Below are 114,654 nucleotides of genomic sequence, written 5' to 3' on the forward strand. Positions count from 1 at the left end.
ACTTGTGATGCTGATAATCTTTCTGACTATCAGTCTGAGTCACAAGCACCCACACGAATTGCTTGATTCGATTGTTAAAGAGCGGTGGTTGAAGCCTTTCGCTTCAACCGAGGCGCGCATTCTACGCCTTCCTCAGTGTCTGTCAAGCGTTTATTTTGAAGTTTTTCAGAATTTCTCTTTCAACTTCAACCGCTTAACTCGCTGCGATCTCTCGTCAGCGGGAGGCGAATTCTACAGCGTTTCAATCCGCTGTCAACCACCTTTTTCACCGCTGCCGATCTTTCGATCGAAGCCCCTCCGGTACTACCTGGAACATCTAACTCGTTGAATCTCAAGGAGTTTTCCGTTCCGACTACGCCGGAAGTGGGGCGAATTATAGAGAGATAAAACGGTGCGTCAAGGCTTAATTGCAATAAATCTGTCGCAAAGGTCAAAAACCCCAAAAACAAAGGGGGAGGCCTGTCGGCCTCCCCCTTTGTTCACCCGCCTTAAAGGCTAGGGAACGCGAACTGCGACGCTTCATGGCTGGCACGCTGCGGCCAACGCTGGGTAATCGCCTTGCGACGGGTGTAGAAACGCACACCGTCCGGGCCATAAGCATGGAGGTCGCCAAACAGTGAACGCTTCCAGCCACCGAAGCTGTGGTAAGCCACCGGCACAGGCAGCGGTACGTTGACGCCGACCATGCCCACTTCGATCTCGTCACAGAACAGGCGCGCTGCTTCACCGTCGCGGGTGAAGATGCAGGTGCCGTTGCCGTATTCGTGTTCGTTGATCAGGCGCATTGCCTCTTCCAGGCTGTTGACCCGAACCACGCACAGAACCGGCCCGAAGATTTCTTCTTTATAGATGCGCATCTCCGGGGTCACGCGGTCGAACAGCGTGCCACCTACAAAGTAACCATCTTCGTTACCGGCAACACGGAAGCCACGACCATCCACAACCAACTGCGCTCCGGCGGCAACGCCGTCGTCGATGTAGCCAACCACTTTGTCACGCGCTGCTGCTGTAACCAGCGGCCCCATGTCCAGGCCGCAGGACGTGCCGGCACCGATTTTCAGCGCCTTGATTTGCGGCTCCAGCTTGGCGATCAGTGCATCGGCTACCTGGTCACCAACGCAAACAGCCACGGAGATGGCCATGCAACGCTCGCCGCAAGATCCGTAGGCAGCGCCCATCAGAGCACTGACCGCGTTGTCCAGGTCGGCATCCGGCATCAGCACCGCGTGGTTCTTCGCACCACCCAGGGCCTGAACGCGCTTGCCGCGCTTGGTGCCTTCGCTATAGATGTACTCGGCAATCGGCGTCGAGCCCACAAACGACAGAGCCTTTACCTCTGGCGCCTCGATCAGCGCATCGACCGCCTCTTTGTCACCATGCACCACGTTCAGCACGCCATTAGGCAGACCGGCTTCGTGCAGCAGTTGGGCAATCAGCAGCGTCGAGCTTGGGTCACGCTCAGACGGTTTGAGAATGAAGCAGTTGCCACAGGCAATGGCCAGCGGGTACATCCACAGCGGTACCATGGCCGGGAAGTTGAACGGCGTGATACCGGCAACCACACCCAGCGGCTGGAAGTCGGACCAGGCATCAATGTTCGGGCCAACGTTGCGGCTGTACTCGCCCTTGAGCACTTCCGGGGCCGCGCAGGCGAACTCGACGTTCTCGATACCGCGCTTGAGCTCGCCAGCGGCGTCTTCAAGGGTCTTGCCGTGTTCTTCGCTGATCAGCTGCGAGATACGCGCTTCATTCTGTTCCAGCAGTTGTTTGAAGCGGAACATCACTTGAGCGCGCTTGGCCGGTGGCGTGTTGCGCCAGGCCGGGAACGCAGACTTGGCCGAGTCGATTGCCTGCTGGACGGTTTGCTTGCTGGCCAGCGCGACTTTGTGGATAGCCTGGCCAGTCGACGGGTTGAAAACATCCGCGGTGCGCTCATCAGCAGCAACCAGCTCGCCATGGATCAAATGTTGAACAGTGCTCATGCAGAACTCCAGAAAGGGGCTGTAGCTGGACGCGAGCGAACTCGCGTCCTCTTCTTATATAGAAAGGGGTAAGGATCAGGAGACCTGGTTGATCGCTTCGCCGACGGCGTCGAACAGACGATCCAGTTCCTGCGGCTGGCTGTTGAAGGTCGGGCCAAACTGCAGGGTGTCACCACCAAAGCGCACATAGAAGCCGGCTTGCCACAGTTTCATGGCGATCTCGTACGGACGCACGATGGCATCACCGTCACGAGCGGCAATCTGGATGGCACCCGCCAGGCCATAGTTACGGATGTCGATGACGTTCTTCGCACCCTTGACGCCGTGCAGCACTTTCTCGAAGTGCGGCGCCAGTTCGGCGGCGGCCTGCACCAGGTTTTCCTTCTCCAGCAGTTCCAGCGCGGCGAGACCTGCGGCGCAGGCAACCGGGTGAGCCGAGTAGGTGTAGCCGTGAGGGAACTCCACGGCGTATTCCGGCGTTGGCTGGTTCATGAAGGTCTGATAGATCTCGCTGCTGGCAATCACTGCACCCATCGGAATCGCGCCGTTGGTGACTTGTTTGGCGATGCACATCAGGTCCGGGGTCACACCGAAGGCTTCAGCACCGGTCATTGCCCCCATACGGCCGAAGCCGGTGATCACTTCGTCGAAGATCAACAGGATGTTGTGCTGGTCGCAGATTTCGCGCAGACGCTTCAGGTAGCCCTTGGGTGGCGGCAGTACACCGGCCGAACCGGCCAGCGGCTCGACGATCAGCGCGGCGATGTTCGAGGCGTCGTGCAGCTCGATCACTTTGAGCATTTCGTCAGCCAGGGCGATACCGCCCTCTTCCGGCATGCCCTTGGTGAACGCGTTGCTGGCCAGCAAGGTGTGCGGGATGTGGTCAACATCGAGCAGTTGGCCGAACAGTTTACGGTTGCCGTTGACGCCGCCGAGGCTGGTGCCGGCAATGTTCACACCGTGGTAGCCACGGGCACGGCCGATCATCTTGGTCTTGGTGGCCTGGCCTTTGAGGCGCCAGTAGGCACGGACCATCTTCAACGCGGTGTCACAGCACTCGGAACCGGAGTTGGTATAGAAGACGTGATTGAGATTGCCTGGGGTCAGGTCGGTGATCTTCTCGGCCAACTGGAACGACAGCGGGTGACCGAACTGGAACGCCGGCGAGTAGTCGAGCACGCCCAGCTGGCGCGATACCGCTTCCTGGATCTGCTTGCGGGTGTGCCCGGCGCCGCAGGTCCACAGGCCCGACAGCGAGTCGAATACCTTGCGGCCTTTGTCGTCGGTCAGGTAGCTGCCTTCGGCAGCGACGATCAACCGTGGATCGCGCTGAAAATTGCGGTTGGCGGTGTAGGGCATCCAGTGGGCGTCCAGCTTCAGCTGGCTGGCCAGACCGACAGGAGCGTTTTCAGGCAGATTCATCGGGCAAGTCCTCGCAAGGAAATTGAGCAGCGAAAGTGTTGTTGCGACTAAGTTGTCACGCGGATAAAGTCTGGAAAAGCCAACTTTTCTAATCTTCAGGTTGATGATCACTAAACTATGAGCCGCCGCCCTGATCCACTCGCTCAAGTCAGCGATTTCGATATTCGCCTGCTCAAGATCTACCGCAGCGTGGTGGAGTGCGGCGGTTTTTCCGCGGCAGAGAACGTGCTGGGTATCGGCCGCTCCGCGATCAGCCAGCAGATGAGCGACCTAGAGCAACGCCTGGGGCTGCGCCTTTGCCAACGCGGGCGCGCCGGCTTTTCCCTGACAGAGGAAGGCCGCGAGGTCTATCAGTCGGCGCTGCAACTGCTCAGCGCCCTGGAGAGTTTTCGCACCGAGGTCAACGGCCTGCACCAACACTTGCGCGGTGAGCTGAACATCGGCCTGACCGACAACCTGGTGACCTTGCCGCACATGCGGATCACCCATGCCCTGGCCCAGCTCAAAGACCGCGGCCCGGATGTGCGCATTCAGATTCGCATGATTGCCCCCAGCCAAGTTGAACAAGGGGTGCTCGACGGCAGCCTGCATGTCGGCGTGGTACCGCAGACCAGCCCGCTGTCGGGGTTGGAATATCAGCCGCTGTACAGCGAACGCTCGCTGCTTTATTGCGCCGTGGGCCACCCCCTGTTTTATGCCGATGACCGTCAGCTGGATGACGACCGGCTCAATACACAGGACGCCATTGCCCCGACATTCCGGCTGCCAGCCGATATCCAGGCGCACTATCAGGCGCTGAACTGCACCGCCAGCGCCTCGGACCGTGAAGGCATGGCATTCCTGATTCTCACCGGGCGCTACATCGGCTATCTGCCGGATCACTACGCCAGCTTCTGGGTGCAACAGGGGCGGTTGCGCGCACTCAAACCGACCCAGCGCTTCTACGACCTGAGCCTGTGCTGGGTAACGCGCAAAGGACGGCGTCCGCATCTGGTGCTGGAAAGCTTTCTGGAAAGCCTGGCGGCTACTCGCTGAGGGCTAATGCTGGTAGGTTAGCCCTTTGGAAGTGATACCCATTGCCTTGACTGGAACCGCCCATGTCCTTTGAAGTCCCTGCGCATCGTGTCACCGCCCCGGGCAAGCCCGCCGGGCGCATTCGTCAGAAGAACGAACAAGCCATCATCCAGGCGGCCGAAGATGAGTTCGCCCGACACGGTTTCAAGGGCACCAGCATGAACACGATTGCCCTCAAGGCCGGCTTGCCCAAAGCGAACCTGCACTACTACTTCACCAACAAGCTCAGCCTATATGTGGCGGTGCTTAGCAACATCCTCGAACTGTGGGACAGCACCTTCAACACCTTGAGCGTCGAGGACGATCCGGCAACCGCGCTGAGCACCTACATCCGCACCAAAATGGAATTCTCCCGGCGCAATCCTCAGGCCTCGCGAATCTTCGCCATGGAGATCATCAGCGGTGGTCAATGCCTGAGCGATTACTTCAGCCAGGATTACCGCGACTGGTTCAAAGGCCGGGCGGCGGTGTTTCAAGCCTGGATCGATGCCGGAAAAATGGACCCGGTCGACCCGGTTCACCTGATATTCCTGCTCTGGGGCAGTACTCAGCACTATGCCGACTTCGCCACCCAGATCTGCCAGGTCACCGGCCGCAGCCGCCTGACCAAGCAAGACATGGAAGATGCCAGCAACAATCTTATCCACATTATTCTCAAAGGCTGTGGCCTGAAACCCTGAGACCGAATCTGCGTTTATGCCTTTTACCCTGCTCGACACCTGCGAGTTTCGCGAAGAGATTCGCAAGAGCCGCTTTATTACCCTGGCGGCGCCGATCAACAGTGCCGCCGAGGCCATGAGCTTCATTGAACGGCACAGCGACCTGGCTGCCACCCACAACTGCTGGGCCTGGAAGCTGGGCGCGCAGTATCGCAGCAGTGACGATGGCGAACCCGGCGGCACGGCCGGCCGGCCCATCCTCGCCGCCATCGAAGCCCAGGACTGTGATCAGGTCGTGGTCCTGGTGATCCGTTGGTATGGCGGCATTCAACTGGGCACCGGCGGCCTGGCCCGGGCCTACGGCGGCGGCGCCAACAAGTGCTTGCAGCAAGCCGAGAAACGCTTGCTGGTGAGCCGCAGCGAAGTCAGTTGCAGTTGCAGCTTCAGCGAACTGGCTCTGCTCAAACTCCGCGTGAGCGAGGCCGATGGCCTGGTCTTGAACGAAACATTCACCGCCAATGGCGTCGACCTGCTGCTCGCGCTTGGCGAAGAGCAGATCGAACCGTTGCAGCGTTACCTGGCCGACCTTAGCCGCGGGCGGATCCTGCTCGAACGTCGCTGAACAATTGCCCACATTCACTGTGGGCCCGGCTGTGGATAAGCTCTGAGCATTCCCCTGCGCCCCTTGATTTACGTGGCTTTCACGCAAACGATCATATTTTGATCAAGATTTGATGACAGCCTCCCAACCGCCTAAAAATCAGTCAGTTATCCCCATTTATTGCCGCCTGGAAGAAGCCGATAGGCACTTATATCCACATGCTGTGATTGCTCACAGATACTGTGGAGCAAGCTGTGGATAAGCCGTGTAACCCTTCTTCAATGGCCTGTTCGGCCACGGTTTGACTAGACTGGTTATTCTTTGATCAACGACTCACCCCTAGAAAGGAGTTCCTTCATGCCTTCGAACAAAACCGCCCTGATCATCGGCGCTTCACGCGGCCTCGGGCTCGGTCTGGTGCAGCGTCTCAAGGAAGACGGGTGGGACGTCGACGCCACGGTCCGCAACCCAGAGAACGCCCCCGCATTGTCGGCAATTACTGGCGTCCGGGTGCATACCCTGGAGATGAACAGCACCGAGCAACTCGATGCACTGCAAAAAAAACTGCAAGGTCAGACTTTCGACCTGCTGTTCGTGAACGCCGGGATCATGGGCCCAGGCGACCAGAATGCCGAGCGCGCAAAACTGGCCGATGTCGGCGACCTGTTCATGACCAATGCCGTATCGCCCATCCGCGTCGCCCAGCGCTTCAACCCGCAACTGCGCAGCGATGGCGTGCTGGCCTTCATGAGCTCGATCCTCGGCAGCATTGCCATTCCCGACGGCAGCGAGATGTGCCTGTACAAAGCCAGCAAAGCGGCACTGAACTCGATGATCAACAGTTTTGTGACCCTGAATCAGCCCACGCAGACCGTACTGGCCATGCACCCGGGTTGGGTCAAGACCGACATGGGCGGCGAAAATGCCGAGATCGATGTGCTGACCAGCACCCGTGGCATGGTTGAACAGATAAATGCCAACACTGGCAAAGGCGGCCTGCACTTTATCAACTACAAGGGCGATAGCCTGATCTGGTGAGTCAATCAGTCAGAGCCCAAGCGTGGCCAGCAGGATAAAGGTGGCGAACAGCACAAAGTGAGTCATGCCCTCGATGGCGTTGGTTTCGCCATCGTTGAGGTTGATTGCACTGACAATCAGGGTGATGGAAATCATCACGGTCTGCACCGGCGTCATGGCCATCTGAAACGGCTGACCGGTGTAGAGCGCCATCGCCTCCATCAGCGGGACCGTCAGTATCACCGTGGACAGCGATGCGCCCATGGCAATATTGACTACCGACTGCATACGGTTGGCCAACGCTGCTCGCAAGGCGGTGAGAATCTCCGGCGCTGCCGAGATGGTAGCCACCACAATGGCCATCAACACCGGCGGTGCACCGCTGCCCTCCAGGCCATACTCCAGTGGATGAGACATGGTTTCCGCCAACACGCCGATGATCACCACGCCGGCCACCAGGATCACCATCGAACGCACTTTGCTGGTCGGTATCGGCGAAGGGTTCCGGCGTTTTTTCTGCGGATAGCTGTAGCTGAAGAAATAGCTGTGCGGCCCGACCTGCATACGCAGGAACAACGCGTACAGCAACAGCATGGCGGCAATGGTGAAGGCCGAATACAGCTTCCAGTCACCTCGGGGAATGAACTCGGGCACCACCATCGAGACCCCCATGGCAGTCATGATCATTACGCTGTAAGTACGTGCCGAATCATCGTTGTACGACTGTTCCCCATGCTTGAGACCGCCCATGAGGGCCGCCAGGCCAAGAATGCCGTTGATGTCGAGCATCACCGCCGAGTAGATGGTGTCACGCACAAGGGTGGGCGATGACTGGTTGCTCATCATGATCGCCAGCACCAGCACTTCGACCATCACCGCCGACAAGGTCAGGATCATCGTGCCGTAAGGATCGCCAACCTTCTCGGCCAGCACTTCTGCGTGCTGGGCAACGCGCATTGACGCGCAAATGATCGCCATCACCAGCACCAGCCCGCTCAGTAGCGCGACCGTGTGGCCATGCCCAAGCAACTGGCCTTGCAGCGGCCAGGCCAGCACTGCCAGCAACACAGCCAGCAGCAACGGCTTTTCCTGATTCAAAAGGGTGAGCATCGGCAACAGGGCTCAAGTGAAGGCAGGCAACATGACTGTAGCCACTGAAGCGGGATTGCGACATGTAGCGCCCGGTCAGCTTTCTCCTCCAGTACTGCACAACCCCTGTAGAATGCCGCCAACCGCACCTGATGAGAAACCGAGTTTATGTACGACTGGCTTAACGCGCTGCCCAAGGCAGAATTGCACCTGCACCTGGAAGGATCGCTGGAGCCCGAGCTGCTGTTCGCCCTGGCTGAACGCAACAAGATTGCCCTGCCGTGGAACGATGTCGAAGCCTTGCGCTCGGCCTATGCCTTCAACAACCTGCAGGAATTTCTCGACCTCTATTACCAGGGCGCCGATGTGCTGCGCACCGAGCAGGATTTCTACGACCTGACCTGGGCCTACCTGCTGCGCTGCAAAGCACAGAACGTGATTCACACCGAACCGTTCTTCGACCCGCAAACCCACACTGATCGGGGCATTGCCTTCGAAGTGGTACTCAACGGCATCAGCCGTGCACTCAAAGACGGTCAGCAGCAGCTGGGCATCACCAGTGGCCTGATCCTCAGTTTCCTGCGTCACTTGAGCGAAGAGGAAGCACACAAGACCCTCGATCAGGCCATGCCATTTCGCGATGCCTTTATCGCCGTCGGCCTGGACAGCTCGGAAATGGGTCACCCGCCCAGCAAGTTCCAGCGTGTCTTCGACCGTGCCCGTAGTGAAGGTTTCCTGACCGTGGCCCACGCTGGCGAAGAAGGTCCTCCCGAGTACATCTGGGAAGCCATCGACCTGCTCAAGATCCAGCGTATCGACCACGGCGTGCGTGCCATCGAAGACGAACGACTGATGCAGCGCATCATCGATGAGCAGATCCCCCTGACCGTTTGCCCGTTGTCCAATACCAAACTGTGCGTATTTGACCACATGAGCCAGCACAACATCCTCGACATGCTCGAGCGTGGCGTGAAAGTAACGGTCAACTCGGATGACCCGGCGTATTTCGGTGGCTATGTGACCGAAAACTTCCATGCGCTGCATACCCATCTGGGCATGACCCAGGACCAGGCTCAACGCCTGGCGCAAAACAGTCTGGATGCACGTCTGATCAAGCCATAACACCCCTCAGCCACATCGCGGGAACTGCTGCACAAGCCAGCAGATCCCGCGATGCCCGGCGAATGCCGCCTAGCTCACCGACTGCAACACCCTGGGTTGTGCCATCTGGTTGATCTGGCGGATACCGGTCGCACTGATTTGCAGCAGGCGCGAAGTCTCGTTTTCGCGAATCCACCCGGACTGCATGAACAGCTTCATCAAACCGCTGCCCAAAGCGCCGCCCAGGTGCGGACGATGATCGTTCCATTCGCTGCCGCACCGACAACTACTTAGGCCTTTGCATTGATAACGGGCAAACGCGTCGATAAAAATGCCGTGGCGAGCAAACTGCCGACGCCCTTCCGACGTCACTTCAGCCTGCTGCTCCACGCCCTCAAGCCAGCCGGCATCGTACAAACGCTGATAGAGATCAGCCGCCAATTCGCCGCCCAGGTGATCACCACACAACCGGGCCCGGCGCATGGACAAGGGCACTTCGACACACGCCTGGGCCGCCCCTTGATCCCGGCCGGTAACCTGAACACTGGCGAGCGCCTCCACGGCTGCGCCAACTTCAGGCCCGGCCAGCCTGAAGTATCGCTTTCGCCCTCGGGGCTCAAGTTTTAGCAAGCCGCTGGCGGACAGTTTTGCCAGGTGCGCACTGGCCGAAGATGGCGTCAGGCCGGTCATGACTGCCAGTTCATCAGAGGGCCGTGCCATGCCATCGATCAATGCCCAGAGCATCGCGCTACGTTTTGGGTCGGCAAGCAGGCTGGCAATCTGGCTAATACTTGTTACAGGTTTCATATCTCAACTCCCTGCGAGATCACATCTGATATCGATTGAATAACCATGTCAGCAGCATTTACTGCGAGGTTCCCGATGCCAGAGCGGTTGGAAGTTGTAATATTGGCTCAGCTATAACCCGTACTTAAAAAATAAAAGTCAGAGTGAGAGCAATACGTGCTGGCCGTTGGCATGGAAGTTCCTCACGCTGGAAACGACTGCTGGATCCATTATAAGCCGCCACGGGGAAACAATTTCCTTCGTCATCGGCACGCAAGGAGTAAATCCGTCCTGTTCTTGCAAACCAGAACAATAATCCATGCCGGATAATAGTTGACAAGTCCGGTAATGATTGTTGCAAAACCGCAGCCCACACCTCTTTATTACAACAACCAAATAGCTGGCCATAAAAAAAGTTGAAATTAAACCTACAAACAACGCACACAAAAGCTACAAACTTTTAAGCAAGCTCTGCAATAATACCGAGCACACTACAGGCTCACCTGTTTCAACTGTTCAAACAGGAGCTGACAACGCGCCCTGAGCAGATTACGCAGTAGCTGCACCGGCTTGCCTACTTGCGCCCGATGTGTGCAGATCAGGTTCAACGGTGCAGGTTCTCCCCGCAGGTGCCCCAACAGCACCTTCAAGCGCCCTGAACGCACATCAGAGGCCACATCCAGCCAGGATTTGTAGGCGATCCCGTGGCCAGCCAGTGCCCACCGGCGAACCACATCGGCATCATCACAAAAGCGGTCACCGCTCACGCTGACCCCCACGGCTCCCGCCCCCTGCCCAAACTGCCAATAATCGTGCACACGACTGCCCAACTGGTAGAGCAGGCAATTGTGCTGAGCCAGGTCGCCCAACGCCTTCGGTTCACCGTAGCACTCAAGATAGGCGGGCGACGCGCACAATACCCGTCGATTGTCCGGGCACAGGGGTAACGCCACCAGGCTTGAATCTTCCGGCGTGCCGTAGCGCAAGGCGATGTCCGCAGCCTGACGAAACAAGTCGGCATTGCGGTCGCCCAACAGCAAGCGCACGGACAGTTTCGGGTGGTCGCGCTGCAGTTCATCCAGCCAGGGCAACAGCACATTGCGACCGAAGTCAGAAGGCGCAGAAAGCTGCAAGACGCCACTGACTTCATCTTGCCCCCGCACCAGTTGGCGCCGCCCTTCCTCAAGGCTCGCCAGCGCGCTGCGCGCATGCTGCAAAAAAACCTCGCCTTCCGCCGTCAGGCGCAAGTTGCGGGTAGAACGGGCTAGCAAACGCGTACCGAGTTGCTGTTCAAGACGTTTAAGCGCGGCACTGGCCACCGCCGGAGAGAGATCGAGCAGGCGCGCCGCGGCTGACAGGCTACCCAGCTCGGCGGTGCGCACAAACAATTGCAGGTCATCGAATCGCATGGGGCGGCGCCATTATCAAAAAAATATTGAAAGTATCTCTTGTTCTAGCGACTTTTAACTAAAAGTAAAAGCGCCAATCATGGCGCCCTCACTCCTGTTCAAAGAACGACCCCCATGAAAGCCATTGCCTACTACCACTCGTTGCCCATCACCGATCCGGCCTCGCTGCAGGACATTGAACTGCCGACCCCGGCACCCGGCCCACGCGATCTGCTAGTGGAGGTGCGCGCCATCTCGGTCAACCCGGTCGATACCAAAGTGCGCAACAACGTGCAGCCCGAAGCCGGGGTGGCCAAAGTGCTGGGTTGGGATGTGGCGGGTGTGGTCAAGGCCGTGGGCAGCGACGTCAGCCTGTTCCAACCCGGCGACAAGGTTTACTACGCAGGCTCCATCGCCCGCGCCGGGGCAAACAGTGAACTGCATGTCGTCGACGAGCGCATCGTCGGCCATATGCCCAAGACCCTGAGTTTTGCCGAAGCGGCAGCCCTGCCGTTGACCGCCATCACCGCCTGGGAGCTTCTGTTCGAGCGCCTTCAGGTAGCTGAAGGCCAGGCTGATCTTGGCCAGCGCCTGTTGATCGTCGGCGCGGCGGGCGGTGTCGGCTCGATCCTGACCCAGCTGGCCCGTCAGTTGACCGGACTCACTGTGATCGGTACCGCTTCGCGTCCACAGACCCGTGAATGGGTCGAGCAGTTAGGCGCCAACCTGGTGGTCGATCACAGCCAGCCACTGGCTGAGGCACTGAAGGCGCAAGGCATCGATCACGTGACCCATGTGGCCAGCCTGACCCAGACAGACCAGCACCTGGCGCAACTGGTCGAGGCGCTGGCACCGCAAGGCAAGCTGGCATTGATCGATGACCCAAAACAGCTGGATGTCGGCCTGCTCAAGCGCAAGAGCCTGTCGCTGCATTGGGAGTTCATGTACACCCGCTCGCTGTTCGAGACTGCTGACATGATCGAGCAGCATCACCTGCTCAACCGGGTCGCCGAGCTGATCGATGCCGGCACCCTCAAAACTACCCTCGGCGAGCACTACGGCACCATCAATGCGGCCAACCTGCGCCGCGCCCACGCTTTACTGGAAAGCGGCGCAGCCAAAGGCAAGATCGTTCTCGAAGGCTTCTGAAACCTTCTGAAACAACACGCCCACCTCGATTTCGGGGTGGGCGTGACCGTCAGTCCGACAACTGACCCAGATCATTTCCCGGCCAGCAGGCAGCGCTACAATTCTTCAGCCAACGCTAACCGCAGGTGTGCAACGATGATCATTCAAGTCAGTGCATCAAGCCAGAAACCCGGCTGCCCGTGGCAAGTTCGACTGGACCAGCACGTGGTGAGCTTTCGCAGCGAAGCCGAAGCCCGGACCTTCGTCAATACCTTGCAGACCCGTCTACAGGCGCCCCATCCGCTCAAACAGCTCGGCTGAACTGCAAGCGCCGGGTGGCCATTGCTATCGCCACCGCCACCAGGCCACACACGCTGATGACCAAGGCCATCGGCACCGCCGTACCGTCGTGCAGCAGACTGACCATTGCCGCAGCCCCTGCGGCGACACTGAACTGCACACTGCCAAGCAATGCTGAAGCACTCCCGGCACGTGCTCCCTGCCCGTTCATGGCGCAGGCCGACGCGTTGGGGATGATGCACCCCAGGCTGGCAATACAGACGAACAGCGGAATGAGCAGAGGCCACAGCCGCACCGGTTGCAACGCGCTGACAGCCAGCAAAGCCAAGCCCGCCAACAGGTACACCCACACGGTACGCGCCAGCAAAAATGCCGGCCCGCGCTTGGCCAGCAGCCGGGCGTTAACCTGAGCGACCAGAATGAACCCCGCCGCGTTGCTGCCGAACAACCAGCCATAGTGCTCGGCAGGCACGCCATAGAGCTTGATAAACACAAACGGCGAGCCCGCGATGTAGGCGAACATGCCCGCCAGGGCGATGCCTCCGGTCAGGGCATGCCCGAGAAAAATGCGGTCCTTGAGCAAACTGCCGTATTGGCGCAGCGCACCCGAGAGCGGCTGACGCGGCTGAGTCGCCGGCAAGCTCTCGGGCAGCCCGAGCGTAACGGCCAGGCTGCACAAGGCGCTGAACAGGGTCAGGGCGATGAAGATCGACTGCCAGCCAAACGCATTGACCAGCACGCCGCCCAGCATCGGCGCCAGGATAGGCGCCAGGCCCATCACCAGCATCAGCTGGGAAAACACTTTGGCCGACGCCACCGCATCGCATTTGTCACTGACAATCGCCCGCGACAGCACCATGCCGGCACACCCGCCCAGCGCCTGGACAAAGCGCGCCAGGATCAGCGCGTCCAGGGTGGGGGCAAACGCACAGGCCAGCGAGGCCAGGGTAAACAGGCTGACGCCGATCAGCAGCGGAACCCGGCGACCAAAACGGTCAGCCATTGGGCCATAGACCAGTTGACCGATGGACAAACCGAGGAAGTACACCGCCAGGGTGGTCTGAATGTGTTTTTCGTCGGTAGCGAATGCCAGCGCCATGGCCGGGAAACCTGGCAGGTAGAAATCAATCGCCAGGGGGCCGAACGCACTCAAGGCGCCCAGAATCAAAATGGTTCGCAGGTTCATCGGAAATCCATAGCAGGCTAAGCAAGTCCGCTAGTCTAACCGCCCCGCCGGGGTTTGGCTGTGAAGAGTTGTGCCCGCGCCGCGAATCTTTTCGTGCCCGGCGCGGGCAAATGGGCTCAGACCGCTTCGGCTTGGTAGCCCTCTTCACGGATCAGTTGAAGAATTTCCGGGGTTGGCAACGCGCTCTGCACCTTGACCTGCTTCTGGCCCAGGTCGACTTCGACAATGGCCTCAGCATCCTGAGCCTGAACAGCGCGAGTCACGGCCTTGACGCAATGGCCGCAGGTCATTCCTTGAACGTTGAACACTTGCATGGGGATTGCCTCCTGTGGATTTGAAACAAGTTTCAAGCTTGCCACCGGGGCAAGGTCAAGATCCTAGACAACCTGCCGGGCTGGAAATCGTCGCCCGGGTCGGCCAAGCTGCGAACCTGACGATTGACGATGCAGGAGTTTCAATTCATGCGCAGGGCAGCTTTCGGCTTTTTCGGCTTGCTGGGTATTTTCGGTCTGTTTACTCAGGCCCACGCCGCCGGGCCAAGCGACTACAGCATTCTGATCATTTCCCGCGAGCGCCTGGAAGTGGCCACCTCGTGCGAGATTGGCGTGTACATCAACGACCAACTGGCCGGCCGGGTGTTCCAGGAGCAATCGACTTCGTTCAACCTGCCGCCGGGCAGACTGGATGTACGCTTGCGCTACCTCCCGGGCCATGTACCGGGCTGCCAGCCCGGCATCGAGAATCAGCGCAGTACGCCACTGACGTTGCAGGCGGGCCAGATCAATAAATACCGGATCGCCGTCGATCAAGATGGACTCAAACTGATCAAGGCCGGCTTGGGCTATTGACCTTCCCCGCATGGCAAGGTTGATGCTGGAGGCCTGTCCAAGGAGGAGTGCCCATGTCTGCATCTACCACTTTCGATCTGCCCATTGCCGGTATGACCTGCGCCAGTTGCGCTGGCCGGGTCGAGCGCGCCCTGCGCAAAGTCAGCGGCGCCGAACAGGTCAGTGTCAACCTCGCCACCGAACAGGCGCGGATTCAAGCCCCCGCCGATAGCTTGCCGGCGCTGGTCGAGGCCGTCGAACAGGCCGGCTACCATGTTCCCAGCCAGACCCTGGAACTGCAGATCCAGGGCATGACCTGCGCCTCCTGTGCTGGCCGGGTCGAACGCGCACTCAGTAAGGTTGCCGGGGTTCAACAGGTCAGCGTCAACCTGGCCAACGAACGTGCCCACCTGCAACTGCTCGGCCACCTCGACAGCAGCGTGCTGATCGATGCGGTCACCCGCGCGGGCTATTCAGCCAGTTTGCCCCAGAGCACCCAGACCAATCAGGTCGATGCCGAGCGACGCCTGCGTAAGGAGCGCTGGTCGGTGGCGCTTGCCGTATTACTGGCTTTGCCGCTGGTGTTGCCGATGCTCCTGCAACCGTTCGGCGTGCACTGGATGTTACCGGCCTGGGCGCAGTTCGTTCTGGCCACACCGGTGCAGTTCATTCTCGGCGCACGTTTCTATGTCGCAGCCTGGAAAGCTGTTCGCGCCGGTGCCGGCAACATGGACCTTCTGGTCGCCATCGGGACCAGCGCTGGCTACGGCCTGAGCCTGTATGAATGGGCACAGGCAAGCCCCGGGGTGATGCCCCACTTGTACTTTGAAGCCTCCGCCGTGGTGATCGCGCTGGTGTTGCTCGGCAAGTACCTGGAAAGCCGCGCCAAACGCCAGACTGCCAGTGCCATCCGAGCCCTGGAAGCCCTCCGCCCGGAACGAGCCCTGTTGCTGGTCGATGGCCAGGAACGCGATGTGGCGATCAGCGAGCTGCGCCTGCAGGATCTGGTGGTGGTCAAACCTGGCGAACGCTTTGCCGTTGACGGCGAGGTGGTCGAAGGCCAGAGCCACGCCGATGAAGCACTGATCAGCGGCGAAAGCCTGCCGGTGCCAAAGCAGCCCGGCGACAAGGTCACCGGTGGGGCGATCAACGGCGAAGGGCGGCTGATTGTCCGTACTCTGGCGCTGGGGACGGAAACCGTATTGGCGCGAATCATCCGCCTGGTCGAAGACGCACAGGCGGCCAAGGCACCGATCCAGAAGCTGGTCGACCGGGTCAGCCAGGTGTTCGTGCCCGCCGTGCTCGTACTGGCGCTGATCACCCTGGTTGGCTGGTGGCTCAGCGGCGCCCCGATTGAAACCGCAGTTATCAATGCGGTGGCCGTGCTGGTGATCGCCTGTCCTTGCGCACTGGGCCTGGCCACGCCGACAGCAATCATGGCCGGTACCGGGGTTGCGGCCCGTCACGGCATTCTGATCAAAGATGCCGAAGCGCTGGAGCGCGCCCACGCGGTCAACCGGGTGGTGTTCGACAAGACCGGCACCCTGACCTCCGGCAGTCCACGCATTGTTCACAGCCAGGCTGTCGTCGGCGCACCCGCGCAGTTGCTACAACTGGCCGGCGCCCTGCAACGTGGTAGCGAACACCCGCTGGCCAAGGCAGTACTCGATGCCTGTGCAGAACAGGGCCTGACGGTGGCTGATATCAGCAATAGCCAGTCACTTACCGGTCGCGGTATCGCCGGCAGCCTCGACGGCCGCGAACTGGCTTTGGGCAACCGACGTCTGCTTGAGGAGTGCGGCCTGCAACCCGGGGCGCTCGCTGCCAGCGCGCAGGCCTGGGAAGCCGAAGGCAGAACGTTGTCCTGGTTGATCGAGCGCGGTCCGCAGGCACAGGTGCTGGGGCTGCTGGCGTTTGGCGACAGCCTCAAGCCCGGTGCCGGGCAAGCCGTTCAGCAACTGGCCGACCAGGGCATCAGCAGCCATCTGCTGACTGGCGATAACCGTGGCAGTGCCAAGGTTGTTGCCCTGGCGTTGGGGATCGACGATGTGCACGCCGAGGTGCTGCCGGCCGACAAGGCGGCCACGGTGACGGCACTCAAGCAATCGGGTGTGGTGGCGATGGTCGGCGACGGTATCAACGATGCGCCGGCCCTGGCGGCTGCCGACATCGGTATCGCTATGGGCGGTGGCACCGACGTGGCCATGCAGGCTGCCGGTATTACCCTTATGCGGGGTGACCCGCGCCTGGTGCCTGCGGCGCTGGAGATCAGCCGCAAGACTTATGCGAAGATTCGCCAGAACCTGTTCTGGGCCTTTATCTACAACCTGATCGGCATTCCCCTGGCCGCCTTCGGTATGCTCAATCCGGTACTGGCCGGTGCGGCGATGGCGCTGTCGAGCGTCAGCGTGGTCAGCAATGCGCTGTTGCTCAAGACCTGGAAACCCGAAACCCCGCCGCAGGACAATGCCTCATGAATATCGGTCAAGCCGCCCGGCGCTCCGGATTGAGCGCCAAGATGATTCGCTACTACGAGTCCATCGGCCTGCTCAAGCCGGCCCTGCGCAGCGACAGTGGCTATCGCCTGTACCAGCAGGAGGACCTGCACCAACTGGCGTTTATCAAACGCTCGCGGGACCTGGGATTTTCCCTTGAGGAAGTCGCGCGCCTGCTGACCCTGTGGCAGGACCGCCAGCGCGCCAGCGCCGATGTCAAAGCCCTCGCCAGCCAGCACATCGACGACCTCAACCGGCGCATCGAGGAACTTGTGAGCCTGCGCGATACCTTGAGTGAACTGGTCGCCCACTGCCAGGGCGACGACCGCCCGGACTGCCCGATCCTCAAGGACCTGGCAGCCGGCGGCAGCTGTTGTCACTGACGGCTCATTGCAGCCACGGCGGCGCGGGCTCTTCGTCTTTGCTCGCGCCGTGCTCGGCGGCCTCCCTGACGGCCCGTCGGCGGGCTTCATCCAGACGTGCGGCGTCGATTTCGCGCATCACTCCGGCAACGTCGGCACTGTGCAGCTCTTCTTTGAACTGTCCCGTCAGTTCGCTATCTGGCAGCAGTTCGCCAGCCTGATACAGGGCCCACATTTCACGGGCATAGCGGGTCTGTTTGAGTTCCGGGGCAAAACGTCCGAAATAAGCCGCCATGTTGCCGACATCACGCTCGAGCATGCTGAACGCGTGGTTGTTGCCTGCGGCATCCACTGCCTGTGGCAAGTCGATGATCACCGGCCCCTCGGGGCCGAGCAGGACGTTGAACTCCGACAGGTCGCCATGTACCAGGCCGGCACACAGCATCAGCACGATCTGGCGCACCACGAAGGTGTGGTATTCACGCGCCTGCTCCGGCTCCAGGTGCACGTCATTGAGCCGCGGCGCCGCATCGCCAAATTCATCCGCGACCAGCTCCATCAGCAGCACACCGTCGAGAAAGTCGTACGGCCGTGGCACCCGCACCCCGGCATTGGCCAGACGGAACAGGGCCGCCACCTCAGCGTTCTGCCACGCGTCTTCAGCCTCCTTGCGCCCATACTTGGAGCCCTTGGCCATGGCCCGGGCCTGACGGCTGTTACGGACCTTGCGTCCCTCCTGGTACTCGGCAGCCTGGCGAAAGCTGCGTTTGTTGGCTTCCTTGTAGACTTTGGCGCAACGCAGTTCGCGGCCGCAGCGCACCACGTACACAGCGGCTTCTTTGCCGCTCATCAGCGGTCGCAATACTTCATCGACCAGTCCGTCTTCAACCAGGGGTTCAATGCGTTTTGGAGTCTTCATCGGCTTTTGTCGGGGGTCCTGTTCTGCCAGACACGAGATTTTTTGTTGATCACCAGTACGGCACCGGCTTGTCGCTGTAGCAAGACCGCACTGCGTTGTAACGGCAAACCGGCCGACTTGCCATAGTTTTTGTAACTCTGTCGGCACAATCGTTCACAAAAACCGTTAGCACCCTTTTCCAGCTACAGGCGCAGCTCGCCCGGGGTGAAGCCGAACAAGCCCTTGAACGCCGCAATGTAGGCCGATGTGGAGTCATATCCACAGCCCAATGCCGCTTCCGTCACACTCTGCCCGGCCTCAAGCGCAGTCAGCGACGACAGCAAGCGCATGCGCTGGCGCCAACCGCGAAAACTCAAGCCTGTTTCACGCTGGAACAGGCGCATCAGGGTTTTCTCCGAGGTGTTCAAGCGTTGCGCCCACTGCCCCAGGGTTTGCCCCTGCTCCGGGTTGGCGAGCAGTTCGTTGCACAGTTCCAGCAAACGTGGATGCTGGGGCAACGGCAAGGAGAACGCCACCTCCGGCAAGGCCTGCAATTGATCGAGCAAAACCCCCGCCAGCCGCGCTTCAGGGCTTTCACCTTCGGGATAGTCCACCGGTAACAGGCAGAACTGCTTGATCAACTCCCGGGCCAGCGGCGTGACCTCCAGCACACGGCACTGCCCCGGCGCCCACTGGGTGTCCTCACGACGCACATAAAGGCTGCGCATTTCGGCCTGCATCGACGTCACCACTTCGTGCTCCACCCCGGCCGGTATCCATACCCCCCACTGCGGTGGTGCGAAGTAACTCCCTTCGGCGGTGTACACGCCGAGCACGCCACTGATCGCGTAGGAAAACTGCACCCAATCATGCTGATGACGCGGCGTCCAGGAGCCGGCCCCAAGGCTTTCCGCCCGCGCGTACAGCGGCCGTGGCAAACGTTCCAGCATGGGAATCGAACGGGGGGACGGTTGTTGTCCGTTAGACGGCATCAGTTGGCCTTATGTCGCAAGACGGTATCCATGAGCCGAGCGTAGCCTGTGCAGCCAACGAATACAAAATGATTCGAAGGTACGCCTATGCCCGTGCTCAAACACCTCAAACGCGTGGTAACCGACTGGTTCCTCTGCGGTATGTTCCTAGCCACGTTTCTGGCCTGGCTGTTTCCCGGCTTTGGCCGCAGCGGGGGTGCCATGCATGCTGAATACGTGATCAATATCGGCGTGTTTCTGGTGTTCTTTCTGCACGGCATCAACCTCTCCAGCGAGCAGATTCGCCATGGCCTGCGCAACGGCCGCCTGCACCTGATGGTGCAGGGCTTCACCTTCGTGGTCTTCCCGCTGCTCTGGTGGCTGGCCGACACATTCCTGGGCAGCCAGGTTCCGGCGCTGCTGATGCTGGGTTTTTTCTACCTGTGCGCCCTGCCCTCGACCATTTCGTCTTCGGTGGCCCTGACCGGCAGCGCCGGTGGCAACGTGCCGGCGGCGATTCTCAATGCCAGCCTGTCCAGTGTCCTGGGGATTTTCCTGACGCCTTGGCTGGTCAGCCTGGTGGTGGGTACCGGCAGCAACGGCATCGACCTTGGCGCCACCTTGCTCGACCTCTGCACCCTTCTGTTGCTGCCACTGGTGATGGGCCAGGCGATGCGCCCCTGGCTGGGGCGCTTCTTTGCCCGGTACAAGCGCTACACCAGCGTCGCCGACAAACTGGTGATTTTGCTGCTGGTATACGCTGCGTTCTGCAACTCGATGGTGTCGGGCATGTGGCAGGAACAAGGTAGCGCGGTGTTGCTCAGCGCACTGCTGGGCAGCGCAGCGCTGCTGGCTCTGATTCTCTGGCTGACCACCCGTACCGCCCGCGCCCTGCGCTTCAGCCAGGCTGACGAGGTGGCTGCAGTATTTTGCGCCAGCAAGAAATCCCTGGCCGCCGGTGCACCGATGGCGGCACTGATTTTCGGTGCACACCCGGGCCTGGGCTTGATCTTGCTGCCGATCATGATCTACCACCCGTTGCAACTGATCGTCTGCTCGATCATGGCCGAGCATTACGCCAACCGCCCGGCGCCGGCAACCGACGCCGCGTTGCTCAGCGCTCGATAATCGCCGTCACGCCCTGGCCGCCAGCCGCACAAATCGAGATCAGGCCGCGGCCCTTGCCGGCCTTGGCCAACAACTTGGCCATGTGGGCCAGGATACGACCGCCAGTGGCCGCGAACGGATGCCCTGCCGCCAATGAACTGCCCTTGACGTTGAGCTTGCTGCGGTCGATGGCGCCCAAGGGCGCGCTCAAGCCTAATCGCGCCTGGCAGTACTCAGGGTCTTCCCAGGCCTTGAGGGTGCAAAGCACCTGGGCGGCGAAGGCTTCATGGATTTCGTAATAGTCAAAGTCCTGCAGGCTCAGGCCATTGCGCGCCAGTAACCGTGGTACGGCATAGGCCGGCGCCATCAGCAGCCCTTCCTGACCTTTGACGAAGTCCACGGCAGCGGTTTCGCCATCGACCAGGTAGGCCAATACATCCAGGTTGTGCTCACGGGCCCAGTCTTCACTGCCCAGCAATACCACGGAGGCGCCGTCGGTCAGCGGCGTGGAGTTGCCGGCAGTCAGCGTGCCCTTGTCGCTGCGTTCAAATACCGGCTTCAGGCTGGCGAGCGTTTCCAGGGTCAGGTCGGCGCGCAGGTTGTTATCGCGGGTCAACCCCTGAAACGGCGTGAGCAAATCGTCGTGCCAGCCCTCGGCGAAGGAAGCGGCCAGGTGCTGGTGGCTGAGCAGGGCCAACTCATCCTGGGCCTGGCGGGGAATGCCCCAGGTCTGCGCCATCAGTTCACAATGCTGCCCCATGGAAAGCCCGGTACGCGGCTCACCGTTACGGGGCAGCTCCGGCTTCAGGTGGTGCGGGCGCAGCGCAAGAAAAGCTTTGAGCTTATCTGCCAGGGTCTTGCCGCGATTGGCCTGCAGCAAAATGCGCCGCAACCCCTCGCTGACGGCAATCGGTGCATCCGAAGTGGTGTCGACGCCGCCGGCGATCGCACTGTCGATTTGCCCAAGGGCGATCTTGTTCGCCACCAGCAATGCTGTCTCAAGCCCGGTGCCGCAGGCTTGCTGCACATCGTAGGCAGGCGTTTGTGCCGAAAGCCTTGAACCGAGCACGCACTCTCGGGTCAGGCTCATGTCCCAGGAATGCTTGAGTACCGCACCCGCTGCCACTTCACCCAAACGCAAACCGTGCAGGCCAAAGCGCTCGATCAGCCCTTCAAGGGCCGCCGTAAGCATCACCTGATTGCTGGCCGTGGCATAGGCACCGTTGGAGCGGGCGAAAGGAATTCGGTTGCCGCCAATGATCGCGACCCGGCGCAAAGAGCCCATGGGTAATGTCCTTTTTCTACGAAACAGTGCGCTACAGCGTAGGTGTTTTTTCTGCATTCGAACGACCAACGGCCAAAGATGGTCCACACTTTGAGGCTAATTTCCGGGAGAGCCGCACATGAGCGATCGCTATATCAACTTCGCCAACTCCGACCTCGGCCGCCGCCTGGTGGGCGCCGTCGGCTTGCCCAGCCCGGCACGTCTGGAGCGCTGGGAGGCCGGCCGCATGCGCCCGGTGGAAGGTGCCCTGCTGCTCGGTGGCGGGCCGCTGGCGAACAAGGTCGAAGCCTTCGCCAAGCGCCTGACCGACGATGTCTACAGTTTTGCCAGCCCCGACTTGAGCGCGACCGAATGGGTGGCGGGCCTTGGCCCCAAACTCAAGGCGGTGGTCTTCGACGCCAGCGAACTGGACGACAGCGACCAGCTCAAGCAACTGCGTGAGTTCTTCCAGCCCCTGCTGCGCAGCCTTTCGACGTGTGCCCATATCGTCATTCTTGGGCGCGCCCCGGAGCAACTCGATGACCCGCTGGCCCAGGTCACGCAGCGCGCGCTGGAAGGGTTCAGCCGTTCGCTGGCCAAGGAGCTGCGCGCCGGCGGCACCCTGCAGTTGCTGTATGTCAGCGAGGATGCCGAAGACCAGCTTGAAGGCGCGCTGCGCTTTTTCCTTTCGCCCAAGAGCGCGTTTGTTTCCGGCCAGGTGCTACGCCTGACGGCCTGCAACGGTCAGGTCCAGGACTGGACACGGCCGCTGGCCGGGCGCAAAGCGCTGGTTACCGGAGCTGCCCGTGGCATCGGCGCGGCCATTGCCGAAACCTTGGCCCGTGACGGCGCCGAGGTGGTGCTTCTGGATGTACCGCAAGCCCGAAACGACCTCGACGCCTTGGCCGCCCGCCTCGGTGGACGCTGTCTGGCTCTGGACATCTGCGCCGCCGACGCTCCCGCGCAACTGATCGAAGGCCTGCCGGACGGTATCGATATCGTCGTGCATAACGCCGGTATCACCCGCGACAAAACCCTGGCCAACATGACACCGGAATATTGGGATTCGGTGCTCGCCGTCAACCTCAAGGCGCCGCAGTTGCTGACCCAGGCCCTGTTCGACAGCAGCGCCCTGCACGACAACGCGCGCATCGTGCTGCTGGCCTCCATCAGCGGCATTGCCGGCAACCGTGGGCAGTCCAACTATGCAGCAAGCAAGGCCGGCCTGATTGGCCTCGCCCAGGCCTGGGCGCCAAAACTGGCCGCCCGTGGTGGCAGCATCAACGCTGTGGCGCCCGGATTCATCGAAACCCGCATGACCGCGGCCATCCCCTTCGCCCTGCGTGAGGCCGGGCGACGCATGAGTTCCCTGGGCCAGGGCGGGCTGCCGCAAGATGTCGCCGAAGCCATCGCCTGGCTGGCGCAGCCGGGCAGCGGTGCGGTCAATGGCCAGGTGCTGCGCGTGTGCGGCCAGGCCGTAATGGGAGCCTGAGCATGACTCGACTGTGGCATGACCTGAGCACTACCGATGCGCTGGCTGGCCTCTACGCACGCGCCACCCGCAAGCGCAAAATCAGCGGCGACACATTACCCGACATCGGGCTGCGCTGTGATCTGGAAGTCCAGCCCGCGCAATTGGAGCAGTATCGCAAGCTTTGCCATTTCAGTGATGACGGGCGTCTGCCGCCGACGTTTCCTCATGTCATGGCGTTCGCGCTGCAGCTGCAACTGCTGACCGACAAAACCTTCCCGTTCCCCCTGCTCGGCCTGGTTCACCTGGAAAATCGCATCCGTGTGCTGCGACCGCTTGGCGGTATCAGCCGGCTGCGTTTCAGCGTGCAGGTGGATAACCTGCAGCCCCACGAAAAAGGCGCCACCTTTGACCTGATCACCGACGCCAAAGATGGCCTGGGCCTGCTCTGGTCCGAGAGCAGCCGCATGCTCTGTCGCGGCCTCAAGCTCGACGGTGAAGCCGCCGTCGCGCCAACACCGGCCCCCATCGAGCTGACCGAACTGACCCGCTGGTACGCCGACAGTGACATCGGTCGGCGATACGCAAAGATTTGCGGCGACTACAACCCGATTCACCTGAGTGCCGCCAGTGCCAGGCTGTTCGGCTTCCCCGCCGCCATCGCGCATGGCATGTGGAGCAAAGCCATGACCCTGGCGGCCCTGCGTAGCCATTTGCCGGTCAGCAATTACGAAATCGACGTCAGTTTTCTCAAACCCGTGCGCCTGCCCAGCGAAGTGATCCTCAACGCCAGCCCCGGCGCCGACACCGGGCAGTTGCGGCTGGATGGCCACGGCGAGCTGGTGCACATGCGCGGCACCTGGCGTCCACTGGACTGAAACCGCCACTTGCGTTGCAACGGCCCGCGCCTGAAGCTATGCAGCTTGAGGAGAGCCTTGATGAACCTGCACGAACTGACCCAACGCCTGCACCGCATCCGTGACACCAATGACTGGCGCGGCTTTCACAGCCCGAAGAACCTGGCAATGGCCGCCAGTGTGGAAATGGCCGAACTGGTCGAGATCTTCCAGTGGCTCAGCGAGGACCAGTCACGCCAGCTATCTGCCGAGCAGCTGGAACATGCCGGTCAGGAAGTCGGCGACGTCGTGCTCTACCTATTGCTGCTGTGCAGCGAACTGGGGTTGGACATGGAGCAGGTAGTGCGCGCCAAACTGGCCGACAGTGAAAGGCGCTTTGCCCGATGAAAGACCGTCATTTCGATGCGCTGGCCACCCGCTTTGCCGAAAAAATCTACGGTGGCGCCAAAGGCGCGATCCGCCTCGCGGTCCTTCAGGCCGACCTCGCAGAAGCCCTGCCCGACCGGCCATTGCGCGTGCTGGATATTGGCGCGGGCCTGGGCCACATGGCCCTGTGGCTGGCCGAGCGCGGCCATCAGGTGACCCTCGCGGAACCGGCAGCGCCGATGCTCGAAGGCGCCTGCGAACGATTTGCCGAGGCCGGGCAACAAGCCACATTCATCCAGGCTCCCTGGCAAGACCTGCTGGGGCAACTGACCGAACCCTACGACCTGGTGGTGTGTCACGCCGTGCTGGAATGGCTGGCAGAGCCTGAAACCATCCTGCCGGTGCTGCACCAGTTGACCCGTCGCGACGGCCTGCTGTCACTGGCCTTCTACAACCGTGACGCACTGGTCTACCGCAACCTGCTCAAGGGCCATTTCCGCAAATTGCGCCGCGACGACATGGCCGGCGAAAAGCAGAGCCTGACCCCGCAAAAACCGCTTGATCCGCGCACACTCAAGGTGCAACTTGAAGACCTGTGGCAGGTCGAAACAGAAAGCGGCGTACGGGTTTTCCACGACTACATGCCCAGTGAATTCCAGACCAGGGCCGAGTTGATCGACCTGCTGGAAATGGAGCTGGCCCATCGACGTCACCCCGCCTTTGCCGGCCTGGGGCGTTACCTGCACTGGATCTGTCGACCACGCTGAATCACACCGGGAGGGTGACATGCCGTACCGTTTGAGCGCAGCCCTGCTGTGCGTGGCACTGGCAGGCTGCCAGGGCAGCAATCCCTATGTCGCCAGCTCCCGTCCCCTGCCGCCGGCACCGCCCGGGGCAGCCACCACCTTTGATGCCAGCGCCTACCCGCCAGCACCGCGCGACTACGGACGCTACCGCAGCTGGACCTGGCGCGACGGACAACTGCCGACGGGGACTGCATTGACCGAGCCCGCACAGCTGGCCGATGCCGTCAGCAATGCCCTCGACCAGCGCGGCCTGCGCCCGGCACGCAACGGCCAGGGCGATTTGCTGGTCAGTGCCAACATGAGTCTGGAGCGTCGCCTGCGTCAGGTACGGGAAGACTATTACCCCTACGATGCCTATCCCTACGGTGGTTACGGCTACGGCGGCTACGGCAGCGTGGGGCGCTACCACAATGGCTACGGTGTCTACGGCAGCGTGCCGCTGGTGCGCACCTACGAAGTGGAAGTGATGGTGGTGCACCTGGAGCTGTATGACGCCCGCGACGGGCAGGCGGTGTGGAGCACCAGCGCCGAGACTGCCAGCCAGGGTTCCCAGGGTGAGCGCGAGGACGCCCTGCGTGAATCCGTCAAAAAAGCCCTCAACGGCTATCCTCCTAGCTAAATGCAATTGGAGATCCATCATGTTGCGCCGTCTCGCTTTACTCCCATTGGTGATGTTGCTGGCTGCTTGCCAGAGTGGCAATGTCACTCAGGACTACGATGCCAGCCGCGATTTTGCCGCCTACCGCAGCTGGGTCTGGCAAGAACCCGCATTGCAGTACCGCCCCGATGATCCACGCATCAAGAGCGACCTGACCGAGCAGCGTATTCGCCAGGCCGTCACCGGCCAGCTGGACCAACGCGGCCTGCGTCCGGCCCAAAGCGGTGCTCACGGTGACCTCAAAGTGCAGACCTACCTCATCGTCGAGGACCGCCAGCAGCAGATCACCACCAACTACGGCGGTGCCTGGGGCGGCTATTGGGGCAACTACTGGGGCGGGCCGATGTACAACGAAACCCGCAGCGTCGACTACAAGGTGGCGACCATCCAGGTCGACATGTTCGACGGCAAGGACGGCAAGCTGGTCTGGCGCGGCAGTGCCGAACAGATCATGAACAATTATCCGCCCAGCCCCGAAGAGCGGGCCAACGCGATCCAGAAAACCGTGACCAACGCCCTCTCCAACTACCCACCGCACTGATTGTTGCCGGGCCGGTCGCCATGCAGGCGACTGGCCATCTCCTTGACTACACTCCTCACACAGTTGTTGCGCCGCGCGGCCAAGGGCCGGCAAAGGAGTGCTCGTGTCTTGTCGCTTTCCCGCACGGCAGCGCGGCGCTATTGGCCTGATGGCCGCCTTGACCCTGGCGATGGGGCTGCTGTTCATGTTGATGGTGATCGACAGCAGCCGGTTGTACCTGGAGCAACGGCGCCTGCAGCGCGTGGTCGACATGGCTGCACTGGAAGCTGCGGGGCAATACGCCGTCTGCAGCGGCAGCGGGCCGCAAGCTGATGCCCTGGCGCGTGCCAGCGCTTTGCGCAACGGCTATCAAGCAGCGGCTGACAACACACTGAGCACCGCCTGCGGCACGCTGAAGACCGAAACCAACAGCTTGCGCCACTTCAGCGTCGATGCTTTGCACAATGACGCCATCCGCGTAACCGCCACGCAGGCGGTGGCCACCAGTGTCGCTGCCGGGGTAATGGCCCTGGCCAGTGGCAATGCGCTGCCCACCACCACCCTGTTGAGCGCACGCGCAATTGCCGCAACACCAAAACCGCCGCAGGCCATGCTGCGTATTCGCAGCACACTGGCCACGGTCAATACGCAGCAATCGATACTGCTCAATGCCATCCTCGGTGCACTGGGCGGTAATGTGCAACTCGACCTGCTGGGCTGGCAGGGCATCGCCAATACCCAGATTAACCTGCTCAGTTATCTCGACCAACTGGCCATTATTGCCAACGTCAGCGCAGGCAATTACCAGCAGTTGCTCAGCGTTGGCGCTACCGCGAGCCAGATGGTTCAGGCCGCAGTCAAAGTGCTGCAAAAAGGCGGCGCCACCGTCGAGGTGGTGACCAACCTGGGGAAAATCGCCGCAGGGTCGGACAACACCCGGCTGCTGCAACTGGGCAAGATTCTTGACCTGCAAAGTGGCACGACCCAGGCCGGGCTCGATGCCAGCGTACAAGTGCTGGACCTGGTGCAAAGCGTCATTTTGCTCTCGACCAAAGAAAGCGCGGCCACCGTCGAGATGCCAGTTGACGTACTGGGGCTGGCCAAAGGCAAAGTCCGCCTGAAGGTCATTGAACCCCAGCAGATATCGGCCATCGGCAACCCTAAAAGCGATTTGATCAAGGTGCACACCGCCCAGGTCCGCGCCTTGATATCGCTTGATCTGCCGGTGCTGACGTCGGTGATCGGCTTGGTCAATGCGGTGCTGGACCTGGCTGCACCACTGACCAACGTGCTCAACAACCTGCTCCACCTCGATCTGCTGGGCACCGTAGAGTCGCTGACCTGCGCGCTCGGCATACCCTGCAAGGTCAGCGACATCATCCTGCTGCCGGGCACCGTGCACATCGACATCGGTGTCCAGGTGGCGAAAGCCACCAGCGAGATCAGCGACTACAGTTGCGCCCCCGAAAAAACCCTGACCGCGCCGACCCAAAGCGCCGCCGTCGACCTGGCGATCGGACAATTCAAGGACCCCAACGACTTCTTCAGCAAAGGCACCACCGCCGTCACCCCGCTGCCGCTGATCGACATCGGCACCAATTACTGCAGTCGCCTGCTGTTCCTGCCACCGCTGTGCGGCACCCGTACGCCCTTTGCCGGAGGAGGCATCGGGGTGATGGTCAACGCGCCCCTGCTTGGCAGCAACTCCACCGACCCGGTCAACACCTTGAGGTTCGCCCCCGCGGACCACACGCCACCGGACATCAACCAGGCACCGGCGTACATGAGCACCACCGCAAGCAACATCGTCGACAGCCTGAATACCACCATTGCCGGGGTCAAAGTACAGGCTTACAAACCTCTCGATGGCAACATCCTCGGTGGGTTGCTGACCGTCACCGCCGGGATACTCGATGACGTGAAAGCCATCCTTCAGCCGTTGATCAAGGGCCTGCTCAGCCCACTGGTCAATCCGTTGGTCAACACGCTGCTGAAAACCCTGGGGATTGATCTGGTGAAAGTCGAAGTAGGCGCCAACCTGACCTGCTCCAGCACGCGTGCTCAGCTGGTGCTGTGAACCGGTAGCTCGATACGGAAACACGCACCCTCGGCGGCGTTCTCGGCACTCAGGCAGCCGCCCATGGCATCGATGATCCCGTAGCTCACCGAAAGCCCCAGGCCGGTACCGACGCCCACGGGCTTGGTGGTGAAGAAGGGTTCGAAGATACGTTCAAGCAGGCGCGGTTCGATACCCCCTCCATTATCCTCGACCAACAGTTGCACCTGACGCTCGCTGGCCTGCATGCGCACGGCGATCCAGGGGTTAAGCTCACGCTGCTGTTCTCGCCGCGCCAGCAAGGCATCGCGGGCATTGACCATCAGGTTGATCAGCACCTGTTCCAGCTGGTCCTGGTGACCGCTGACCATCAGGGCCTGCGCCGGGGTTTCGACCCGCAGTTCCACGCCTTTTCCGCGCAAGCCCTCGGCAAGTAGCGACAGCGCGCCTTCCACGGCCTGCCACGGTGCGAACAGCTGCTGCTCGACTTCCGAGCGACGCCCGAATACACGCATGTGATCCACCACCCGCGAAGCGCGCTGGACCTGGGCGTCGATACGTTTGAGTTTGTCCTGCAGGTAATCCGCCTGCACATCACCGTTTTCCAGGCGTTTTAGTGCGTTGACCACCGCCATGCGCATCACGTTCAGCGGCTGGTTGATCTCATGCGCAAGCCCGGTGGCCATCTCGCCAAGCGTGGCCATTTTCGCGCTTTGCAACAGCTGTTGCTGGGTGCGCCGCACCTGGGTGTTGTCACGCCCCACCGCCTGGATTTCGAGCAGCCGCCCCTGCTCATCGAACAGGCCACGATCTGCCCAGACCCACCAGGCATGCTCGCGACCGGGTAGCGTCAGGCAGATTTCCGCCGTACTCACCGGCTGTTCCACCGACAAACCGGCGAGTCGTTCGACAAAGGCTTCGCGTTGCGCGGCCGACATCCATTGCCCCAGGTTGATCCCGGGTAACTGCGCCGTGCTGCACTCCAGGTAATCGGCCAGGGGCTGGTTGCCAAACACCAGGTTCAGTTCCGGCGTGTAACGACAGATCATCGCCGGCGAATCCTCCACCAGTACGCGGTAGCGTTCTTCGCTCAACCGCGTGCGCTCGGCCGCCTCAGTGGCCTCGGTGACGTCCAGCCAGATACCCACCACCTCCACCGGCAAGCCAAGGTCATCGCGCAGCAGGCGGGCCTCATCGAGCACCCAGTGATAACCGCCTAGATGATCCCGCAAGCGATAGCGGCTACGCACCTGGCCTTCGCGCAACAGCGTGCGCGTGCGCGCCAGCCAGATGGGCTGATCTTCCGGGTGCACCCATTGCGCGGGTTGCAGCACCTCTTCGCCGACCGCCCCCCAACCGAGCATAGGTTGCAGGCTGGCACTGAAGAACTCCGCCTGCAGCGCACCTTCGGCGTAGCGCTGGATGTAGATCACCGCCGGCGAACTGGCGATCAGGTTTTCCAGGCGAGCCTGAGCCGCGCTGGCCTGAACCTGCTGAAACTTGATGTCGCTGATATCGAGCATGAAGCCTTGCAGCCGGCGCTGCTGACCGCTGCCACGCACCTGCCCGCACAAGCGATACCAGCGTGGATTGGCTTGCACATTGTTGTCCAGCAGACGCACGTTCAGGTGCAACGCACAGCCGTCGCGCTGCAACTCGGCAAGCGCCAGTTGCGCCGCTTCGCGATCCGCCGGGTGCACGCGACTGAGGCACTGGCTGACGGTCAATCGGGCGGGAACCCCCAAAGTTGCGGCCAACCCGGGATCAAGTTGCAGGCTGGCCTCGCTCAAACGCCATTGCCACCAGCCGGCGCCCAGCTGCAGTTGCAAGCTGTCCAGCCGTTCGCTTTGCTGTTGCAGGTCGAACGCGGCCAAACGGCTTACCAGGGGTTCCGCATAGGCCGCGCAGGCATTCAAGGCATCCGCAGCGACCATCGCCTCATGCGCCCCCACACAGATCAACCAGGCCTGCACACAGTGTCCCTGAGCATAAGGCAGCAGATACGCCCCCGCCTGCGGCAGCAATTCGCGTAACTCCGCATCGTCGGCACTTGAAGTCATTTGCCCGGGTGCCAACCTGCCCAGCAACGGCCCGAGCACCTCATCGCTGGGCCAGGGCAGTGGATCACTGCTGGTAGCGTAGGTCTGCCATCCTGCTTCGCCTCGCAGCAGTATTCGCCCGCCGCTGGCTCGCCAATGGTGGACCAGCCACTGCAACTGTTCCTGGGCAACCCGGCCAAGGCATTCGATGCTGCAATCGCGCAACGCTGCCGCCAGGTGGCTGGTCAAGTGTCGCTGGCGCTCGGCACGCACGGATTGCTGGCGGTGTTGCAACAGGTCGCCAATGTCGAAAAGTTGCAGCAGCCAACCGTCAGGCTGCGCCTGCAACCAGCCGCGGGTATGCAGGGTGCCACCGCTGGGGGTCTTGAAATCAAGGTCGAGGGCCTGTGCCTGCCAGTCTGCCGGTTCGCCTTCAAGTACCAGCAGGCTGTAGGGCTGAACGCAGTCCTGCAGACGTGTGCTGCTGTGTGTCGGCAGGGCCAGTGCCGAACGCAACGGGCCGGCCAGGCGCTGGACAATGGCCTGGTCGTCAATCCACACCTGCAGGCCCACAACCGACACACTGGCCGCCGGCTCCGCTGCGGTTGTTGCGGCCTGCGCAAAGCGCCCACGCCAGCGCCCGAACAGGCGTTGCCCGCCACTCAAAGTTGCAGGCTCGCTGCGGCTGTCAGGTGCGTCGGTAATCGCGGGACTTCGCCAATGCCCGGCAGAATCAGTACCGGCAGCACGGCAGACAGTTTCTCTTTGGCGTAATCGATTTTCACCGTCAGCAGGTTGCCCGCTGTCAGGGTGACACTGGCATCACTGGAAAGCTGGAAGTTCAACGACTTGGGCATCCAGGCCAGTTGCTCGCCCAGCACGCCCTTGGCCAAGGCGTCGACATCGTCGCGGTAGGTTTTGCTCGACGGGTCCAGTGCCACACAACGGCGTACCGCTTCACTGCTGGCCTGGTTGAATGATTGCAGCATGAGCATGGGCAGTCCGTAACTGACCACCCCGTAGAAGACTGCGAAAAAGATCACGAATACCGCCGCGAACTCTAGCGCGACTGCGCCTTTTTGTTGTTTGACCGAGCCTGCTTTCATGATCGCGTCTACCCTGACAGTGACACCTGAAAGACAGCATAGAATCATTCAACACAAAGGGATGCATTTCGCCAATGCAAAGCATTGTTCTGCTGCTGTGGCTTGCCTTGTGCGTTGAACAAGACGTGCGTGAGCGCCAGATTGCCAACACCTTGACGCTCGGTGCCGCTACCTGCGCACTGGGTTACCTGTTCATCACCGGACACACCTGGATTGGTGCCGATGCCAGCGAAGGCGGCTGGGCGCTGGCCATCGTCATGCTCCTGACCCTCCCCGGCTACATGCTCGGGCGTTTCGGTGCCGGCGACGTGAAGCTGCTCGCAGCCCTCGCTCTGGCCACCGATCGCATGTATATCCTCGGCACTTTCATTGGCGCCGGTGTTGCGGTGCTGATCTGGCTGTCCAGCCGCCGCTGGCTGTGGTCGCTGTTAAGTCAAAAAGTTAAGAACCGTATCAAGCAACTGAGCGAGCAAGCGTCAACAAAACAGCCGTTCGCACCGTTCATATTGGCCGGTTTCATCCTCGCCAGCGTCTGGACCCATTAGTCGCCTGACTACCTGATCTGCGCCTGCACTCCTTGTACAGAGTCGTAAGGAACGACTACTTTCTAGGGAGTCAGCCACCCGATGCGTAACCCCAGGCTCCGGGAGAGAGGGGCTTATAAACAGGGAGTAGCGTGTGAACAAGACCGTCAAAACCGTGAAGGTGCTGGTCGTCGATGACCAGCCCTTGATCGTCGAGGAACTGTGCGAGTTTCTCGAAAGCCATGATTACTGCTGTATCCCTTGCCACTCCAGCGCCCAGGCCATCGAGACCTTTGCCGCCGATCCCGCCATCAACCTGGTGTTATGTGACCTGCACATGCCGCAGTACGATGGCGTCGAGCTGGTCAGGGCACTCAAGGTGATTGCCGGGCATCAGCGAATGTTCGAAGCCATCATGCTCACCGGGCGCGCCGACAAGCAGGATGTGATCCGGGCCTTGCGCGAAGGCTTTGCCGACTACTACCAGAAACCGGTAGACCTGAACGAACTGCTCGAAGGCGTCCAGCGTCAGGAGGCGACGTTGCAGGAGCGCCAGCAGAGTTTCCAGCACCTGGGCGACCTGAACCAGAAACTGCAGTTTCTCGCCGACTCGATCGACGACCTTTACCAGGACCTCGACAAGGCCCGTGGCCTGGGGCCGCATCGCCGCGCTACCGACGTTGAAAGCGAGCCAGACAGCGAAAGCCTTCCGGCGCTCTTCGAGCAGCTGTCACCGCGCCAACTGGACGTGGCGCGCCTGGTCAGCAAAGGCAAGACCAACTACCAGATCGCCTGCGAGCTGGGCATTACCGAAAACACCGTCAAACTCTATGTGTCGCAGGTGCTGCGCCTGACCCACATGCACAACCGCACCCAGCTGGCGCTGGCACTGTCGCCCGGCAATTCGCCGCTGCACCTGCGGGTGACAGCGCACTGACGCGCCGCCACCCGCCCCTTACTTGCTGGACGAGTTGCCCTGCTCCCAACGGTAGAAGTCCGGGATTTCATAGCGGTAGCTGTCCAGCCAGCGCTGCATGCTCTGGTCCCGCTCCCGGGGCGTTGCTGTCTGCGGAATCTTCGAGGCCTGCTCATTGCGGGCCTGCACCTGTAGCCAGTTCTCGGTGGCCTGTTGCTCTTTGGAGGAAGGCCCCGGCTCAATGGCGAAAGCAGCCCACGGCAGTGCACTCAACGACAACATCAGTAGCAATGTAGGTTTCATGGCGGCCTCACAGTTGCCTGGTGGGTGGGAAATTACTGCACCGCCGCGACCTGATCGCTGCGCACGGGTCGCGATGTACCCGGTTTCTTCAATTGCTCGGCACGCGACTTCGCCTCGCTGAACTGAGCGGAACTGAGGTTGAAACGTGACACCAGATCAGCCGCTTGCTGCCACTTGTCCTGGTACAGCAGCAGGCTGACCAGATTGACCGCAGCCAGGGTGTTGTTGTCTTTGAGCTCGATTGCCGTCAAAAACTCGAAACGTGCCTGTTCGCTGTTGCCCTGGTTGAGGTAAACCACCCCCAGGTCGTTGCGCACTTTCTCGTCGGTGGGCGCCAGGCGCACCGCCCGCAACAGGTGCAACTGCGCCTGAACGTTATCACCACGCGCCGCAGACAATTGCCCCAGGCCATGTTCGGCCTCGGCCGCAAGACACCCGCCAAGCAGGCTGCGGTACAACGGCTCGGCCTCGCTGCGTCCCAACAACCGCGATACCTTGGCCTTGCGCAGGCGCACCTGGGCCATATCGGCTGGCAGTGCCTCCAGGTGCGCCAGGCTGGCATGCGGACGGCCTTCGCTGAGCATCTCGTCGGCCATGCTCAACGCCAGTGCCTGGCTCGAATCAGGTTTCGTGCAACCGGAGTCGCCGCCATTCAATGCCAACCACGGCGCCTTGCCGTCGGCAGCACACCCCCCCAGCAACATCAGGCTCATGACTACTGTGACTGCTTTCATCCACACTTCTCCCTACGAGCCCATGGCCTTTGCCAATGCCGTGAAACCGGGACCGGCCAGCACGATCAGCAAGGCAGGAAACAGAAACACCATCATCACCATCGACATCTTTCCGGACATCTTCGATACCCGTTCCTGCATCCGCGTCAGGCGCCGGTCATCGAGCAGTTGCTTGAGCGCCAACAGCGATTTCATCGCCGCGCCGCCCTGGGCAAGCAGCTGCTGAAGAATCACGCAGGTGTCGCTGAACTCGTCTACTGCCAGCAACTGCGCGGTTTTTTCAAGTTCCGGTGCCAGCGCCAGGCCGGAATCGACCCGCGTCAGAATCGTGCGCAATTCCTGGCTGAGTACCGGCAGCAGTTGCCGCGCTTCCTGGCTGACCACACGCAGCCCCTGCTCCACCGCAAGGCCGGACTCAAACAGCACACGCAGCAAGGGAATGAAGGTCGATACTTCACGCACGATTTGCTGCTGGCGCCGCGCTGCTGCCAGCGCCAGCAGGCGCTTGGGCAGCAAATAACCGAGCCCCATGGCGCATAGCGGCATCACCAGCCAGGTGGTCGGGCTGTCGCTGGTGGAGGTCTGTTCGACCACGATGCCAGCGCCCAGAGCCAACAGCGGCGTGGCGAACTGGCAGGCGGCAAACAATGCCCGCTGACGCTGGCGACGCCAGCCAACGCGGTCGAGCAGCAGCCGCGATTCGCTGTCCAGGTTCAGCAAGCGCTGCGCCAGGCGGCTGCTACCCAGCTGGTGCAGCCAGGTGTCCAGGCGCTTGTCGCGAGAAAGCTTGCCCTGCAGGCGCAGGGCAACCTGTTTTTGCCTGCGCTGTTGACGAACGAACTGACTTAGCAACAACCCGAACGCCGCAAAAAACAGCACCGCACTGAGCATCAAGGCCATTTCAGAGACTCCGCAACATGCGCCACAGCGCCAGGCACCCAAGGGCCTGCATGGCAAATGCGCCCAACAGCAAAAGCTGGCCGTGGCTGTCGTGCCACATGCTCAGCAAGTACGTAGGGTTACTGAGCAAAAAGTAACCAGCTACGCCCACCGGCAACAATGCCAACACCATCGCTGTGACACGCGTTTCACCGGTCATCGCGCGCAACTGGCGAGCACCCTGTTCGCGCTCGCGAATCAGCTTGATCAGGTTCTCCAGCAACTCACTGGCGTTACCGCCGTAGCGGTGGTTGATGCGCAGCCCCAAGGCAAACAAACGCAACTCGTCCTGATCGTAAAGCTCGGCCAGCTCCTGCATCGCATCGTCCAGGGCAATGCCCATCTGCACATTGCGCCGCACCCGTTGCATGGCGCCATGCAACGGCTCGCGCGAGGCGTCGATGGCCCCTAGTACGGCATCACTCAAGGTTCGACCGGCCTTGAGACTGCGCACACTGTGATCAAGCAACACCGGCAATTGCTCGATCATGCGTTGCAGGCGCCGGTGGTAACGCCAGCCCAGGTACACCCGGAACAACAGCGGCCCGGCCAGCAACAGGAGCACCGCCAACCACCCGTGCAGCGCCAGCCCGACCAGCAACGACAACAGGGTCCAGACCACCATCCACAACACCAGGCGGTCATTGCGCCGCTCAAGGCCGGCGCGCTGAAACAGCCGGTCCAGCCTGTGGCGGCCGCCAGGCACGGGCGCCGAGCGTTCCTGCACCCGGCCGAGCCGCTCAAGAATGCGTTCCGTGCCGGACTTGCGCATGCCGCTGTAGAACAGCCGGACCGAGACGCCCAGCAACCCCAGGCACATCAGCCCGAGCAACAGGGCGATCAAGGCCGTGGCTCAACGTAGTCGCGGCGCAGCTTGTCGCCGGCCGGGTTCATCGCCTCGCGCATGAAGCCTTCGCCGCCGCGCCGGTCGAGACGAAACAGGGTGTTGGTGACATACACATCATCGCGAACGCCAACCACCTCCAGCACTTCACTGACGCAGCGACGGCCATCGGCCAGGCGCGTCAGCTGGATCACCACATCGAGCGCGGCGCAGATCATCTGGCGCAGGGTCTTTTCCGCTACCAACCGCCCGGTCAGACCCACCAGGGTTTCCAGGCGCAACAAGGCATCCTGGGCAGTGTTGGCGTGCACGGTGCTCATCGATCCGTCGTGCCCGGTGTTCATCGCCGTCAGTACATCGAGGACTTCCACACCGCGAATTTCGCCGAGCAGGATGCGGTCAGGGCGCATCCGCAGAGCGTTGCGAATCAGCTCGCTGGACTTGATTTCACCATGCCCCTCGGCGTTCGGCGGCCGGGTTTCCAGGCGCACCACATGCGGGTGGTCCAGCTGCAGTTCAGCCACATCCTCGATGGTCACCAAACGCTCTTGCGCGCTGATCAACTGGCTGAGGATGTTGAGCAGGGTCGTCTTGCCGGTACCGGTACCACCGCTGACCAGAATATTGCAGCGACGCGCCACCGCCAGTTGCAGAAAGTCGAGTATGTTCTGATCGACCGTACGCGTGGCCAGCAGGTCGGCACTCTTGAGCATGTCCTTGCGAAACTTGCGGATCGACAGGCACGGCCCGTCCAGCGCAACCGGGGGAATGATTGCGTTGACCCGGCTGCCATCGGGCATGCGCGCATCGACCATGGGCGAAGACTCATCCAGGCGCCTGCCCAAGGGTGCAAGGATGCGCTGCATGACCCGCTCGACGTGGTGGGCGTCGATGAAGCGCAGGTCGGTTTGCTGCAATACACCGGCACGCTCGACGAACACCCGGTGCGGGCCGTTGACCAGAATCTCGGTGACGCTGGTGTCTCGCAACAGCACTTCCAGCGGGCCGTAACCGGTCAGCTCATCGACCAGCTCTTCAGCCAGCCGCTCCATTTCGTAGCGCGACAACGCCAGGTGCAGGCGGGCGATGTAGTCGCCCACCTGCTCCATGACGAACTGCGCCAGGGCCGGGCGGGCGCCTTCGAGCAGGTTGCGCCCGCTGTCTTCGATGGCATCGATGAGGTAACGGTGCAGGGCCCGCTTGAGTACATGAGGATCGTTGTCCTGATTGTGCCGAGGCCCGCCAAACAGTTCGTCGACGCTGCTCATTTGTGCCCCCAGAGCCGGTTGAGCCAGTTGCCACCGGAAGGTTTGTTGTGTTCCGAACGCCGGGCCAGCCGTTCACCCAAGGCTTTTAGCTGCTGCGTCAAATTTTCCCGCGGTGCGAGTTCGAACAGCGGCAGGCCCTGGTTCTTGCTGTTCAGGCGCACCTCCGGGCTGTACGGCAGCACCATCAGCAAGGGCAGTTCAAAGCGCTTGGCCAGGGCGTCGGAATCGGGCGCCACACCCTTGAGGTAACGGTCGACCAGCAGGCTCGCATGCTCGAGCTTCATGCCCTTTTCCCGCCACAGGGTCAGCACATCCAGGTTGCGCCGACAGTCGAGCACGTTCTGGTCGGTGTACCAGATCAGCTTGTCGCAATGGCTGACGAAGGTACGTAGCGCTTCACAATCAGTCTGTCCCGTGAGGTTGACGACGATGTGCTGGAAATGCTGACGCAGGGCACTGAGCAGCATGTACAGCTCGGCGGCGCTGGTGCGTTCCAGCGGTTCGTCACCTTCGGCATAGGCCAACAGGCGCAAGCCCGACTGTTCACGGGTGAACGCGCTGTCGATCAGGGTGTTGTCCAGGCGACGAAGGTGACGCAGGGCATCGCCAAAATGAAAGGAAGCTTCGAGCCCCAGCAAGGCCAGGCTGTCGCCGCGCGGCAACCCCAGATCGAGCAGCAGGGTTTGCTGGCCGCTGACCTGTACTACTCGCGCCAGGTGCGTGGTCAGCAACGCGCCATCGGCTGCGCACTGGGTGCCGTAAAGCACGGTCAGACCGCCCAGGCTGGGGTTGCTGGCGACCTGTGGCAGGCGCTTGCTCAAGCGCCGCACCAGCCCCGCCACTTCACTGGAGCGTGAGCCGTAGGCGACAAAATCTCGCGCCCCTGCGCGCATGGCATTGAGCACCAGCTGGTTATCCATGCCGTCGCCCAGGGCAACGATCGCCAGCATCGGTTTGGCTTCCAGTACCCCTTCGATCAGCGCGCACTGGTTGACCACCTGATCACGGTCCAGGCCAACGAAGATCAGGTTGGCAAAGGTCACGTCGATCAAGGCCAGCAGCTGGTCAAGGCTGCCGCTGCCGGCGCCGACCACCTGGCCCAGCGGCGCCAGCGCCCCTTGCAGCCATTGCAGGTCGGCCTCGTTGCGGGTGATGGCAAGAAAGGTCTGGCTCAGGCTTTCGCTCATTGGGATAACCCGCTGCGACTCTCGAAGTCGCCGTTTTCCAGAAAGAACAGCCGGCCCCAGCTCGGGTCGTAGTTGCGCAACTTTTCGCCCGGCAAGGATGGCAACTGTGCGTTGGCGGCGATGGGCTGGACCAGGTGCGGGGTAACAATCATCAGCAGTTCGGTTTCATCGCGCTTGAGTTGCGACTGGCGGAAGAACGCCCCGAGGATCGGGATGTTGCCCAGCCCCGGAAACTTGTCCACCGCCGAGCGCGTGCTGCTGCTGATCAAGCCACTGATGACAAAGCTTTCGCCATCGGCCAGGGAGATGCTGGTGTCGGTGCGCCGCACCGTCAGCCCTGGTACCAGGGTCCCGGCGATGTTCACGGCGTTGGTGTAGTCCAGTTCACTGACTTCCGGGGCAACCTTGAGCGTGATGCGGTCGCGGCTGACCACCGTCGGCGACAGGGCCAGGCGGATGCCGAACTCCTTGTACTCGATCGAGACGTTGTCGCTGCCGCTGCTGGGCACCGGAATCGGGATCTCGCCGCCGGCCAGAAAGCTCGCGGACAGGCCACTGAGCACTACCAGGCTCGGACGCGCCAGGGTGTAGGCAAAGCCACTGTTCTCCAGGGCATTGATCGCCGCCAGGAAGCGGCTGCTGCCACCCCCCCAGACAATGTTGAACACGTCATTGTCGAGCGGAATCCCGCGCACCACATCCGGCACGCTGCCCGGGCTGACCGTGGTAATCGGCGTAGCCCCCGGCGAACCGATCAGGGTGTTGTTCGAGCCTTTGAAAAACAGCCGCGCACCGGCTTCCTTGTACTTGGTCCGGTTGACTTCGACAAAACGGATATCGGCCTGCACCTGACTGGGTAATGTCGGGTCCTGCGAGGGCGAAACCGCCGCCTCGGCCATCGCCGCCGTCGCCGCACCCTTGATGAACAGCATGGTCTGCAGTGGCGCCTTGGCACAGGCGGTCCAGACCATCAGGCTGGTCGCACCGGGGCTCAACGCCGTGAGCAGGACGGCATCTTCACCACTGGCCTGCACATCGGCTATTTTCGAGTCACCGACCGCTACCCGGGTGATGGCAACCGACGCCCGCACCTCCTGCTGCAAACCTTGGTCCATCTCGATCACCGCCGGCAACTGGGACAGTGCTGAGCAGCCGCCGCTGGCCTGGGCCAGGGGCGCGAGCGGTGCGGTCCAGAATACAGCCCACAGCAAATGTTTGACGACGCGCAGGGAACGACTGCTCATTGAAGGGCATCCTAGCTGGATCAGGGAGTGGGCTGGCCGGATTGATTACCGCGGATGATTTCCATGCCTTGGCGTGGTGCTGCCGAGGCCACGGTGTGGGCAACCGGCGTCTGCGCCAGCTGGCTGAAGCGATAGAGTTCGCGGTTGGCGTTATCTGCCACCTGCGTGCGGTTCTGTGGGTCGGACCAGTACCGTGCCAGCAGCTTTTCTTCGGCACTGCGCACTGCCAGGCGCAAACTGCCCGCCTGGGCAGCCAGCAACAGGCGATTCACCAGGACCGCCGGCACCGCCAGAACCACCGTGCGGGCGGGTGTGCGCTGCTGTTCCAGGCGCGCCTTTTCATCCAGCGCCAGCTCCACCGGCTGGCCATCGCTGCCAAGCCCCAGTTGCCTGCCGACACTGAGCAGGCGCAGCGCCGGCAAAACCACCTGGGCTGATGCTTGCGGGTTGTTGTTTTCCTCACGCAGGTAGAGCAACACGTCGACGTAGTCGCCCGGGGTCAACTGCCCGGCAACGCCCACCACCTCGTCAACGGCCAATGCCAGGGCGCGTTCGTCGGGGCGGATCATGCGCGCCAGCGGGCCGCCGGACTCGAAACTGCTCTCTTGCAGCCAGGTGCCAGCAGGCAGCGCCCGCCAGCTACTGCGGCCGAGCACTTGCTCCTGGGTCTGGAAGCTACCGGTGGGGGCGACCTGCAGGCGCTCTACCAGCAGGTCTTCCGCCGTGAGCGGGGTAAACGGCGCCACATCGCGGCGCAGCACCACCACCGGCTGACGTGCTTGATCCAGCGCCTTGTCAACGACAGGAGCTGCGACAGGCGTGGCGGCAGGGGGAACAGGAGCGGCAACAGGCTCGGCGACCGGAGCGCTCAACTTCAGGCCCCAGTAGCCCGCCACCAAGGCACCGAACAAAAAGAGGCCCGCAAGGATGATGGTAAAACGACTGCTCATGCCGGCGCTCCCTTCTAACTACTTTGTACGTCCATTGCACACGACGTGAACCGGCACACACCGACGACACAGGAAGTAACTATTTCGCTATTTGAAGGTAGCGCAACTGAGCCAAAGTGCCATTACCCGTCAGAAAATTTTCCATCCCAAAGTCGACACCCCCCTAAAACAACAGCTTATTGGCGTCAGTCTTTCACTATAACTTTCGTATTAATGCCTTCTTACATTTGCTGGAATATCAGCCGTTGACGATGCTGTGGTGGCAAAGGGGAATCACCGAATAAGCCCCGCCATCTGCGCCTCGTGCGCCAGGAGAAGTGCCATGCGTCTTTCCAAAGTACTCAAGAGCTGCAAAGAATTCTTCTACCGCAAGGATGGCGCGTCCGGCATTGAGTACGCGATTGCGGCAGCGATGGTGGCGGCGGTGCTGACGACGTTCATGTCGCCTATTTCCGACGGATTGAAGACCGTGTTTACCACTGTGCAAACGTCGTTGACCAGTACGGCAAATGCGGGCAAACCTGCAGGAGGGGGAACCAATTAACATCACTTGAGTAGGCGCATATCGCACTATCGAACTGCCATTGTGATCATTTTTTAAACGGAAACTCTCCATGCTGACCTCTTCCCAGCGACAACAGATTCTCCTGGTGGATGATGAAGAGGACGCCTTGCTGGAACTTGCCGAGCTGCTTGAGGGCGAAGGTTTTTGCTGTTACACCGCCACGTCGGTGAAACTTGCCCTGCAACAGCTCACCCGCCACCCGGACGTGGCGCTGGTGATCACCGACCTGCGCATGCCGGAGGAAAGCGGCATTTCACTGATCAGGCGCCTGCGCGAGCACACTGCCCGCCAGCACTTGCCAGTGATTGTCACCTCCGGGCATGCCGACATGGACGACATCAGTGACTTGCTGCGCCTGCAAGTGCTGGACCTGTTCCGCAAGCCGATCTATCACACCCGCCTGCTGGAAACCCTGGACAACCTCTTTCCCTTACCTCGCCTGCACCTTGTGAATTGAGTGCAGAAGCTACAACTGGTACCTGAAGCTCAAGGTATAACGCGGCCGCCGATCGAAGCTGTCCAGGGCAATGTCCGACATCGGTTTGGCCGCTTCCAGTGAAAGACTGTAATTGCGCGCATCCCCCATACGCACCCCAAGCGCAACGGACGACAGGCGTGAATCGCGTACGTCGAGCTGGTTGAACCAGCTACGCGCTGCATCCACTACGCCATAGGGCTGTACGAGTCTCAACAGGTCACCCGTGCCCTGGATGCTGTAGTTGAGCTCATAGGCCGCGCCCCAGCCTTTATCGCCCGAGGCCTGGTCACCGGGGTAACCACGGCCGAAACTCTGCCCGCCGAACACAGCGCGCTCACTGTCGGGCAAGCTGTCATTGCTCCAGTACAACGCCGCCGAGGCGACGCCTTGCCAATGGTCGAAAAAACCATCGCTCTGCACCCCGGCAACGCGCACACGCAAAAAATCCAGATCGATTTCACTGTCGGTATTCGCCCCCAGGTAATCCAGGCCCTGATAGGCGCCGACACTGAGAATTCGTAGCTGCCGGGCAGTGGTGGTACGCCAGTCACCCTCGAACCCCAGGGCGCGCAGGTCGGTGCGACTGTTGTACCTGAGCGGCACATCAACACCTTCATAGTCGGTGTCATCGTTGACGGTGTAAAAGCGTCCGGCAACGCTGAGCCACTCGTGGGAAGACGCCGTCAGTGTCTGGCTCAGGCCAATCGAGTAGCGGTCAAGATCGCGGTGCTGCCTGAGGTCGATGCCAGTGTTCAGCCGCACCCACGCATTGGGGTCACTGCGCAGCTGCGTAGCAGACAGGTTCAACTGACTGCCTTCGCTGTCCAGGTACTGCGAATAGTCCAGGCGGTAGTAGTGTTCGTGTGCATTGCCCGGAGGGAACAGGGCGCTGAAGCTGACCTGCTCGGCCAACGAGGTCTGGGCGTTGCTGCTGACGCCCAACAATGCCTGCAGGCTCTCGCGGTTGCTGTCGCCAAGGTCCAGTGTTGCGGTAAACGGTTGGCGTGAGGCGTGAACGTTCAAGGTCGTTGCCCCATCGCTTGTGCCCGCCGAAGTGACCTCGGCCGCCAGGCTCACACCCGGCACCCGGCTCATCAGCGATGTGTAGCGCTCAAGGGTCTTGCGCATGATCGGGCGCTCCGCCTTGAGCTTGCTCGCCAACTGCTTGAGGTAGGTCGCTGCGGGGCCGATGTCACCGTGCAGTTCAACATCACGGATGTAGCCCTCGACCAGCACTACCTGGACCCGGCCATCTGCAAAATCCTGCGGCGGCAGGTAGGCATAGGACAGCACATAGTCGTCCTGCTGGTAGCGCTGGGTCAGGCGTTCGGTAGCTTCGGTCAGTTCCGCCAGGGTGACGTCGCGGTTGATCAGCCGCTGGTAGTTGTCGCGCAGATCGCTCAGGGCATACAGACTACCGCCTTCAAAGCGCACCTTGCGGACCTTTATCCGGGTGTTTGCCGGCAGCGCCTGCGGCTGGACTGCTGGCAGTGGCAAGCGCAATACGGGCAGGTGTGGACGGTAGGCATCGATCGGCAGGTTAGGCGCAGGCAGGCTGCGTTCTACTTCATTGCTGTTGAGGTAGCTCGGCAAGGGCTCGGCGCATGGCACAGAAGCCCAGGACAGCCCCAGAATGGCAACGGCCAACGATCGCATAGGACGCTCCGTGATCCTCAACGGTAAGCGGGGGCCAAGACTGCTCTGTGGTCAGACTCAAGCGTAGGTGGTAGCCGTCCCCCCGTCTAATGCGTCCTGCCGGCGAACGGATAGCGCGGCACGTCAATCGTTGACCTGAAACTCGACCCGCGCGGTCTGGCCGCTTTCATCCAGCGCGCTCAGCTCGACCCGCCCAACCTGCTCAAGGTTCACCGTCAGCCCTTGCTGGCCGTTGGACTCACCCAGGGGCGCGCCATTGAGGAACCACCAGTGCCGACCACTGCCCCCCAACGCCGACACATCCAGGCGCAAGGGCTCACGGCTGCTGGCCGGGCGACGCAACTGATCACCCTGACGTACCCCGACGATCGACAACGGCGGTGCGCTGGGCGGCACCTGTGGCGGACAATGCGGGTCCACCGCCGGCAGGCGCGTCTCACGGCGTTCCACGCGCGGCAACCAGGGCTCCAGCGGCGCTGGCCACAAAGCTATCTGCGTGGCCCTGGCCCCCGGGCAACTGGCATCAACGCGTTGCCCGTGTTCATTCACCCAGACGGCTTCATCGAGGCCGACGCTTAGCGGCTGGTCGGCGGCCTGCAACGTCGGCGGAGTAGTGCCATCCAAGGTCCAGGCAAAGCGCTGGCGCCGGCAATTGGCATCCTGGCGCGCCAGCGGTTGGCCCAACGGCCAGCAGATGGCAGCCACACCGACATTGGCGGGCACCGCCACGGCAGGCACGGCGATGCCCCGCTGGCTGTCACGATTGCTCAGTACATCGTGAACCTGCAGCATCAAGGGCGCAGCCGACGCCAGCCCAAACTGGCCGGGCACCGGTGTGCCATCGGGCCGGCCGATCCAGATACCGATCAGGTAACGCGGCCCGACACCAATCGACCAGGCATCGCGAAAGCCATAGCTGGTACCGGTCTTCCAGGCCAACAGCGGGCGCTGCACCAGTTCGGCATGCGGGTCACGATCCGGTCGCGCCTGGCCACTGAGAATGCGCCGGATGATCCACGCGCTGCCCGGCGACAACAGCCGGCGCTCAAGCAACGGTGCATCCGGCTGCAAGCGAATCGGTGCACTAAGGCCGCCGCGCGACAGAGCGCCGTAGCCCGCCACCAGGTCTTCCAGCCGGCTGCCGGCACCGCCCAGGATCAGTGACAGGTTCGGCTCCGCCAGCGGCGGCAGCGTCAATGGTACTCCGCCGTTGCGCATGTGCGCGGCGAAGCGCTTCGGGCCATACGCTTCGAGCAACTGTACCGCCGGCAGGTTCAGCGACAGCGCCAGGGCAGAACTGGCCGCGACCGGGCCGCTGAAACCCAGGGAGAAGTTCCCCGGCCGATAGTCGCCGTAACGCCGAGGCACATCCTGCAGCAAAGACTCGGAGTGGATCAGGCCGTCATCCATGGCCATGCCGTACAGAAACGGCTTGAGGGTTGAACCCGGCGAACGCAACGCGGTGATCATGTCGACATGGCCGAAGCGGCGCTCGTCATTCAGGTCGACCGAGCCCAGGTAAGCACGCACCGCCATGTTCTGCGCCTCGACCACAAGAATGGCCGCCGAAGTGCGCTCGGGCAGGCGCGCGCGCCAGCCCAGCAGCAAGTCCTCCAGGCGCCGCTGCAACGAAGCATCCAGGGTGGTACGGATCAACGGCGGGCTGTGCGGGCGGTTCAGCCGTCGCGCCAGCAACGGTGCCAGCGCAGGCTCCTGGCGTGGCGCCAGCAATAGCGGTTCTTCCATGGCCTCGACGACCCGCTGGGCTGGCCAGACGTCATACTCGGCCAGGCGTTGCAGGACTTTGTCGCGCGCTTTCTGAGCCCGTGCCGGGTGCCGGTCCGGACGCAAGCGGCTCGGCGCCTGGGGCAGCACTGCCAGCAATGCTGCCTCGGCGGGGGTCAGGTGCAGGGGCGATTTCCCCAGGTACGCCCAACTGGCCGCCGCGACGCCCTGCAAGGTGCCGCCAAACGGGGCACGGTTGAGGTACAGCTCGAGAATCTGCGCCTTGGACAGGTGCCATTCCAGCTGCGCCGTACGCCACAGTTGGCGCAGCTTGCCCGACAGTGTGCGTGAGTGCGGATCAAGCAAACGTGCGACCTGCATCGTCAGGGTGCTGCCCCCCGACACCACACGCCCGCCCCGCAGGTTCTGCCAGGCCGCACGGCCCAAGGCCAGGGGGTTGACCCCGGGGTGCCGGTAAAACCAGCGATCCTCATAACTGAGCAACGCCTGCAGATAATAGGGCGAGACCTGCTCGACACTGACCGGATAACGCCATACGCCTTCGGAATCGGCGAAGCGCCACAAGGGCGTGCCGTCTTCTGCCAGCACCACCCGCGCCAGATCGTCGGTTGGCAGCGGCAACGGCCACAGGCGGTCAGCCGCCCACAACAGCGCGCCCAGCAACACCATCACGCCCAGCACAATGCCCAGGCATTTCGCCATTGGCCTGAACGGGCGCGCTAAGATGTGCATCAGGCCCCCTTGTCGCTGGTAACAGCCAGGGAACCGAGCAGGCCAGGGCATGGCCAAACACAGGGTAACGGCAGACTCGCCGGTTCGATCATCAGGAAGCAACTATGCATGTAGAAGGTTTTTTCGAGTGGCTCGGCCAGGCCTTGGGCGCACTGATCCGCTTTGTCGTCGATGGCCTGAGCGGGCTGTTCAACCTGCTGGCCAACGCCGGTGGCAATTTCATCGATGGCCTGGCACGCACCTTGGGCATGGACACCTCACTGATCAGCATCGTTGCCCTGATCATCGGCCTGATGCTGCTGTACTCGGCTATCCGTGCGTTCATGCGCGCGTCGATCATCGTCGGCATCATCTGGTTGCTGCTGGGCCTGTGGGTGCTGAGCTGGATTATCCACTAGCCCTGCACCCACTGCCGTCTCAACGTCCCTTCACCACCAGTTCAGGCACCGACTCTCCCACTGCCTGCAGGTTTGGCCGGTACATCGACTCAACCTGCGGCGGCGGCACCCGATAGCTGCCCGGCGTCACTGCCCGCGCCAGGTACAGCAGGTGGGTGGTGCCGTAGCCTTCCAGATTCAGCGCGGCCACGTAGCGGTCATCACGAAACTCCTGATGGACCACATTGGCGTTCTGCATCGATTCACGCCACTCTTTGACCGCACTGCTGGCGTTCTCCAGGCTCGCCGCGCTCTGCGCCAGGTTCTGGTTCTCCAGTTCCAGGCCCGCCGGCAACAGGTCGACCACCAGCGCATCCGGCACCCGCGACGCGGACGTCAGCGCCAGGTGCACCAGCACCAGGTCACCGCTGTGCAGAGCACGCACATCCAGGGCCTGGCCGTTCATGCCAAGGTACTCGCGGCGAATGCTCATGCCATTGCTGCTGGCCGCCGGCGCCTGACGTGGGTAGCCGGAGAGGGTCAATTGCTGGAACAGGGTGTCGCCCCCTTGGTTGTGCACCGTCAACGGTGTAGCCAGAAGCGGGCCTTCGAGCTTCAGGCCTGACTGCGCCGCATTGAGCTCACGCACTTCACCGGCACTGTCCAGACGCGCCGCCCATTGCCCTTCCGGCTTGGTCAGCAAGCCGCGCCCGGCGAGGAACAAGGCGTTGCGTTCCTGGGTCGACAACCAGCGGTTGGCCGCGAGTTGATCGGACAGTTCAAACAAGCGGGCATCGAGGCTGTCGCTGGCCAGGTTGTTCTCTTCGAGCAAGGCCAGGATCAAGGCCTGATCGCGCACCGGGCTACCATAGTCTCCCAGCCAGTCGTCACTGCTGCGGCTGACTGCCAGGCCGGCCTGCAGGGCTTGTTGGGCGCGGGGCTTGTCACCCATTTTGTCCAGCGCGATGGCCAACTGCACCAGCGGCAGGCCGGAGCGAGCGTCGCTGCGACGCTCGAACAGGCTGCGCAATGCACCCAATGGCGCCTGCTGCGTGCGCGCAAGCACCAGGCCCGCATAAGCCTGTACGGCAAAGCGGCTGTGCTCGGCATTCTTGCTGTAGTTCACCTCGATCAGGTTGCGCTCCTGCAGATAACGCAGCAGCCGCTCACTGGCCTTTTTCAAGGCATCGGCCGGCACGGCATAGCCCTGCTCGCGAGCACGCAACAAGAAGTCGGTGACATAGGCGGTCAGCCAGTACTCCTCCTCGCTATCGGCACTCCACAGGCCGAAGCTGCCGTTGTAGCGCTGCATGCCCAGCAGGTGTTCGATGCCCATTTCGATCTTGCGCTTGCGCACCTCGGCCGGCTCACCGCTGATACCCAGACGCTTGAGCGTTGCAGCGTCGGCATAGAGCGAGGGGTACAGGCCGCTGGTGGTCTGTTCCAGGCAACCATAGGGGTAGGCTTCCAGGGCACGGATCTGTTCGGCCAGGTTCAGCGGCGGACGACTCGACAAGGCCAGCGTCGCTTCAAGCCCCGCTGCTTCGAACTCGGCCAGGTCTCCGGCCGGCAGGCTCCACGGCTGGTCCTTCAGGGCCACCCGGTAGTGCTTGAGCATGGCCGGGTAAGCCGGGCGGATGCCCAGCGTCCATTCACGGCTGAAGGCGGTCGCCGATTCGCCGGGCAGCTGCAGGCCGCTGACTTGTACCGTGACCTTGCCCTGGCCCAAGCCACCGCTCGCCTCGACCGGCACCAGCAAGGTCACGCGCTTGCCCTGGGCAAGATCCAGGTGCTGCTCGGCAGCGCCGATCAGGTTCAGTTGACCCTCGGTGCTCAGGCGCACGTCGAGCTTTTGTGCCAACCCGGAGAGGTTCGACACATCCAGCGCCAGGGTGGTGCGGTCACCGCCAGCAAGAAAGCGCGGCGCCGACAGTTCGGCAATCAACGGCGCTGCGACAACGGTCTTGCCCTCGGCCACACCGTAGTGCTCGTCGGTCCACGCCTGGGCCATCAGCCGCAACTCACCATTGAAATCGGGAATGTCGACGGTGGCCTGGCCTTCGCCGTTTTCATTCAAGGTCACCGGCATGCTTTGCTGGGCGACGATAGTCACGCTAGTGCTTGGACGCTTGCCACCCTTGGCCATGGCCGCGTCACCGCCGAAGGCGAGGCTGGCCAGACGGCCCTGCCCGGCTTCGATCAGTTGACCGTAGATATCCAGCTGGTCGGCGCCATAGGCCTTGCGCCCGAACATGCCGGTAAATGGATCCGGCGTCGGGTAGTCGGTGATGTTGAGGATGCCCACGTCCACCGCAGCCAGCAGCACATGCACCTGTTTCGGCACACTGCCGTCGGCGTTGCGCGCCTGCACGTTGACCGTTAACGGCTGCTTGGGCCGCATCTTTTCCGGGGCGCTGAGGCTTACCGCCAGTTTGCGTTCGGCGCGGTCCAGCGGCAGGTGCAAGACCCCGACTGCACGCTTGGGCGTGGCATTGACCTTGCGTTCTCCCGGGCGGATGACCAGGGCACTGACATACAGGTCATGACGGGCCCACTTCGGATCGAGCTTGACCGCGAAGGTCTTGCCTTCGAGCGGCACATCGATTTCCTGCCACCACAGCGGGCCATCGCTGGACTCAACCATCAGGTAACCCGTACCGGCGGCGGGTGGCGTAACGGTGATGTTGGCCGTGGCGCCATCGGCATAAGACGGTTTATCCAGGGCGAGCTTGACCTGGTCCGGACGTACCGCACCACCGTCGGCATTGTCCTGGGCGCGATAACCCGCCCAGAAACGCTCGCTGGACACCAGGCCGGTCTGCGGGTCTTCGACTTCGACGCGATAAGGTCCCCACTCAACCTGGAAATTCAGGCGGGCGGTGGAGCCCGCCTTGATGCTCAGCGTTTCCTCGCTCTGGGTCAGGAACTTCTCGTTGAAGTTGTAGCTCCAGCCATCGCTCTGCGAGTAGTTCCAGTAGTAGTCGCGGCGCTCGCGGATCAGGCGCACCTTGAGGTTGTCGGCGGCCAGCTTGTTGCCGTCACGGTCGGCGACCAGCACCTCGAATTCCACCGGACCGTCGCTGTCGGTTTCTTCTCCGTCGAACAGGCCGCGCAATCCGGGTAAACGCTCGGCTGGCCAGATCGGTTGCTCCAGGCGTCGGGTGATCGGCCGGCCGCCCGACTCCTGCAGGCTCGCCTGCACAGTCAGCTGCAAGGGCGAGCGCGCTTCAGACCACTTGCTCTCGATGCTCAGGGTGGCTTTGCCATCAGCATCCAGGCTGACTTCGTCCAGCTCCAGGTCCTGGCTCAGCTCCGGTTCGGTGATCGAGCCAAACTGGTACCCCGGCAATGCCGGCACCGCCTCGCGCAGCGGGCGCACATAGGCCTGGCCACTGAGGCGGTTGCCCGAAGCCGGGGCACCGTAGAGGTAACGGCCATTCACGTCGATTTCGGCGCTCTGCTCCGGGCTCAGCGGGGTATCGCTGCCCTTGAGCTCCAGGGCCAGGCGCTCGGGCAGGAAGTCTTCGACAAGGAACTCGTAGAGCTGCTTCTTGCCGCCACCCAGGTCAAACAGCAACTGCCAGCGTCCGGTCGGGGCTTCGCTGGCCAGCTGCAACTGATACTGATAGAGCCCCGTAGTGCCTGGTTCCCAGACAAACTTGCGGCTGATCTGCTCGTCGGGGCGACGCACCTCCACCGTCACCGGTTGCGGCGTCACCGGACGGCCGTCCTGATCACGCAGCAGGCCGTTGAGCAACACCGTCTCGCCCGGCCGGTACAGGTCGCGCGGGCCGAACACGAAAAACTGCAGCGGGTTGGCCTGGGCGCCGGTGATATCGAATTCAGCCAGGTCCAGCGCGGCACTGTTCAGGCGCAGCATGGTGGTGTGCACACCCTGATGGGCCAGCAAGGTTTCAGCCTTGGGCGGCATAGGCAGCTGGGCATGACCATCACTGCCGGTCGTGCCCTGGGCCAGCACACGTCCTTCGCCATCGAGCAATTCGAGGTTGACGCTGTTCATGGCCTTGCCGCCTTCCAGCCCTTGGGCGAAGACGTCCAGGCGGTTCTGGTAGCGGTGTGCCGAGAGGCCGATGTCACTGAGAGTAAACAGGGTGGCCGGCTGCGAATAATCATAGGTGCCTGAAGCGCGCATCACTGCCAGGTACACGCCTGGCTGTTGCAGCGGCTTGATCCCGGCAATCGGCAACAACAGGGTTTCGCGAGTGTTGCGCGCCGGGTTGAGGTCGAAGCGGCCGCTGTAGACCAGCTCGGCCATGTCCAGGGTTTCCTTGGACTGGTAGTAATACAGGCTGCTGTTGCGACCCCAGGCACTGAGGAACGGCGAGAGCGATTCGGGTTTGATCCGGAAGAACTCGACATCGACCTTGTTGACGTTCAGGGCGATCACCGGCAGCCCTTCAGCCAGCCGCGTCGGCAGTAGCGAACCGCGGCTGGCGAAGCCGATCGTGGCCTGCATGTCGCGGGTTTCCAGGCGGCTCACCGACTCGGCGGCCAGACGCTTGCCGTTGACGGCCTGCAACCCTGCATCGACAGTCAGCACCAGTTTGCGCTGCGGCTCCAGATGGCGCAGGCGCAGCTCCATGCCGTTATCGGACAACTCCCAGGCGCCGTCGACCTTGCCTTTGACGGTATCGACCAGGTGCACCCGTTCGGCGAAGTTCTGCTCGGCATCCAGTGGCACCGAAAACGTCAGGGACAGGGCACTGGCTCCATCCACCTGCACTTCCGAGACATCCACCACGCTTAGCTCGCGACCGGCATAACGCTTGGCCAGGGTCGCGGCATCTTCCCGCGCAGGTTTTGCTGCGGGTACAGCCTGTTCGGCCTGGACCGGCGCTGAAGTCGTCGCCGGCTTATCCGGTGCAGACGAGTCGCAGGCACTGAGCAAAGCCAGCACGCAGGCCAGCAACAATCCTTTGTTGAGCATGGGAGTAACTCTTTGGCAGCAGGTTCTAAGGGTGAACTATATCCCAAGGTCAGCAGGGGTGCTGGACACAGATCAGTACACAACTGCATCAAGCGCCGCCGCAACGGCTACAATGCCCGGCCTGCCTGGAGCCGACATGTCCCGATTGCTGACCGACTGGCGCGACCGCCCTACCCACCGCAAGGTCTGGGCATTGGCGGCGCCGATGATTCTCTCCAACATTTCCGTGCCGCTGGTGGCGCTGGTCGACAGTGCCGTGATCGGCCACCTGCCCCATGCCCATCAACTGGGTGCCGTGGCGGTGGGGGCCAGCCTGTATACCTTCCTGGCCTTTCTGATGGGCTTTTTGCGCATGGGCTCCACCGGCTTTGCCGCCCAGGCGGCCGGGCGTGCCGACGGCGCAGCGTTGCGTCAGGTGCTGGTGCAGGGCTTGCTGTTGGCGTTGCTGTTCGCCCTGTTGCTGGGGCTGCTGGCCCTGCCCTTCAGCCAGTTGGCCCTGCAATTGATGCAGCCGTCGGCAGCGCTGGAGCAGTCCACCCGGGAGTTCTTCCATACCCGCTTGCTGGGCCTGCCAGCGGCGCTGGCCAGTTTTGCCCTGGTCGGCTGGTTTCTCGGCACCCAGAACGCCCGGGCACCGCTGGCGATTCTGCTGACCACCAACCTGCTCAACATTGTCTTGAACCTGTGGTTCGTGCTCGGTCTGGACTGGGGTGTGCTGGGGTCGGCGCGGGCGTCGGTGATTGCCGAGTGGAGTGCCGCCCTGCTCGGCCTGGCGCTGACTCGTCCGGCCTTGCGGGCCTACCCGGGGCAGATCGTCTGGGCACTGCTGGCCCGCTGGCAAAGCTGGCGCCCCTTGCTGGCCGTCAACCGCGACATCTTCATTCGCAGCCTGGCCCTGCAGGGGGTGTTCTTCCTGATCACCGTGCAAGGCGCACGCCTGGGTGAAGACACCGTCGCCGCCAACGCGCTGTTGCTCAATGGCCTGCTGCTCACCGCCTACGCCCTGGACGGCCTGGCCCATGCGGTCGAGGCCCTGTGCGGCCATGCCATCGGTGCTGGCGACCGACCAGCGCTGCGTCGTTCGCTGACCGTGGCCTGTGGTTGGTCATTGCTGGCCAGTGCCGGCTTTGCCGTGCTGTTTCTGTTCGGCGGGCACCTGTTCATCAACCTGCAAACCGACATTGCCAGTGTGCGCGACACGGCCTACCAGTACCTGCCCTACCTGGCGTTACTGCCGCTGGTGGCAGTGTGGAGTTACTTGCTCGATGGGTTGTTCATTGGCGCAACGCGCGCGCGCGAGATGCGCAACGGCATGTTGATCAGCGTCGTCGTGGCCTTGCCGATTGCCTTTGCCGCCACAGGGCTGGGCAACCACGGGCTGTGGCTGGCGTTTTTGCTGTTCATGGCATTGCGCGGGGTGACGCTGGGGGTGATGGGCTGGCGGCTGCAGCGGCGGGATGGGTGGTTTGGCCGGTAATATTGCCGCTCAATCGCAGGCTATCGCCAGCTCCCACAGGATCGATGGGGTTCCTCAAGAACCCTGTGGGAGCGGGTTTACCCGCGAAGGGATCAGCTCGACAGGTAGGACGAGCGCGTCAGCCCCAGACGCAAGGCGTCGAGGAACTGGGTCTTCTCGCGCGCCGTGATCTTGGCGCTGGCGCACTTGTCACGGTAGTGAGTCATCAACTCCTCCGGCGACAGGTGCACATAACGCAGCATGTCCTCGATGGTGTCATGGGTCTCGATACCGGCGTGGTAAACGCTGCCGTTGGGGTTCTGGTAGATGTTCACCGAGTCGGTGTCACCGAACAGGTTGTGCATGTCACCAAGAATTTCCTGGTAGGCACCGACCAGGAATACGCCGAGCAGATAATCCTCTCCTTCCTTGACCGTATGCACCGGCATGCTGGTCTCAATACTCTGCTCGTCAACGTACTGGTTGATCTTGCCGTCGGAGTCGCAGGTCAGGTCCTGCAGCACCGCGCGGCGCATGGGCTCCTCGTCCAGACGGTGAAGCGGAATGATCGGCAGCACCTGACCGATGGCCCAGGTGTCCGGCAAGCTCTGGAACACAGAGAAGTTGCAGATGTATTTGTCGGCGAGCTTGTCGTTGAGCTCGTCGAGTACCTGGCGGTGCGAGCGCTGGCGGGCCTTGAGCGAGTTGTGCAGGCGCCGGCAGACGGCGAAATAGCACTGCTCCGCCAGGGCCTTTTCGGCCAGGCTGATCTTGCCATCGGCATACTGCGCGGCCACGTCACCCATGTAGTGGGTAGCGCGCCAGTAGGTCTCGGTGACCATCTCGATATCGGTCGGGCCCAGCAGGTCGGCGAGCCACTGCACGGTCTCGGGCAGGCTTTCCTTGTTCTCGATCACCGGCACTTCATCGTTGTGGCTCTCGACGTCGGTCACCTGGATCACCAGCATGGCATGGTGCGCGGTGAGCGAACGGCCGCTTTCGGAGAAGATGTGCGGGTGTGGCAAGCCCTGCGCGTCGCAGAACTCTTTCAGCATACCGACGACGACACCGGCGTAGTCGTCCATGTCGTAGTTGATCGAGCTGGCATTGCGCGAATGGGTACCATCGTAGTCCACGCCCAGGCCACCGCCGACGTCGATATGGTCGACCGGCAGGCCCAACGCACGCAGTTCGCCGTAGTAACGGATCGCTTCCTTGAAGCCATGCTGGTAGTCCGCCAGGTTGGCAATCTGCGAGCCCATGTGGAAGTGCAGCAGGCGGATGCCCTGGTCCAGGCCGGCATCGCGAAAGCGCTGCACCACCGAGATCAGTTGCGCCGCCGACAGGCCGAACTTGGACTTTTCGCCACCGGTATCGGCCCACTTGCTCGATGCCAACGACGACAGGCGTACTCGCAGGCCGACCTGTGGCTTGACCTTGAGCTCGGCCGCTTCTTCGATCACCAGGGCCACTTCCGACTCTTTCTCGATGACGATGAAGACGTTGTGACCAAGCTTCTGGCCCATTAGCGCCAGGCGAATGAACTCACGGTCCTTGTAGCCGTTGCAGACGATGGTGCCTCCTTTCGGCGCCAGCGCCAGCACGGCCAGCAGCTCGGGCTTGGAGCCGGCTTCAAGGCCGATGGAGACGTTCTGGGTGGCAATGATGTTCTCGACCACTGCTTCCTGCTGGTTGACCTTGATCGGGTACAGCGCGGTGTACTGGCTCTGGTACTCCAGGCGCGCGATGTTGGCATCGAAGGCACCCGTCAGCTGACGCACGCGGTCTTGCAGGATGTCCGGGAAGCGGACCAGCAGTGGCAGCGACAGGCCGCTCTTGCGCAGCTCGTCGACTTGTTCGTACAGGTCGATCGGCGCGCTGCCAGGCCCGTTCGGGCGAACTTCGACGCGCCCGGCCTCGTTGATTGCGAAGTAACCGGCCCCCCAATGGCGAATACCGTAAACACTGCGGCTGTCCGCAACTGTCCATTGGCTGCCATCGTCTTTGCGTGTGCGTCGTACGGACATTGAAGTCCCCTATATAAAAAGTCGAATAACACCGCCCCGCAGGTGGCGGGCTCAGTGTAAAGCCTGGAAATGACGATTTTCCGTGTTCAGGGATAGACCCTTCCTACGGGAACGAGTTTAGAAAGCGAACTGCAAAAAATCGCGATGCGGTCTTCAGCCGCCGGACTTTTTCGCTTTGAAGCCTTGCTTGATCAGCTCCGCCAACAACAGCTCGACGTGATCGCCCTGGATTTCGATGACCCCGTCTTTCAACGCGCCTCCGGTTCCGCAGCGGCGCTTGAGCGTGCTGGCGAGATCCTTGAGCTGTTCCAGGGGCAGCGGTACACCGCTGATGGTCGTCACCGTCTTGCCGCCACGGCCCTTGCTTTCGCGGCGCACGCGAGCAATGCCATCGCCTTCGGGGATGAGCGTCTGTTTGCAGATGCAGGCATCTATGGGTTTGCTGCAGTCCGGACAATGCCGACCTGCATCAGTGGAGAACACCAGGCCACCCAGGGCGGCGAATGATGCGGCTTTCTTGGCCACTTTTGATCCTCGTAACGTGAGGACAAAAACTGGTCGGCGCCCCGGGCAGGGTACCGACCGCGAAGCCCCACTCTGGCAGGGGCAGCGCAACTGCCGACACAGGGTACGGCAGCCTTAAAAGGCCGCGCAGTGTAACGATAAATGCCGCCGCTGCTAAGTACAAAACTGCGCCATTTTGCATGTGATTCGCGACGTCAGGCCCGGCGGTCGATGTAGCGTTGCAAGGCGGCGAGCGAATCGGGGCAGTAAGGCTGTTGCCGACTGTCGGCCAGGGCCTGCTCGAGCGGCAGGAAACGGGCTTCGCTGACCTCCTCGGGCTGCAGGCGCAATGGCCCGTCCCAGACAGCCGAGAACACCGCACACCAGAGGCGGTTGCCAGGCTGATCGAAGAAGAAGCGCTCGTGCGCTGTCAGCTCGACCCCGGCCACACCCAGCTCTTCTTCCAGCTCCCGCGCGGCCGACTCGGCAAAACTCTCGTCCGCCTGGACCATGCCACCGGCAGCCACATCCCAATAGCCGGGGTAGATGGCCTTGCTCTCGGTGCGCCGGTGTACGCACAGTTCACCGGCCGAGTTGAACAGCAGAATGTAGGTGCCGCGCCCGATCAGGCCCTTCTCGCGCAACTCGGCGCGAGGCAAGGCGCCCAGCGGTTGGTCGTGCTCGTCGACCCAGGCGATCAACTCGGCGTCGGAGGCCGCGCGGTGCGCCGCCTCCTGCTTGGAAATGCTCACCGCTTAGCCCTGCGACAGCAGCTGACGCAGGTCGATCACGGCGGCATTGGCGCGGGAAATGTAATTGGCCATGACCAGCGAGTGGTTGGCCCACATGCCGAAGCCGCTGCCATTCAGCACCATCGGGCTCCACAGCGGCTCCTGGGAAGCCTCCAGCTCACGGATGATCTGGCGCACGCTGACAGTAGCGTTCTTCTTCGCCAGTACGTCGGCAAAGTCCACTTCGATGGCGCGCAGCAGGTGCGACAAGGCCCACGCCTGACCACGGGCTTCATAGAAGACGTTGTCGATCTGCAGCCACGGCGTCTCGACCACCTCCTCATCCAGTTGCGGCGCTTGCCCGGCGACCACGCTTTCGGTCTTCAGGGTGCTGTTGAGCTTGACCCGGCCAACGCTGGCCGACAGCCGCTGCGACAGTGAGCCCAGGCGGGTGGCAACGTCGCCCAGCCAGTTGTTGAGGTTGTCGGCACGGGTGTAGAACAGCGCGCCCGCCTGATCCGGTGCAGACAGACGCTTCTGGTAGCGGCTCAGGGAGTTGATGCCTTCCTGGAACTCCGACTCGCTCGACGGCAGGATCCAGCTCTTGTTGTCGAAGTTGAAGCGCGGTTCGGCCTTGGCCAGGTCAGCGTCCTCAGTGGACTGCGACTGCGAACGCGCGAAGTCCTTGCGCAGCGCCCGGCTCAGGTCGCGAACCTGGACCAGCACGCCATATTCCCAGCTGGGCATGTTGTCCATCCACAGGCCCGGTGGAAAACGGTCGTTGGAAATGTAACCGCCCGGCTTGTTCAGCAAGGTACCGGCAACAGTCTTGAGGGTTTCGACCGTGGTGTAGCCAACCACCATCTGATGGCCGCTTTTCTCGGCTGCCGCCTGGGCATTCTGCTGCACCGGAAACAGGTCGGGTTCAGCGCTCCAGTACCAGCCCAGGCCAATGCACACCAAGAGGTACAGGCCAATCAGCGTGCCCAGTGCACGGCTGAAAAACAACCCGCCAAAGTAACTGCGGGTGGCAGCACCGCGCGGTTCGACACGCTCGCGCGCCTCGGCTTTGCCTGTACGGTTTTTCCAGTCCAGCATGGCGTTGTCCTTTCTGTCACGTCGGTTCAAGGGGTTCGACCGCAACCCCCGGGCTTCGTGCCGGCGCAGTGCGTTTTTTACCGCCGCGCCGCTTGCCGGGGTCAGCAAGTATCGCAGCACTATAAATCAAGCACGCCCGTTCGCATAAGTGACTATAGAGTCAGTTAATGAATGAGCGGAGTTGTACAGTAAATTGATACAAGGCACTCGATTGTCCAGAAAGTGGTGCTAGCATAGAGCCATTACTCGAACTGCCTCACCCTTAATAAGTAGTCAGGACATGACCGAGCCAGAAGACCCCAATCGTGAGCGCCTCAAGCAACACTTTGCCCAGCGGGTCATTCACCAGGCTCGGCAGATACTCGAGATCTGGCAGCGCCTGCAGCGCAGCGAATGGTCGACCGCCGACCTCGGAGAACTGCGCGAGGCCACGCTGCGCCTGCAACGCTATGCAGAACGCTTCGAACAGCCTGAACACTGCGAACTGGCTGAGGCTATCGGTCAAACGCTGAGCGCCATCGAGGCCAACAGTGCGCGCCTGAGCAGCCCGCTGATCAGCGAACTCAACCGCCTGATGCAGCGCCTGTCGCGCACCGGCTTGCGCCAGGGCGACCAGCTTGAACATGTGCCCTTGCCGCCATTGCGCAAACCGGTCTACATCATGCTCCAGGACCATGACCGGGCCGAGCGTCTGGCGCAGCAACTGGAGTTCTTCGGCCTGGGTGTACAAGCCTTGTACAGTGCTGAAGCGTTTCGCGCGTCCATGAGCGAGCGTCTGCCCTCGGCCATCGTCATGGATGTCGACTTCACCGGCAGCGGCATCGGCCTGCAACTGGCCGCCCAAGCGCAGCAAGGCCTCGAGCAACCGGTACCGCTGCTGTTTTTCAGCCTGCATGAAACCGACACACCCACACGCCTGGCTGCGGTACGCGCCGGCGGCCTGGAGTTCCTCACCGGCACACTGGAAGCGTCAAGCCTGCTGGAAAAAGTCGAACTGTTGACCAGTGTTACCCAATACGAGCCCTTCAAGGTGCTGATTATTGACGACTCCCGGGCCCAGGCCCTGCACACCGAGCGCCTGCTCAACAGTGCCGGTATCGTCACACGGGCGCTCACCGATCCGATCCGCACCATGGCCGAGCTGGCCGACTTTCAGCCCGACCTGATCATCCTCGACATGTACATGCCCGCCTGCACGGGCGTAGAGCTGGCCAAAGTGATTCGGCACAATGACCGCTATGTCAGCGTGCCGATCATCTACCTGTCAGCTGAAGACGACCTCGACAAACAACTGGACGCCATGAGTGAAGGCGGCGATGACTTCCTGACCAAGCCGATCCGCTCGCGCCAGCTGGTTACCACGGTACGCAACCGCGCAGCCCGGGCGCGCAACCTCAAGGCGCGGATGGTGCGCGACAGCCTGACTGGCCTGTACAACCACACCCATATCCTGCAACTGCTCGAAGACTGCAGCTTTCGCGCCCGCCGCGAAGACAAGCCGTTGAGCTTCGCCATGCTCGACATCGACCACTTCAAGAAGGTCAACGACAGCCACGGCCACCCCATGGGCGACCGCGTGATCAAGAGCCTGGCGCTGTTTCTCAAGCAGCGGCTGCGCAAGACCGACTTCATTGGCCGCTACGGCGGTGAAGAGTTTGCCATTGTCATGCCCAACACCGATCTGGCCGCCGCTCACCAGGTGCTGGATGAAATTCGCTGCCGCTTCGCCGAAATTCATTACCCGGCGCAACCACGGGACCTGTCCTGCACCTTCAGCGCCGGCGTCGTGCAACTGAGCGACGGGCTGGACGCCCTGAGAATGGCGACCCTCGCCGACGAGGCGCTGTACCGGGCCAAAGGCGCCGGGCGCAACCGGGTGCAATGCGTCGATTAACTCAAGGCAAAGTGCCACTTTTTTTAATCGAGCGCCCAGCTTCGTCATAACCCGGTCATAAAACCGCAATATCTTCAGGGGCTTACCATTCGGCCGTTGGTAGATCCCGGACATGCGCCTGAAGCTGCTCACCAATTTCAACACCCTGTTGCTGGTCACCGTGTGTATCGCCCTTGGCGCCACGTTGTGGTGGTCGCAACGCGCTCTGGAGCGTCCCTACCAGATCATGGAGCGCTACCTGTCGCTGTCGCAGCAATTCCAGAACCAGGCAGCGCGCAACATCGAAGAGTACCTGAGCAGCGGCGATGCCCTGCGCCACGCCACGGCCGTTCAGGCAACTGCCGCCCTGCAGGAATCGCTCCAGCAACTGCCCGACGCGCTGTCGGCCACCTTGACGCCGAGCCTGGACAGCCTGCAGCGCTTTACCGCCAATGAACTGCTGTCAGCCGGCAAACTGGCCGGTGACCCGCAGGCGCTGCTATTGCAGGCCGAACGCGAACTGGGAGCAAACCTCGAGCAACTGGCCAGTTACACCCAGGGCAGCAACAGCACCGAAGCAGCAAGTTATGCGCCGCTGCTGCTACGCGCCACATTGCACCTGTCGCGTCTGACGCTGGCCCGCGAAAAGCTGGTCAGCAGTGGCCGTAGCGAACTGGCCGCTGAAGTAGAGCGAGAGCTTGCGCAGATCAGTGCTCAGGCCGAGGCACTGGAGGCGCTGCCGCTGCTCGGCGTTACCGCCGCCCGCGAGTCCGGCGCCGACGACTTTGCCGCGCTCATGGGGCTGGAGGCGCAGGGGAGCGGTGAGGCCGAAGACACCGGCATCGCCCTCAAGCGTGAGCTGAACAGCCTGCTTAAACGCTACCCGGGCGAGCTGCTACGCACCCGCGAACAAATCCAGCGCCGCAGCGAACTGGCCACCAGCACCCATCAACAGATTGCTGCTGTGCAACAGGCCATTGCGGCCCTGGAGCCCCTGGTGCGTAGCCAGCACGCCGCCATCCAGAACGAAGTACGGCTGATTCAGGGTTTGATGATCGGCCTGATTCTGTTGATTGCCCTGCTTATCGATACCTTGCAGCGACGCCTGGCCAGGGTGCTGACCAACCTTGCACCCGCCTTGTCGCGCTGGACCGAAGGCGATTTCAGCCAGCCAATTGCGTTGGGCAAGAGCAACCGCGAAATTCACGATATTCAGGACTCCCTCAACCGCCTGCGTCTGTACCTGGTGGAGCTGGTCGGCACCATCCGCAACAACGCCGAACAAGTGGCGGGCAGCAGCCACGCCCTGGCCGGCATGAGCAGCGCCCTGCACGAAGGCGCCGAGCGTCAGGCCGGTGACACCGCGCAGATACGCGACGCCCTGGGTGAACTGGAAGCCACCATCGTTCAGGTAGCCGGTGACGCCAGCCAGGCAGCCGATGCCAGCCGTGATGCCGGACGTGCCGTGGAGCAAGGCCAGGCGGTAATCGGCCAGAGCCTTGCCGGGCTGCGCGCACTGGTGGATGAAGTGCAGGGCAATGCACAGATGATCGAGCAACTGGCGGAGGAGTCCGGGACCATCGGCGGCGTGCTCACCGTGATTCGCTCGATTGCCGAGCAAACCAACCTGCTGGCGCTGAACGCTGCCATTGAAGCGGCACGCGCCGGAGAAATGGGTCGCGGCTTTGCCGTGGTTGCCGAAGAAGTACGTTCCCTGGCCCAGCGCACCACCGGCGCCACCGGCGAAATTCAGACCTTGATCGGTCGCCTGCAGCAGGCTGCCCGCGAATCGGTCGAGGGCATGCGTGCCCAGCTTGAACACGCCGAGGCGACTGCAAACCAGGCGCAGGCGGCTGACGGAGCGCTGGACGAAATCGTCGCGGCGATCCAGACCATCGCCGATACCGCCGTGCGTATTGCTGACGTTACAGCTCAGCAGAGTGGCGCAGTCAGTGAAATTCGCGATCACAGCGAGCGCATCCATGACCTGGGCGAAGACAACCTGCAGCGTATCGGTGAAGGGCGGGAACAAGGCGAACAGCTGCTCAGGCTGGGCGGCGAGCTGAACACTGCAGTACGGACCTTCCGGGTCTGATCCGAACCTGAATTTTGCAGGCGCTGGCGAAGCCTGCGATCGAGCGCGCAGCGGTCGCCGTTGTTTACCGCCAGCAAGGGCCCGGAGCTGCTGCGCAGCCCATCGCGGATAAATCCGCTCCTACAGGGTTGCGGCGGGGCGGGACGCAGTCCGTTATCATGCAGGCACTTTTGTACTGCGAGACCGCCATGCGCCGCCTGCTTTTACTCCTGACTCTGCTCCTGGCCTTGCCCGCCGTCGGCGCCGGCCTGCTCGACAACCGGCCCAGCGCCACCCTGGGTGCGTCATCGCTGAACAACAGCGCCGATTTCCTGCCGGTACACGAAGCCTTCAAGCTCAGCCTGGTGCAAAGCGATGCCCACAGCATCAAGCTGCGCTTCGTCGCAACCGAAGGTTATTACCTGTATCGGCATCGCTTCCAGTTCCACACCGAACCCGCCGATATCGCCCTGGGCACGGCGCAGATCCCCGCGGGCGAGGCCAAGCATGACGAGTTTTTTGGCAACGTCGAGGTCTACCACGGCATTGTCGATATCGACATCCCCCGCCCTGCCAGCGACAACCGCGCCTTTACCCTGCTGGTTGGCTACCAGGGCTGCGCCGACAAAGGCCTGTGCTATCCACCGGAAACCGCACGCCTGAGCATCGACGGCAGCGGCACCGTGCAGCCGGCCAGCGCCGGTACCAGCGTCAAGGCGTGGACCTGGAAAGAACTGCTGCTGTTCTTCCTCGCCGGTGTCGGCCTGACCTTCACCCCGTGCGTCCTGCCGATGCTGCCGATCCTGTCTGGCGTAGTGCTGCGCGGCCAGGTCGGGGGCCTGCGCGGTTTCAGCCTGTCGCTGGCCTACGTGCTGCCTATGGCCGCGTGCTTTGCCCTGCTCGGCGCCCTGATGGGCCTGTTTGGCGCCAGCATGAACCTGCAGGCGCGACTGCAATCGGCCTGGGTGCTGGTGCCGTTCTCGCTGTTCTTTGTACTGTTTGCGCTGGCCATGTTCGGCCTGTTCGAACTGAAGCTGCCGCATGCCATCAGCCATCGCCTGGAGCGCCTGGTGGGCCAGACCAAAGGCGGATCGCTGCTCGGTGCGGCCATTCTCGGGATATTTTCCAGCCTGCTGGTATCGCCCTGCGTGTCGGCCCCCCTGGCCGGCGCGCTGCTGTATATCAGTGCCAGCGGTGATGCGCTGGGCGGCGCCCTGAAGCTGTTTGCCCTCGGGCTGGGCATGGGCGCCCCGCTACTGCTGGTGGCCACTGGCGGTGCCGCCTGGTTGCCGAAAAGCGGGCCTTGGCTGGTCACAGTAAAAAATGCCATTGGCGTGCTGTTGCTGGGCCTGGCCATCGCCCTTCTGAGCCGGGTATTGCCAGGGCAGATCACCTTGCTGCTGGTGGGCCTGTTGAGTGCCGGTGTTGCCCTGTTCCTCGGCACCCTGGAGTTCACGGTGAAAACCACGCTGCAGCGTCTGGCGCAATTGCTTGGCCTGGTACTTCTGGCCTATGCCCTGGCGTGCTGGTACGGCGCCCTGAGTGGCCAGACCGATCCACTGCGTCCGCTGCCCCAAGCCGCTGCAATGCGAGTTGAAAGCAACGCGCCGGTGGCGACGCAGGCCGACTGGAGGACCATTACCACCCCCGCCGCCCTCGACAGTGCCCTGGCCCAGGCCAAGGCTGACGGAAAACCGGTGGTGCTGGACTGGTACGCCGACTGGTGCATCAGCTGCAAAGTCATCGAGCATGAGGTACTCACCGCTCCGGCTGTCAAACAGCAGCTCCAGGGCTACACGCTGTTGCGCTTCGACATCACCGAAAGCAACGCCGAACAGCGCGCCCTGCTCGACCGCTACCAGCTGTTCGGACCGCCAGCGCTGCTGTTCTTTGCTGCGAACGGCAGCGAAAAAATCGCTGATCGGGTAGTAGGTGAGACAAACGCCGTCGAATTTGCTGAGCATCTGACGCGCATTCGCAGCGATCTGGGTCTATAACTTCTTCTGGCCGTACAAACGCCGCCATCGATGACCGAAATTAATAAGTTAGTCACATATTTGCCGTGAATCTCGGTCATCGTGCTGGCTATTGCCGGTAACTGGACACTGCCCGGCGGTTTACGGCATAGTCGCCGCGCAACGTTTGTGCCTAACGACAAAAGGAAACACAGATGGCAACGCTACTGGTGCTGCACGGCCCCAACCTGAACCTGCTCGGTACCCGTGAACCGGGTGTCTACGGCGCCGTTACCCTGGCCCAGATCAACCAGGACCTGGAGCAGCGCGCCCGCGCCGCCGGCCATCACCTGCAGTACCTGCAAAGCAATGCCGAGTACGAACTGATCGACCGCATCCATGCTGCGCGCAGCGAAGGCGTCGACTTTATCCTGATCAATCCGGCGGCTTTCACACATACAAGTGTCGCATTACGTGACGCGTTGCTGGCGGTGAGCATCCCATTCATCGAAGTGCATCTGTCCAACGTGCACAAACGCGAACCTTTTCGCCATCACTCCTACTTTTCCGATGTCGCCGTAGGGGTGATTTGCGGCCTGGGCGCCAGCGGTTACCGGCTGGCCCTGGAGTCTGCCCTGGAACACCTGGCTGCTAACGCGAAGCCCTGATGACGAGAACCTGGCCACCAGGCCAGGGCTCACAAGAAACGTTTACTTACACGTTTTTGTATTTACGCCCCTGACCGAACCTTGGGAGTTGATGATTAATGGATATCCGTAAAGTCAAGAAACTGATCGAACTGCTGGAAGAGTCTGGCATCGACGAGCTGGAGATCAAGGAAGGCGAGGAATCCGTACGGATCAGCCGTCACAGCAAGACCCCGGCCCAACAGTACTACGCACCTGCGCCAGTTGCTGCTGCCCCGGTTGCCGCGCCTGCCGCCGCCGCACCAGCCGCCGCCGAAGCCCCGGCCGCACCAAAACTGAACGGCACCGTTGCCCGTTCGCCAATGGTCGGTACCTTCTACCGCAAGGCCTCGCCTACCTCGCCAGCCTTCGTTGAAGTCGGCCAGACCGTGAAGAAAGGCGACACCCTGTGCATCGTCGAAGCCATGAAGATGATGAACCACATCGAAGCTGAAACCAGCGGTGTGATCGAATCCATCCTGGTAGAAGACGGTCAGCCGGTTGAGTTCGACCAGCCGCTGTTCACCATCGTTTGAACCGCGGAGAGCCAACGATGTCTGCGAAGCTGGAAAAAGTCCTGATTGCCAACCGTGGGGAAATTGCCCTGCGGATCCTGCGTGCCTGTAAAGAGCTGGGCATCAAGACCGTCGCCGTACACTCCACGGCTGACCGTGAACTGATGCACCTGGGCCTGGCCGACGAGTCGGTGTGCATTGGCCCCGCCTCCTCCAAGGACTCCTACCTGCACATTCCGGCGATCATCGCCGCCGCAGAAGTGACCGGCGCCACCGCTATCCACCCAGGCTACGGCTTCCTCGCCGAAAACGCCGATTTCGCCGAACAGGTGGAGAACTCCGGCTTCGCCTTCATCGGCCCGAAAGCCGACACCATTCGCCTGATGGGCGACAAGGTTTCGGCCAAGGACGCGATGATCAAGACCGGCGTTCCGACCGTTCCGGGTTCCGACGGCCCGCTGCCGGAAGACGAAGAAACCGCGCTGGCCATTGCCCGCGAGGTTGGCTACCCGGTGATCATCAAGGCCGCCGGTGGCGGTGGTGGTCGCGGCATGCGCGTCGTGCACAAGGAAGAAGACCTGATCGCCTCGGCCAAGCTGACCCGCACCGAAGCCGGTGCTGCGTTCGGCAACCCGATGGTGTACCTGGAAAAGTTCCTGACCAACCCACGCCACGTGGAAGTCCAGGTACTGTCCGACGGTCAAGGCAACGCCGTACACCTGGGTGACCGCGATTGCTCGCTGCAGCGCCGCCACCAGAAGGTCCTGGAAGAAGCGCCAGCACCGGGTATCGACGAAAAAGCCCGCCAGGAAGTGTTCAAGCGCTGTGTCGATGCCTGCATCGAGATCGGCTACCGTGGCGCTGGCACCTTCGAGTTCCTCTACGAGAACGGCCGTTTCTACTTCATCGAAATGAACACCCGTGTTCAGGTGGAGCACCCGGTTTCGGAGATGGTCACCGGTATCGACATCGTCAAGGAGATGCTCAGCATCGCCGCTGGCAACAAGCTGTCGTTCCGCCAGGAAGACGTCGTAATCCGTGGTCACTCCCTGGAGTGCCGGATCAACGCCGAAGACCCGCGCAAGTTCATCCCGAGCCCAGGCACGGTCAAGCACTTCCACGCCCCGGGTGGCAACGGCGTTCGCGTCGACTCGCACCTGTACAGCGGTTATTCGGTTCCGCCGAACTACGACTCGCTGATCGGCAAGCTGATCACCTACGGCAAAGACCGTGACGAAGCCATGGCACGCATGCGCAATGCCCTGGACGAAATCGTCGTCGACGGCATCAAGACCAACATCCCGCTGCACCGCGACCTGGTGCGCGATGAAGGTTTCTGCAAAGGTGGCGTCAACATTCACTATCTGGAACACAAACTGGCTAACCAGGACTGATCTTGAAGTGAAGTGAAAAAGACCCCGGCCCATTGGCCGGGGTCTTTTTTTTATCCGCAGGCCTTGTCGCCATCCCCCGTCATGCTCTTCATTACAAACCCCTCGTACTCAAGTAAACTGGCGGGCTTCTCGCAGCCTCGGGCTGCCCCGTAGATTTTTTCAAAGGTGCCCGCCATGCCTTGGCTGCAAGTACGTCTGGCCATCAGCCCGGAACAAGCCGAAACCTATGAAGATGCCCTGCTCGAAGTAGGCGCGGTTTCGGTCACCTTCATGGACGCCGAAGACCAGCCCATCTTCGAACCGGACCTCAACACCACCCCGCTGTGGTCGCACACCCACCTGCTCGCCCTGTTCGAAGCCGATACCGATGCCAAAGCGGTGTTCGCACACCTGCAGCTGCTGACCGGCACCGAACTGCCGGAACACCAGGCCGAAGTGATCGAAGACCAGGACTGGGAGCGCAGCTGGATGGACAACTTCCAGCCCATGCGCTTCGGCCAGCGGCTGTGGATCGTGCCAAGCTGGCACGCCGCACCAGAGCCGGAGGCTGTCAATCTGCTGCTCGATCCGGGCCTGGCGTTCGGCACCGGCACTCACCCGACCACCGCGCTGTGCCTGGAGTGGCTCGATGGCCAGGACCTGAATGGCACCCAGGTGCTCGACTTCGGTTGCGGTTCCGGGATTCTGGCCATCGCTGCCCTGCTACTGGGTGCCCGCGAAGCCGTCGGCACCGACATCGACGTCCAGGCCCTGGAAGCCTCGCGCGACAACGCCGGGCGCAACGGTATCGCCGACGAGAAATTCGCCCTGTACCTGCCCGAGCACATGCCAGCAATGCAGGCCGACGTACTGGTCGCCAACATTCTCGCCGGCCCGCTGGTTGCCCTCGCGCCCCAGCTCTCTGGCCTGGTACGCCCGGGTGGCCTGCTGGCCTTGTCCGGCATCCTCGCCGAGCAGGGCGAAGAGGTGGCTGCCGCCTACGCCAAGGACTTCGAGCTGGACCCGATCACTGTTCGCGACGGCTGGGTACGCATCAGTGGTCGCCGCCGCTAAGTGCGCCTAGAATAAACTTCTGCATAACCCGGACCGCCGCATGACCGACAGTTTCGTCACCCAGTGCCCGCATTGCCAGACCAGCTTTCGCGTCAGCCACAATCAGTTGAGTGTGGCCCGCGGCGTGGTGCGCTGCGGCGCCTGCATGCAGGTGTTCAACGCGGCCAAGCAGCTGCTGGAGCAAAGCGCGGCGCAACAGCCCGCTGCCGCGCCCGCGCCTGCCGAAGTGGAAGCCCCGACGCCGGCGCCTTCACCCGAGCGGCACGACTGGAGCGCTGCCGAACTTGATCTGGACCAACTTGATCTGGATGAGGAGCTGGCGCGCCTGGAGCAACGGGAAATCCAGCCGATTACCGAGCTTAAGGGCACCGGCCCTCGCGAGGAGAGCCTCAGTGCCCATCGCGACGAGCCGGAAAGCGATGATCAGGTCTGGCCCGACAGCTTGTTCAGCACCCCCAGCGATGAGCGTGAAGAACAGCATGAGGCGCTCGATGAGCCGCAGCCGCCACTGATCGAGCAGGAGCCCCTGGACCTGGCCCCAGCGCCCGGAGAACGCACCGAACCCTCGCTGTCACTTGACCCGGACATCCTCGATGACGACCTGGAGGAGGCGCCCAGCCATCCTCACGGGTTCGCGGTCGAGCATGACGAACCACCGATCGAACGCCTGTCGGCGAACGAGCCGGATGACGACCTGGATTCACCCCAGGTCGACCCGCACGAGCGTCACGAGCCCGGCCTGGGTCCGATTAGCAGCCGCCCTGCACGCAAGGAGCCTCTGCTCGACCTGGTCGACGACCCGCTGCAGCTGGACTGGCAGAAACCCAAGGCCCACTGGGGCAAGCGTCTGCTGTGGATCTTGTTGATTCTGCTGGCCGCTGCAGCCCTCGCAGGCCAGTACATCTGGTACCACTTCGACGAGCTGGCCCGCCAGGACCAGTACCGCCCCTGGTTCCAGCAGATCTGCCCACAGGTCGGCTGCCAGGTCCCTTCGCGGGTCGATATCGCCCGAATAAAAAGCAGCAACCTGGTGGTGCGTAGCCACCCCGATTTCAATGGCGCACTGATCGTCGATGCGATCATCTACAACCGCGCCCCTTTCACCCAGCCGTTTCCGCTGCTGGAGCTGCGTTTTGCCGATCTCAACGGTCAGTTGATCGCCAGCCGGCGCTTCAAACCTACCGAGTACCTCAGTGGTGAATTGGCCGGCAAGGGTGAAATGCCCAGCCAGGTGCCGATTCATATCGCCCTGGACATCCTCGACCCGGGTCCGAAAGCGGTCAATTACAGCCTGAGCTTCCGTTCGCCGGAATAGGTGCAAAGCCGCAGACAGCAAGGTTCAAGCCACAGTAATCAGCAGGCCGTGCGTCGGTCTGCTTTTACTTATGGCCTGAACCTTGCCACTCGCGCCGGCACGCCAGTTGTTCAGATTTTATCCAAATCTATCTTTATCCGGTCACCGAGAGCGGGTATCATGCCAACCCTTTTTCGAACTCTAATGATCCGGCCCCACAACAGGGAACTCCTATGTCGGCGGTACGCATCGGCCCATACACACTGCAGAACAATCTGATTCTTGCCCCGATGGCCGGGGTCACGGACCAGCCATTCCGTCAGCTATGCCGACGAATGGGTGCAGGCCTGGTGGTGTCGGAGATGGTCAGCAGCGACATGAGCCTGTGGAACAGCCGCAAGTCGCGCCTGCGCATGATTCACGATGGTGATCCCGAGCCACGCTCGGTACAGATCGCCGGTGGTGACGCGCAGATGCTCGCAGCTGCCGCCGTGGCCAACGTCGAGGCCGGCGCACAGATCATCGACATCAACATGGGCTGTCCTGCAAAAAAAGTCTGCAACAAGGCTGCAGGCTCTGCTTTATTGAAAGATGAAGCCTTGGTCAGCGAGATCCTCCATGCGGTTGTTGCCGCCGTGGATGTACCGGTCACGCTGAAAATCCGCACGGGTTGGGACAGGGAGAACAAAAACGGGCTGACGGTAGCAAGAATTGCCGAGCAGGCCGGTATCCAGGCATTGGCGGTACACGGGCGAACCCGTGCCGACCTTTACACTGGCGACGCCGAGTACGACACCATCGCAGCCATCAAGCAGGCGGTGTCGATCCCGGTGTTTGCCAACGGCGACATCACCTCGCCAGAAAAAGCCCAGGCCGTGCTACAGGCGACCGGGGCCGATGGTCTGCTGATCGGCAGGGCTGCCCAGGGGCGGCCATGGATCTTTCGCGAGATCGAGCATTACCTGCGCACCGGCGAGCAATTGCCAGCGCCGCAGCTGGAAGAAGTGGAACGTATTCTGCTGGAACACCTGGCCGCGCTACACGCCTTTTATGGCGATGTGATGGGCGTACGCATCGCCCGCAAGCATGTCGGCTGGTACCTGGCAACACTTCCGGGCGCAAAGGAGTTTCGCGCCCAGTTCAATCGTTTGGAAGATACGCAAGCGCAGTGCGCCGACGTTCGCGGTTTTTTCCGCGATCGTGAACAGAGCCTTGAGACAGAGGACGGACAAGGGGTGGCCGCATGACGATGATGACCGAGACTTTAGTGAGTGGAACAACGCCCGTGAGCGACAACGTCAACCTGAAACAGCACCTGAATACACCGAGCGAAGAAGGTCAGACCCTTCGCGGCAGTGTGGAAAAGGCGCTGCACAACTATTTCGCCCATCTCGAGGGCGCGGCCGTCACGGACGTGTACAACCTGGTGCTCTCGGAAGTCGAAGCGCCCTTGCTCGAAAGCGTGATGAACTACGTCAAGGGCAACCAGACCAAAGCCAGCGAGCTGCTCGGGCTCAACCGCGGCACCTTGCGCAAAAAGCTCAAACAGTACGATTTGTTGTAAGCAAGCATCCAAACCAGAAAAGGCGGCTCCCATTCGATGAGGTCGCCTTTTTTGCTGACTCCACCGCGTTATGGAATCTGAAATGACCGACCAGACTACCCGCCTGCCGATCCGCCGCGCCTTGATCAGTGTTTCCGACAAGACCGGGATCCTTGAATTCGCCCGTGAGCTGCAACAGCTTGGCGTCGAGATCCTGTCCACCGGCGGCACCTTCAAGCTGCTCCAGGACAACGGCGTTGCCGCGGTGGAAGTTGCCGACTACACCGGTTTTGCCGAAATGATGGACGGCCGGGTCAAGACCCTGCACCCGAAAATCCACGGTGGCATCCTGGGCCGTCGCGGCACCGACGACGCCATCATGGCCGAGCACGGCATCAAGCCGATCGACCTGGTTGCCGTCAACCTGTACCCGTTCGAAGCCACCATCTCCAAGCCGGGTTGCGACCTGCCGACCGCGATCGAAAACATCGACATCGGCGGCCCGACCATGGTCCGCTCCGCGGCCAAGAACCACAAAGACGTCGCTATCGTGGTCAATGCCAGCGACTACGGTCAGGTTCTGGAAAGCCTCAAGGCTGGCGGCCTGACCTACGCCCAGCGCTTCGACCTGATGCTCAAGGCCTTTGAGCACACCGCCGCCTACGACGGCATGATCGCCAACTACATGGGCACTGTGAACCAGGCCGCCGAGACCCTGTCGACCTCCGGTCGCAGCGAGTTCCCGCGCACCTTCAACAGCCAGTTCGTCAAAGCCCAGGAAATGCGTTACGGCGAGAACCCGCACCAGAGCGCGGCGTTCTATGTCGAAGCCAAGCCTGCCGAGGCCGGTATCGCTACCGCGGTACAGTTGCAGGGCAAAGAGCTGTCCTACAACAACGTGGCTGACACCGACGCTGCCCTGGAGTGCGTGAAGAGCTTCGTCAAGCCGGCCTGCGTCATCGTCAAGCACGCCAACCCGTGCGGCGTGGCAGTGAGCCCGGACGCCGAAGGCGGCATCCGCCAGGCGTATGAGCTGGCCTACGCCACCGACACCGAGTCGGCATTCGGCGGCATCATCGCCTTCAACCGCGAACTGGACGCAGAAACCGCCAAAGCCATCGTCGAGCGTCAGTTCGTCGAAGTGATCATCGCCCCGAGCGTCAGCGAAGAAGCCCGCGCCGTGGTTGCAGCCAAAGCCAACGTTCGTCTGCTGGCCTGCGGCCAGTGGTCGGCTGAACGTGCCGCTGCCTGGGATTACAAGCGCGTCACCGGTGGCCTGCTGGTGCAGAGCCGTGACATCGGCATGATCACCGAAGGCGACCTGAAGGTCGTTACCCAACGTGCGCCGACCGAGCAAGAGATCCACGACCTGATCTTTGCCTGGAAAGTGGCCAAGTACGTCAAATCCAACGCCATCGTCTACGCCAAGAACCGTCAGACCATCGGTGTCGGCGCCGGCCAGATGAGCCGTGTGAACTCGGCACGCATTGCCGCGATCAAGGCCGAACACGCCGGCCTGCAGGTGCAGGGCGCCGTCATGGCCTCGGATGCGTTCTTCCCGTTCCGTGACGGCATCGATAACGCAGCTAAAGTGGGTATCACGGCAGTGATCCAGCCAGGTGGCTCGATGCGTGATGCCGAAGTGATTGCGGCCGCCGACGAAGCAGGCATTGCCATGGTCTTCACCGGCATGCGCCACTTCCGTCACTAATCGTCAAACGGCCGCACTGAAGCAGACACCTGCTTCAGTGCGGCCTCGCAATGCATACACAGCAGAAGCGCAGAAAGCGTTGCTTTCTGATTGAAGAATTAGCGTCATCGAGGTTTTGACATGAATGTTTTGATTATCGGTAGCGGCGGTCGTGAACACGCCCTGGCCTGGAAAGTCGCTCAAGACCCACGGGTCGAGAAAGTCTTCGTTGCCCCGGGCAACGCCGGCACCGCCACCGAAGCCAAGTGCGAGAACGTCAACATTGACGTCACCGCCCTGGAGCAACTGGCCGACTTTGCCGAAAAGAACGTCGCCCTGACCATCGTCGGTCCTGAAGGCCCGCTGGTTGCCGGTGTGGTTGATCTGTTCCGCAGCCGCGGCCTGGATTGCTTCGGCCCAACCAAAGGCGCCGCCCAACTGGAAGGCTCCAAGGCCTTTACCAAGGACTTCCTGGCGCGCCACAAGATCCCGACTGCCGACTACCAGAACTTCACCGAGATCGAACCGGCCCTGGCCTACCTACGCAAAAAAGGCGCACCGATAGTGATCAAGGCCGACGGTCTGGCCGCCGGTAAAGGCGTGATCGTCGCCATGACCCTGGCCGAAGCCGAAGACGCCGTACGCGACATGCTCGCCGGCAACGCCTTCGGTGAAGCCGGTTCCCGTGTGGTAATCGAGGAGTTCCTCGATGGCGAAGAAGCCAGCTTCATCGTCATGGTCGATGGCCACAACGTACTGCCGATGGCCACCAGTCAGGACCACAAACGTGTCGGCGACGGCGATACCGGCCCGAACACCGGCGGCATGGGGGCCTACTCGCCAGCACCGGTGGTGACTGCCGACGTCCACCAGCGCGTCATGGACCAGGTGATCTGGCCGACCGTGCGTGGCATGGCCGAAGAAGGCAATGTCTACACCGGTTTCCTGTACGCCGGCCTGATGATCGACAAAGCTGGCAACCCGAAAGTCATCGAGTTCAACTGCCGCTTCGGCGACCCGGAAACCCAGCCGGTCATGCTGCGCCTGGAGTCGAGCCTGGTGCTGCTGATCGAAGCCGCCTTCGCCAAAGCCCTGGACAAGGTCGAGGCCCAATGGGACCCGCGTCCTAGCCTGGGCGTGGTACTGGCCGCTGGCGGCTACCCGGGTGATTACACCAAGGGTGCTGCCATCAACGGTCTGGACGCTGCCGCTAAAATCGAAGGCAAGGTGTTCCACGCCGGTACTGCACTCAAAGACGGCCAGGTTGTCTCGGCTGGCGGTCGTGTGCTCTGCGCCACCGCCCTGGGCAACACCGTCGAGTCCGCTCAGCAGCAGGCCTACCGCCTCGCCGCCGAGATCAATTGGGACGGCAGTTTCTATCGCAAGGACATTGGCTACCGCGCCATCGCCCGCGAACGTGGTGAGCATCAGGAATAACGTAGCGCCCGCCAGCAGAAGCGCCCCGGGCGTCCTGCTGACGGCTTGGCGGCGAGGCCCTCCGAGGGCCTTGCCTTCGCCTTGCTGCGCCGCGCATAGTTATCATCTGGCACGTTGCTAAAAAGGGATTTCATTGTGCGCTGGCTCAGGATCGCCATTAGCTTCACCGTCAGCTTGCTGACCCTGCTCTGCCTGACGCCGGCGTTTGCCGAGCAAGGCAGTGGGTGGTCAGTGTTGCTCGACGAACAGGCCAGCCTGCAGCTCAGCGACGTTCGCTCCGAACGCTACCGCAACCAATTCAGCCCCATCCAGCTGAACCAACTCGATGCTGCAACGCCCGACCAGGCGCTGTGGCTGCATTACCGCCTGGAACCCGGACAGCACGAACACCTGCTGCGGGTCTTCGCTCCCGATCTCTCTCGCCTTGACCTGTATGTGCTCGACGGCGACCAGCTGATCAAACAGCTGCACAACGGCCAGTCGAACGAAGACGGCGAACTGACTGTACGCAGCAGTGACCACCAACTGGCCCTGCCCAACAGTCAGCACACCCTGGACATCTACCTGCGGTTGGTCTCCGAGCATCAACTGCGCCCGAGCATCAGCCTGGAACCTACGGCCAAAGTGGCCGCCGACCAACGCCAGTCACTGCTGTTCGGCCTGCTGTTCGGCTGCCTGCTGATGCTGATGCTGCACAACCTGATCCGTTTTGCCTATTCGCGCTCCAGCACCAGCCTGAGCCTGGCGTTTTATCACGGCCTCATGCTCCTCAGCGCATTGATCCTGCTCAACTACAGCGGCCCCTGGTGGAGCCTCTGGCATTCGGCACAAACCCCAGCGGCGTACCTGACCGGGCTGCTCGCCAGCCTCGCTGGCCTGACCTTCACCCTGCGCTTTTTTGGCCCACGGGCACAGCTCCAGCTCAACCGGCTGCTGCAAGCCGAAATGATCCTGATCGGGCTGACTGGCCTGCTGCTGCTGTTCGTCGACACCCTGCCGCTCAACCTGATGACCTATGTGCTGTTCGCCCTGGGCAGCCTGAGCATGCTGCTGGTGGCCAGCTACCACTGGTACAAAGGCTATGCGCCGGCCCGCCTGTTCAGCGTGGCGATGCTGATTTTCAACATCGGCTGCCTGCTGGTCTTGCCCGCCTTGCTCGGTCTGACCCGCACGCCGACCCAATGGTTGCTGTTCATTCTTCTGGGTCTGGCCAGCCTCAGTGGCCTGCTGCTCAACCTGTCGGTCAGCGAGCGCCTGCGCAGCATCAGTGAAGAGCGTTTCAGCGCCAGCCGCGCGCTGGCTGCCAGCAACGCCGAAATCAATGCCAAGGCCGAGTTCCTGGCCAAGATCAGTCACGAAATCCGCACCCCCATGAACGGGGTACTGGGGATGACCGAGCTTCTACTGGGCACGCCGCTGTCGGTCAAGCAGCGCGACTACGTGCAAACAATCCACAGTGCCGGTAACGAACTGCTCACCTTGATCAACGAGATTCTCGATATTTCCAAGCTCGAGTCAGGGCAAATCGAGCTGGATGACGTGCAGTTTGACCTCAACGCCCTGATCGAAGATTGCCTGAGTATTTTCCGCGCCAAGGCCGAACAGCAAAATATCGAGTTGATCAGCTTTACCCAGCCGCAAGTGCCACGGGTCATTAGCGGTGATCCGACCCGCCTGCGCCAGGCCTTGTTGAGCCTGCTGGAAAACGCCCTGAAGAAAACCGAGCAAGGCGAGATCCTCCTGGTAGTGGCCCTCGACCAACGCGGCGACACACCACGCCTGCGCATTGCCGTACAGGACAGTGGCGAGGCCATGGCCCCGAGTGAGCGCGATGCGTTGCTGCAGGCCGAATTGCACAGCAAGCACTTCCTGTCCAGCAACAAGCTGGGCGGGCACCTTGGGCTGGTGATTGCCAAACAGCTGATCAACCTGATGCAGGGCGAATTCGGTATCAAGACCAGCCATGGACTGGGCAACACCCTGTGGCTGACCTTGCCACTGGACCCTCAGCGCCTTGAACAACCGGCGGCCGACCTCGACGGCCCGTTGCGCGGCGCCCGCGTTCTGGTGGTGGACGATAACGACACCTGCCGCAAGGTGCTGGTACAGCAGTGCAGCGCCTGGGGCATGAACGTCAGTGCGGTGCCTTCGGGCAAGGAAGCCCTGGCCTTGCTGCGCACCAAGGCGCACCTGCGCGATTATTTCGATGCGGTTCTGCTTGATCAGAACATGCCAGGCATGACCGGCATGCAACTGGCGGCCAAGATCAAGGAAGATCCAAGCCTGAACCACGACATTCTGCTGATCATGCTCACAGGGATCAGTAATGCCCCGAGCAAAGTCATTGCCCGCAATGCCGGGGTCAAGCGGATCCTGGCCAAACCGGTGGCGGGGTATACCCTCAAGACCACCCTGGCCGAAGAACTGGCCCAGCGTAGCAAGGAACAACCGGTCTTTGCGGCCCCAGCCAACCTGGGAGCCCCACTCAACCTGCCCAGCGACTTTCGTATTCTGGTTGCCGAAGACAACAGCATCTCGACCAAAGTGATTCGCGGCATGCTCGGCAAGCTCAGCCTGGAGCCGGATACCGCCAGCAACGGCGAAGAAGCCCTGCAGGCAATGAAAGCGCAGCGTTACGACCTGGTCCTGATGGACTGCGAAATGCCCGTTCTTGATGGCTTCTCGGCCACTCAGCAACTGCGTATATGGGAAGTCAGCAACCAGCGCAAGCGTACTCCCGTGGTTGCCCTGACCGCGCACATCCTCGCCGAACATAAAGAACGCGCACGCCTGGCAGGCATGGACGGCCACATGGCCAAGCCGGTCGAGCTGTCGCAACTGCGTGAGTTGATAGAACACTGGGTGGCGCGCCGTGAAGCCGAATCCAACCAGGTATCCACCTCGTAAGCGCCGCAAGCGCTGATACACTTCTCTGACGCCTCCCTGCCGCGAGCTCCGATCATGCTCTATGCGTTGTTCAGCGTTTACCTGAAAATGCTCGTGCTCTACAGCCCGTTCTTCGTGCTCTCCTGCTTCATCAGCCTGACCCGCGGCCACTCCAGCAAAGAGCGCAAACAACTGGCCTGGCGCGTGGCCTTTGCCGCGTTCATCGCCAGTATCATCCTGTACCTGTTCGGCAAGCTGATTTTCGGCGTGTTCGGTATCACCGCCGACGCCTTTCGCATCGGCGCGGGCAGCGTGCTGTTCATCTCGGCGCTGAACATGGCCCAAGGCAAGTCGGCAGTGCAGACCGACAGCGTCCAGCAGGACGTGACCATCGTGCCGCTAACCATCCCCCTGACAGTCGGCCCGGGCACCATCGGCGCCTTGTTGGTCATGGGCGTCAGCCAGCCCGAATGGGACGACAAACTGATGGTCATGGTCAGTATCGCGCTGGCCAGCTTCACCGTCGGCCTGGTGCTGTACCTGTCGCACCGGATTGAACGGATCCTAGGCGATCAGGGCCTGGAGATCGTCAGCCGGTTGATGGGACTGTTCGTCTGCGCGCTGGCGGCACAGATCATCTTCACCGGGATCAAGGGTTACCTGACCTTGTAAGCGGAACATGGAGAACATCGTTCAGATGTTGCCGGGCCGTACTGTTCAAGACTTTGCTACGCCACTCCTGCCTGAACAGACGAATGTTGAAGCGAACCCGTTCCAGCGCTTGAACCTCCACCTGCAGGTGACTCTCGCGCTGGGCGAACAAAAAATGCGGGGCAAAGTGCCTGGCGTTGAGTTGTTGATGGTAGAGCACGATATCGATGTGACTACCCACTCTGTTGCAGAGCAACAATTGATAGATGGCGGTATCCCGTTCCCGGCTCACCGCATTGGCGTCGAAGCAATCAAGGGCTTCACCATTCTCCGACAGGCCCTGCAATGCCTGCTGGCCAACCTGAGTCATTTGCTGCGTCGCCAGCTGTGCAATATGTGCGACCGCCTCCTCCGCCAATGGCCCAGGCTGCGGGCCCGGCACATAAGTGTCGGGGGCTGGTGTCGCATCCCACCCGAGGAACTGCAAGCGCCGCTTGTAGTTGGATAACCAGTCCATGTTCAAGCGGCTATCTCGCTCGGAGCGGGCAATGCGCTGAGCAAAAAGGTTGGCCAGGATTACATCCTGCTGATCCTCAGCGCTCAGCGTCGGCAAGAATGCCGTCAAACTGCCAGACACTACCGATGCACGTGCAACCAACGGTTCGTTCATAGCGAATCCTCCCTGACATTCAAAGGCATGACATACATGGCGCGAAGAGGCTCAAGTCGGGTTTCCAGCAATGTCCTGATACCTGCAAACACGTCTGGGAACAGTTCTCCGGTAAAGTTTCTCGTCACCTGACGGCTTACTTCCTCAATCTCCAGCGGTTGCGTTAGCCATTGCCGCTCCAGGCACTGGTGGGTTTCCAGAAAAACGCTACTGGCCAACACTTTCAAGCCAGGCAGCACCACCCTGAGCTCAAGGGCAATACGCGTAACGGGTTTAACGCCTGGCGCCTGAGTTCGCTCCAGCGCTTCTGCACCCAGCGCCTGCAATGCCGGATGAGTTTCCGGCAATGCCTGGATCATCGTCAGTGCGGCATTCAGCGTCGGTAGCAGCGATGCAGGCAAAGAACCTAACCCATGCCAGGCAATTGCCAAGGGCGTGAAGGGCACTGTAGCCGTCTCGACGTTGATCCTTTCGCCGGTTGCGCTGACAACCCACCCCAAACCGGTATGCCTGTCCATATAGGTGCCATGCCACTGCTGGTTTTCACTCAACAGCAAGAACTCGGCCGAGGCGTTGAGCCAGCAAAACAGGTGTGCGTCGATGGCATCCTGTCGTTGCTGGTCATCAAGATCCGCTGACAACAACAGCAGACAGTTTCCCGACAGTACTAATGAAAAGCGCTTTGTGTGCACCTCAAACCTCCCTGTGCAAATCAGGTTCGCCGGCGACCTGCGTCGCCGGTGAACAACATCAAGGTCGTTTTTTCGGTTCGATGGGTTTGGTGAGCACGTCGTTTTTGCTCTTGTCGCCTACACGCTGAATCAACGTGCTCTTGACTGTGTCATAAAGACCACGATGGAAGGTCAAGGCAGCAGCACCGGTGTAGCTGTCGGAATGGCTGGAGCTCCACTCAAAGACCAGAAAGCTGGATTTATCAGGCGGGGATTCGCTGCTCTGAATGCACCCGACGCTGAGCATGACCTCACCGTTAGCCTGTTGGGTGCATACCGCAATGCTCAACGAAGTACCCTCTTTTTCTGCGTTCAAACGATCCAGCAGGGCAACGGCCTCCGGGCTTTGCGCCACGGTATCAACCGCATCACTGGCAACACTGACCAGTGAAGACACCATCGAAGCACCACCGGTGGCGTACCCCAGGCCAGCCTTGACCGCTTTGACCAGCAGGTTTTTTACCGAAAAATTCTGCGCGCTGGCAGCTTCCTTGACGTACGAAAATTTGACAGGCAGCCAACCACAACTCTCCATGGTCTTCAGGTAAGCCTGGAACCATTGTTGGCCTTCGGTGGTGGGAAAGTACTCCGCCGAAGCGGCAAGCGAACTGAACAGATGACTGTACTTGAGTGCGTCGCTGTTTTCTTCAGACAGACCGACAAACACCAGCAAGTCACCGTTGTTAACCTGGACATTGTTTCCAGCGTTCTGAATTTCACTCATGGGTGCTCTTCCTTGATCATTGAGAGGGTGACCTGTTACCAGGCCGCCCCGCTACAGTGATCGGTCAGCGCCACGATAGGCACCGAGAAAAAAGCCCTCTGCAATTCAGGGTTTGTGACCGTACCAGCGCGGTGTATAGACCCACGGCTGCAGGCCTGGGCGATCAAACGTCACCGTGGTTGAAGAGCCGACCAGCACCATGGTGCGCATGTCCACATCCTCCGGTTTCAATGCCTGCAACTGAACAACGCGCAGCGTCTGTCCCGGCCGACCGATGTCCCGCCCGAGCACTACCGGCGTCGTCCCGATACGATGCTGACGCACGATCTCCAGCGCCCGCCCCAGCTGCCACGGACGCGATCGCGAAATCGGGTTGTAGAACGCTAGCGCCAGATCGGCCTGGCATGCCAGGTCCAGGCGCGTTTCGATGATCGACCAGGGCTTGAGATTGTCCGACAGCGACAGCACGCAGAAGTCATGCCCCAGGGGCGCGCCTGCCTGAGCCGCTGTCGCCAGAGATGCCGAAACACCGGGCAGTATTTCAAGGTCAACGGCATGCCAGCACGGATCACTCGACTCGTGCAAAGCCTCCAGCACCGCCGCAGCCATGGCAAACACGCCCGGGTCACCGGAAGACACCACTACTACTGAACGGCCTTGCGCCGCCAGCTCGAAGGCATGCCGGGCACGCTGCATTTCTTCACGGTTGTCAGTGCAATGCAGGACCTGGTCGGGGCGAAACGGGCCGGCCATCCTCACATAGGTTTCATAACCCAGCACATCATTGGCCCGCGCCAGCTCGGCCTTGACGGCGGGCACCATCAAGTCGGCAGCGCCAGGCCCCAGGCCAATCACCGCCAGGCGGCCGCGTGCCCGGCCAACGCCGTGCGGATCGATGGGCTGGTTCGACACCACCAGCGCCAGGCCGTCGACCAGCGGCTGCGCTGGCAACAATTGCGGTAGCACCGAGGCGGCCAATGCACTGGCATCTGCAGCGCCGGGAGCGAAGCGCAAGGTTACACCCAGATCGTCTGCCGCCTCGCGCAAGGCCGGGTCGGCCATGAGTTCGTCGGCCGCCACCAGGCAAGCCAGTGCTGGCTCGGCGATACCGGCGCTGCGCAGCCCATCGCGGATAACCTGAGCCAACTGCGGCAGCACCTGGCTGACTGCGACCATGACGCACCGCGGGTAGATCACCAGCTCGTTGGCCGACGCCTCGCGGGCATCGCAGCCCACATGAATGGCCAGTTGCGCCTGTTCGCTCTGTGGCAGCTGCGCCTGCTCCAGCCAGGGGGCAGTGCCATTGATGCGTACACTTTCACCGGCCAGCAGATCGGAGACGAAGCGCTTGCCCAGCTCAAGATCCGCCAGGGCATAGCCGCTGGGTGGATTGAGCAGGCAGGTACCGAAGCGCAACTCGCCACTGGTGGTGATGGCCGGCGCCACACCCAGCCCCGCAGCGATTTCACGGGCCATGACGTTGACCCCGCCCAAGCCGCCAAGCAGCGGCACGACGGCGCTGCCGTCCTCGGCCACGGCCAGCACTGGCGGCTCGGCGCCCTTCTCCAGCAGCTCGCTGGCCAGGGTGCGGATGACAATGCCGGCGGCGCACAGGGCAATGATCGGCGTGTCCTGCTGGTAGAGCTGCCGCAAGGTACTACCAAACGACTGGTACAGGCTGTCGACATCCTCGACCCGGCCCTCCAGGCCATGGATCAAGGCATCCGGATACAGCTGCTGGATCTTGCGGGCAGTGGCCAGGCTGCCTTTACCGAGAACGATGATGGCCGGGGCTTTGCGCATCATCAACCCTGCCACCTTTCACCCGGAACGATGATCAACGAAAAATACGGTGACGACTGGGGATCAACTTCATCCAGCGCAACGATCTTCTGGTTGGCCATGGTCGCCCGTTCCACATACAGGGCACGCTCGGCCAGACCGAGTTCAGCCAGCACCTCGCGCACCTTGGGGAAGTTGCGACCCAGTTTCATGATCACCGCCGCATCGGCATCGGCCAGGCGCCGCTTGAGCTCATCGTGCGGCAACACGCCGGAAAGCACCGACAGGCTCTGGTTGCGATAGACCAACGGCGCACCCAGTACCGACGCACCACCCAGCATCGAGCAGACACCCGGAATCACCTCGGCGTCATAGCGATCGGCCAGGCGGTCATGCAGGTACATGTAGGAGCCGTAGAAGAACGGATCGCCTTCGCAGATCACCGCCACATCACGCCCGGCGTCCAGATGGGTGGCGACTTCCAGCGCGGCCTCATCGTAAAAGTCGCTGATAACCTGCTCGTACGACAGCGGTGCGGGCAGCGCCTCGGTGGTCACCGGATACACCAGCGGCAACAGCGTCTGGGCTTGCTGCAGGTGACCTTCGATGATGCCGAAGGCGTTGCCGCGCTTGCCCTTGGCGACGAAGTAAGCCACCACGGGCGACTCGCGCAGCAGGCGCAGGGCCTTGACGGTAATCAGTTCCGGATCGCCAGGGCCCACGCCCAGGCCAAGCAAACGTCCACGAGCCTGCATCATTCGACCTCCGTGGCCAGGGCATTGACCGCCGCCGCCGCCATGGCGCTACCGCCCAGGCGGCCCTGCATGATGACGAAAGGCACACCGCGACTGTCCGCGGCAAGCATCGCCTTGGATTCAGCGGCGCCGACGAAGCCCACCGGAAAACCGAGGATCAACGCTGGTTTCGGCGCGCCGGCATCAAGCATCTCCAGCAGGTAGAACAAGGCGGTCGGCGCGTTGCCAATCACCACCACACTGCCTTCCAGGTGCGGGCGCCACAGTTCCAGGGCCACCGCCGAACGGGTGTTGCCCAGTTCACGGGCAAGCTCTGGCACTTGCTCGTCACGCAGCGTGCAGATCACCGGGTTGTTCGCTGGCAGGCGGGCACGGGTGATGCCCTCGGAGACCATGCGCGCATCGCAAAGGATCGGCGCACCGGCGGCCAAGGCATCGCGCCCGGCCTTGCCGGCGCCCGGCGAGAATTGCAGGCCATCAATGGCATCGACCATACCGCAGGCGTGGATCACCCGAACCGCGAGTTTTTCCAGATCGGCAGGAATACGATCAAGCCGCGCTTCCTCTCGAATGATCGCGAAGGAATTGCGATAGATCTCCTGACCATCGCGGATGTAATCAATCATCAAGGGTGCTCCGTGAGCGGGCGTCTAACAGTGCGCCGGCTTCTTTCAGTGTGAGGTTGCGTGCGCGCAGGCTGCCGAAACCCGGTTGGGCTGCGTCACGCAGATACAAGTCATAGTGGCCCGGGCTTTGCGCCAGCAGGGTTGCCGGGGCGACGTGGGCCATGGCGCACGAGCGCGGGCAGCCGCTCAGGTGCACGCTGGCCGGAGCGCCGCGGGTGAGCAATGTGGCCAGTACCCGGGCGTCGCCCTTGGTCTCGGCCTGGGCCTTGGCGCAACCGGCCGAGCCCGTGCAAGCCACCAGGCGGGTCAGCGATTCATCGGCCGAACACAGCAAGCCCAGTTGCGCCAGGCCGCTAGTCACGGCCGACGCATCGTGCCGGGCAATATTCGGCAATAGCAGGCTCTGCCACGGGGTAACGCGCAGGCTGCCATCGCCCAGTTCGCGGGCCAGCCGCGCAGCGCCACGCAGCATCGAAGGGTTCAGACGGCCCAACGGCGCTGCGGCACCGACAGCGCTCAAGCCCGATTGCAGCTGTGGATAAGTCCCCAGGTAGCCGCTACCTGCCGTTGCCTGGCGGCGCCATTGCTGTACGGCGTGGTCGCAACGGATCTTCAGGCCTAAGCCGGCGATGAAATCTTCCGGCGAACACTCCGTCAGCAACTGACGCATGCGCGTTTGCTCAGGCCGGGCCAGTTCAAGAAACCGATTGAGCACTGCCAGCACCAAAGCATGCCCCTGCACCAAGGGCACGGCGCCCAACGGCGCATCGTGTGCAGGGCAACCCGCCAGGCCAAACGCCAGCCATGGCTCACCATCCAGCTGCAGGGCACCGAGCCATAGGTCGTGGGGGTGTTCGAGCATCGCCAGGCCTTCACCACCGTCTACTTGCACGGCGAACTTGGCCGAGAGCTGATGCAGGCGTGGCGTGGTCTCAAGCGTCTGCAACAGTTGCTCCGCCAGAGGGCGGGTGTCGAACAGCATCTGCGGATCAACACCTGCCATTGGGCTGAGCATCAGGTTTCGGACATCGTCAGCCGCAGCATCGCGCGGCCCCAGCCCTGCTGCCAGCAACTGCTCGATCAACCCGGCCTGCTCGCTGCCAATGCCGCGGATCTGCAAGTTGCCCCGGTTGGTGGCCTCGATCTCGCCGCCGGCAAAACGCTCGGCAGCAGTGGCGACGGCGTCAGCCTGGTCAGCCGTGAGCGCACCACCGGCCAGCTTGATCCGGCAGATGCCGCCGTCTTTGGCCTGGACAATACGCAGCAACCCCGGGCAAGCCGAGGGGCGTAGCGAAACCTGGGGCTGGCGGGCCGAAAAAGGCTCGTTCAAAAGGTCACCCGACAATCGTGAAAAGGCACTTCAGTGTAGAAGGCGCGGTATTATGCCTGCTTTGTCCGAAGGCATGAAAAGCCTGCCGGTCGGATTGCCGGGTATTGAGGAAAACGCATGTCGCCGTGGCTGACGGTAGTAGGTATCGGTGAAGACGGTTTTAGTGGCCTGGGCAAGCAGGCCCGGCGCGCACTGCTGGGCGCATCGAAAGTATTTGGCGGCCAGCGTCAGCTGGATCTGCTACCGCATTGCATGCGTGGCGAACGCCTGTTGTGGCCCAGCCCGTTCTCCCTCGCGCCCGTGCTGGCCCTGCGCGGTGAGCCGGTGTGTGTACTGGCCAGCGGTGACCCGATGTTCTTCGGCGTGGGCGCCAGCCTTGCCCGCCAGCTCAACGTAGACGAGATGAGCGTGTTGCCGATGCCGTCCTCCTGCACGCTGGCTGCCGCCCGCCTGGGTTGGCCGCTGCAGGAGGTGACGATTGTGTCGGTGGTGGCTCGTCCCCTCGCCGCGCTCAACGCCCATCTGTACAGCGGCGTGCGTTTGCTGGTGCTGAGTAACGATGGCAGCAGCCCGGCCGCCATTGCCGCCCAGTTGCGTGAGCGCGGCTTTGGCCCGAGCCGGGTGCAGGTCTTCGAGCACCTTGGCGCAGCGGCCGAACGCCGCCTTGAGGGCACGGCCGAGCACTGGCCACACGAACACGTTGCCGACTTGAACCTGGTGGCCGTCGAGTGCCGGGCGGCCACCGATGCGCCGCGCCTATCGCCGCTGGCAGGCTTGCCGGACACCGCCTTCCGGCACGACGGTCAGCTGACCAAACGTGACGTTCGCGCCATCACCCTCGCCCGCCTCGCACCACAACCGGGCGAGCTGCTCTGGGATGTCGGCGCCGGCAGCGGCTCGATCGGCATCGAGTGGATGCGCGCTCACCCCAGTTGCCGCGCGCTGGCTATCGAGTCCGATGAAGGTCGCCAACAGCTCATCGAACATAACCGCGACGCCCTTGGCGTCCCCGGCCTGCAACTGGTCCGCGGCCGCGCACCGCTGGCGCTGGCCGGCCTGGAGCGCCCCGATGCAGTGTTCATCGGCGGTGGCGTCACCCGTGAAGGTGTCCTGCAACACTGCTGGCAGCAACTGCGTCCGGGCGGGCGACTGGTGGCCAATGCCGTGACCCTGCAGAGCGAGCTGGCGCTGGTCAGCTGGCGCGAGCAGCATGGTGGTGAGCTGACCCGTATCCACATCGCCCACGCCCAACCGCTGGGCGATTTCGATACCTGGCGTCAGGCCTTGCCGATCACCCTGTTAGAAGCGGTCAAACCCCTTGATGCGTGACGAGACCCAGGAACAACCGGCGCCACTGCGCAGCGGCCTGACCACCGGCAGCTGCGCTACGGCCACCAGCCTTGCTGCGGCGCGCCTGCTGCTGAGCGGTGTTGCCCATGACGCCGTGCAGATCACCCTGCCCAAGGGCAAGCAGGTGCAGATGCGCCTCGAATTCTGCCGCCTACATGAAAGCGGCGCCGAAGCGGGCACCCTCAAGGATGCGGGTGACGATCCGGATGTCACCCACGGCGCACTGATCTACAGCCGCGTGCGCCTGTTCCCCGAGCCCGGTGTGCGCTTTGTCGCAGGCCACGGTGTTGGCACCGTGACACGTCCCGGCCTGGTCCTCGCCGTCGGCGAGCCGGCAATTAACCCCGTGCCGCGGCGGATGATGAACGAACACCTGCAGCGGCTGGCCGATGAGTGCGGCTACACGGGCGGCTTTGAGGTGACGGTAAATGTGCAGGATGGCGAACAGCTCGCACTGAAAACCATGAACCCGCGCCTGGGCATTCTTGGCGGCCTGTCGATTCTCGGCACCAGCGGTATCGTCCGACCCTTTTCCTGCTCGGCCTACATTGCCTCGATCCATCAGGGCATCGATGTCGCCAAAACCAACGGCTACCTGCACATAGCAGCGTGCACCGGCAACGCCAGCGAAGACACCATGCGCCGGGTATACAACCTGCCGGAGATTGCCCTGATCGAGATGGGCGACTTTGTCGGCGCGGTACTCAAGCACCTGCGCAAAGTCCCGGTGGATAAACTCAGCCTGTGCGGGGGCTTCGGCAAGATCAGCAAGCTCGCGGCCGGGCACATGGACCTGCACAGCCGACACTCCAGCATCGACCTGCCACAGTTGGCCGTATGGGCCGCGGCCATCGGTGCCGACAGTAACTTGCAAAGCGCGATCCGTCAGGCCAATACCAGCCAGCAAGCCCTGGCCCTGGCCAGTGCGGCAGGCATCGCCTTGGGTGATGCAGTGTGCGGCCATGCCCTGGCGTTCGCCCGCAGTGTGGTGCCGCCGCAGGTTCAGGTAGAGGTCTTCGCCATCGACCGTCAGGGCGGCATCGTGGGCCACGCAGGAACCTTTGAATGAAGCGTATTTTGTTGCTCGGTGGTATCACCGAGGCGTTGGCCATTGCCCGTACCCTGGGCCCTGAGCATGTCTACAGCCTGGCGGGCATCGGCCGGGTACCAGGCGATCTTGGCTGCCAGGTGCGGGTCGGCGGTTTTGGTGGCGCCGAGGGGTTGGCGACTTATCTGCATACCGAAAAAATCGACTTGCTGATCGACGCCACCCACCCCTATGCCGCCCAGATCAGCGCCAATGCTGCCCGCGCGGCACAGCTCAGCGGCGTTCCCTGCTGGGCCTTGCGGCGTCCGGCCTGGCAGGCACAAGCCGGCGACGACTGGCGTGAAGTGGCCGGCTGGGCCGAGCTGATCGAAGCCCTGCGCCCATTCAGGCGCCCGCTGTTCACCCTGGGTCGCGAACCCTTGCAACACCTGGATGAAATCCCGCCCGAGCAGTTCTGGACCCTGCGCGCCCTGGAGGCCTGCCCCGGCAATGAGCGCTGCGAAGTGATTGGTGCGCGCGGGCCGTTTCATCTCGAAGACGAGCGCGCCCTGTTCGAGCGTCGGCAGATCGACGTGTTGATCAGCAAGAACAGTGGCAGCACGGCGACCGAGCCCAAGCTCGACGTTGCGCGAGAGCGAGGGGTACCGGTACTGGTGTTGAAACGGCCTGAGCTGCCAGGGGTGGACCGGGAGTTCTTTGCGGTTGATGAGCTGGTTTCGGCACTCAACCTGTAACTTCAGGCCCTGTTTCAGAATATTCTGATTAGCCCAGCCGCCACGCATTGACATAGACTGCCCGCTTCTCCCCCTGGAAGAATTCGCCCATATGGACATGCAATGGTGGATCTGGCTGGTGTTCGGGTTCGGCCTGATTGCGCTCGAGCTCGTGCTGCCGACCTTCTTCATTCTCTGGTTCGGCATTGGCGCCGTGCTTGTGTCGCTCATCGCCTTCCTGGCCCCGAGCCTGCAGCTCGACATGCAGGTGCTGCTGTGGGTGGCGCTCTCGTCTGTCACCACGTTCCTGTGGTTCAAGGTGTTTCGCAAGAAGAAGCCGGAAACCCGCTGGACCGCCGATGACGTCATCGGCGAAGTCGGTCTGTTGACCGCCTCGGTCTCCGAATTCCAGAAAGGCCGCGTGCGCTTTCAAAAGCCCATCCTCGGCAACGAGGAGTGGGTCTGTATAGCCGACAGCGCAATACCCTCCGGCGAGCGCGTGCGCATCGCTGCCATCGAAGGCAATACCGCCCGGGTAACCCGGGCCTGATCAGCAAAGGAAGCACTGCCCCATGACCAGCCTCATCGTCGCCGGCACGATCGCCGCATTCGTCATCATCACCCTGTTCAAGGGGGTGCGCATCGTGCCCCAGGGCGAAGAGTGGATCGTCGAGCGTCTCGGCCGTTATCACAACACCCTCAAGCCCGGCTTGAACATCGTCATTCCGTACATGGACGTGGTGTCCTACCGCCTGCCCACCAAGGACATCATCCTCGACGTGCAGCAACAGGAAATCATCACCCGCGACAACGCCGTCATCGTCGCCAACGCCCTGTGCTTTGCCAAGGTGGTCGACCCGCAGAAAGCCGCCTACGGCGTACAGGACTTTTCGTTTGCGGTGACCAGCCTGACCATGACCTCGCTGCGCGCCATCGTCGGTGCCATGGACCTCGACGAAGCACTCTCCAGCCGCGAGCAGATCAAGGCCCGCCTGCGTGAAGCGATGTCCGAACAAACCGAAGACTGGGGCGTGACAGTACGTTCGGTAGAGATCCAGGACATCAAGCCTTCGGAAAACATGCAGCGCGCCATGGAACGCCAGGCTGCCGCCGAGCGCGAACGAAAAGCCGACGTCACCCGTGCCGAAGGCAACAAGCAGGCGGCGATTCTCGAAGCTGAAGCACGCCTGCAATCGGCCCGGCTCGATGCCGAAGCACAAATCAGCCTGGCCGAGGCCTCGGCGCGCTCGATCACCCTGGTACGCGATGCCGTAGGCAGCGAAATCACCCCGGCGATGTATCTGCTGGGCGAGCGCTACATCGGCGCCATGGAAAATCTGGCCGGCAGCGACAACGCCAAGGTCGTGGTGCTTCCGGCCGACCTGCAGGAAACCGTGCGCGGGTTGATGGGCCGCAACAAGGCGAGCTGATGAGTCCCCGTCGGGGTGTGGCACTTCACCGCACCCCTGATAATTTGTCCTACACTCAGCGTTACAATAGCCACCACTTGATGCCTGACCGGATCCTCCATGCCCTCACATCGGCCCGCCATTGCCTGGATTGCCTGCTTCGCAGTGCTGTTCAACCTGCTGGCAATGCCATTGGCATCTGCGACGGGAAAAGGGCCGGCCGAACAACTGTTGTGGGGCGCTTTCTGTTCGAGTGTCAGCGCCAAGGCATCACCCGCGGTCATGGCCTTGGGCAAGATCGATATTGGCCAGCAGGGTGACGACCACGCCAGCATGCAGCACTGCTGGTGCTGCTCCGGTACGGCGCCGCTGCTGGCACTGCCCGGGCACCCGCCGCAACTGCTCCCGACCCTGGCGTGGATGAGTGCACAGGCGCCACCGCTCACGGCCTACCAGCCTACGCCGCGCCAGCAATGGCCGTCGCTCAACCCGCGCGCCTCCCCTCTGGTCTGAGTTCACTCCGCTTACCGCTGCGAACTCAATCGACTGGAGTACACCCATGTTCAAGAACGCCCTGCTGCTGGCTACCCTGCTGCTGCCCGCAACCTTTGCCATCGCCCACGAGTACACCAAGGGCGACTTGCATATCGCCCACCCGTGGTCGCAAGAGCTGCCGCCCAACGCCCCTAACGTGGCGGCCTATTTCATCATCCACAACAACGGCAGCAGCGACGACACACTGACAGGTGTCGACAGCCCGATCAGCGCCGAGGCCCAGTTGCATGAACATGTGCACAAGGACGGTTTGATGAAAATGCAGCAGGTGCAGCGCGTTGACATACCTGCCGGCAAAGACCTGGTGTTCGCCCCCAGCGCCTACCATGTCATGCTCTTGAACCCCACTGATCGCAGCCTGCTGACGGACGGCAAGCGTTTCCCGCTGACCCTGCACTTCGCCAAAGCCGGTGACGTCACTGTCGAAGTGCTGGTGCAGAAGCAGGCGCCCGAAAACAACGATCACACCGAACACAGCCACTGATCGCTGAGCGCTGCTCATCATGAGCCTCGTGCAGAACCGCCTCACCCGCCCCGCCCGCCCTGACCTGAAACGGGCGCGCGGCAGCTGGTTGAGCCTGTTCGCCATGTTGATGATCTTTATCGGCCCGCTGGTTTCCCAGTCGATGCCGATGGATCACCGTGCCATGCCGGCAGGCATGGGCATGGGCATGTCCATGGAAAGCAGCGCTGATTGCCACAGCGACGGTCACCACAGCAGCAGCCCTTCACTGCAGGTGATCTGGGAGAAGTGTGGCTATTGCAGCCTGTTCTTCCACTGCCCTGCACTGCCCCAGGCCCTGAGCCTGCTCAATACCGAAGCCGCGCCAGCTACCACCACACTGGCGGTACAGCCCCGTCACGGCTACGCCCGGCAGACGGTTTTCCCCGGCGCTCGCACCCGCGCACCGCCCGCCCTCATCGTCGTCTGAATTCACCTGTCGCGTTTTCCGGTCCGGCCTGTTGCCGACGACCGTGTGCGCCTTCATGACTGATCGATGTTGGAATCACTATGTCCAGCTGTACTGCTGTCTTTCGTCCCTCCGTGCGTGGGACCTTTGTCGCGATTTGCGGCACCTTGCTCAGCCCCTTGGCCCTGGCCGCAAGCCAGGCCGCCGACGAGCAGGCGCACGAGCATGCCGAACTGAGTCCGACGGTGATAACCGCCGTGGCCCCCAGCTCGCCATTGACCATCGTTACCAACCCCAAAGACCCGCGCCAACCGGTACCGGCCAGCGACGGTGCCGACTATCTGAAGACCATCCCTGGTTTTTCCGCAATTCGCGCCGGTGGCACCAACGGTGACCCGGTGCTGCGCGGCATGTTCGGCTCGCGCCTGAACATCCTCACCAACGGCGGCGTAATGCTGGGTGCCTGCCCGAACCGTATGGACGTCCCCACTTCCTACATTTCACCGGAAACCTATGACCGCCTGACCGTGATCAAAGGCCCGCAAAGCGTGATCTGGGGCCCGGGTGCCTCCGCCGGCACCATTTTGTTTGATCGGGAACCCGAGCAATTCGGCGCGCTGGGCAGCCGGGTCAATGCCAGCCTGCTCGCCGGCTCCAACGGCCGCTTCGACAAGGTGCTCGACACAGCCGCAGGCAATCAGTCGGGCTACGCACGCTTTGTCGGCAACCAGTCGCATTCGGACGACTACGAAGACGGCAACGGCGATACCGTGCCGTCGCGCTGGGACAAGTGGAACGGAGATGTCGCCCTCGGCTGGACCCCGGATGCCGACACGCTGGTGGAGCTCACCGCGGGCAAGGGCGACGGCGAAGCCCGTTATGCCGGGCGCGGCATGGACGGCTCGCAGTTCAAGCGCGAAAGCCTCGGGTTGCGCTTCGAAAAGTCCAACATTGGCGAAGTCTGGGACAAGCTTGAAGCGCAGGTCTACTACAACTACGCCGACCATGTGATGGACAACTACAGTCTGCGCACGCCTTCAGGCATGGGCATGATGGGCATGCCCATGGTCAGCAATGTCGACCGCCGTACACTGGGTGGCCGGATCAAAGGCACCTGGCGCTGGGACGAGCTGCAACTGATCGCCGGTGTCGACGCGCAATCCAATGAGCATCGCCAGCGCGGCGGCATGGGCATCGATGTGCACAAGCACATGCCGTGGACCAAGGACGCCGACTTCCACAACTACGGCGTGTTCGGCGAGCTGACTTGGTACGCCGCCGATCAGGACCGCCTGATCACCGGCGCACGCCTGGACCGCGCCTCGGCCAAGGACTACCGGGACACCAGTGCCACCCGCAATGATACCCGTGCAGACACCCTGCCCAGCGGCTTCGTGCGCTACGAACACGACCTGCTGGAAATCCCCGCCACCACCTACATAGGCCTGGGCCACGCCGAGCGTTTCCCCGACTACTGGGAACTGTTCTCGCCCAAGTCGGGGCCGGCCGGTTCGGTTAATGCCTTCGACAGCATCAAGCCGGAAAAAACCACCCAGCTCGACTTCGGCATCCAGTACCAGACCGACGACCTGCAAGCCTGGGCTTCGGGCTATGTCGGGCAGATCCGCGACTACATCCTGTTCGACTACCGCACCGACATGATGGGCATGAGCAGCAGCCGGGCGCAGAACGTGGATGCGCGGATCATGGGCGGCGAACTCGGCGCCGCGTACAGGCTGACGTCCAACTGGAAAGCCGATGCAACCCTGGCCTACGCCTGGGGCAAGAACAGCAGCGACGGCAAGGCACTGCCGCAAATGCCGCCGCTGGAGAGCCGCCTGGGCCTGACCTACAGCCGTGACGACTGGAGCGCCGGTGCCCTGTGGCGCGTCGTCGCCGCACAAAATCGCATTGCCGAGAACTACGGCAACGTGGTCGGCAAGGACTACGAGAAGAGCGCAGGTTTCGGCGTGTTCTCGTTCAACGGCAGCTACCGGGTCAGTAAAAACCTCAAGCTCAGTGCCGGCGTCGACAACCTGTTCGACAAGGCCTACGCCGAGCACCTGAACCTGGCAGGCAATGCCGGGTTCGGCTACCCGGCCACTGATCCACAGGCAATCAACGAACCAGGGCGCACGCTCTGGACCAAGGTCGACCTGAGTTTCTGATTCACCACCAAAGGCGCGATCAATGATCGCGCTTACCCCAGGCAACATGGGAGCGCTTCACATGAACAAACCGTCGATGACCTTCTACAACCTGGCCTGGCGCTGGCATTTCTATGCCGGGCTGTTCGTTGCGCCATTCATGATCCTGCTGGCGGTTACCGGGATCATCTACCTGTTCAAGCCGCAGCTTGATCCCTTGCTGTACCGCGACTTGATGGTGGTCGAAGCCGGCCACCACACACAAAATGCCGATGCCTTGCTGCAACGTGTGCACGACACCTACCCCAAAGGCCAGGTCAGCCAGTACCTGCCTGCCATTGCCAGCGACCGCAGTGCCCAGTTCGTGGTGAAGGACGGTGGTCGTGAACTGAATGTGTTCATCAACCCGTATGACGGCACGCTGCTCGGTGAACAGGACGCCAAAAGCAACCTGCAGGCCGTGGCCCGCGCGCTGCACGGCGAACTGATGATCGGCACCGTCGGTGACCGCTTGATCGAACTGGCCGCCGGCTGGGGCGTGGTGCTGGTGGTGTCCGGCCTGTACCTCTGGTGGCCGAGGGGCAAACGCAGCGCCGGTGTACTGTGGCCGCGCCTGAATGCGCGCGGGCGCGTGCTCTGGCGCGATCTGCACGCCGTGACCGGGTTCTGGGGATCGGCGCTGTTGCTGCTGATGCTGCTCAGCGGCATGACCTGGACCGGCTTCTGGGGCGCGAAATACGCCGATGTCTGGAACCGCTTTCCGGCCGCGATGTGGAACGAAGTGCCAAAGTCCGATCAACAGGCCCGCGACCTCAATACTGCCTCGCGCCAGACCGTGCCGTGGGCGGTGGAAAATACGCCGATGCCGCAGTCCGGCGCTCACGCCGAGCATCAGGGTCACGACATGGGTGCCATGACACCGGCCGCTCCCCAGGTCAGCCTGCAGTACATCCAGGACCTGGCCACTGCGCAGGCGGTTGCCCCCGGCTACAGCATCACCCTGCCGACCTCGGCCCAGGGTGTGTACACCATTGCCGTGTTCGCCGACGACCCACGCAACGACGCCACACTGCATATCGACCAGTACACCGGCAAGGTACTGGTGGATGTGCGCTGGCAAGACTACAACGGCGTTGCCCGTGCCACCGAGCTCGGGGTGATGCTGCATGAAGGCAAGATGTTCGGCCCGCTCAACCAGATAATCATCCTGCTGGTGTGCCTGATGATCCTGCTGGGCTCGGTCAGTGGCCTGGTGATGTGGTGGAAGCGGCGTCCCGAAGGCGGCCTGGGCGTACCGCCGATTCGCCACGACCTGCCGCGCTGGAAAACCGCGACGGTGATCATGCTGCTGTTGGGCGCTGCCTTTCCGCTGGTGGGCGGCTCGATGCTGCTGGTGTGGCTGCTTGACCGCTATGCACCGCCGCTGCTGCGCACAAATCCGCTAACATAAGCGCCCGTTTTCGACACGGACCTGCCAGCAATGGCCCTGGCAGGTCTGCAGGACCTTCATGACTACCCTGAGTATCAGCGACCTGCACTGGTCGCCCCTGGGCCACGGCCATTGTCATCATCAGTTCCAGCTGCGCGAGATCAACCTGCAGGTCAGGGCCGGTGAATTCGTCGGCCTGATCGGCCCCAACGGCAGCGGCAAGACCAGCCTGCTGCGCTGCGCCTACCGGTTCAACAAGCCCGAGCGTGGCGTGGTACGCCTGGATGAACAGGACCTGTGGCGCCAGTCACCGCGCTGGTGCGCACAGCGAATTGCTGTGGTCTTGCAGGAGTTTCCCGATGCCTTCGGCCTGAATGTCGAGGAAGTGGTGGCGATGGGGCGCACGCCGCACAAAAGCCTGTTCGAGGGTGACACCGACGAAGACCGTCAACGGGTGGCTGCGGCACTGCAGACCGTCGGCCTCGCCGGCTTCGACGACCATGCGTTCGCCAGCCTGTCAGGCGGCGAGAAGCAACGGGTGATCCTGGCCAGGGCGCTGGTGCAGCAACCGCACCTGCTGATTCTCGATGAGCCGACCAACCACCTTGACCCGCGCTACCAGCTGGAGCTGTTGCATCAGGTACGCCGCCTAGGGGTTGGCACCCTGGCCAGCATTCATGACCTGAACCTGGCGGCGGCATTCTGCGATCGTCTGTATGTGCTGGATCACGGACGCATCGTTGCCAGCGGCACACCGACCGAGGTACTCACCACCGACCTGCTGCACGACGTCTTCGGCGTGCAGGCACTGGTCGACCGCCATCCACTCGCCGACCACCCACGCCTTACCTGGATAACCCAGCGATGATCCGAACCACTCTGTTTGTGCTGCTGGGCCTGCTCGCCAGCAGCAGTGCGTTTGCCCAGGCAACCCAGTACCCGTTGAGCGTGCAGAGCTGCAACCGCCAGGTGACATTCAACAAGGCGCCCGAGCATGCCCTGAGCCATGACATCAACATGACCCAGATGATGCTCGCCCTCGGCTTGCGCCCGCGCATGGTCGGCTACAGCGGTGTCAGCGGCTGGAAGGCCGTCACACCGGCGCTGCGCAAGGAGCTGGATGGCCTGCCGGAGCTGGCGGCCAAGTACCCTTCGGTCGAGACCCTGCTCAACGCCAACGTCGACTTTTTCTTTGCCGGCTGGGATTACGGCATGCGCGTCGGAGGCGACCTCACCCCGCAGACCCTGGCCCCGCTGGGCATCGCGGTCTACGAGCTGACCGAGTCGTGCGCCTTCGTCATGAAGCGCCCAGCTGCCAGCCTCGACGACACCTACACCGACCTGCGCAACCTGGGCAGGATCTTCGATGTGCAGGACCGAGCCGCAGCGTTGATCGGCCAGATGCAGCAGCGCGTGGCCGACGTGCAGCAGCAACTGCCGGCCAAACGCCCACGGGTATTTCTCTATGACAGCGGTGAAGACCGGGCCATGACCTCTGGCCGCCTGGGCATGCCGCAGGCCCTGATCGAGGCTGCCGGTGGACGCAATGTACTCGACGACATCGAGGCGAGCTGGACCCGGGTGAACTGGGAGAGCGTGGTCGAGCGCAACCCCGAAGTGATTGTCATCGTCGACTACGGCGAAGTCAGCGCCGCGCAGAAGCAAGCGTTCCTCGAACAGCACCCGGCGCTGCAATCGGTGCAGGCTATCCGCGACAAACGCTTCGTGGTGATTCCCTATGTGGCCGCCACGCCGAGCCTGGAAAACGTCGACGCCATCGAAACCATCGCCGCGAGCCTGCACGGCGTATGAGTCGCTATCGCCTGTTGTTGCTCGGTTTGATCGGCCTGCTGTTGGTGTCTTGCGTGGTGTCCCTGGGCTTTGGCGCTGCGCCGGTGCCCGTCGAGGTAGTCTGGCGCGTGCTGCTGTTCAAGGTCGCCGGCATAGCCCCCGAGACACCCGCCTGGAGCACAGGCCAGGAACACATCGTCTGGCTCATCCGGGTGCCGCGCATGCTGCTGGCCGCGCTGGTCGGAGGCGGCCTGGCGATGATCGGGGCGGTGCTGCAGGCCGTGACCCGCAACCCGCTGGCCGACCCGCATCTGCTCGGCGTCACCTCTGGCGCTACCCTCGGCGCCGTGCTGGTGGTGCTGCACATCGGTGAGTTGCTCGGGGTGCTGACCCTGCCGCTCGCCGCCTTTATCGGCGCGCTGTGCAGCATGTTGCTGGTGCTGGCCATTGCCAGTCGCCATGGCCGCCTGGACAGTGATCGCCTGCTGCTGTGCGGGGTGGCGGTGGCCTTTGTGATGATGGCGATCGCCAATCTGTTGCTGTTTCTTGGCGATCACCGTGCCAGTTCGGCGGTGATGTTCTGGATGCTCGGCGGCCTGGGCCTGGCGCGTTGGGAGTTACTGCCGATTCCGGCCATCAGCGTCCTGCTCGGGCTCGCCCTGTTGCTGGGCATGGCCCGCGCGCTGAATGCGCTGATGGCCGGCGAGCAGACGGCAGTCACCCTCGGCTTGAATGTGCGCTCGGTGCGCCTGCTGGCATTTCTGCTGTGTTCGCTGCTGACCGGCGTGCTGGTGGCCATCAGCGGTTCGATCGGCTTCGTCGGCCTGATGGTGCCGCACATCGCCCGGCGCCTGGTCGGCGCCGAACACACCCGGCTGCTGCCGGTTTGCCTGCTGCTGGGCAGCCTGTTTCTGATCTGGGTCGACGTTGCCGCACGGACCCTGATCTCCCCCGAGGACTTACCTATCGGAATTGCTACCGCCGCCATCGGTGGCTTGTTTTTTATCGGACTGATGCGCAAACGCTGACGATGATCACGCCAGCTTCGGACTTGAGACGTATTGTCACGTCTGCGCCGGGAACGCGCGTGTTAGCCTAGCCGCGCACTTGCGAACAGCACTAAACGGAATGCCACTCACATGACCGCGAATTCATCCCCGCAACACCCCTCGACGGACGAACACGATCACCTGCAACGCAGCCTGTCCAACCGTCATATCCAGCTGATTGCCATCGGTGGCGCCATCGGCACCGGCCTGTTCATGGGCTCGGGCAAAACCATCAGCCTGGCTGGCCCTTCGATCATCTTCGTCTACATGATCATCGGCTTCATGCTGTTCTTCGTCATGCGTGCCATGGGCGAACTGCTGCTGTCGAACCTCAACTACAAGTCGTTCATCGATTTCTCCGCCGACCTGCTCGGCCCTTGGGCCGGCTACTTCACCGGCTGGACCTACTGGTTCTGCTGGGTGGTCACCGGTATTGCCGACGTCGTCGCCATCGCTGCCTACACACAGTTCTGGTTCCCCGACCTGCCGCAGTGGATACCGGCGCTGACCTGCGTCGGTGTGCTGCTGTCGCTGAACCTGATCACCGTGAAGATGTTCGGCGAAGTGGAGTTCTGGTTCGCCATGATCAAGATCGTCGCCATCCTCGGCCTGGTCGTTACCGGCCTGTACATGGTCATCACCGGATTCCAGTCACCGTCCGGACGCACTGCGGACCTGGCCAACCTGTGGAACGACGGCGGCATGTTCCCCAACGGGGTGCTGGGCTTTTTCGCCGGTTTCCAGATAGCCGTGTTCGCCTTCGTCGGCATCGAGCTGGTGGGTACTACCGCCGCTGAAGCGAAGAACCCGGAGCGCACCTTGCCCCGGGCGATCAACTCGATCCCGATCCGCATCATCGTGTTCTATGTGCTCGCCCTGATCGCGATCATGGCCGTGACCCCGTGGCGCGACGTGGTACCGGGCAAGAGCCCGTTCGTCGAGCTGTTCGTGCTGGCCGGCCTGCCGGCCGCGGCGAGCATTATCAACTTCGTGGTCCTCACCTCGGCAGCCTCTTCGGCGAACAGCGGGGTGTTTTCCACCAGCCGCATGCTGTTTGGCCTGTCGCAGGAAGGCGATGCGCCCAAGGCGTTCGAGAAACTCTCGTCGCGCAGCGTGCCGGCCAACGGCCTGTACTTCTCCTGCACCTGCCTGCTGCTGGGCGCCGTGCTGATCTACCTGATACCCGACGTGGTCGAGGCGTTCACCCTGGTCACCACGGTCTCGGCGGTGCTGTTCATGTTCGTCTGGACGCTGATCCTGCTGTCGTACCTGAGCTACCGCAAACAACGCGCAGCACTGCACCAGGCATCGAACTACAAAATGCCGGGCGGGCGCTTCATGTGCTACGTGTGCCTGGTGTTTTTTGCCGGCATCCTGGTGCTGCTGAGCCTGGAAGACGACACCCGTGCGGCGCTGCTGGTCACCCCGATCTGGTTCGTGATCCTGGCCGTCACCTATCAGTTCGTGCGCAGCAAGCGGCACCCGCGCACGGCAGTGCGCAACACCAACAGCAACTGACCCTCCTGTGGGAGCGGGCTTGCCCGCGAATGGGCCGCACTGCGGCCCCAATGCTGTGCACGCACCTTCGCCAAGCACCAAGCTGGCCCCGCCCTGCGCCCCGATTCATCGCACAACCCCTCTATTGCGCCAATTCCCGCCTCTCGGCACACCCCTTGCAATCTCCGTCTGGCCAACACCAAAACCATCTCATCGGAGAGAGCACAATGAATCGTCGCAGTCTGATCAAGGCCTTCACCCTCAGCGCATCGATCGCCGCGATGGGCCTGAGCTGGAGCATCCAGGCCGCCGAGACCATCAAGGTCGGCATCCTGCATTCGCTGTCGGGCACCATGGCGATCTCCGAGACGTCGCTCAAGGACATGGCCTTGATGACCATCGAGCAAATCAACGCCAAGGGCGGCGTGAACGGCAAGCTGCTCGAGCCGGTGGTGGTCGACCCGGCCTCGAACTGGCCGCTGTTCGCCGAGAAGGGCCGCCAGTTGCTGACCCAGGACAAGGTTGCCGTGGTCTTCGGCTGCTGGACTTCGGTGTCACGCAAGTCGGTCCTGCCGGTGTTCGAAGAGCTCAACGGCCTGCTGTTCTACCCCGTGCAGTATGAAGGCGAAGAAATGTCGCCCAACGTCTTCTACACCGGCGCCGCTCCCAACCAGCAAGCGATCCCCGCGGTGGAATACCTGATGAGCGAAGAAGGCGGCGGTGCCAAGCGCTACTTCCTGCTTGGCACCGACTACGTCTACCCGCGTACCACCAACAAGATCCTGCGCGCATTCCTGCACAGCAAAGGCGTCGCCGACAAGGACATCGAAGAGGTCTACACACCGTTCGGGCATGCCGATTACCAGACCATTGTCGCCAACATCAAGAAGTTCGCTGCCGGCGGCAAGACGGCGGTGATCTCCACCGTCAACGGCGATTCCAACGTGCCGTTCTACAAAGAGCTGGCCAACCAGGGCCTGAAGGCCACCGACGTGCCCGTAGTGGCCTTCTCGGTGGGTGAAGAAGAACTGCGCGGGATCGACACCAAACCCCTGGTCGGCCACCTGGCTGCGTGGAACTACTTCGAGTCGGTGCAGAATCCGGTGAACACCCAGTTCGTCAACGACTGGAAGGCCTACGCCAAAGCCAAGAACCTGCCAGGCGCCGACAAGGCCGTGACCAACGACCCGATGGAGGCTACCTACGTCGGTATTCACATGTGGGCCCAGGCAGTGGAAAAAGCCGGTACCACCGATGTCGACAAGGTCCGTGAAGCGCTGGCCGGGCAATCCTTCAAGGCACCGTCTGGTTACACCCTGACCATGGACAAGACCAACCACCACCTGCACAAGCCGGTAATGATCGGCGAGATCCAGGATGACGGTCAGTTCAACGTGGTCTGGGAAACCGAGCAGCCACTGCGGGCACAGCCGTGGAGCCCGTTCATTCCGGGCAATGACAAGCGGCCGGATTATGCGGTGAAGGGTAACTGAGCCACTGGGGCCGCTGTGCGGCCCATTCGCGGGTGAACGCGCTCCCACAAAGAACCACACCGAATCTGTGGGAGCGGGTTCACCCGCGAAGCATCCACCGCCGACTTTCAGGATTGCCCGCATGCTCAGACTCCTGCTCACCCTCCTCCTGCTGTTGCCCTTGGCAACCCAGGCCAGCGAAGGCGAATATTTCATCACCGCCAAGCCCGCCGAACAGGTCAGCCTGCTCGAAGGCTGGGCCGCACAACCCGACGCCGCCCGCCTGCCGTTGCTGGACAACCTGCATCAAGGGCGCATTGCCGAGGGAGACACGCGCAAACTACGCCTGAACAACCGTCTGCGCGGGTTGCTGGAGAACACTTTAGCCAGCCATCAACTGCTCAGCGATGTGGCCAAGGTGCGCCTGGCCGCCGCTCAACAGCTGCAAAAAAGCGCGCAACCGGCCCAAGTCGCATTTCTCGACCGACGCTATGCCATCGAGGCGGATGCCGCCGTGCGCGCGGCGCTCGGCCTGGTGCTGGCCAACCTGCAACTGGCCGCCCCAGAGCCATCGGTACGCCTGGCAGCCGTGCGTTTGCTTGGCGAAACTGGCGATCCCATGGCCCGTACGCGCCTCGAAGCCCTGCTCGAACCGGGCGTGGAAACCGACACCAATGTGCGCACCGCCGCCGAAACCAGCCTGGCGCAGGTCAAACGCAAGCTGCTGTTCGGCGAGTTGCTCGGCCAGGCTTTCAGCGGCCTGTCACTGGGCTCGATCCTGCTGCTCGCCGCCCTCGGCCTGGCGATTACCTTTGGCTTGCTCGGGGTCATCAATATGGCCCACGGCGAGATGCTGATGCTCGGGGCGTACGCCACCTATGTCGTGCAGGTGCTGATAGCACGCTACGCGCCGGGCGCTATCGAGTTCTATCCGCTCATCGCCTTGCCGGTGGCGTTCGCCGTCAGCGCCGGGGTCGGCATGCTGCTGGAGCGCACGGTGATTCGTCACCTGTACGGACGTCCGCTGGAAACCCTGCTGGCGACCTGGGGCATCAGCCTGATCCTGATCCAGGCCATCCGCCTGTTGTTCGGCGCTCAGAACGTTGAAGTGGCCAACCCGGCCTGGCTCTCTGGCGGCCTGCAGGTACTGCCCAACCTGGTGCTGCCTTACAGCCGCCTGGTGATCATTGGCTTTGCCCTGTTTGTGGTGCTGCTGACCTGGCTGCTGTTGAACCGCACCCGCCTGGGCCTGAACGTACGGGCGGTCACCCAGAACCGCAACATGGCTGCCTGCTGCGGCGTGCCTACCGGGCGTGTGGACATGCTTGCCTTCGGCCTCGGTTCCGGTATCGCCGGGCTCGGTGGCGTGGCCTTGAGCCAGATCGGCAACGTCGGCCCGGACCTAGGCCAGAGCTACATCATCGATTCCTTCCTGGTGGTGGTACTGGGCGGCGTCGGCCAGCTCGCCGGCAGCCTGTGGGCAGCGTTCGGCCTGGGCATCGCCAACAAGTTGCTGGAGCCGCAGATCGGTGCGGTGCTCGGCAAGATCCTCATCCTTGCACTGATCATTCTGTTCATCCAGAAGCGCCCGCAAGGCCTCTTCGCACTCAAGGGACGGGTAATCGACTGATGAACCAGCCTCTGCTTGTTACTGCCAGCCAGAAAGCCGGCCCGCGCTGGACTCTGGCCACCGGCGCAGTCGTCCTGCTGGTGCTGCTGGCCCTGCCACTGCTGTCGTTGCTGCCTGAGGGCCACAGCCTGCACGTCTCGGCCTACACCCTGACGCTGGTCGGCAAGATCCTCTGCTATGCCATCGTCGCCCTGGCTCTGGACCTGGTCTGGGGCTATGCCGGGCTACTGTCGCTGGGCCACGGGCTGTTCTTTGCGCTGGGCGGCTATGCCATGGGCATGTACCTGATGCGTGAGGCCGCCGGTGATGGCCTGCCCGCGTTCATGACTTTCCTGTCGTGGACCGAGCTGCCCTGGTACTGGGCCGGCACGCAGCATTTCGCCTGGGCCCTGTGCCTGGTGGTGCTGGCGCCGGGCCTGCTGGCCCTGGTGTTCGGCTTCTTCGCCTTCCGCTCGCGGATCAAGGGCGTGTATTTCTCGATCATGACCCAGGCGCTGACCTTCGCCGGCATGCTGCTGTTTTTTCGCAACGAGACCGGCTTTGGCGGCAACAACGGCTTCACCAACTTTCGCAGCATCCTCGGCTATGAGATCACTGCGCAAAGCACCCGGGCCGTACTGTTCCTGCTTACGGTCAGCTTGCTGGTAGCCAGCCTGTACCTGGGCTGGCGCCTGGCCCGGAGCAAGTTCGGGCGGGTGCTGACCGCGCTGCGCGATGCCGAAAACCGCCTGATGTTCTGCGGCTACGACCCACGGGGGTTCAAGCTCTTCGTCTGGGTGTTGAGCGCAGTGCTGTGTGGCCTGGCAGGGGCGCTGTATGTGCCGCAGGTGGGCATCATCAACCCCAGCGAAATGTCACCGACCAACTCGATCGAAGCCGCCGTGTGGGTCGCCCTGGGTGGGCGCGGCACCCTGATCGGCCCGTTGCTTGGCGCCGGCCTGGTCAACGGCATGAAGAGCTGGTTCACCGTCGCCTTTCCCGAGTACTGGCTGTTCTGCCTGGGCGCGCTGTTCATCCTGGTGACCTTGTACCTGCCCAAGGGCGTGGTCGGACTGCTGAAGAAGAGGGGCGAACAATGAGAGCCATTCCACTGCCACCGGCCCACCCCGAGTTCATGCTCGAGCCGGTCCTCGACGCCGGCAGCGGCCGCGATGCCATCGGCCTCGGCCAGGCCCGCAGCCAGGGCCTGGATGCCCGCCACGGCACGGTACTGACCCTGGAAGACATCAGTGTCAGCTTCGACGGTTTCAAAGCCCTCAATGCCCTGAACCTGTACATCGGTGTTGGCGAGTTGCGCTGCATCATCGGCCCCAACGGCGCCGGCAAAACCACCCTGATGGATGTAATCACCGGCAAGACCCGCCCGACTACAGGCAAGGCCTGGTTCGGCGACACCCTGGACCTGACCCGCATGAGCGAAGTGCAAATCGCCCAGGCCGGTATCGGTCGCAAGTTCCAGAAGCCAACCGTGTTCGAGGCCTTGAGTGTGTTCGAAAACCTGGAACTTGCGCAAAAGGCCGACAAATCGGTGCTGGCCAGCCTGATTGCGCGGCTGAGCGGCGAACAGCGCGACCGCATTGACGAGGTGCTGCAGACCATTCGTCTGAGCGCTTCGGCCCAGCGTCCGGCCGGGCTGCTGTCCCACGGCCAGAAGCAGTTCCTGGAGATCGGCATGCTGTTGATGCAAGACCCGCAACTGCTGCTGCTCGATGAGCCAGTGGCGGGTATGACCGATGCCGAAACCGAGTTCACCGCCGAGTTGTTCAAGGGTCTGGCCGGCAAGCATTCGCTGATGGTGGTCGAGCATGACATGGGCTTTGTCGGCAGCATTGCCGACCACGTGACGGTGTTACACCAGGGCAGTGTGCTGGCCGAAGGGTCGCTTGAGCAGGTGCAGGCCGACGATCGGGTGATCGAGGTTTACCTGGGGCGATGAGGCCGGAACAGACAAACGACGGGTATCAGACATGCTGAAAATCGATGCACTTCATCAGTACTACGGCGGCAGTCACATTCTGCGCGGCCTGTCATTCGAGGCAAAGGTCGGCGAAGTGACTTGCCTGCTGGGCCGCAACGGGGTTGGCAAAACCACCTTGCTGCGCTGTTTGATGGGCCTGCTGCCCACCCGCGAAGGCAGCGTGCAATGGGAAGGCCAGACCATCACCGGCTTCAAGCCCCACCAGAGGGTGCAGGCGGGTATCGCCTACGTCCCCCAGGGCCGTGAAATCTTCCCGCGCCTGACGGTCGAGGAAAACCTGCTGATGGGCCTTTCACGGTTTAGTGCCAGCCAGGCGAAAAGTGTCCCACCGTTCATCTACGAACTGTTTCCGGTCCTGTTGCAAATGAAGCACCGCCGCGGCGGCGACCTCTCAGGGGGGCAGCAACAGCAACTGGCCATCGGCCGCGCCCTGGCCAGCCAGCCGCGCCTGCTGATCCTCGATGAACCCACCGAAGGCATACAGCCCTCGGTCATCAAGGAAATCGGCGCCGTGATCAGCAAGCTGGCCGCCCGCGGCGACATGGCCATCCTTCTGGTCGAACAGTTCTACGACTTTGCCGCCGAACTGGCCGACCAGTACCTGGTGATGTCACGGGGGGAGATTGTCCAGGCCGGGCGTGGCGAAAACATGGAGGCCGAAGGTGTGCGCGGCCTGGTAACCATTTAATCTGGGCGACAGTTCGTACACCTTCGAGAAAACGTCATGACTTACCTGATTCGTGATGCCGTACCCGCCGATCTGCCGGGTATTCGCGACATCTACAACGACGCCGTGCTCAACACCACGGCGATCTGGAACGAGCAACCCGTTGATCTGGCCAACCGCCAGGCCTGGTTCGACGCCCGCCAGGCCCAGCGCTACCCGATTCTGGTGGCCGTGGCGGCCACGGACCCGGCGCAGGTGCTCGGCTATGCTTCATTTGGCGACTGGCGCCCCTTCGAAGGCTTTCGCCACACCGTCGAACACTCGGTGTATATCCGCAGCGATCAGCGTGGCAACGGCCTGGGGCCACTGCTGATGCAGGCGCTCATCGAACGCGCCCGCAACAGTGACAAGCACGTCATGGTTGCCGCCATTGAAAGCGGCAACGCCGCCTCGATCCGCCTGCATGAACGCCTGGGCTTTACCCTCAACGGGCAAATGCCGCAGGTGGGGGTGAAGTTTGGCCGCTGGCTGGACCTGACCTTCATGCAGTTGATCCTCAACCCCGGCGCGGCCCCAAGCGCCAAGGAGTAATGCCGAATGAATGCTGCGCACCTTCATCGTGTCACGCATGAAAGCCTTGCCCACTTTCGCGACGGCCTGGTGACGTTGTTGCTGGATGCGGTTCGCCACGGTGCCTCGGTGGGATTTCTGGACGATATCGACGCGCAGCAGGCCAACAGCTACTTCGATGAAGTGAAACAGCGCCTGAGCAGCGGCGAATTGCTGCTGTGGGTGGTCAGCAAGGATCAGGAAGTGATTGGCAGCGTGCAGTTGGGGTTGTGCCAGAAGCCCAATGGCCTGAATCGCGCCGAAGTGCAAAAGCTGTTGGTGCACAGCCAGGCGCAGCGCCACGGCCTGGGCCAACAGCTGATGCAGGTGCTGGAAGCGACAGCCCGGCAGAAACAGCGCGGCATGCTGTACCTGGACACCGAGGCCGGGTCCGGGGCCGAGGCGTTCTACCGGGCGCTGGGGTACACCAAGGCCGGTGAGATCCCGCAGTATGCCTGCAGCCCCGACGGCACCTACCGGGCGACGGCGTTGTACTACAAGCTGCTATAGGGTCAGCGTCACCCCTGCACAAACCTGCCCAGGCGCTGCTTGAGCATGCTGTTCTCGCTGCGTAGTTGCTGAACCTCCTCCAGCAACTCCAGCGCGAGCGCCACCCCCTCCCACTCCAGTTCAAGTTCGCGCTGCAGCTTCGCCGCGCGCTTGGCCAGGACCGGAGCCTGATCGTCAAACAGCCACTCTTCCGGCGTTCGCCCGGAAGGTTCGACAATGCCGTGTTCGACGATTTCGATCACGTAGGCAGCCGGCAAATCGGCTTCCTGACAGAGGGTCTGCATGTCCAGTTGAACGACCAGGGTACTGCTCATGCTCAGTTACTCCATTGTGTCCTCGGATTGAACGCCGCTTTTTCTGCCAGCTTGCCCCACAGTTCGCGGGTTGCGTCGTCGCTCTGGCTCGGCATCACCACTTTCAGTTGCGCATACAGATCACCGCGCTGGCCCTGTTTGTTGGCCAGCCCCATGCCCTTGACCCGCAGACGCTGACCGCTCTGGCTATCCGGACGAATGGTCAGGTTGATCTTGCCGGTGAGGGTCGGCACCGCCACCTTGGTACCCAGTGCCGCTTCCCACGGGGCCAGCGGTACGGTAATGATCAGGTCATGACCTTCGACATCGAACAGCGGATGCGGTGCCATGCGAATGGTCAGGAACAGGTCGCCGTTGGCGCCTCCGCCGATGCCTGCCGCGCCCTGGCCCTTGAGGCGAATTTTCTCGCCGTCGGTGACGCCGGCCGGAATCTTCACGTTCAGGGTCTTGGTGGTGAAGCCGGTACGCTGGCCCGCGGCATTGTGTTGCGGCACCTGGAAGCTGATCTGCTTCGACTCGGCAGACAGGGTCTCTTCGAGGAAAATCGCCAGTTCCATTTCCACGTCCTGCCCTCGCCGACCGGCGCTGCGTTGTTGTTGGCCACGGCCGAAAGGATTGCCGTTGCCACCGCGTGAGCCGAAGATCGAGCTGAAAAAGTCGGAGAAGTCACCACCTTCAAATCCGCCGGTGTTGCGACTCTCCCAACCCGGAGGTCCCTGGAACGGGCGGCCATGCTGGCCGTATTTGCGCAACTCGTCGTATTCAGCGCGCTTTTCGGCGCTGCTGAGGACGTCGTGGGCCTCGTTCACCTCTTTGAATTTTTCCTCGGCGTCACGCTCTTTGCTGACGTCAGGGTGATACTTGCGCGCGAGCTTGCGGTAGGCGGTCTTGATCGCCTTCTCGTCCGCAGTCGGCTCAACGCCAAGAATCTTGTAATAGTCTTTGAAGTCCATCTAAGGAATCACCATAAAGTTGTTCAATGCTTCTGAAGATTGGGGTCAAGCATAGCCTTTCAAGGTCGTCTTGGGTTTGCTGTAAAGCAGATAATCGGTCTTGATTCTGCTGGCCACTGGCATAAACTGCGCGGCCGTTTTTCCCCGGAAGTACATCCCATGAGTGACGCATCCCCGGCCCGTGCCTGTGGCATCGACTTCGGCACCTCCAACTCCACCGTAGGCTGGCATCGCCCGGGCGTGGAGTCGTTGATCGCCCTGGAGGACGGCAAGATCACCTTGCCGTCGGTCGTGTTCTTCAATATCGAAGAACGCCGCCCGGTCTACGGCCGCCTGGCCCTGCACGAATACCTCGAAGGGTACGAAGGCCGGCTGATGCGCTCGCTCAAGAGCCTGCTGGGCTCCAAGCTGATCAAGCACGACACCAGCGTGCTGGGCACCGCCCTGCCGTTCAAGGACCTGCTGGGCATGTTCATCGGCGAGCTCAAGGGCCGCGCCGAAGCCAATGCCGGACGCGCGTTCGATGAAGTGGTGCTGGGCCGCCCGGTGCACTTTGTCGATGACGACCAGGCCGCCGACCAGGAAGCCCAGGACACCCTGGAAGAAGTCGCGAAGAAAATCGGCTTCAAGGAAGTCTCCTTCCAGTTCGAACCGATCGCTGCCGCCTTCGACTACGAGTCGAACATCCAGCACGAGGAGCTTGTGCTGATCGTCGACATCGGCGGGGGTACCTCGGACTTCTCCCTGGTGCGCCTGGCACCCGAGCGCCACATGCTCGACGACCGCCATGAAGACATCCTCGCCACCGGCGGTGTGCACATCGGCGGTACCGACTTCGACAAACAATTGAGCCTGCAGGGCGTCATGCCGCTGTTCGGTTACGGCAGCCGGATGAAAAGCGGTGCCTTCATGCCGACCAGCCACCACATGAACCTCGCCACCTGGCACACCATCAACACGGTGTACTCGCAAAAATCCCAGCTGGCCCTGGGCAGCATGCGTTATGACATCGAAGACACCAATGGCATCGACCGCCTGTTCAAGCTGATCGAACAGCGCGCCGGTCACTGGCTGGCGATGGAAGTGGAAGAAACCAAGATCGAACTGACCCACGCCGACAGCCGCCTGGTCGACCTCAAGCGCGTCGAGCCGGGACTCAATGTCGAGCTGAGCCGCGCCCTGTTCGAAGAATCCATCGACAACCTGCTCGAGCGCGTGCGTGGCAGCGTCAGCGAGCTGCTAGCCAAGGCGGGTGTGGGCGTCGAACAGGTTGATACCGTGTTCTTTACCGGCGGTTCCAGCGGTATCCCGGCCTTGCGCCAGAGTGTCGCGGCCATGCTGCCCAAGGCCCGCCATGTCGAAGGCAACATTTTCGGCAGCATCGGCAGCGGCCTGGCGATCGAGGCGCGCAAGCGTTACGGCTGATTGCCAAGGGGGCGCTCCGCGCCCCTATCGCAGGCTTCACCTGCTCCCACAGGATTTGTTGTGCTCTTGTGGGAGCATGCGAAGCATGCGATTGCCTCACACCAATTCGGCCTGACGCAACTCGCTCTTCAGGTACGCGTAATAAATCGGCCCTGCCACCACCCCCGGCAAACCAAACGCCGCCTCGCACACCAGCATCGCCAGCAGCAGCTCCCAGGACTTGGCGCTGATCTGCCCACCGACAATCCGCGCGTTGAGGAAGTACTCGACCTTGTGGATAACAATCAGATAGCCCAGCGCCGCCATGGCCACCCAGATCGACAGCGACAGGCCGACGATGGTGATCAGGGTGTTGGACATCAGGTTGCCGATCACCGGCAGCAGGCCGAGCAGGAAGGTCAGCACGATCAGGGTCTTGGTCAGCGGCAGGTGCACCCCGAACATCGGCAACACCACTGCCAGGAAGATCCCGGTGAAGAAGGTGTTGAGCAGTGAAATCTTGATCTGCGCAAACACGATATTGCGAAACGCCTGCACCAGCAGCGCCAGGCGGTTGAACAGCGCCGCAGCCAGCGGCTTGCGCCGGGAAATGTCCGGGATGCGCTGCAAGGCGACAATCGCTCCGAGGATCATGCCGATCAACAGGGTGACAAACATGTGCGCCGCGCCCTTGCCCACCAGCTGCAACTCGCCCAGGTGCGTCTTCAACCATTCACCGATGGCTACCTTGAACTCTGCGGCGCTGGCCGGCAGGTAGGCATCGACGAAGGGGGGCAATTGCCCACGTGCCTGATCCACCAGCAGCATGAACTTGTCCAGCGAGGCGCCGGGGTTCTCTGCCTCATGCAGCAGGAAGCTGATGGCGCCGGCAAACAGCAGCGTCAGGGTGCTGACCACCAGGGTGCCAAGCAATGCCACCGCCAACCAGCGCGCGCGCTGTCCGGAAATCAGGTGCTGCAGCTTCGGGGTCAGCATGTTGACCAGCTCGAACACCAGGAGGCCCGCCAGCAGGCTCGGCAACAGCTTGAGCGGCAACGCCAGCAACAGGCCGGCGAAGACAATGATCCAACTGGCCAGCTTGATCTGGCGCGGAGTAAAGGTCATACAACCTCAAAGGGGCAACTGCAGGAAAAGGCGCAGTCTGCCAGCCTTCGCCGGGCAGGCATAGAGGCTCGGCCGCTGCATCGGTAGCGGCTACGCCAGGTCAGGTTCGGCGGGTCATTTTTTCTTCAGGCAATTGCTCATGAACGCGTTGCGCTCATCGCCCTTCAGCGCCTTGGTCGCGGCGTCGGCATTGCAGGTTTTCATTTTTTCCTGCTGGGGTGTCAACGGCTTGGCCTTCAGGCAATTGCTCATGAACGCATTGCGTTCATCGCCCTTTAGGGCTTTGGCAGAGGCATCGGCATTGCAGGTTTTCATTTTTTCCTGCTGCGGTGTATCTGCAAAGCTGTACGAACACATCAGCAACCCCACCATCAGCAGCGGCAAACGCAGGTGCGTCATGGCCTTCTCTCCTCGTCGCCGCACCCAGTGCGCAGCTTCGACAAAAGTGTAGACAAGATTTCCTGTAGGTCGTTGGCCGGGTCAAACCTCACCTATAGCCCTGAAACCTGCGCGAAAAGTCGAATTATCGCTGTACGGTACAACCAACACGGAAAACCAATGGATAATGGCCGGCTGTACCTATAGAGCTTGTGTTTAATGAATTATACGTTCCCCTTGCTGGCCATCCTGATCTGGGCCGGCAACACAGTCATCACCAAGATGTCGGCCGGTGCGATCTTTCCGGCCGAAATCGGCTTCTATCGCTGGCTGCTGGCCGGCGTGCTGTTCACGCCGTTCCTGTTACGCCCGATGTTGCGCCGCTGGAGCGATATCCGCCCCAACCTGGGCAAGATTTTCATCCTCGGCGTACTGGGCATGGCGGTGTACCAGAGCCTGGCCTACTTTGCCGCTGCAATCACCAGCGCCACCAACATGGGCATCATTCTGTCGCTGATGCCGTTGATGTCGCTGGCCATGGCCATCATCAGCCTGGGACTGCGCCTGACCTACGGCGCGCTGATCGGCGCGCTAGTGTCGTTCTTCGGCGTAATGGTGGTGGTATCGGCCGGCGATCCGGCGATGTTGTTGCAACACGGCGTCAACGGTGGCGACGCGCTGATGCTGATTGCCACCCTCGCCTACGCGCTCTACAGCACCTTGCTGAAGAAATGGCAGCTGCGCCTGCCGCCCCTGCTGCTGCTTTACCTGCAAGTGCTGGTGGCGATCATTGTGTTGTTCCCACTGTTCGTGTTTTCAGAGAAAACCGGCCTGGGTAGCGGCAATATCGGCCTGGTGCTGTATGCCTGCGTGCTGGCCTCGATGGTTGCGCCACTGGTGTGGATGCAGGCGGTCAGCCGCTTGGGGCCAAGCCGCACCACGCTGTTCTTCAACCTGTTGCCGGCAGTCACCGCAGTTATTGCCGCAGTGGTACTCGACGAGCAACTGGCCCTGTACCACCTGGGTGGCGGCCTGCTGACCCTCGCCGGGGTGATTCTCGCCGAACGCTGGAAAACACCGGTTCGCCCTGCCGGTGCTACAGCCCCGCAGCCTTGAGGCGGGCAGCATGCTCGGTGAACAGGCGCACCGGCTCGGCCCCCTTGCCTACCGCGCCCAGTGACTGATTGACGATGTCCAGGTGATCGAGCGGATAGTCATCGCCGATCACCTGGCCCAGATGCGAGCTGTAACGCCCGACCATGCCGTCGCAATGACCGGCTTCATGCACGAAGGTTTTGGCAAACAACCGGCAAAAGCGGTTGCTGCCATCCAGGCGGTTCAGGCCTTGGTCGGTCAAGCCCGGCTGCAAGGTACCGGACCATGAGTAGTAGCGCACGCCCCCCACTTCAGCCGGCCCCTCGCCGCCCCAGGTGCTAGGCAGCCCCTGCGGATACGCTTGATTGAACAGGGCAACTCCGGAGCGGGTCAGCGAATGGTGCGAGGCATGCACGTCGATCGGCAGCCTGGGCCCACGCCACCCCGTCTCCAGCCAGCCCAGCAGCACCCCCAGGCCATGTAGCAGGGCCTTGAGCAGACGCCCACGGGCAGAGTCGGCCGGGTACTTTTCGTGCAGGTAATCCGCCAGCTCAGAGCCATGATTCGGCCCGGCAATCGAGGTGACCGAGGCAACCCAATCCGGCCGCTTGCCGGCCGCATAGCGCGCTGTCAGCGCGCCCTGGCTATGCCCCAGCAGGTTGACCTTGTCAGCACCGGTCTGCTGGCGAATGTCCGCGATGATCTGCAGCAACTGTTCGCCACGCACTTCGGTGGAGTTGATCGGCGACACCTGAATCGCAAACACCCTGGCCCCGCCCCGGCGCAATGCCGAAACGATGCCGAACCAGTAGGGGTAAAGCACCAGGCGAACGAAGCCGAGCATACCGGGCACCAGCACCAGTGGATAACGCGTGGCAAGTTCTTGAGCCATGGCTGCATTTCCCGTTCCGTGGACTGTCGGCCCCACCCTACAGGCAGTTTGATTGCAATCGCAATCGAACTCCCGGCGCCTGCTGCGGTTCCAACCCTGTAGACCCTCAGCAAGGAGCGGGACCATGTACAAGCAGACCCTGGCAATCCTCCTGACCACCACCGCCCTGGCGGCTTGCGGCAGCCGTCCGGAAAACCCGGTCGACTACGTCACCTACCGTGACCAACCGCTGGTCAAGCAGGTGGAAAACGGCATGACCATGCAACGGGTGATCGCCATCGGCGGCAGCCCGTCCAGCGTGATCGACCTGCCGCATGGCGGTACCTGCAACAACTACATCCTCAATCAGGAAGGCCATCAACAAGCCTACTACGTGCGTTTCGACGCCACCGGGCATGTGGATGCCAAGGGTTTCAAGACCTGTGAACAACGCCAGACCGATGACCAAGCGGTAGAGAAAGCCAAAGCCGAGATCTAGCCCTGGAGAACACCATGAGCACCGTTGAACTGACCGATGTGAAAACCCTGCGCCAACGTGCCCGCCAGCACGTCGAGCAAGGCGCCGTGACCGAAGGCTACAACGCCGACCGCGAGCAGATCCTGCGGCTGCTCAACGAATCGCTGGCAACCGAATGGGTCTGCGCCCTGCGCTACAAACGTCACTACTTCATGGCCAGCGGTATCAAGGCCAGCGGTATCAAGGCCAGCGTGGCGGCCGAGGAGTTTCTCGAACATGCCACCCAGGAACTGGAGCATGCCGACAAGCTGGCCGAGCGCATCGTGCAACTCGGGGGCGAGCCGGACCTGAACCCGGATAACCTGAGCAAGCATTCCCATGCGCAGTACGTGGAAGGCAAGAACCTTGAGGAAATGGTCCTCGAAGACCTGGTTGCCGAGCGCATTGCCATCGACAGTTACCGCGAGATCATCCAGTACATCGGTGAATCCGACCCCACCACCCGGCGCATCTTCGAAGAGATCCTGGCTCAGGAAGAAGAGCATGCCGATGACATGGCGGACCTGCTCAAAGGTCTCTGAGAAACTTCGCGGCGGCCTGCTTCCTGTAAACACACTCCCACAGGTTAATTGCACAGCCCCTGTGGGAGCGGGTTTACCCGCGAATAGCCGCGCCGCATTTATCCCGCCTTCACCGTCCGCGGTGCCTTCCCGGATTTCATCTGCTCAAGCAACGGCGTGCACTGATTGGGCACATCGCCGCCCGGAGCCACCAGCGCCAGCAGTCCTGCCGCCGGGCCGACCAGCACTCCCAGTGCGACCATTCCCGCGCCCCGCAATGCAAGCGGCACGGCCTGCACACCGGCACTGGGCTTGGCAAACGGGCCGCGTACATACAACGGCGAGCGCAGCGAGAACAGGCGCACGCCCTTGGACTCGGGATTGATCTTCAGGTCCAGCTGCTCGCTGGCGAAGTTGGCGGTGCCATTGATGTAGATGATCGCGTTCTCGGTGTCGAAGACAAACAGGCGCGTGGTTGCCAGGCCATCCTTGATGCCGAAGTCGGCAGCCGCGCAGTTGATCTTCACTTCCTTGTCGCCAAACAGCTGGCCGATGACGTAGTTACCCACGTTCAGCCCGGCAATCTCCATGAGCCCACGGCTGATGGCGCCATCGTTGATCAGCATTTTCAGGTCGCCATTGGCGGTGCCCAGCAGGGCGGCCACCGAATTACCCCGGCCCTTGAGGTCAGCGTCGCCATTGAGCTCGCCAAAGCTGGTTTTCATCGGTTCGAAGGTGGGGAACAGCTGCTTCAGCTTGAAGCCCCGCGCACTGAGCTGAGCCTGTCCTTGCAGCGGTACCGCGCGCCCGTCGAGGCGAATCTGCGCATCCAGTTTGCCGCCGGCAATGCCAAAGCGCAGCGGTTCAAGGCGCAACACCCCATCATCGAGGACAACGTGGCTGGACAGGTCGGTGAACGGCAGCGACTCGCTGTGCACGATGCGCTTGCCACTGAAGGTCACGTCGGCATCCATGGCACGCCAGCGCTCGGTACGAAATTCCTCGACCGGCAGCACCTTGCCTGCCGGTTGCTTGCTGGCGCCGCCACGGGCTTTCTGTTCGGCATTGGAGTCGGCGCCAATCAACGGCGCCAGGTCCTTGAACAGCAGCTGATTGGACACCAGGTTGCCGCTGAGTTTGGGTCGCGGCTGGCTGGCGGCAAACGTCAGGTCGCCATGGATGTCACTGTTGCCGATCTTGCCGTTGAAGCCTTCGTAGCGAAACTGCGCGCCTCCCGGCTCATGCAGCTTGGCCACCAGATGACCGTCGGTGGCGTATGGCGGGGAGTCCGGCAGCGTTACACCGGTCAACGGGTAGAGGTTGCCCAGGCTTGCACCCGACAATCGCAGGCGCAGGTCGAGGGCGCCCAGGTTACGCGGGTCGGTCAGGGTCCCTGCGAGGACAATGCGCGTATCGGCGATCTGCAGGTCAGCCTGCAGCGGAAAGGGCTGGCTCGCATCCTGAAGTGCCAGCAAGCCGCCAATCTTGCCTTCGCCGGCAAGCGCCTGGCCCTTGTAGCGCCCTTTGACCTTCAGGCCAAAGGCATAGTCCTGAGCCCCACCCGCCTTTGCTGCCGAAGCCTTGCCAACGATATCGCCGAACGGCACCGGTTTACCCAGCGGGTCGATCAGCAGGTCCAGGCGGGTTTTCAGGGTCTGGTCATCCAGGCTCACCTGGCCTTTGTCGAAGCCAATGGCGCCGATGTCGATTACCCAGGGCGAAGGCTCGGCGTGCTCATCCTTGGGGCCGAAGTCGAACGTCCAGTTGGCGCGACCGTCGGCCAGGCGCTTGAGGCTGGCAGTAGGCTGGTTCAGGTCGATACGCGGGATGACAATCTGTTGAAACAGCAGCGGCAAGGGCGCAAGGCGGAACTCGACCTGCTTGAGGCTGACCATCTGCGGCTCTTTGAGCCAGTCGGGATTGCCCAGGGTCAGGTCCTGGGCGATAAAACGCGGCCAGGGTACCCACGCTCGCCAGCCACCCTGCTCCAGTTCACGCTGCCAGCGGACCTGCAGATTGCCGTTGATGGCGAAGGGACGGTGCAACGCCTCGGAGACTTTGGCGTTGAGCATCGGCTTGACCCGGTTCCAGTCAAAGGTAGCAATCACCACGGCCAGTATCGCCAGCAGCAACAGCAGGCTGGAAAAGGTCCAGGTGAGGATTCTGGCGGGACGCGTCATTGCGGATTCTCCTTGCGATCACCGGGCCAAGGTGGGCGATTTGATAGCACGTATTCTTCGGACTGATGAAACGCCCAAGGGTTTAACCGGCGTTGCATGATAGCGGCTGATAGCGCGGTTTTTCCTTGATTTTTCCTCGATACGACCTTGGTCTACACGCCCCCAAGACGGCTTTGAGGCTGCCTGGAACACCCGGTCTAGAGCACCTGCGGCAAAACATCAATTCCGTTGATTGTTACCATTATCTTTATGAACTTTTATCTCCCGCCCCCCAGCGTAGCATTGGCTCCGTACCCACTTTCCAGCACCACCACGGAGCACCGAACAATGAAACGCCAATTACTCCTGAGCTTGTCCCTGTCGATCCTGGCCGCCAATGCCTTCGCCATTCCTGCCGCCGACCAAAGCCTGACGGCTGAATCGCGCTCCAGCTCGGCGGTGATCTCGCAGCCACTGAACACCCTGGCCGAAGGCGGTTCTGATCGCCTGCAAGAGCGCAACGTCCGCGTTGCCGAGGGCGGTTCCGATCGTCTGCTGGAACGCACCAACCGTGTTGCCGAAGGCGGTTCCGATCGCCTGCTGGAACGCACTAACCGTGTTGCCGAAGGCGGTTCCGATCGCTTGCTCGAGCGCACCAACCGCGTCGCCGAAGGTGGTTCCGATCGCCTCAACGCACGCTTTCAGGTTGCCGAAGGTGGCGCTGACCGCCTGATCGAACAGAACCATCGTGTGAGCTGACGTCTATGCCACACAATAAGAGATCCCAGCCTTGCAACGGTTCCCCTCCAAGCCCGGTCAATTGACCGGGCTTTGTTTTTCCCGGCGCAGGCTATTAGAGTGCAGGGCTGATTGACTGCCAACCGATACTCGCCATGCTGCCGCGCGCCGAACAAAAACAACAGACCCGCCAAGCTTTGCTGGATGCCGCCCGCCACCTGATGGAAAGTGGCCGGGGCTTTGGCAGCATCAGCCTGCGCGAAGTGAGTAAATTCGCGGGTATTGTGCCCACCGGTTTTTACCGGCATTTCTCCGACATGGACCAGCTGGGCCTGGCCCTGGTCAATGAAGTTGGCGAAACCTTCCGCCAGACCATTCGCCTGGTTCGCCACAACGAGCTCGAACTCGGTGGCATTACCGACGCCTCGGTGCGCATCTTCCTAGACGTGGTTGCCGCCAATCGCCCACAGTTCCTGTTTCTCGCCCGCGAGCAGTACGGTGGCTCGCAACCGGTGCGCCAGGCGATCGCCACCCTGCGCCAGGGCATCAGCTCAGACCTGGCGACCGACCTTGAGCGCATGCCGCGCTGGCAGCACCTGGACAGCACCGCCCTCTCGGTCATCGCCGACCTGGTAGTAAAAACCGTGTTTGCCACCTTGCCGGAACTGATCGATGAGCCGGATGACGATGGCGCAAATACCCTGAGCGCGCAGGACAAGATCACCCAGCAATTGCGCTTCATCTTCGTTGGCGCCAAGCACTGGCAGGGCCTGAGCAGTCTCTAGGTGTCGGCACAGCGCCGTTCCCGTGGGGTTTCCTGCTACCATGCGCGCAAACGCACCAATCGCGACGACTCTTCTCCATGCCCGACCTTCGTACTGCCCAGCCTGAACTGCCTGCCCTGCTCGAGCAGGTCAAGACGCACTTTACCCAGCGCATCGTGCCGCTCTGGCAAGGTCCGGGCTGGAATGCGGAACTGGCCCTGCCTTTCGAAGCGCTTGATCCGCAGCATCAGCCGCTGCCCGTACAGCGTTATCGAGCCATGGCCTGTGCCCGCCAGCTGTACCTGTTCAGCAGCCGCATCGACGAACCCGGGGCCCGCGAGCGTGCAGCGGCGCTGTTTCGATCGCTGCAGCGGCATTTCCACGATGCCGAACACGGTGGCTGGTTCTACAGTATCGACGCTCAGGGCAAGCCGCTGGACCGCCGTAAAGACCTCTACACCCACGCGTTCATCATATTTGCCTGCGCCCATTACTGGGGCCAGGTGCGCGAATCTTTGGTCGAGTCCACGCTCAATGCCGCCTTGAGCGTGGTAGCCGAGCGTTTCGCCCGCGATGACGGACTGTATGAGGCAAGTCTTGATGAAGACTGGTCGGACG

106 protein-coding genes (1 of these 106 only partly in view) are annotated in these 114,654 nt (G+C 62.2%); 66 read left to right on the top strand and 40 right to left on the bottom strand.

All coding sequences use genetic code 11. The features are described from left to right. Positions 1-488 precede the first annotated feature (488 nt). Both DM813_RS00130 and DM813_RS00135 read right to left on the bottom strand, forming a co-directional pair. Complete coding sequence (locus DM813_RS00130; RefSeq protein ID WP_128321427.1) at positions 489-1,982, bottom strand: CoA-acylating methylmalonate-semialdehyde dehydrogenase; 1,494 nt, start codon at positions 1,980-1,982, stop codon at positions 489-491. A 75-nt stretch (positions 1,983-2,057) separates the two neighbouring features. After that, positions 2,058-3,404, bottom strand: a complete 1,347-nt coding sequence (locus DM813_RS00135) for an aspartate aminotransferase family protein (protein WP_128321428.1) — start codon at positions 3,402-3,404, stop codon at positions 2,058-2,060. 117 nt (positions 3,405-3,521) lie between these two features. On the opposite strand from DM813_RS00135, the gene DM813_RS00140 reads away from it, so the two are divergent. The 4 genes from DM813_RS00140 (at position 3,522) to DM813_RS00155 (ending at position 6,776) form a co-directional block, all read left to right on the top strand. Beyond that, complete coding sequence (locus DM813_RS00140) at positions 3,522-4,439, top strand: LysR family transcriptional regulator (protein ID WP_128321429.1); 918 nt, start codon at positions 3,522-3,524, stop codon at positions 4,437-4,439. A 62-nt stretch (positions 4,440-4,501) separates the two neighbouring features. Further along, positions 4,502-5,158 (top strand): TetR/AcrR family transcriptional regulator, encoded by a 657-nt coding sequence (locus tag DM813_RS00145; protein ID WP_128321430.1) that lies wholly within the window; start codon positions 4,502-4,504, stop codon positions 5,156-5,158. A gap of 16 nt (positions 5,159-5,174) precedes the next feature. Further along, positions 5,175-5,759 (top strand): IMPACT family protein, encoded by a 585-nt coding sequence (locus DM813_RS00150; RefSeq protein ID WP_128321431.1) that lies wholly within the window; start codon positions 5,175-5,177, stop codon positions 5,757-5,759. 336 nt (positions 5,760-6,095) lie between these two features. Next, positions 6,096-6,776 (top strand): SDR family oxidoreductase, encoded by a 681-nt coding sequence (locus DM813_RS00155; protein WP_128321432.1) that lies wholly within the window; start codon positions 6,096-6,098, stop codon positions 6,774-6,776. A 9-nt stretch (positions 6,777-6,785) separates the two neighbouring features. Here the strand turns inward: DM813_RS00155 and DM813_RS00160 are convergent, their stop codons facing one another. Beyond that, positions 6,786-7,865, bottom strand: a complete 1,080-nt coding sequence (locus DM813_RS00160) for a calcium:proton antiporter (RefSeq protein ID WP_128321433.1) — start codon at positions 7,863-7,865, stop codon at positions 6,786-6,788. Positions 7,866-8,012: 147 nt separating this feature from the next. Here DM813_RS00160 and DM813_RS00165 point away from each other — a divergent pair, with 147 nt between their 5' ends. Further along, complete coding sequence (locus DM813_RS00165; RefSeq protein ID WP_128321434.1) at positions 8,013-8,966, top strand: adenosine deaminase; 954 nt, start codon at positions 8,013-8,015, stop codon at positions 8,964-8,966. Between the two features lie 69 nt (positions 8,967-9,035). On the opposite strand, the gene DM813_RS00170 is transcribed toward DM813_RS00165, so the two are convergent. Beyond that, positions 9,036-9,752 (bottom strand): ArsR/SmtB family transcription factor, encoded by a 717-nt coding sequence (locus DM813_RS00170; RefSeq protein WP_128321435.1) that lies wholly within the window; start codon positions 9,750-9,752, stop codon positions 9,036-9,038. A 470-nt stretch (positions 9,753-10,222) separates the two neighbouring features. Then, complete coding sequence (locus tag DM813_RS00175) at positions 10,223-11,140, bottom strand: LysR family transcriptional regulator (RefSeq protein WP_128321436.1); 918 nt, start codon at positions 11,138-11,140, stop codon at positions 10,223-10,225. A 114-nt stretch (positions 11,141-11,254) separates the two neighbouring features. Here DM813_RS00175 and DM813_RS00180 point away from each other — a divergent pair, with 114 nt between their 5' ends. Together DM813_RS00180 and DM813_RS28390 are read left to right on the top strand one after the other, a co-directional pair. Next, entirely contained in the window at positions 11,255-12,268 is a 1,014-nt protein-coding gene (locus tag DM813_RS00180) for a zinc-binding alcohol dehydrogenase family protein (RefSeq protein WP_128321437.1), read from the top strand. Positions 12,269-12,403: 135 nt separating this feature from the next. Continuing rightward, positions 12,404-12,568: a hypothetical protein gene (locus DM813_RS28390; RefSeq protein ID WP_164897193.1), complete on the top strand. Its 165-nt coding sequence runs from the start codon at positions 12,404-12,406 to the stop codon at positions 12,566-12,568. On the opposite strand, the gene DM813_RS00185 is transcribed toward DM813_RS28390, so the two are convergent. Then, positions 12,552-13,733, bottom strand: a complete 1,182-nt coding sequence (locus DM813_RS00185) for a multidrug effflux MFS transporter (RefSeq protein ID WP_128321438.1) — start codon at positions 13,731-13,733, stop codon at positions 12,552-12,554. The two genes, DM813_RS28390 and DM813_RS00185, sit on opposite strands and share 17 nt — an antisense overlap. A 116-nt stretch (positions 13,734-13,849) precedes the next feature. Further along, the gene (locus DM813_RS00190) at positions 13,850-14,047 is read right to left on the bottom strand and encodes a heavy-metal-associated domain-containing protein (protein WP_128321439.1); all 198 of its coding nucleotides are present in this window, start codon (positions 14,045-14,047) and stop codon (positions 13,850-13,852) included. 147 nt (positions 14,048-14,194) lie between these two features. On the opposite strand from DM813_RS00190, the gene DM813_RS00195 reads away from it, so the two are divergent. Genes DM813_RS00195 through cueR form a run of 3 tightly spaced genes read left to right on the top strand, consistent with a single transcriptional unit; the run spans position 14,195 to position 17,438 of the window. Beyond that, entirely contained in the window at positions 14,195-14,581 is a 387-nt protein-coding gene (locus DM813_RS00195) for a hypothetical protein (protein ID WP_128321440.1), read from the top strand. A 53-nt stretch (positions 14,582-14,634) separates the two neighbouring features. Further along, positions 14,635-17,037, top strand: coding sequence for a heavy metal translocating P-type ATPase (locus DM813_RS00200; protein WP_128321441.1), 2,403 nt, complete (start codon positions 14,635-14,637; stop codon positions 17,035-17,037). Beyond that, positions 17,034-17,438, top strand: coding sequence for a Cu(I)-responsive transcriptional regulator (gene cueR / locus DM813_RS00205; protein WP_010221738.1), 405 nt, complete (start codon positions 17,034-17,036; stop codon positions 17,436-17,438). Before DM813_RS00200 ends, cueR begins: the two co-directional genes overlap by 4 nt. A gap of 4 nt (positions 17,439-17,442) precedes the next feature. Here cueR and DM813_RS00210 read toward each other — a convergent pair whose 3' ends face one another. Together DM813_RS00210 and DM813_RS00215 are read right to left on the bottom strand one after the other, a co-directional pair. Then, positions 17,443-18,336 carry a PA4780 family RIO1-like protein kinase gene (locus DM813_RS00210; protein ID WP_128321442.1) on the bottom strand — a complete coding sequence of 298 codons (894 nt, stop codon included), beginning with the start codon at positions 18,334-18,336 and terminating at the stop codon, positions 17,443-17,445. A gap of 182 nt (positions 18,337-18,518) precedes the next feature. Continuing rightward, a complete protein-coding gene (locus tag DM813_RS00215; protein ID WP_128321443.1) occupies positions 18,519-19,307 on the bottom strand; it encodes an AraC family transcriptional regulator in 789 nt (262 codons plus the stop codon). Positions 19,308-19,394: 87 nt separating this feature from the next. On the opposite strand from DM813_RS00215, the gene DM813_RS00220 reads away from it, so the two are divergent. Further along, positions 19,395-20,414, top strand: a complete 1,020-nt coding sequence (locus DM813_RS00220; protein WP_128321444.1) for a bile acid:sodium symporter family protein — start codon at positions 19,395-19,397, stop codon at positions 20,412-20,414. On the opposite strand, the gene DM813_RS00225 is transcribed toward DM813_RS00220, so the two are convergent. After that, positions 20,401-21,678: an acetyl-CoA C-acetyltransferase gene (locus DM813_RS00225; RefSeq protein WP_128321445.1), complete on the bottom strand. Its 1,278-nt coding sequence runs from the start codon at positions 21,676-21,678 to the stop codon at positions 20,401-20,403. The genes DM813_RS00220 and DM813_RS00225 overlap by 14 nt on opposite strands. A gap of 118 nt (positions 21,679-21,796) precedes the next feature. On the opposite strand from DM813_RS00225, the gene DM813_RS00230 reads away from it, so the two are divergent. From DM813_RS00230 to DM813_RS00260, 7 genes are all read left to right on the top strand, one after another. Next, a complete protein-coding gene (locus tag DM813_RS00230) occupies positions 21,797-23,149 on the top strand; it encodes a 3-oxoacyl-ACP reductase (protein WP_128321446.1) in 1,353 nt (450 codons plus the stop codon). Between the two features lie 2 nt (positions 23,150-23,151). Next, on the top strand, positions 23,152-24,006 hold the full coding sequence (locus DM813_RS00235) for a MaoC family dehydratase (RefSeq protein WP_128321447.1): 855 nt from the start codon (positions 23,152-23,154) through the stop codon (positions 24,004-24,006). A 60-nt stretch (positions 24,007-24,066) separates the two neighbouring features. Continuing rightward, positions 24,067-24,372 carry a MazG-like family protein gene (locus tag DM813_RS00240; RefSeq protein WP_128321448.1) on the top strand — a complete coding sequence of 102 codons (306 nt, stop codon included), beginning with the start codon at positions 24,067-24,069 and terminating at the stop codon, positions 24,370-24,372. Beyond that, positions 24,369-25,118 (top strand): methyltransferase, encoded by a 750-nt coding sequence (locus DM813_RS00245; RefSeq protein WP_128321449.1) that lies wholly within the window; start codon positions 24,369-24,371, stop codon positions 25,116-25,118. Before DM813_RS00240 ends, DM813_RS00245 begins: the two co-directional genes overlap by 4 nt. 19 nt (positions 25,119-25,137) lie before the next feature. Then, positions 25,138-25,776 carry a DUF4136 domain-containing protein gene (locus tag DM813_RS00250; RefSeq protein ID WP_128321450.1) on the top strand — a complete coding sequence of 213 codons (639 nt, stop codon included), beginning with the start codon at positions 25,138-25,140 and terminating at the stop codon, positions 25,774-25,776. A gap of 19 nt (positions 25,777-25,795) precedes the next feature. After that, complete coding sequence (locus DM813_RS00255; RefSeq protein WP_128321451.1) at positions 25,796-26,356, top strand: DUF4136 domain-containing protein; 561 nt, start codon at positions 25,796-25,798, stop codon at positions 26,354-26,356. Positions 26,357-26,459: 103 nt separating this feature from the next. Beyond that, entirely contained in the window at positions 26,460-28,412 is a 1,953-nt protein-coding gene (locus DM813_RS00260) for a pilus assembly protein TadG-related protein (protein WP_241653114.1), read from the top strand. On the opposite strand, the gene DM813_RS00265 is transcribed toward DM813_RS00260, so the two are convergent. Then, complete coding sequence (locus DM813_RS00265) at positions 28,397-31,096, bottom strand: PAS domain-containing sensor histidine kinase (protein WP_128321452.1); 2,700 nt, start codon at positions 31,094-31,096, stop codon at positions 28,397-28,399. The two genes, DM813_RS00260 and DM813_RS00265, sit on opposite strands and share 16 nt — an antisense overlap. Continuing rightward, on the bottom strand, positions 31,093-31,536 hold the full coding sequence (locus DM813_RS00270) for a TadE/TadG family type IV pilus assembly protein (protein WP_128321453.1): 444 nt from the start codon (positions 31,534-31,536) through the stop codon (positions 31,093-31,095). Before DM813_RS00270 ends, DM813_RS00265 begins: the two co-directional genes overlap by 4 nt. Positions 31,537-31,610: 74 nt before the next feature. Here DM813_RS00270 and DM813_RS00275 point away from each other — a divergent pair, with 74 nt between their 5' ends. Next, on the top strand, positions 31,611-32,081 hold the full coding sequence (locus DM813_RS00275; RefSeq protein ID WP_128321454.1) for a prepilin peptidase: 471 nt from the start codon (positions 31,611-31,613) through the stop codon (positions 32,079-32,081). 133 nt (positions 32,082-32,214) lie between these two features. Next, positions 32,215-32,997 (top strand): response regulator transcription factor, encoded by a 783-nt coding sequence (locus tag DM813_RS00280; protein WP_128321455.1) that lies wholly within the window; start codon positions 32,215-32,217, stop codon positions 32,995-32,997. A gap of 18 nt (positions 32,998-33,015) precedes the next feature. Here the strand turns inward: DM813_RS00280 and DM813_RS00285 are convergent, their stop codons facing one another. Genes DM813_RS00285 through cpaB form a run of 8 tightly spaced genes read right to left on the bottom strand, consistent with a single transcriptional unit; the run spans position 33,016 to position 40,445 of the window. Beyond that, on the bottom strand, positions 33,016-33,279 hold the full coding sequence (locus DM813_RS00285) for a DUF3613 domain-containing protein (RefSeq protein ID WP_128321456.1): 264 nt from the start codon (positions 33,277-33,279) through the stop codon (positions 33,016-33,018). Between the two features lie 32 nt (positions 33,280-33,311). Then, positions 33,312-34,013 carry a tetratricopeptide repeat protein gene (locus DM813_RS00290; protein ID WP_128321457.1) on the bottom strand — a complete coding sequence of 234 codons (702 nt, stop codon included), beginning with the start codon at positions 34,011-34,013 and terminating at the stop codon, positions 33,312-33,314. 12 nt (positions 34,014-34,025) lie between these two features. Beyond that, positions 34,026-34,913, bottom strand: coding sequence for a type II secretion system F family protein (locus DM813_RS00295; protein ID WP_128321458.1), 888 nt, complete (start codon positions 34,911-34,913; stop codon positions 34,026-34,028). Position 34,914: 1 nt separating this feature from the next. Further along, positions 34,915-35,772, bottom strand: coding sequence for a type II secretion system F family protein (locus DM813_RS00300; RefSeq protein ID WP_128322128.1), 858 nt, complete (start codon positions 35,770-35,772; stop codon positions 34,915-34,917). A gap of 20 nt (positions 35,773-35,792) precedes the next feature. Further along, positions 35,793-37,064, bottom strand: coding sequence for a CpaF family protein (locus DM813_RS00305; RefSeq protein WP_128321459.1), 1,272 nt, complete (start codon positions 37,062-37,064; stop codon positions 35,793-35,795). Beyond that, complete coding sequence (locus tag DM813_RS00310) at positions 37,061-38,251, bottom strand: pilus assembly protein (protein WP_128321460.1); 1,191 nt, start codon at positions 38,249-38,251, stop codon at positions 37,061-37,063. Before DM813_RS00310 ends, DM813_RS00305 begins: the two co-directional genes overlap by 4 nt. Continuing rightward, the gene (locus tag DM813_RS00315; RefSeq protein ID WP_128321461.1) at positions 38,248-39,495 is read right to left on the bottom strand and encodes a type II and III secretion system protein family protein; all 1,248 of its coding nucleotides are present in this window, start codon (positions 39,493-39,495) and stop codon (positions 38,248-38,250) included. Before DM813_RS00315 ends, DM813_RS00310 begins: the two co-directional genes overlap by 4 nt. A 20-nt stretch (positions 39,496-39,515) precedes the next feature. After that, positions 39,516-40,445 carry a Flp pilus assembly protein CpaB gene (gene cpaB, locus DM813_RS00320; protein WP_128321462.1) on the bottom strand — a complete coding sequence of 310 codons (930 nt, stop codon included), beginning with the start codon at positions 40,443-40,445 and terminating at the stop codon, positions 39,516-39,518. Positions 40,446-40,767: 322 nt separating this feature from the next. Here cpaB and DM813_RS00325 point away from each other — a divergent pair, with 322 nt between their 5' ends. Together DM813_RS00325 and DM813_RS00330 are read left to right on the top strand one after the other, a co-directional pair. Further along, positions 40,768-40,989, top strand: coding sequence for a Flp family type IVb pilin (locus tag DM813_RS00325; protein ID WP_128321463.1), 222 nt, complete (start codon positions 40,768-40,770; stop codon positions 40,987-40,989). A gap of 70 nt (positions 40,990-41,059) precedes the next feature. After that, positions 41,060-41,467: a response regulator gene (locus DM813_RS00330; RefSeq protein WP_128321464.1), complete on the top strand. Its 408-nt coding sequence runs from the start codon at positions 41,060-41,062 to the stop codon at positions 41,465-41,467. Positions 41,468-41,476: 9 nt separating this feature from the next. Here the strand turns inward: DM813_RS00330 and DM813_RS00335 are convergent, their stop codons facing one another. Together DM813_RS00335 and pbpC are read right to left on the bottom strand one after the other, a co-directional pair. Then, complete coding sequence (locus DM813_RS00335; RefSeq protein ID WP_128321465.1) at positions 41,477-43,144, bottom strand: ShlB/FhaC/HecB family hemolysin secretion/activation protein; 1,668 nt, start codon at positions 43,142-43,144, stop codon at positions 41,477-41,479. Positions 43,145-43,267: 123 nt separating this feature from the next. Further along, a complete protein-coding gene (gene pbpC, locus DM813_RS00340) occupies positions 43,268-45,622 on the bottom strand; it encodes a peptidoglycan glycosyltransferase PbpC (RefSeq protein WP_128321466.1) in 2,355 nt (784 codons plus the stop codon). A gap of 104 nt (positions 45,623-45,726) precedes the next feature. Between pbpC and DM813_RS00345 the strand changes: the two genes are divergently transcribed. Next, positions 45,727-46,020, top strand: coding sequence for a hypothetical protein (locus tag DM813_RS00345; RefSeq protein ID WP_128321467.1), 294 nt, complete (start codon positions 45,727-45,729; stop codon positions 46,018-46,020). A gap of 19 nt (positions 46,021-46,039) precedes the next feature. Here the strand turns inward: DM813_RS00345 and DM813_RS00350 are convergent, their stop codons facing one another. Further along, entirely contained in the window at positions 46,040-50,947 is a 4,908-nt protein-coding gene (locus DM813_RS00350) for an alpha-2-macroglobulin family protein (protein WP_128321468.1), read from the bottom strand. Positions 50,948-51,083: 136 nt separating this feature from the next. On the opposite strand from DM813_RS00350, the gene DM813_RS00355 reads away from it, so the two are divergent. Then, positions 51,084-52,424: an MATE family efflux transporter gene (locus tag DM813_RS00355; RefSeq protein ID WP_128321469.1), complete on the top strand. Its 1,341-nt coding sequence runs from the start codon at positions 51,084-51,086 to the stop codon at positions 52,422-52,424. A gap of 92 nt (positions 52,425-52,516) precedes the next feature. Here the strand turns inward: DM813_RS00355 and speA are convergent, their stop codons facing one another. From speA to DM813_RS00375, 4 genes are all read right to left on the bottom strand, one after another. Next, entirely contained in the window at positions 52,517-54,430 is a 1,914-nt protein-coding gene (speA, locus tag DM813_RS00360; protein ID WP_128321470.1) for an arginine decarboxylase, read from the bottom strand. A 153-nt stretch (positions 54,431-54,583) separates the two neighbouring features. Beyond that, entirely contained in the window at positions 54,584-54,955 is a 372-nt protein-coding gene (locus DM813_RS00365; RefSeq protein WP_010221702.1) for a translation initiation factor Sui1, read from the bottom strand. Between the two features lie 194 nt (positions 54,956-55,149). Continuing rightward, positions 55,150-55,686 carry an NUDIX hydrolase gene (locus DM813_RS00370; RefSeq protein ID WP_128321471.1) on the bottom strand — a complete coding sequence of 179 codons (537 nt, stop codon included), beginning with the start codon at positions 55,684-55,686 and terminating at the stop codon, positions 55,150-55,152. A gap of 3 nt (positions 55,687-55,689) precedes the next feature. After that, the gene (locus DM813_RS00375) at positions 55,690-56,763 is read right to left on the bottom strand and encodes a DUF2333 family protein (RefSeq protein WP_128321472.1); all 1,074 of its coding nucleotides are present in this window, start codon (positions 56,761-56,763) and stop codon (positions 55,690-55,692) included. 280 nt (positions 56,764-57,043) lie between these two features. On the opposite strand from DM813_RS00375, the gene DM813_RS00380 reads away from it, so the two are divergent. The 14 genes from DM813_RS00380 to DM813_RS00450 all read left to right on the top strand — a co-directional run bounded on the left by DM813_RS00380 (position 57,044) and on the right by DM813_RS00450 (position 75,835). Next, positions 57,044-58,657 (top strand): response regulator, encoded by a 1,614-nt coding sequence (locus tag DM813_RS00380; protein WP_128321473.1) that lies wholly within the window; start codon positions 57,044-57,046, stop codon positions 58,655-58,657. A gap of 1,294 nt (positions 58,658-59,951) precedes the next feature. Then, positions 59,952-60,731, top strand: a complete 780-nt coding sequence (locus DM813_RS28850) for a methyl-accepting chemotaxis protein (RefSeq protein ID WP_420066445.1) — start codon at positions 59,952-59,954, stop codon at positions 60,729-60,731. 188 nt (positions 60,732-60,919) lie between these two features. Then, positions 60,920-62,707 carry a protein-disulfide reductase DsbD gene (locus DM813_RS00390; RefSeq protein ID WP_128321475.1) on the top strand — a complete coding sequence of 596 codons (1,788 nt, stop codon included), beginning with the start codon at positions 60,920-60,922 and terminating at the stop codon, positions 62,705-62,707. A gap of 173 nt (positions 62,708-62,880) precedes the next feature. Beyond that, positions 62,881-63,333 carry a type II 3-dehydroquinate dehydratase gene (gene aroQ, locus DM813_RS00395; protein WP_028945755.1) on the top strand — a complete coding sequence of 151 codons (453 nt, stop codon included), beginning with the start codon at positions 62,881-62,883 and terminating at the stop codon, positions 63,331-63,333. 98 nt (positions 63,334-63,431) lie between these two features. Continuing rightward, positions 63,432-63,887 (top strand): acetyl-CoA carboxylase biotin carboxyl carrier protein, encoded by a 456-nt coding sequence (gene accB, locus DM813_RS00400; RefSeq protein WP_128321476.1) that lies wholly within the window; start codon positions 63,432-63,434, stop codon positions 63,885-63,887. Positions 63,888-63,904: 17 nt separating this feature from the next. After that, on the top strand, positions 63,905-65,260 hold the full coding sequence (accC, locus tag DM813_RS00405; protein ID WP_128321477.1) for an acetyl-CoA carboxylase biotin carboxylase subunit: 1,356 nt from the start codon (positions 63,905-63,907) through the stop codon (positions 65,258-65,260). 174 nt (positions 65,261-65,434) lie between these two features. Further along, entirely contained in the window at positions 65,435-66,313 is an 879-nt protein-coding gene (prmA, locus tag DM813_RS00410) for a 50S ribosomal protein L11 methyltransferase (protein WP_128321478.1), read from the top strand. Between the two features lie 40 nt (positions 66,314-66,353). Beyond that, positions 66,354-67,628: a DUF3426 domain-containing protein gene (locus tag DM813_RS00415; protein ID WP_128321479.1), complete on the top strand. Its 1,275-nt coding sequence runs from the start codon at positions 66,354-66,356 to the stop codon at positions 67,626-67,628. Between the two features lie 212 nt (positions 67,629-67,840). Next, complete coding sequence (dusB, locus tag DM813_RS00425; RefSeq protein ID WP_128321480.1) at positions 67,841-68,854, top strand: tRNA dihydrouridine synthase DusB; 1,014 nt, start codon at positions 67,841-67,843, stop codon at positions 68,852-68,854. Next, complete coding sequence (gene fis, locus DM813_RS00430; RefSeq protein WP_003186237.1) at positions 68,851-69,171, top strand: DNA-binding transcriptional regulator Fis; 321 nt, start codon at positions 68,851-68,853, stop codon at positions 69,169-69,171. Before dusB ends, fis begins: the two co-directional genes overlap by 4 nt. 82 nt (positions 69,172-69,253) lie before the next feature. Beyond that, positions 69,254-70,861, top strand: coding sequence for a bifunctional phosphoribosylaminoimidazolecarboxamide formyltransferase/IMP cyclohydrolase (gene purH, locus DM813_RS00435; RefSeq protein WP_128321481.1), 1,608 nt, complete (start codon positions 69,254-69,256; stop codon positions 70,859-70,861). 120 nt (positions 70,862-70,981) lie between these two features. Next, a complete protein-coding gene (purD, locus tag DM813_RS00440) occupies positions 70,982-72,277 on the top strand; it encodes a phosphoribosylamine--glycine ligase (protein WP_128321482.1) in 1,296 nt (431 codons plus the stop codon). Between the two features lie 135 nt (positions 72,278-72,412). Beyond that, complete coding sequence (locus DM813_RS00445) at positions 72,413-75,184, top strand: hybrid sensor histidine kinase/response regulator (RefSeq protein WP_128321483.1); 2,772 nt, start codon at positions 72,413-72,415, stop codon at positions 75,182-75,184. 54 nt (positions 75,185-75,238) lie between these two features. Beyond that, positions 75,239-75,835 carry a MarC family protein gene (locus DM813_RS00450; protein WP_128321484.1) on the top strand — a complete coding sequence of 199 codons (597 nt, stop codon included), beginning with the start codon at positions 75,239-75,241 and terminating at the stop codon, positions 75,833-75,835. Here DM813_RS00450 and DM813_RS00455 read toward each other — a convergent pair. The 7 genes from DM813_RS00455 to cobG all read right to left on the bottom strand — a co-directional run bounded on the left by DM813_RS00455 (position 75,813) and on the right by cobG (position 82,432). Then, positions 75,813-76,484 (bottom strand): hypothetical protein, encoded by a 672-nt coding sequence (locus tag DM813_RS00455; protein WP_128321485.1) that lies wholly within the window; start codon positions 76,482-76,484, stop codon positions 75,813-75,815. The two genes, DM813_RS00450 and DM813_RS00455, sit on opposite strands and share 23 nt — an antisense overlap. After that, a complete protein-coding gene (locus tag DM813_RS00460; RefSeq protein ID WP_128321486.1) occupies positions 76,481-77,176 on the bottom strand; it encodes a hypothetical protein in 696 nt (231 codons plus the stop codon). The genes DM813_RS00455 and DM813_RS00460 overlap by 4 nt, the downstream gene beginning before the upstream one ends. A gap of 58 nt (positions 77,177-77,234) precedes the next feature. Next, positions 77,235-77,939, bottom strand: coding sequence for a hypothetical protein (locus tag DM813_RS00465; RefSeq protein ID WP_128321487.1), 705 nt, complete (start codon positions 77,937-77,939; stop codon positions 77,235-77,237). Positions 77,940-78,044: 105 nt separating this feature from the next. Then, positions 78,045-79,745, bottom strand: a complete 1,701-nt coding sequence (gene cobJ / locus DM813_RS00470) for a precorrin-3B C(17)-methyltransferase (protein ID WP_128321488.1) — start codon at positions 79,743-79,745, stop codon at positions 78,045-78,047. Beyond that, positions 79,745-80,479, bottom strand: coding sequence for a precorrin-2 C(20)-methyltransferase (locus tag DM813_RS00475; protein ID WP_128321489.1), 735 nt, complete (start codon positions 80,477-80,479; stop codon positions 79,745-79,747). The genes cobJ and DM813_RS00475 overlap by 1 nt, the downstream gene beginning before the upstream one ends. After that, on the bottom strand, positions 80,476-81,102 hold the full coding sequence (locus DM813_RS00480; protein WP_123565000.1) for a precorrin-8X methylmutase: 627 nt from the start codon (positions 81,100-81,102) through the stop codon (positions 80,476-80,478). The genes DM813_RS00475 and DM813_RS00480 overlap by 4 nt, the downstream gene beginning before the upstream one ends. After that, positions 81,095-82,432, bottom strand: coding sequence for a precorrin-3B synthase (gene cobG, locus DM813_RS00485; protein WP_241653115.1), 1,338 nt, complete (start codon positions 82,430-82,432; stop codon positions 81,095-81,097). Before cobG ends, DM813_RS00480 begins: the two co-directional genes overlap by 8 nt. A gap of 117 nt (positions 82,433-82,549) precedes the next feature. Between cobG and cbiE the strand changes: the two genes are divergently transcribed. From cbiE to DM813_RS00590, 21 genes are all read left to right on the top strand, one after another. Beyond that, positions 82,550-83,761, top strand: a complete 1,212-nt coding sequence (gene cbiE / locus DM813_RS00490) for a precorrin-6y C5,15-methyltransferase (decarboxylating) subunit CbiE (protein ID WP_128321491.1) — start codon at positions 82,550-82,552, stop codon at positions 83,759-83,761. Beyond that, on the top strand, positions 83,754-84,851 hold the full coding sequence (locus DM813_RS00495) for a cobalt-precorrin-5B (C(1))-methyltransferase (RefSeq protein ID WP_128321492.1): 1,098 nt from the start codon (positions 83,754-83,756) through the stop codon (positions 84,849-84,851). The genes cbiE and DM813_RS00495 overlap by 8 nt, the downstream gene beginning before the upstream one ends. Next, entirely contained in the window at positions 84,848-85,564 is a 717-nt protein-coding gene (locus tag DM813_RS00500; RefSeq protein ID WP_128321493.1) for a cobalt-precorrin-6A reductase, read from the top strand. The genes DM813_RS00495 and DM813_RS00500 overlap by 4 nt, the downstream gene beginning before the upstream one ends. A 91-nt stretch (positions 85,565-85,655) precedes the next feature. Further along, on the top strand, positions 85,656-86,093 hold the full coding sequence (locus DM813_RS00505) for an NfeD family protein (protein ID WP_128321494.1): 438 nt from the start codon (positions 85,656-85,658) through the stop codon (positions 86,091-86,093). 22 nt (positions 86,094-86,115) lie between these two features. Beyond that, positions 86,116-86,973 (top strand): SPFH domain-containing protein, encoded by an 858-nt coding sequence (locus tag DM813_RS00510; RefSeq protein WP_128321495.1) that lies wholly within the window; start codon positions 86,116-86,118, stop codon positions 86,971-86,973. A 99-nt stretch (positions 86,974-87,072) separates the two neighbouring features. Next, complete coding sequence (locus tag DM813_RS00515) at positions 87,073-87,465, top strand: DUF2946 domain-containing protein (protein WP_128321496.1); 393 nt, start codon at positions 87,073-87,075, stop codon at positions 87,463-87,465. A gap of 46 nt (positions 87,466-87,511) precedes the next feature. Further along, the gene (locus DM813_RS00520) at positions 87,512-87,991 is read left to right on the top strand and encodes a copper chaperone PCu(A)C (RefSeq protein ID WP_128321497.1); all 480 of its coding nucleotides are present in this window, start codon (positions 87,512-87,514) and stop codon (positions 87,989-87,991) included. A gap of 19 nt (positions 87,992-88,010) precedes the next feature. Beyond that, positions 88,011-88,439, top strand: coding sequence for a DUF2946 domain-containing protein (locus tag DM813_RS00525; RefSeq protein WP_128321498.1), 429 nt, complete (start codon positions 88,011-88,013; stop codon positions 88,437-88,439). An 80-nt stretch (positions 88,440-88,519) separates the two neighbouring features. Then, positions 88,520-90,586, top strand: a complete 2,067-nt coding sequence (locus tag DM813_RS00530) for a TonB-dependent copper receptor (RefSeq protein ID WP_128321499.1) — start codon at positions 88,520-88,522, stop codon at positions 90,584-90,586. 61 nt (positions 90,587-90,647) lie between these two features. Continuing rightward, positions 90,648-92,015 (top strand): PepSY-associated TM helix domain-containing protein, encoded by a 1,368-nt coding sequence (locus tag DM813_RS00535; protein ID WP_128321500.1) that lies wholly within the window; start codon positions 90,648-90,650, stop codon positions 92,013-92,015. Between the two features lie 58 nt (positions 92,016-92,073). Further along, on the top strand, positions 92,074-92,862 hold the full coding sequence (locus tag DM813_RS00540) for an ABC transporter ATP-binding protein (protein WP_128321501.1): 789 nt from the start codon (positions 92,074-92,076) through the stop codon (positions 92,860-92,862). Next, positions 92,859-93,806 (top strand): ABC transporter substrate-binding protein, encoded by a 948-nt coding sequence (locus DM813_RS00545; protein ID WP_128321502.1) that lies wholly within the window; start codon positions 92,859-92,861, stop codon positions 93,804-93,806. The genes DM813_RS00540 and DM813_RS00545 overlap by 4 nt, the downstream gene beginning before the upstream one ends. Beyond that, positions 93,803-94,813 (top strand): FecCD family ABC transporter permease, encoded by a 1,011-nt coding sequence (locus DM813_RS00550; protein ID WP_128321503.1) that lies wholly within the window; start codon positions 93,803-93,805, stop codon positions 94,811-94,813. Before DM813_RS00545 ends, DM813_RS00550 begins: the two co-directional genes overlap by 4 nt. 111 nt (positions 94,814-94,924) lie before the next feature. Beyond that, positions 94,925-96,352 carry a D-serine/D-alanine/glycine transporter gene (gene cycA, locus DM813_RS00555; RefSeq protein ID WP_128321504.1) on the top strand — a complete coding sequence of 476 codons (1,428 nt, stop codon included), beginning with the start codon at positions 94,925-94,927 and terminating at the stop codon, positions 96,350-96,352. Positions 96,353-96,558: 206 nt separating this feature from the next. Then, complete coding sequence (gene urtA, locus DM813_RS00560; protein WP_128321505.1) at positions 96,559-97,824, top strand: urea ABC transporter substrate-binding protein; 1,266 nt, start codon at positions 96,559-96,561, stop codon at positions 97,822-97,824. A gap of 121 nt (positions 97,825-97,945) precedes the next feature. Then, complete coding sequence (gene urtB / locus DM813_RS00565) at positions 97,946-99,433, top strand: urea ABC transporter permease subunit UrtB (protein ID WP_128321506.1); 1,488 nt, start codon at positions 97,946-97,948, stop codon at positions 99,431-99,433. Further along, complete coding sequence (gene urtC, locus DM813_RS00570; RefSeq protein WP_128321507.1) at positions 99,433-100,512, top strand: urea ABC transporter permease subunit UrtC; 1,080 nt, start codon at positions 99,433-99,435, stop codon at positions 100,510-100,512. Before urtB ends, urtC begins: the two co-directional genes overlap by 1 nt. After that, positions 100,509-101,369: an urea ABC transporter ATP-binding protein UrtD gene (urtD, locus tag DM813_RS00575; protein WP_206617347.1), complete on the top strand. Its 861-nt coding sequence runs from the start codon at positions 100,509-100,511 to the stop codon at positions 101,367-101,369. The genes urtC and urtD overlap by 4 nt, the downstream gene beginning before the upstream one ends. 31 nt (positions 101,370-101,400) lie before the next feature. Then, on the top strand, positions 101,401-102,099 hold the full coding sequence (gene urtE / locus DM813_RS00580; protein WP_128321508.1) for an urea ABC transporter ATP-binding subunit UrtE: 699 nt from the start codon (positions 101,401-101,403) through the stop codon (positions 102,097-102,099). A 36-nt stretch (positions 102,100-102,135) separates the two neighbouring features. Continuing rightward, positions 102,136-102,669, top strand: coding sequence for a GNAT family N-acetyltransferase (locus tag DM813_RS00585; protein ID WP_128321509.1), 534 nt, complete (start codon positions 102,136-102,138; stop codon positions 102,667-102,669). A 6-nt stretch (positions 102,670-102,675) separates the two neighbouring features. Further along, a complete protein-coding gene (locus tag DM813_RS00590) occupies positions 102,676-103,197 on the top strand; it encodes a GNAT family N-acetyltransferase (protein WP_128321510.1) in 522 nt (173 codons plus the stop codon). Positions 103,198-103,205: 8 nt separating this feature from the next. On the opposite strand, the gene DM813_RS00595 is transcribed toward DM813_RS00590, so the two are convergent. Next, positions 103,206-103,511 carry a chaperone modulator CbpM gene (locus DM813_RS00595; RefSeq protein WP_128321511.1) on the bottom strand — a complete coding sequence of 102 codons (306 nt, stop codon included), beginning with the start codon at positions 103,509-103,511 and terminating at the stop codon, positions 103,206-103,208. Positions 103,512-103,513: 2 nt separating this feature from the next. Continuing rightward, positions 103,514-104,464: a curved DNA-binding protein gene (gene cbpA / locus DM813_RS00600; RefSeq protein ID WP_128321512.1), complete on the bottom strand. Its 951-nt coding sequence runs from the start codon at positions 104,462-104,464 to the stop codon at positions 103,514-103,516. A 159-nt stretch (positions 104,465-104,623) separates the two neighbouring features. Here cbpA and DM813_RS00605 point away from each other — a divergent pair, with 159 nt between their 5' ends. Continuing rightward, positions 104,624-105,889, top strand: a complete 1,266-nt coding sequence (locus DM813_RS00605) for an Hsp70 family protein (protein ID WP_128321513.1) — start codon at positions 104,624-104,626, stop codon at positions 105,887-105,889. 96 nt (positions 105,890-105,985) lie between these two features. Here DM813_RS00605 and DM813_RS00610 read toward each other — a convergent pair whose 3' ends face one another. Together DM813_RS00610 and DM813_RS00615 are read right to left on the bottom strand one after the other, a co-directional pair. Beyond that, on the bottom strand, positions 105,986-106,993 hold the full coding sequence (locus tag DM813_RS00610) for an AI-2E family transporter (protein WP_128321514.1): 1,008 nt from the start codon (positions 106,991-106,993) through the stop codon (positions 105,986-105,988). Positions 106,994-107,107: 114 nt separating this feature from the next. Then, positions 107,108-107,392 carry a PsiF family protein gene (locus tag DM813_RS00615; RefSeq protein WP_128321515.1) on the bottom strand — a complete coding sequence of 95 codons (285 nt, stop codon included), beginning with the start codon at positions 107,390-107,392 and terminating at the stop codon, positions 107,108-107,110. A gap of 198 nt (positions 107,393-107,590) precedes the next feature. Between DM813_RS00615 and DM813_RS00620 the strand changes: the two genes are divergently transcribed. Then, entirely contained in the window at positions 107,591-108,487 is an 897-nt protein-coding gene (locus DM813_RS00620; protein WP_128321516.1) for a DMT family transporter, read from the top strand. On the opposite strand, the gene DM813_RS00625 is transcribed toward DM813_RS00620, so the two are convergent. Beyond that, a complete protein-coding gene (locus DM813_RS00625) occupies positions 108,468-109,358 on the bottom strand; it encodes an esterase/lipase family protein (protein ID WP_128321517.1) in 891 nt (296 codons plus the stop codon). The genes DM813_RS00620 and DM813_RS00625 overlap by 20 nt on opposite strands. Positions 109,359-109,482: 124 nt before the next feature. On the opposite strand from DM813_RS00625, the gene osmE reads away from it, so the two are divergent. After that, a complete protein-coding gene (osmE, locus tag DM813_RS00630) occupies positions 109,483-109,836 on the top strand; it encodes an osmotically-inducible lipoprotein OsmE (RefSeq protein ID WP_128321518.1) in 354 nt (117 codons plus the stop codon). 14 nt (positions 109,837-109,850) lie between these two features. Beyond that, positions 109,851-110,396, top strand: coding sequence for a ferritin-like domain-containing protein (locus DM813_RS00635; protein ID WP_128321519.1), 546 nt, complete (start codon positions 109,851-109,853; stop codon positions 110,394-110,396). A gap of 98 nt (positions 110,397-110,494) precedes the next feature. Here DM813_RS00635 and DM813_RS00640 read toward each other — a convergent pair whose 3' ends face one another. Next, positions 110,495-112,555 carry an AsmA family protein gene (locus tag DM813_RS00640; RefSeq protein WP_128321520.1) on the bottom strand — a complete coding sequence of 687 codons (2,061 nt, stop codon included), beginning with the start codon at positions 112,553-112,555 and terminating at the stop codon, positions 110,495-110,497. 327 nt (positions 112,556-112,882) lie between these two features. On the opposite strand from DM813_RS00640, the gene DM813_RS00645 reads away from it, so the two are divergent. The 3 genes from DM813_RS00645 to DM813_RS00655 all read left to right on the top strand — a co-directional run. Further along, entirely contained in the window at positions 112,883-113,293 is a 411-nt protein-coding gene (locus tag DM813_RS00645; RefSeq protein WP_128321521.1) for a hypothetical protein, read from the top strand. A gap of 134 nt (positions 113,294-113,427) precedes the next feature. Continuing rightward, positions 113,428-114,057, top strand: a complete 630-nt coding sequence (locus DM813_RS00650; RefSeq protein ID WP_128321522.1) for a TetR family transcriptional regulator — start codon at positions 113,428-113,430, stop codon at positions 114,055-114,057. A gap of 77 nt (positions 114,058-114,134) precedes the next feature. Continuing rightward, on the top strand, positions 114,135-114,654 hold the 5' end (the start) of the coding sequence (locus DM813_RS00655; protein ID WP_128321523.1) for an AGE family epimerase/isomerase. The gene runs 590 nt beyond the window's last position; the window shows 520 of its 1,110 coding nt (coding positions 1-520); it begins with the start codon at positions 114,135-114,137; its stop codon lies off the right edge, out of view.

This window comes from Pseudomonas alkylphenolica (assembly GCF_004025535.1).
GTDB lineage: Bacteria > Pseudomonadota > Gammaproteobacteria > Pseudomonadales > Pseudomonadaceae > Aquipseudomonas > Aquipseudomonas alkylphenolica_A.

Coding starts and splice junctions, on each gene's coding strand:
- DM813_RS00375 (WP_128321472.1), bottom strand. CDS start 56,763: ATGCTGGACTGGAAAAACCGTACAGGCAAAGCCGAGGCGCGCGAGCGT.
- purH (WP_128321481.1), top strand. CDS start 69,254: ATGACCGACCAGACTACCCGCCTGCCGATCCGCCGCGCCTTGATCAGT.
- DM813_RS00130 (WP_128321427.1), bottom strand. CDS start 1,982: ATGAGCACTGTTCAACATTTGATCCATGGCGAGCTGGTTGCTGCTGAT.
- speA (WP_128321470.1), bottom strand. CDS start 54,430: ATGTCCGTACGACGCACACGCAAAGACGATGGCAGCCAATGGACAGTT.
- DM813_RS00380 (WP_128321473.1), top strand. CDS start 57,044: ATGACCGAGCCAGAAGACCCCAATCGTGAGCGCCTCAAGCAACACTTT.
- DM813_RS00510 (WP_128321495.1), top strand. CDS start 86,116: ATGACCAGCCTCATCGTCGCCGGCACGATCGCCGCATTCGTCATCATC.
- DM813_RS00530 (WP_128321499.1), top strand. CDS start 88,520: ATGTCCAGCTGTACTGCTGTCTTTCGTCCCTCCGTGCGTGGGACCTTT.
- DM813_RS00615 (WP_128321515.1), bottom strand. CDS start 107,392: ATGACGCACCTGCGTTTGCCGCTGCTGATGGTGGGGTTGCTGATGTGT.
- cbiE (WP_128321491.1), top strand. CDS start 82,550: ATGTCGCCGTGGCTGACGGTAGTAGGTATCGGTGAAGACGGTTTTAGT.
- DM813_RS00255 (WP_128321451.1), top strand. CDS start 25,796: ATGTTGCGCCGTCTCGCTTTACTCCCATTGGTGATGTTGCTGGCTGCT.
- DM813_RS00480 (WP_123565000.1), bottom strand. CDS start 81,102: ATGATTGATTACATCCGCGATGGTCAGGAGATCTATCGCAATTCCTTC.
- DM813_RS00170 (WP_128321435.1), bottom strand. CDS start 9,752: ATGAAACCTGTAACAAGTATTAGCCAGATTGCCAGCCTGCTTGCCGAC.
- DM813_RS00515 (WP_128321496.1), top strand. CDS start 87,073: ATGCCCTCACATCGGCCCGCCATTGCCTGGATTGCCTGCTTCGCAGTG.
- DM813_RS00245 (WP_128321449.1), top strand. CDS start 24,369: ATGAAAGACCGTCATTTCGATGCGCTGGCCACCCGCTTTGCCGAAAAA.
- DM813_RS00535 (WP_128321500.1), top strand. CDS start 90,648: ATGAACAAACCGTCGATGACCTTCTACAACCTGGCCTGGCGCTGGCAT.
- DM813_RS00250 (WP_128321450.1), top strand. CDS start 25,138: ATGCCGTACCGTTTGAGCGCAGCCCTGCTGTGCGTGGCACTGGCAGGC.
- DM813_RS00635 (WP_128321519.1), top strand. CDS start 109,851: ATGAGCACCGTTGAACTGACCGATGTGAAAACCCTGCGCCAACGTGCC.
- DM813_RS00160 (WP_128321433.1), bottom strand. CDS start 7,865: ATGCTCACCCTTTTGAATCAGGAAAAGCCGTTGCTGCTGGCTGTGTTG.
- DM813_RS00585 (WP_128321509.1), top strand. CDS start 102,136: ATGACTTACCTGATTCGTGATGCCGTACCCGCCGATCTGCCGGGTATT.
- DM813_RS00450 (WP_128321484.1), top strand. CDS start 75,239: ATGCTCTATGCGTTGTTCAGCGTTTACCTGAAAATGCTCGTGCTCTAC.
- purD (WP_128321482.1), top strand. CDS start 70,982: ATGAATGTTTTGATTATCGGTAGCGGCGGTCGTGAACACGCCCTGGCC.
- DM813_RS00200 (WP_128321441.1), top strand. CDS start 14,635: ATGTCTGCATCTACCACTTTCGATCTGCCCATTGCCGGTATGACCTGC.
- cycA (WP_128321504.1), top strand. CDS start 94,925: ATGACCGCGAATTCATCCCCGCAACACCCCTCGACGGACGAACACGAT.
- cbpA (WP_128321512.1), bottom strand. CDS start 104,464: ATGGACTTCAAAGACTATTACAAGATTCTTGGCGTTGAGCCGACTGCG.
- urtB (WP_128321506.1), top strand. CDS start 97,946: ATGCTCAGACTCCTGCTCACCCTCCTCCTGCTGTTGCCCTTGGCAACC.
- DM813_RS00155 (WP_128321432.1), top strand. CDS start 6,096: ATGCCTTCGAACAAAACCGCCCTGATCATCGGCGCTTCACGCGGCCTC.
- DM813_RS00540 (WP_128321501.1), top strand. CDS start 92,074: ATGACTACCCTGAGTATCAGCGACCTGCACTGGTCGCCCCTGGGCCAC.
- DM813_RS00350 (WP_128321468.1), bottom strand. CDS start 50,947: ATGCTCAACAAAGGATTGTTGCTGGCCTGCGTGCTGGCTTTGCTCAGT.
- DM813_RS00145 (WP_128321430.1), top strand. CDS start 4,502: ATGTCCTTTGAAGTCCCTGCGCATCGTGTCACCGCCCCGGGCAAGCCC.
- aroQ (WP_028945755.1), top strand. CDS start 62,881: ATGGCAACGCTACTGGTGCTGCACGGCCCCAACCTGAACCTGCTCGGT.
- DM813_RS00225 (WP_128321445.1), bottom strand. CDS start 21,678: ATGGGCTCTTTGCGCCGGGTCGCGATCATTGGCGGCAACCGAATTCCT.
- DM813_RS00505 (WP_128321494.1), top strand. CDS start 85,656: ATGGACATGCAATGGTGGATCTGGCTGGTGTTCGGGTTCGGCCTGATT.
- DM813_RS00210 (WP_128321442.1), bottom strand. CDS start 18,336: ATGAAGACTCCAAAACGCATTGAACCCCTGGTTGAAGACGGACTGGTC.
- fis (WP_003186237.1), top strand. CDS start 68,851: ATGACGATGATGACCGAGACTTTAGTGAGTGGAACAACGCCCGTGAGC.
- DM813_RS00640 (WP_128321520.1), bottom strand. CDS start 112,555: ATGACGCGTCCCGCCAGAATCCTCACCTGGACCTTTTCCAGCCTGCTG.
- DM813_RS00325 (WP_128321463.1), top strand. CDS start 40,768: ATGCGTCTTTCCAAAGTACTCAAGAGCTGCAAAGAATTCTTCTACCGC.
- DM813_RS00465 (WP_128321487.1), bottom strand. CDS start 77,939: ATGAGTGAAATTCAGAACGCTGGAAACAATGTCCAGGTTAACAACGGT.
- DM813_RS00455 (WP_128321485.1), bottom strand. CDS start 76,484: ATGAACGAACCGTTGGTTGCACGTGCATCGGTAGTGTCTGGCAGTTTG.
- DM813_RS00315 (WP_128321461.1), bottom strand. CDS start 39,495: ATGAGCAGTCGTTCCCTGCGCGTCGTCAAACATTTGCTGTGGGCTGTA.
- DM813_RS00295 (WP_128321458.1), bottom strand. CDS start 34,913: ATGGCCTTGATGCTCAGTGCGGTGCTGTTTTTTGCGGCGTTCGGGTTG.
- DM813_RS00330 (WP_128321464.1), top strand. CDS start 41,060: ATGCTGACCTCTTCCCAGCGACAACAGATTCTCCTGGTGGATGATGAA.
- urtC (WP_128321507.1), top strand. CDS start 99,433: ATGAACCAGCCTCTGCTTGTTACTGCCAGCCAGAAAGCCGGCCCGCGC.
- osmE (WP_128321518.1), top strand. CDS start 109,483: ATGTACAAGCAGACCCTGGCAATCCTCCTGACCACCACCGCCCTGGCG.
- accB (WP_128321476.1), top strand. CDS start 63,432: ATGGATATCCGTAAAGTCAAGAAACTGATCGAACTGCTGGAAGAGTCT.
- DM813_RS00550 (WP_128321503.1), top strand. CDS start 93,803: ATGAGTCGCTATCGCCTGTTGTTGCTCGGTTTGATCGGCCTGCTGTTG.
- DM813_RS00345 (WP_128321467.1), top strand. CDS start 45,727: ATGCATGTAGAAGGTTTTTTCGAGTGGCTCGGCCAGGCCTTGGGCGCA.
- cueR (WP_010221738.1), top strand. CDS start 17,034: ATGAATATCGGTCAAGCCGCCCGGCGCTCCGGATTGAGCGCCAAGATG.
- DM813_RS00275 (WP_128321454.1), top strand. CDS start 31,611: ATGCAAAGCATTGTTCTGCTGCTGTGGCTTGCCTTGTGCGTTGAACAA.
- DM813_RS00140 (WP_128321429.1), top strand. CDS start 3,522: ATGAGCCGCCGCCCTGATCCACTCGCTCAAGTCAGCGATTTCGATATT.
- DM813_RS28390 (WP_164897193.1), top strand. CDS start 12,404: ATGATCATTCAAGTCAGTGCATCAAGCCAGAAACCCGGCTGCCCGTGG.
- DM813_RS00305 (WP_128321459.1), bottom strand. CDS start 37,064: ATGAGCAGCGTCGACGAACTGTTTGGCGGGCCTCGGCACAATCAGGAC.
- DM813_RS00220 (WP_128321444.1), top strand. CDS start 19,395: ATGCCCGTGCTCAAACACCTCAAACGCGTGGTAACCGACTGGTTCCTC.
- DM813_RS00495 (WP_128321492.1), top strand. CDS start 83,754: ATGCGTGACGAGACCCAGGAACAACCGGCGCCACTGCGCAGCGGCCTG.
- DM813_RS00545 (WP_128321502.1), top strand. CDS start 92,859: ATGATCCGAACCACTCTGTTTGTGCTGCTGGGCCTGCTCGCCAGCAGC.
- DM813_RS00520 (WP_128321497.1), top strand. CDS start 87,512: ATGTTCAAGAACGCCCTGCTGCTGGCTACCCTGCTGCTGCCCGCAACC.
- DM813_RS00620 (WP_128321516.1), top strand. CDS start 107,591: ATGAATTATACGTTCCCCTTGCTGGCCATCCTGATCTGGGCCGGCAAC.
- prmA (WP_128321478.1), top strand. CDS start 65,435: ATGCCTTGGCTGCAAGTACGTCTGGCCATCAGCCCGGAACAAGCCGAA.
- DM813_RS00270 (WP_128321453.1), bottom strand. CDS start 31,536: ATGAAAGCAGGCTCGGTCAAACAACAAAAAGGCGCAGTCGCGCTAGAG.
- DM813_RS00390 (WP_128321475.1), top strand. CDS start 60,920: ATGCGCCGCCTGCTTTTACTCCTGACTCTGCTCCTGGCCTTGCCCGCC.
- DM813_RS28850 (WP_420066445.1), top strand. CDS start 59,952: ATGAGCAGCGCCCTGCACGAAGGCGCCGAGCGTCAGGCCGGTGACACC.
- DM813_RS00150 (WP_128321431.1), top strand. CDS start 5,175: ATGCCTTTTACCCTGCTCGACACCTGCGAGTTTCGCGAAGAGATTCGC.
- urtE (WP_128321508.1), top strand. CDS start 101,401: ATGCTGAAAATCGATGCACTTCATCAGTACTACGGCGGCAGTCACATT.
- dusB (WP_128321480.1), top strand. CDS start 67,841: ATGTCGGCGGTACGCATCGGCCCATACACACTGCAGAACAATCTGATT.
- DM813_RS00645 (WP_128321521.1), top strand. CDS start 112,883: ATGAAACGCCAATTACTCCTGAGCTTGTCCCTGTCGATCCTGGCCGCC.
- DM813_RS00195 (WP_128321440.1), top strand. CDS start 14,195: ATGCGCAGGGCAGCTTTCGGCTTTTTCGGCTTGCTGGGTATTTTCGGT.
- cobJ (WP_128321488.1), bottom strand. CDS start 79,745: ATGATGCGCAAAGCCCCGGCCATCATCGTTCTCGGTAAAGGCAGCCTG.
- DM813_RS00595 (WP_128321511.1), bottom strand. CDS start 103,511: ATGAGCAGTACCCTGGTCGTTCAACTGGACATGCAGACCCTCTGTCAG.
- DM813_RS00650 (WP_128321522.1), top strand. CDS start 113,428: ATGCTGCCGCGCGCCGAACAAAAACAACAGACCCGCCAAGCTTTGCTG.
- DM813_RS00310 (WP_128321460.1), bottom strand. CDS start 38,251: ATGAGCGAAAGCCTGAGCCAGACCTTTCTTGCCATCACCCGCAACGAG.
- urtA (WP_128321505.1), top strand. CDS start 96,559: ATGAATCGTCGCAGTCTGATCAAGGCCTTCACCCTCAGCGCATCGATC.
- DM813_RS00230 (WP_128321446.1), top strand. CDS start 21,797: ATGAGCGATCGCTATATCAACTTCGCCAACTCCGACCTCGGCCGCCGC.
- DM813_RS00610 (WP_128321514.1), bottom strand. CDS start 106,993: ATGACCTTTACTCCGCGCCAGATCAAGCTGGCCAGTTGGATCATTGTC.
- DM813_RS00235 (WP_128321447.1), top strand. CDS start 23,152: ATGACTCGACTGTGGCATGACCTGAGCACTACCGATGCGCTGGCTGGC.
- DM813_RS00175 (WP_128321436.1), bottom strand. CDS start 11,140: ATGCGATTCGATGACCTGCAATTGTTTGTGCGCACCGCCGAGCTGGGT.
- DM813_RS00355 (WP_128321469.1), top strand. CDS start 51,084: ATGTCCCGATTGCTGACCGACTGGCGCGACCGCCCTACCCACCGCAAG.
- pbpC (WP_128321466.1), bottom strand. CDS start 45,622: ATGCACATCTTAGCGCGCCCGTTCAGGCCAATGGCGAAATGCCTGGGC.
- DM813_RS00335 (WP_128321465.1), bottom strand. CDS start 43,144: ATGCGATCGTTGGCCGTTGCCATTCTGGGGCTGTCCTGGGCTTCTGTG.
- DM813_RS00215 (WP_128321443.1), bottom strand. CDS start 19,307: ATGCCGTCTAACGGACAACAACCGTCCCCCCGTTCGATTCCCATGCTG.
- DM813_RS00180 (WP_128321437.1), top strand. CDS start 11,255: ATGAAAGCCATTGCCTACTACCACTCGTTGCCCATCACCGATCCGGCC.
- DM813_RS00525 (WP_128321498.1), top strand. CDS start 88,011: ATGAGCCTCGTGCAGAACCGCCTCACCCGCCCCGCCCGCCCTGACCTG.
- DM813_RS00300 (WP_128322128.1), bottom strand. CDS start 35,772: ATGTGCCTGGGGTTGCTGGGCGTCTCGGTCCGGCTGTTCTACAGCGGC.
- DM813_RS00190 (WP_128321439.1), bottom strand. CDS start 14,047: ATGCAAGTGTTCAACGTTCAAGGAATGACCTGCGGCCATTGCGTCAAG.
- DM813_RS00185 (WP_128321438.1), bottom strand. CDS start 13,733: ATGAACCTGCGAACCATTTTGATTCTGGGCGCCTTGAGTGCGTTCGGC.
- urtD (WP_206617347.1), top strand. CDS start 100,509: ATGAGAGCCATTCCACTGCCACCGGCCCACCCCGAGTTCATGCTCGAG.
- DM813_RS00475 (WP_128321489.1), bottom strand. CDS start 80,479: ATGATGCAGGCTCGTGGACGTTTGCTTGGCCTGGGCGTGGGCCCTGGC.
- DM813_RS00290 (WP_128321457.1), bottom strand. CDS start 34,013: ATGAAAGCAGTCACAGTAGTCATGAGCCTGATGTTGCTGGGGGGGTGT.
- DM813_RS00500 (WP_128321493.1), top strand. CDS start 84,848: ATGAAGCGTATTTTGTTGCTCGGTGGTATCACCGAGGCGTTGGCCATT.
- accC (WP_128321477.1), top strand. CDS start 63,905: ATGTCTGCGAAGCTGGAAAAAGTCCTGATTGCCAACCGTGGGGAAATT.
- cpaB (WP_128321462.1), bottom strand. CDS start 40,445: ATGAGCAGTCGTTTTACCATCATCCTTGCGGGCCTCTTTTTGTTCGGT.
- DM813_RS00605 (WP_128321513.1), top strand. CDS start 104,624: ATGAGTGACGCATCCCCGGCCCGTGCCTGTGGCATCGACTTCGGCACC.
- DM813_RS00240 (WP_128321448.1), top strand. CDS start 24,067: ATGAACCTGCACGAACTGACCCAACGCCTGCACCGCATCCGTGACACC.
- DM813_RS00625 (WP_128321517.1), bottom strand. CDS start 109,358: ATGGCTCAAGAACTTGCCACGCGTTATCCACTGGTGCTGGTGCCCGGT.
- DM813_RS00165 (WP_128321434.1), top strand. CDS start 8,013: ATGTACGACTGGCTTAACGCGCTGCCCAAGGCAGAATTGCACCTGCAC.
- DM813_RS00135 (WP_128321428.1), bottom strand. CDS start 3,404: ATGAATCTGCCTGAAAACGCTCCTGTCGGTCTGGCCAGCCAGCTGAAG.
- DM813_RS00415 (WP_128321479.1), top strand. CDS start 66,354: ATGACCGACAGTTTCGTCACCCAGTGCCCGCATTGCCAGACCAGCTTT.
- DM813_RS00285 (WP_128321456.1), bottom strand. CDS start 33,279: ATGAAACCTACATTGCTACTGATGTTGTCGTTGAGTGCACTGCCGTGG.
- DM813_RS00590 (WP_128321510.1), top strand. CDS start 102,676: ATGAATGCTGCGCACCTTCATCGTGTCACGCATGAAAGCCTTGCCCAC.